General features: G+C 64.4%; 109 protein-coding genes, 1 tRNA gene and 3 pseudogenes (1 of these 113 cut by a window edge). 51 read left to right on the top strand and 62 right to left on the bottom strand.

The features are described from left to right. Window positions 1-105: 105 nt before the first annotated feature. Genes JQ627_RS15365 through JQ627_RS15355 form a run of 3 tightly spaced genes read right to left on the bottom strand, consistent with a single transcriptional unit; the run spans window position 106 to window position 3,672 of the window. Window positions 106-1,644: an AMP-binding protein gene (locus tag JQ627_RS15365; RefSeq protein ID WP_212485003.1), complete on the bottom strand. Its 1,539-nt coding sequence runs from the start codon at window positions 1,642-1,644 to the stop codon at window positions 106-108. Between the two features lie 57 nt (window positions 1,645-1,701). Next, window positions 1,702-2,832, bottom strand: a complete 1,131-nt coding sequence (locus JQ627_RS15360) for a DUF5938 domain-containing protein (RefSeq protein ID WP_212485002.1) — start codon at window positions 2,830-2,832, stop codon at window positions 1,702-1,704. 36 nt (window positions 2,833-2,868) lie between these two features. Beyond that, window positions 2,869-3,672, bottom strand: coding sequence for an SDR family NAD(P)-dependent oxidoreductase (locus JQ627_RS15355; protein ID WP_212485001.1), 804 nt, complete (start codon window positions 3,670-3,672; stop codon window positions 2,869-2,871). Between the two features lie 279 nt (window positions 3,673-3,951). Here JQ627_RS15355 and JQ627_RS15350 point away from each other — a divergent pair, with 279 nt between their 5' ends. Then, window positions 3,952-4,590 (top strand): TetR/AcrR family transcriptional regulator, encoded by a 639-nt coding sequence (locus JQ627_RS15350; protein WP_212485000.1) that lies wholly within the window; start codon window positions 3,952-3,954, stop codon window positions 4,588-4,590. Between the two features lie 73 nt (window positions 4,591-4,663). Here JQ627_RS15350 and ptsN read toward each other — a convergent pair whose 3' ends face one another. From ptsN to JQ627_RS15310, 8 genes are all read right to left on the bottom strand, one after another. After that, entirely contained in the window at window positions 4,664-5,125 is a 462-nt protein-coding gene (ptsN, locus tag JQ627_RS15345) for a PTS IIA-like nitrogen regulatory protein PtsN (RefSeq protein ID WP_063681444.1), read from the bottom strand. Window positions 5,126-5,347: 222 nt separating this feature from the next. Continuing rightward, window positions 5,348-5,947, bottom strand: a complete 600-nt coding sequence (gene hpf, locus JQ627_RS15340) for a ribosome hibernation-promoting factor, HPF/YfiA family (RefSeq protein WP_212484999.1) — start codon at window positions 5,945-5,947, stop codon at window positions 5,348-5,350. 84 nt (window positions 5,948-6,031) lie between these two features. Then, window positions 6,032-7,663: an RNA polymerase factor sigma-54 gene (rpoN, locus tag JQ627_RS15335; protein WP_212484997.1), complete on the bottom strand. Its 1,632-nt coding sequence runs from the start codon at window positions 7,661-7,663 to the stop codon at window positions 6,032-6,034. Between the two features lie 90 nt (window positions 7,664-7,753). Continuing rightward, window positions 7,754-8,752: an LPS export ABC transporter ATP-binding protein gene (gene lptB / locus JQ627_RS15330; protein ID WP_212484996.1), complete on the bottom strand. Its 999-nt coding sequence runs from the start codon at window positions 8,750-8,752 to the stop codon at window positions 7,754-7,756. Between the two features lie 223 nt (window positions 8,753-8,975). Next, window positions 8,976-9,701 carry an LptA/OstA family protein gene (locus JQ627_RS15325; protein WP_212484994.1) on the bottom strand — a complete coding sequence of 242 codons (726 nt, stop codon included), beginning with the start codon at window positions 9,699-9,701 and terminating at the stop codon, window positions 8,976-8,978. A 5-nt stretch (window positions 9,702-9,706) separates the two neighbouring features. Beyond that, complete coding sequence (gene lptC / locus JQ627_RS15320) at window positions 9,707-10,438, bottom strand: LPS export ABC transporter periplasmic protein LptC (protein WP_212484993.1); 732 nt, start codon at window positions 10,436-10,438, stop codon at window positions 9,707-9,709. Between the two features lie 145 nt (window positions 10,439-10,583). Further along, window positions 10,584-11,198 (bottom strand): ribonuclease D, encoded by a 615-nt coding sequence (locus JQ627_RS15315; protein WP_166063548.1) that lies wholly within the window; start codon window positions 11,196-11,198, stop codon window positions 10,584-10,586. 116 nt (window positions 11,199-11,314) lie between these two features. Further along, entirely contained in the window at window positions 11,315-12,637 is a 1,323-nt protein-coding gene (locus JQ627_RS15310; RefSeq protein ID WP_212484992.1) for a UbiA family prenyltransferase, read from the bottom strand. A gap of 305 nt (window positions 12,638-12,942) precedes the next feature. Here JQ627_RS15310 and JQ627_RS15305 point away from each other — a divergent pair, with 305 nt between their 5' ends. From JQ627_RS15305 to JQ627_RS15295, 3 genes and pseudogenes are all read left to right on the top strand, one after another. Then, window positions 12,943-14,214, top strand: a complete 1,272-nt coding sequence (locus tag JQ627_RS15305; protein ID WP_212484991.1) for an MFS transporter — start codon at window positions 12,943-12,945, stop codon at window positions 14,212-14,214. A 55-nt stretch (window positions 14,215-14,269) separates the two neighbouring features. Beyond that, window positions 14,270-14,359 (top strand): annotated as a pseudogene (locus tag JQ627_RS15300) (recombinase family protein); the annotation flags it as partial. An 818-nt stretch (window positions 14,360-15,177) separates the two neighbouring features. Continuing rightward, window positions 15,178-15,534 (top strand): response regulator, encoded by a 357-nt coding sequence (locus JQ627_RS15295; protein ID WP_212484990.1) that lies wholly within the window; start codon window positions 15,178-15,180, stop codon window positions 15,532-15,534. A 262-nt stretch (window positions 15,535-15,796) separates the two neighbouring features. Here JQ627_RS15295 and JQ627_RS15290 read toward each other — a convergent pair whose 3' ends face one another. The 4 genes from JQ627_RS15290 to JQ627_RS15280 all read right to left on the bottom strand — a co-directional run bounded on the left by JQ627_RS15290 (window position 15,797) and on the right by JQ627_RS15280 (window position 17,186). After that, the gene (locus tag JQ627_RS15290) at window positions 15,797-16,123 is read right to left on the bottom strand and encodes a hypothetical protein (RefSeq protein ID WP_212484989.1); all 327 of its coding nucleotides are present in this window, start codon (window positions 16,121-16,123) and stop codon (window positions 15,797-15,799) included. 140 nt (window positions 16,124-16,263) lie between these two features. After that, a complete protein-coding gene (locus JQ627_RS15285; protein ID WP_312015764.1) occupies window positions 16,264-16,473 on the bottom strand; it encodes a hypothetical protein in 210 nt (69 codons plus the stop codon). Continuing rightward, window positions 16,409-17,023 (bottom strand): DUF6538 domain-containing protein, encoded by a 615-nt coding sequence (locus tag JQ627_RS39625; RefSeq protein ID WP_312015763.1) that lies wholly within the window; start codon window positions 17,021-17,023, stop codon window positions 16,409-16,411. The genes JQ627_RS15285 and JQ627_RS39625 overlap by 65 nt, the downstream gene beginning before the upstream one ends. A gap of 76 nt (window positions 17,024-17,099) precedes the next feature. After that, a tRNA-Leu gene (locus JQ627_RS15280) sits at window positions 17,100-17,186 on the bottom strand. A gap of 151 nt (window positions 17,187-17,337) precedes the next feature. Here JQ627_RS15280 and JQ627_RS15275 point away from each other — a divergent pair. Further along, window positions 17,338-18,303 (top strand): complex I NDUFA9 subunit family protein, encoded by a 966-nt coding sequence (locus tag JQ627_RS15275; protein ID WP_212484987.1) that lies wholly within the window; start codon window positions 17,338-17,340, stop codon window positions 18,301-18,303. Between the two features lie 125 nt (window positions 18,304-18,428). Here the strand turns inward: JQ627_RS15275 and JQ627_RS15270 are convergent, their stop codons facing one another. The 3 genes from JQ627_RS15270 to JQ627_RS15260 all read right to left on the bottom strand — a co-directional run bounded on the left by JQ627_RS15270 (window position 18,429) and on the right by JQ627_RS15260 (window position 21,408). Next, window positions 18,429-19,169, bottom strand: a complete 741-nt coding sequence (locus tag JQ627_RS15270) for an SDR family oxidoreductase (RefSeq protein WP_212484986.1) — start codon at window positions 19,167-19,169, stop codon at window positions 18,429-18,431. Window positions 19,170-19,172: 3 nt separating this feature from the next. After that, window positions 19,173-20,498 carry an FAD-binding oxidoreductase gene (locus JQ627_RS15265; protein WP_212484985.1) on the bottom strand — a complete coding sequence of 442 codons (1,326 nt, stop codon included), beginning with the start codon at window positions 20,496-20,498 and terminating at the stop codon, window positions 19,173-19,175. Window positions 20,499-20,601: 103 nt separating this feature from the next. Then, entirely contained in the window at window positions 20,602-21,408 is an 807-nt protein-coding gene (locus JQ627_RS15260; RefSeq protein ID WP_212484984.1) for an undecaprenyl-diphosphate phosphatase, read from the bottom strand. 169 nt (window positions 21,409-21,577) lie between these two features. Here JQ627_RS15260 and JQ627_RS15255 point away from each other — a divergent pair, with 169 nt between their 5' ends. The 3 genes from JQ627_RS15255 (at window position 21,578) to JQ627_RS15245 (ending at window position 24,408) form a co-directional block, all read left to right on the top strand. After that, window positions 21,578-22,270: a glutathione S-transferase family protein gene (locus JQ627_RS15255; protein WP_212484983.1), complete on the top strand. Its 693-nt coding sequence runs from the start codon at window positions 21,578-21,580 to the stop codon at window positions 22,268-22,270. After that, window positions 22,219-23,394, top strand: a complete 1,176-nt coding sequence (gene queG, locus JQ627_RS15250) for a tRNA epoxyqueuosine(34) reductase QueG (RefSeq protein WP_212484982.1) — start codon at window positions 22,219-22,221, stop codon at window positions 23,392-23,394. The genes JQ627_RS15255 and queG overlap by 52 nt, the downstream gene beginning before the upstream one ends. A 216-nt stretch (window positions 23,395-23,610) precedes the next feature. Next, entirely contained in the window at window positions 23,611-24,408 is a 798-nt protein-coding gene (locus tag JQ627_RS15245; protein ID WP_212484981.1) for an acyl-CoA thioesterase domain-containing protein, read from the top strand. A gap of 127 nt (window positions 24,409-24,535) precedes the next feature. On the opposite strand, the gene JQ627_RS15240 is transcribed toward JQ627_RS15245, so the two are convergent. Both JQ627_RS15240 and JQ627_RS15235 read right to left on the bottom strand, forming a co-directional pair. Continuing rightward, the gene (locus JQ627_RS15240) at window positions 24,536-25,003 is read right to left on the bottom strand and encodes a nuclear transport factor 2 family protein (protein ID WP_212484980.1); all 468 of its coding nucleotides are present in this window, start codon (window positions 25,001-25,003) and stop codon (window positions 24,536-24,538) included. Window positions 25,004-25,142: 139 nt separating this feature from the next. After that, complete coding sequence (locus JQ627_RS15235; RefSeq protein ID WP_212484979.1) at window positions 25,143-25,943, bottom strand: carboxylesterase; 801 nt, start codon at window positions 25,941-25,943, stop codon at window positions 25,143-25,145. A 251-nt stretch (window positions 25,944-26,194) separates the two neighbouring features. On the opposite strand from JQ627_RS15235, the gene infC reads away from it, so the two are divergent. Beyond that, complete coding sequence (infC, locus tag JQ627_RS15230) at window positions 26,195-26,734, top strand: translation initiation factor IF-3 (protein WP_071917037.1); 540 nt, start codon at window positions 26,195-26,197, stop codon at window positions 26,732-26,734. A gap of 63 nt (window positions 26,735-26,797) precedes the next feature. Here infC and JQ627_RS15225 read toward each other — a convergent pair whose 3' ends face one another. After that, window positions 26,798-27,193 (bottom strand): hypothetical protein, encoded by a 396-nt coding sequence (locus JQ627_RS15225; RefSeq protein WP_212484978.1) that lies wholly within the window; start codon window positions 27,191-27,193, stop codon window positions 26,798-26,800. Between the two features lie 271 nt (window positions 27,194-27,464). On the opposite strand from JQ627_RS15225, the gene rpmI reads away from it, so the two are divergent. Both rpmI and rplT read left to right on the top strand, forming a co-directional pair. After that, complete coding sequence (gene rpmI, locus JQ627_RS15220; protein ID WP_008539890.1) at window positions 27,465-27,665, top strand: 50S ribosomal protein L35; 201 nt, start codon at window positions 27,465-27,467, stop codon at window positions 27,663-27,665. Window positions 27,666-27,754: 89 nt separating this feature from the next. Beyond that, window positions 27,755-28,114 carry a 50S ribosomal protein L20 gene (rplT, locus tag JQ627_RS15215; protein WP_014490867.1) on the top strand — a complete coding sequence of 120 codons (360 nt, stop codon included), beginning with the start codon at window positions 27,755-27,757 and terminating at the stop codon, window positions 28,112-28,114. Window positions 28,115-28,146: 32 nt separating this feature from the next. Here the strand turns inward: rplT and JQ627_RS15210 are convergent, their stop codons facing one another. Beyond that, a complete protein-coding gene (locus JQ627_RS15210) occupies window positions 28,147-28,554 on the bottom strand; it encodes a hypothetical protein (protein WP_212484977.1) in 408 nt (135 codons plus the stop codon). Between the two features lie 136 nt (window positions 28,555-28,690). On the opposite strand from JQ627_RS15210, the gene pheS reads away from it, so the two are divergent. Genes pheS through JQ627_RS15195 form a run of 3 tightly spaced genes read left to right on the top strand, consistent with a single transcriptional unit; the run spans window position 28,691 to window position 32,945 of the window. Then, window positions 28,691-29,773, top strand: coding sequence for a phenylalanine--tRNA ligase subunit alpha (gene pheS, locus JQ627_RS15205; protein WP_212484976.1), 1,083 nt, complete (start codon window positions 28,691-28,693; stop codon window positions 29,771-29,773). Beyond that, window positions 29,770-32,178, top strand: coding sequence for a phenylalanine--tRNA ligase subunit beta (gene pheT / locus JQ627_RS15200; RefSeq protein WP_212484975.1), 2,409 nt, complete (start codon window positions 29,770-29,772; stop codon window positions 32,176-32,178). Before pheS ends, pheT begins: the two co-directional genes overlap by 4 nt. Next, window positions 32,175-32,945: a sulfite exporter TauE/SafE family protein gene (locus JQ627_RS15195; RefSeq protein WP_212484974.1), complete on the top strand. Its 771-nt coding sequence runs from the start codon at window positions 32,175-32,177 to the stop codon at window positions 32,943-32,945. The genes pheT and JQ627_RS15195 overlap by 4 nt, the downstream gene beginning before the upstream one ends. A 5-nt stretch (window positions 32,946-32,950) precedes the next feature. On the opposite strand, the gene JQ627_RS15190 is transcribed toward JQ627_RS15195, so the two are convergent. Beyond that, complete coding sequence (locus JQ627_RS15190) at window positions 32,951-34,339, bottom strand: NAD(P)/FAD-dependent oxidoreductase (RefSeq protein WP_212484973.1); 1,389 nt, start codon at window positions 34,337-34,339, stop codon at window positions 32,951-32,953. Window positions 34,340-34,531: 192 nt separating this feature from the next. On the opposite strand from JQ627_RS15190, the gene JQ627_RS15185 reads away from it, so the two are divergent. Further along, window positions 34,532-35,503 (top strand): YiiX/YebB-like N1pC/P60 family cysteine hydrolase, encoded by a 972-nt coding sequence (locus JQ627_RS15185; protein ID WP_212484972.1) that lies wholly within the window; start codon window positions 34,532-34,534, stop codon window positions 35,501-35,503. Window positions 35,504-35,696: 193 nt separating this feature from the next. Here JQ627_RS15185 and JQ627_RS15180 read toward each other — a convergent pair whose 3' ends face one another. Beyond that, window positions 35,697-35,972: a metal-sensitive transcriptional regulator gene (locus tag JQ627_RS15180; RefSeq protein WP_007598521.1), complete on the bottom strand. Its 276-nt coding sequence runs from the start codon at window positions 35,970-35,972 to the stop codon at window positions 35,697-35,699. A 50-nt stretch (window positions 35,973-36,022) separates the two neighbouring features. Here JQ627_RS15180 and JQ627_RS15175 point away from each other — a divergent pair, with 50 nt between their 5' ends. From JQ627_RS15175 to JQ627_RS15155, 5 genes are all read left to right on the top strand, one after another. After that, window positions 36,023-38,473, top strand: coding sequence for a heavy metal translocating P-type ATPase (locus tag JQ627_RS15175; protein ID WP_212484971.1), 2,451 nt, complete (start codon window positions 36,023-36,025; stop codon window positions 38,471-38,473). 57 nt (window positions 38,474-38,530) lie between these two features. Beyond that, entirely contained in the window at window positions 38,531-38,977 is a 447-nt protein-coding gene (nikR, locus tag JQ627_RS15170; protein WP_028148816.1) for a nickel-responsive transcriptional regulator NikR, read from the top strand. A 764-nt stretch (window positions 38,978-39,741) separates the two neighbouring features. Beyond that, a complete protein-coding gene (locus JQ627_RS39040) occupies window positions 39,742-39,921 on the top strand; it encodes a hypothetical protein (RefSeq protein ID WP_249143103.1) in 180 nt (59 codons plus the stop codon). A 65-nt stretch (window positions 39,922-39,986) separates the two neighbouring features. Then, window positions 39,987-42,014 carry a S8 family serine peptidase gene (locus JQ627_RS15160; RefSeq protein ID WP_212484970.1) on the top strand — a complete coding sequence of 676 codons (2,028 nt, stop codon included), beginning with the start codon at window positions 39,987-39,989 and terminating at the stop codon, window positions 42,012-42,014. Between the two features lie 191 nt (window positions 42,015-42,205). Next, entirely contained in the window at window positions 42,206-42,946 is a 741-nt protein-coding gene (locus JQ627_RS15155) for a sulfate transporter family protein (protein WP_212484969.1), read from the top strand. Window positions 42,947-42,976: 30 nt separating this feature from the next. Here the strand turns inward: JQ627_RS15155 and JQ627_RS15150 are convergent, their stop codons facing one another. The 3 genes from JQ627_RS15150 to nth are packed head-to-tail and all read right to left on the bottom strand — an operon-like array spanning window position 42,977 to window position 46,539. Further along, window positions 42,977-44,605 (bottom strand): MFS transporter, encoded by a 1,629-nt coding sequence (locus tag JQ627_RS15150; RefSeq protein WP_212484968.1) that lies wholly within the window; start codon window positions 44,603-44,605, stop codon window positions 42,977-42,979. After that, entirely contained in the window at window positions 44,592-45,728 is a 1,137-nt protein-coding gene (locus JQ627_RS15145; RefSeq protein ID WP_212484967.1) for an HlyD family secretion protein, read from the bottom strand. Before JQ627_RS15145 ends, JQ627_RS15150 begins: the two co-directional genes overlap by 14 nt. A gap of 58 nt (window positions 45,729-45,786) precedes the next feature. After that, complete coding sequence (gene nth, locus JQ627_RS15140; RefSeq protein ID WP_212484966.1) at window positions 45,787-46,539, bottom strand: endonuclease III; 753 nt, start codon at window positions 46,537-46,539, stop codon at window positions 45,787-45,789. A gap of 22 nt (window positions 46,540-46,561) precedes the next feature. On the opposite strand from nth, the gene JQ627_RS15135 reads away from it, so the two are divergent. After that, window positions 46,562-47,095, top strand: coding sequence for a DUF2244 domain-containing protein (locus tag JQ627_RS15135; protein ID WP_212484965.1), 534 nt, complete (start codon window positions 46,562-46,564; stop codon window positions 47,093-47,095). Window positions 47,096-47,150: 55 nt separating this feature from the next. Further along, on the top strand, window positions 47,151-48,047 hold the full coding sequence (locus JQ627_RS15130; RefSeq protein WP_212484964.1) for a bifunctional helix-turn-helix domain-containing protein/methylated-DNA--[protein]-cysteine S-methyltransferase: 897 nt from the start codon (window positions 47,151-47,153) through the stop codon (window positions 48,045-48,047). Between the two features lie 138 nt (window positions 48,048-48,185). Here JQ627_RS15130 and JQ627_RS15125 read toward each other — a convergent pair whose 3' ends face one another. From JQ627_RS15125 to dnaK, 13 genes are all read right to left on the bottom strand, one after another. Then, window positions 48,186-48,809, bottom strand: coding sequence for a 2,3-bisphosphoglycerate-dependent phosphoglycerate mutase (locus JQ627_RS15125; protein ID WP_212484963.1), 624 nt, complete (start codon window positions 48,807-48,809; stop codon window positions 48,186-48,188). Between the two features lie 23 nt (window positions 48,810-48,832). Then, window positions 48,833-49,648 carry a 4-hydroxy-tetrahydrodipicolinate reductase gene (gene dapB, locus JQ627_RS15120; protein ID WP_212484962.1) on the bottom strand — a complete coding sequence of 272 codons (816 nt, stop codon included), beginning with the start codon at window positions 49,646-49,648 and terminating at the stop codon, window positions 48,833-48,835. Window positions 49,649-49,754: 106 nt separating this feature from the next. Continuing rightward, complete coding sequence (locus JQ627_RS15115; RefSeq protein ID WP_249143102.1) at window positions 49,755-50,765, bottom strand: M23 family metallopeptidase; 1,011 nt, start codon at window positions 50,763-50,765, stop codon at window positions 49,755-49,757. Between the two features lie 16 nt (window positions 50,766-50,781). Next, window positions 50,782-51,864, bottom strand: coding sequence for a helix-turn-helix transcriptional regulator (locus JQ627_RS15110; RefSeq protein ID WP_249143101.1), 1,083 nt, complete (start codon window positions 51,862-51,864; stop codon window positions 50,782-50,784). A 178-nt stretch (window positions 51,865-52,042) separates the two neighbouring features. After that, window positions 52,043-53,407: an HlyD family type I secretion periplasmic adaptor subunit gene (locus tag JQ627_RS15105; RefSeq protein ID WP_212484961.1), complete on the bottom strand. Its 1,365-nt coding sequence runs from the start codon at window positions 53,405-53,407 to the stop codon at window positions 52,043-52,045. Beyond that, window positions 53,404-55,131 (bottom strand): type I secretion system permease/ATPase, encoded by a 1,728-nt coding sequence (locus JQ627_RS15100; protein ID WP_249143100.1) that lies wholly within the window; start codon window positions 55,129-55,131, stop codon window positions 53,404-53,406. Before JQ627_RS15100 ends, JQ627_RS15105 begins: the two co-directional genes overlap by 4 nt. Window positions 55,132-55,253: 122 nt before the next feature. Further along, entirely contained in the window at window positions 55,254-56,555 is a 1,302-nt protein-coding gene (locus JQ627_RS15095) for a calcium-binding protein (protein ID WP_249143099.1), read from the bottom strand. 409 nt (window positions 56,556-56,964) lie between these two features. Next, the gene (locus tag JQ627_RS15090; protein WP_212484960.1) at window positions 56,965-57,267 is read right to left on the bottom strand and encodes a DUF1330 domain-containing protein; all 303 of its coding nucleotides are present in this window, start codon (window positions 57,265-57,267) and stop codon (window positions 56,965-56,967) included. A 28-nt stretch (window positions 57,268-57,295) separates the two neighbouring features. Continuing rightward, the gene (pyrF, locus tag JQ627_RS15085) at window positions 57,296-58,006 is read right to left on the bottom strand and encodes an orotidine-5'-phosphate decarboxylase (RefSeq protein WP_212484959.1); all 711 of its coding nucleotides are present in this window, start codon (window positions 58,004-58,006) and stop codon (window positions 57,296-57,298) included. Between the two features lie 6 nt (window positions 58,007-58,012). Further along, window positions 58,013-58,591, bottom strand: a complete 579-nt coding sequence (locus JQ627_RS15080; protein ID WP_212484958.1) for an NADPH-dependent FMN reductase — start codon at window positions 58,589-58,591, stop codon at window positions 58,013-58,015. Window positions 58,592-58,648: 57 nt separating this feature from the next. After that, on the bottom strand, window positions 58,649-59,248 hold the full coding sequence (locus JQ627_RS15075; RefSeq protein ID WP_007598495.1) for a class I SAM-dependent methyltransferase: 600 nt from the start codon (window positions 59,246-59,248) through the stop codon (window positions 58,649-58,651). Window positions 59,249-59,336: 88 nt separating this feature from the next. After that, on the bottom strand, window positions 59,337-60,470 hold the full coding sequence (gene dnaJ, locus JQ627_RS15070) for a molecular chaperone DnaJ (protein WP_212484957.1): 1,134 nt from the start codon (window positions 60,468-60,470) through the stop codon (window positions 59,337-59,339). A gap of 245 nt (window positions 60,471-60,715) precedes the next feature. Further along, entirely contained in the window at window positions 60,716-62,617 is a 1,902-nt protein-coding gene (dnaK, locus tag JQ627_RS15065) for a molecular chaperone DnaK (RefSeq protein ID WP_014490835.1), read from the bottom strand. Between the two features lie 393 nt (window positions 62,618-63,010). On the opposite strand from dnaK, the gene JQ627_RS15060 reads away from it, so the two are divergent. Together JQ627_RS15060 and pncA are read left to right on the top strand one after the other, a co-directional pair. Beyond that, window positions 63,011-63,952, top strand: coding sequence for a hypothetical protein (locus JQ627_RS15060; protein ID WP_212484956.1), 942 nt, complete (start codon window positions 63,011-63,013; stop codon window positions 63,950-63,952). Between the two features lie 168 nt (window positions 63,953-64,120). Further along, a complete protein-coding gene (gene pncA / locus JQ627_RS15055) occupies window positions 64,121-64,834 on the top strand; it encodes a bifunctional nicotinamidase/pyrazinamidase (protein ID WP_212484955.1) in 714 nt (237 codons plus the stop codon). A gap of 147 nt (window positions 64,835-64,981) precedes the next feature. On the opposite strand, the gene grpE is transcribed toward pncA, so the two are convergent. Together grpE and hrcA are read right to left on the bottom strand one after the other, a co-directional pair. Further along, window positions 64,982-65,587 carry a nucleotide exchange factor GrpE gene (grpE, locus tag JQ627_RS15050; RefSeq protein ID WP_212484954.1) on the bottom strand — a complete coding sequence of 202 codons (606 nt, stop codon included), beginning with the start codon at window positions 65,585-65,587 and terminating at the stop codon, window positions 64,982-64,984. 96 nt (window positions 65,588-65,683) lie between these two features. After that, window positions 65,684-66,772 (bottom strand): heat-inducible transcriptional repressor HrcA, encoded by a 1,089-nt coding sequence (gene hrcA, locus JQ627_RS15045; RefSeq protein ID WP_212484953.1) that lies wholly within the window; start codon window positions 66,770-66,772, stop codon window positions 65,684-65,686. A 169-nt stretch (window positions 66,773-66,941) separates the two neighbouring features. Between hrcA and rph the strand changes: the two genes are divergently transcribed. Genes rph through hemW form a run of 3 tightly spaced genes read left to right on the top strand, consistent with a single transcriptional unit; the run spans window position 66,942 to window position 69,442 of the window. Next, window positions 66,942-67,655: a ribonuclease PH gene (rph, locus tag JQ627_RS15040; protein WP_212484952.1), complete on the top strand. Its 714-nt coding sequence runs from the start codon at window positions 66,942-66,944 to the stop codon at window positions 67,653-67,655. A gap of 10 nt (window positions 67,656-67,665) precedes the next feature. After that, window positions 67,666-68,301: an RdgB/HAM1 family non-canonical purine NTP pyrophosphatase gene (rdgB, locus tag JQ627_RS15035; RefSeq protein WP_212484951.1), complete on the top strand. Its 636-nt coding sequence runs from the start codon at window positions 67,666-67,668 to the stop codon at window positions 68,299-68,301. Then, on the top strand, window positions 68,288-69,442 hold the full coding sequence (gene hemW, locus JQ627_RS15030; RefSeq protein ID WP_212484950.1) for a radical SAM family heme chaperone HemW: 1,155 nt from the start codon (window positions 68,288-68,290) through the stop codon (window positions 69,440-69,442). Before rdgB ends, hemW begins: the two co-directional genes overlap by 14 nt. Window positions 69,443-69,590: 148 nt before the next feature. Here hemW and JQ627_RS15025 read toward each other — a convergent pair whose 3' ends face one another. After that, window positions 69,591-70,823, bottom strand: a complete 1,233-nt coding sequence (locus tag JQ627_RS15025; protein WP_212484949.1) for a penicillin-binding protein activator — start codon at window positions 70,821-70,823, stop codon at window positions 69,591-69,593. A 341-nt stretch (window positions 70,824-71,164) separates the two neighbouring features. Between JQ627_RS15025 and rsmI the strand changes: the two genes are divergently transcribed. The 7 genes from rsmI to JQ627_RS14990 all read left to right on the top strand — a co-directional run bounded on the left by rsmI (window position 71,165) and on the right by JQ627_RS14990 (window position 78,321). Then, window positions 71,165-72,115, top strand: coding sequence for a 16S rRNA (cytidine(1402)-2'-O)-methyltransferase (gene rsmI, locus JQ627_RS15020; protein WP_212484948.1), 951 nt, complete (start codon window positions 71,165-71,167; stop codon window positions 72,113-72,115). Continuing rightward, window positions 72,102-72,500, top strand: a complete 399-nt coding sequence (locus JQ627_RS15015) for a YraN family protein (protein WP_212484947.1) — start codon at window positions 72,102-72,104, stop codon at window positions 72,498-72,500. The genes rsmI and JQ627_RS15015 overlap by 14 nt, the downstream gene beginning before the upstream one ends. Before the next feature lie 10 nt (window positions 72,501-72,510). Beyond that, entirely contained in the window at window positions 72,511-73,455 is a 945-nt protein-coding gene (gshB, locus tag JQ627_RS15010) for a glutathione synthase (protein WP_212484946.1), read from the top strand. A 446-nt stretch (window positions 73,456-73,901) separates the two neighbouring features. Continuing rightward, complete coding sequence (cpaB, locus tag JQ627_RS15005; protein WP_212484945.1) at window positions 73,902-74,717, top strand: Flp pilus assembly protein CpaB; 816 nt, start codon at window positions 73,902-73,904, stop codon at window positions 74,715-74,717. A 13-nt stretch (window positions 74,718-74,730) separates the two neighbouring features. After that, on the top strand, window positions 74,731-76,248 hold the full coding sequence (locus JQ627_RS15000; protein ID WP_212484944.1) for a type II and III secretion system protein family protein: 1,518 nt from the start codon (window positions 74,731-74,733) through the stop codon (window positions 76,246-76,248). Window positions 76,249-76,300: 52 nt separating this feature from the next. Continuing rightward, window positions 76,301-77,035, top strand: coding sequence for a CpaD family pilus assembly protein (locus tag JQ627_RS14995; RefSeq protein WP_212484943.1), 735 nt, complete (start codon window positions 76,301-76,303; stop codon window positions 77,033-77,035). Further along, entirely contained in the window at window positions 77,032-78,321 is a 1,290-nt protein-coding gene (locus JQ627_RS14990; RefSeq protein WP_212484942.1) for an AAA family ATPase, read from the top strand. Before JQ627_RS14995 ends, JQ627_RS14990 begins: the two co-directional genes overlap by 4 nt. Window positions 78,322-78,339: 18 nt before the next feature. Here the strand turns inward: JQ627_RS14990 and JQ627_RS14985 are convergent, their stop codons facing one another. Next, a complete protein-coding gene (locus JQ627_RS14985) occupies window positions 78,340-79,113 on the bottom strand; it encodes a tetratricopeptide repeat protein (protein WP_212484941.1) in 774 nt (257 codons plus the stop codon). Window positions 79,114-79,192: 79 nt separating this feature from the next. Continuing rightward, entirely contained in the window at window positions 79,193-79,438 is a 246-nt protein-coding gene (locus JQ627_RS14980; protein WP_027534981.1) for a PilZ domain-containing protein, read from the bottom strand. A gap of 227 nt (window positions 79,439-79,665) precedes the next feature. Between JQ627_RS14980 and JQ627_RS14975 the strand changes: the two are divergent. From JQ627_RS14975 to JQ627_RS14960, 4 genes and pseudogenes are all read left to right on the top strand, one after another. Continuing rightward, window positions 79,666-80,310, top strand: a pseudogene (locus tag JQ627_RS14975) (magnesium chelatase domain-containing protein); the annotation flags it as partial. 44 nt (window positions 80,311-80,354) lie between these two features. After that, window positions 80,355-80,552 carry a hypothetical protein gene (locus JQ627_RS14970; protein WP_212484940.1) on the top strand — a complete coding sequence of 66 codons (198 nt, stop codon included), beginning with the start codon at window positions 80,355-80,357 and terminating at the stop codon, window positions 80,550-80,552. A 10-nt stretch (window positions 80,553-80,562) separates the two neighbouring features. Then, window positions 80,563-82,173 carry a recombinase family protein gene (locus JQ627_RS14965; RefSeq protein ID WP_212484939.1) on the top strand — a complete coding sequence of 537 codons (1,611 nt, stop codon included), beginning with the start codon at window positions 80,563-80,565 and terminating at the stop codon, window positions 82,171-82,173. After that, entirely contained in the window at window positions 82,170-83,111 is a 942-nt protein-coding gene (locus JQ627_RS14960; protein WP_212484938.1) for a hypothetical protein, read from the top strand. The genes JQ627_RS14965 and JQ627_RS14960 overlap by 4 nt, the downstream gene beginning before the upstream one ends. A gap of 296 nt (window positions 83,112-83,407) precedes the next feature. On the opposite strand, the gene JQ627_RS14955 is transcribed toward JQ627_RS14960, so the two are convergent. The 3 genes from JQ627_RS14955 to JQ627_RS14945 form a co-directional block, all read right to left on the bottom strand. Then, on the bottom strand, window positions 83,408-83,932 hold the full coding sequence (locus JQ627_RS14955) for a hypothetical protein (RefSeq protein WP_212484937.1): 525 nt from the start codon (window positions 83,930-83,932) through the stop codon (window positions 83,408-83,410). 197 nt (window positions 83,933-84,129) lie between these two features. Beyond that, complete coding sequence (locus JQ627_RS14950) at window positions 84,130-84,885, bottom strand: hypothetical protein (protein WP_212484936.1); 756 nt, start codon at window positions 84,883-84,885, stop codon at window positions 84,130-84,132. Next, on the bottom strand, window positions 84,863-85,414 hold the full coding sequence (locus JQ627_RS14945) for a hypothetical protein (protein ID WP_212484935.1): 552 nt from the start codon (window positions 85,412-85,414) through the stop codon (window positions 84,863-84,865). Before JQ627_RS14945 ends, JQ627_RS14950 begins: the two co-directional genes overlap by 23 nt. A gap of 245 nt (window positions 85,415-85,659) precedes the next feature. On the opposite strand from JQ627_RS14945, the pseudogene JQ627_RS14940 reads away from it, so the two are divergent. The 3 genes and pseudogenes from JQ627_RS14940 to JQ627_RS14930 form a co-directional block, all read left to right on the top strand. Beyond that, window positions 85,660-86,568: pseudogene (locus tag JQ627_RS14940) on the top strand (YifB family Mg chelatase-like AAA ATPase); the annotation flags it as partial. 119 nt (window positions 86,569-86,687) lie between these two features. Beyond that, a complete protein-coding gene (locus JQ627_RS14935) occupies window positions 86,688-87,161 on the top strand; it encodes a hypothetical protein (RefSeq protein WP_212484933.1) in 474 nt (157 codons plus the stop codon). A gap of 116 nt (window positions 87,162-87,277) precedes the next feature. Beyond that, entirely contained in the window at window positions 87,278-89,512 is a 2,235-nt protein-coding gene (locus JQ627_RS14930; protein ID WP_249143098.1) for an ATP-binding protein, read from the top strand. 238 nt (window positions 89,513-89,750) lie between these two features. Here the strand turns inward: JQ627_RS14930 and coaA are convergent, their stop codons facing one another. The 7 genes from coaA to hisB all read right to left on the bottom strand — a co-directional run bounded on the left by coaA (window position 89,751) and on the right by hisB (window position 94,485). Beyond that, the gene (coaA, locus tag JQ627_RS14925; RefSeq protein ID WP_028150152.1) at window positions 89,751-90,707 is read right to left on the bottom strand and encodes a type I pantothenate kinase; all 957 of its coding nucleotides are present in this window, start codon (window positions 90,705-90,707) and stop codon (window positions 89,751-89,753) included. A gap of 25 nt (window positions 90,708-90,732) precedes the next feature. Then, complete coding sequence (locus JQ627_RS14920; protein WP_212484932.1) at window positions 90,733-91,053, bottom strand: phosphoribosyl-ATP diphosphatase; 321 nt, start codon at window positions 91,051-91,053, stop codon at window positions 90,733-90,735. A 79-nt stretch (window positions 91,054-91,132) separates the two neighbouring features. Continuing rightward, window positions 91,133-91,906 carry an imidazole glycerol phosphate synthase subunit HisF gene (gene hisF, locus JQ627_RS14915; RefSeq protein ID WP_212484931.1) on the bottom strand — a complete coding sequence of 258 codons (774 nt, stop codon included), beginning with the start codon at window positions 91,904-91,906 and terminating at the stop codon, window positions 91,133-91,135. Between the two features lie 10 nt (window positions 91,907-91,916). After that, a complete protein-coding gene (gene hisA / locus JQ627_RS14910; protein ID WP_212484930.1) occupies window positions 91,917-92,654 on the bottom strand; it encodes a 1-(5-phosphoribosyl)-5-[(5-phosphoribosylamino)methylideneamino]imidazole-4-carboxamide isomerase in 738 nt (245 codons plus the stop codon). Next, window positions 92,651-93,301, bottom strand: coding sequence for an imidazole glycerol phosphate synthase subunit HisH (gene hisH, locus JQ627_RS14905; RefSeq protein ID WP_212484929.1), 651 nt, complete (start codon window positions 93,299-93,301; stop codon window positions 92,651-92,653). The genes hisA and hisH overlap by 4 nt, the downstream gene beginning before the upstream one ends. Continuing rightward, on the bottom strand, window positions 93,298-93,828 hold the full coding sequence (locus tag JQ627_RS14900; RefSeq protein ID WP_212484928.1) for a DUF2628 domain-containing protein: 531 nt from the start codon (window positions 93,826-93,828) through the stop codon (window positions 93,298-93,300). The genes hisH and JQ627_RS14900 overlap by 4 nt, the downstream gene beginning before the upstream one ends. A 63-nt stretch (window positions 93,829-93,891) precedes the next feature. After that, a complete protein-coding gene (gene hisB / locus JQ627_RS14895; protein ID WP_212484927.1) occupies window positions 93,892-94,485 on the bottom strand; it encodes an imidazoleglycerol-phosphate dehydratase HisB in 594 nt (197 codons plus the stop codon). Window positions 94,486-94,727: 242 nt separating this feature from the next. Here hisB and hslV point away from each other — a divergent pair, with 242 nt between their 5' ends. The 5 genes from hslV (at window position 94,728) to JQ627_RS14870 (ending at window position 99,087) form a co-directional block, all read left to right on the top strand. Further along, window positions 94,728-95,288: an ATP-dependent protease subunit HslV gene (gene hslV, locus JQ627_RS14890; RefSeq protein ID WP_212484926.1), complete on the top strand. Its 561-nt coding sequence runs from the start codon at window positions 94,728-94,730 to the stop codon at window positions 95,286-95,288. A gap of 17 nt (window positions 95,289-95,305) precedes the next feature. Next, on the top strand, window positions 95,306-95,791 hold the full coding sequence (locus tag JQ627_RS14885; RefSeq protein ID WP_212484925.1) for a GNAT family N-acetyltransferase: 486 nt from the start codon (window positions 95,306-95,308) through the stop codon (window positions 95,789-95,791). Then, a complete protein-coding gene (locus tag JQ627_RS14880) occupies window positions 95,788-96,405 on the top strand; it encodes a DUF2585 domain-containing protein (protein WP_212484924.1) in 618 nt (205 codons plus the stop codon). The genes JQ627_RS14885 and JQ627_RS14880 overlap by 4 nt, the downstream gene beginning before the upstream one ends. Before the next feature lie 51 nt (window positions 96,406-96,456). Continuing rightward, the gene (gene hslU, locus JQ627_RS14875) at window positions 96,457-97,761 is read left to right on the top strand and encodes an ATP-dependent protease ATPase subunit HslU (RefSeq protein WP_212484923.1); all 1,305 of its coding nucleotides are present in this window, start codon (window positions 96,457-96,459) and stop codon (window positions 97,759-97,761) included. Between the two features lie 201 nt (window positions 97,762-97,962). Beyond that, a complete protein-coding gene (locus JQ627_RS14870; protein WP_212484922.1) occupies window positions 97,963-99,087 on the top strand; it encodes a hypothetical protein in 1,125 nt (374 codons plus the stop codon). Here JQ627_RS14870 and JQ627_RS14865 read toward each other — a convergent pair. From JQ627_RS14865 to JQ627_RS14855, 3 genes are read right to left on the bottom strand one after another with little or no spacing between them, the layout of a single operon-like run. Further along, on the bottom strand, window positions 99,084-99,674 hold the full coding sequence (locus tag JQ627_RS14865) for a Smr/MutS family protein (RefSeq protein WP_212484921.1): 591 nt from the start codon (window positions 99,672-99,674) through the stop codon (window positions 99,084-99,086). The two genes, JQ627_RS14870 and JQ627_RS14865, sit on opposite strands and share 4 nt — an antisense overlap. Next, the gene (locus tag JQ627_RS14860) at window positions 99,671-101,236 is read right to left on the bottom strand and encodes a murein transglycosylase A (protein ID WP_212484920.1); all 1,566 of its coding nucleotides are present in this window, start codon (window positions 101,234-101,236) and stop codon (window positions 99,671-99,673) included. Before JQ627_RS14860 ends, JQ627_RS14865 begins: the two co-directional genes overlap by 4 nt. Further along, complete coding sequence (locus JQ627_RS14855) at window positions 101,214-101,921, bottom strand: Tim44/TimA family putative adaptor protein (protein WP_212484919.1); 708 nt, start codon at window positions 101,919-101,921, stop codon at window positions 101,214-101,216. The genes JQ627_RS14860 and JQ627_RS14855 overlap by 23 nt, the downstream gene beginning before the upstream one ends. 415 nt (window positions 101,922-102,336) lie before the next feature. Here JQ627_RS14855 and secB point away from each other — a divergent pair, with 415 nt between their 5' ends. Continuing rightward, window positions 102,337-102,822 carry a protein-export chaperone SecB gene (gene secB / locus JQ627_RS14850; RefSeq protein WP_212484918.1) on the top strand — a complete coding sequence of 162 codons (486 nt, stop codon included), beginning with the start codon at window positions 102,337-102,339 and terminating at the stop codon, window positions 102,820-102,822. On the opposite strand, the gene dnaQ is transcribed toward secB, so the two are convergent. From dnaQ to JQ627_RS14830, 4 genes are read right to left on the bottom strand one after another with little or no spacing between them, the layout of a single operon-like run. Continuing rightward, window positions 102,819-103,535, bottom strand: coding sequence for a DNA polymerase III subunit epsilon (gene dnaQ, locus JQ627_RS14845; protein ID WP_212484917.1), 717 nt, complete (start codon window positions 103,533-103,535; stop codon window positions 102,819-102,821). The genes secB and dnaQ overlap by 4 nt on opposite strands. Window positions 103,536-103,563: 28 nt before the next feature. Next, on the bottom strand, window positions 103,564-104,163 hold the full coding sequence (coaE, locus tag JQ627_RS14840; RefSeq protein ID WP_212484916.1) for a dephospho-CoA kinase: 600 nt from the start codon (window positions 104,161-104,163) through the stop codon (window positions 103,564-103,566). A 23-nt stretch (window positions 104,164-104,186) separates the two neighbouring features. Further along, a complete protein-coding gene (locus tag JQ627_RS14835) occupies window positions 104,187-104,795 on the bottom strand; it encodes a Maf family protein (RefSeq protein WP_212484915.1) in 609 nt (202 codons plus the stop codon). An 8-nt stretch (window positions 104,796-104,803) separates the two neighbouring features. Further along, on the bottom strand, window positions 104,804-105,643 hold the full coding sequence (locus JQ627_RS14830; RefSeq protein ID WP_212484914.1) for a pyruvate, water dikinase regulatory protein: 840 nt from the start codon (window positions 105,641-105,643) through the stop codon (window positions 104,804-104,806). Window positions 105,644-106,102: 459 nt separating this feature from the next. Between JQ627_RS14830 and hemJ the strand changes: the two genes are divergently transcribed. The 4 genes from hemJ to mnmG all read left to right on the top strand — a co-directional run. Further along, window positions 106,103-106,537, top strand: coding sequence for a protoporphyrinogen oxidase HemJ (gene hemJ, locus JQ627_RS14825; protein WP_212485108.1), 435 nt, complete (start codon window positions 106,103-106,105; stop codon window positions 106,535-106,537). A 247-nt stretch (window positions 106,538-106,784) separates the two neighbouring features. Beyond that, window positions 106,785-108,050, top strand: a complete 1,266-nt coding sequence (gene rho, locus JQ627_RS14820) for a transcription termination factor Rho (protein ID WP_014490793.1) — start codon at window positions 106,785-106,787, stop codon at window positions 108,048-108,050. A 313-nt stretch (window positions 108,051-108,363) separates the two neighbouring features. Then, window positions 108,364-109,722 carry a tRNA uridine-5-carboxymethylaminomethyl(34) synthesis GTPase MnmE gene (gene mnmE, locus JQ627_RS14815; RefSeq protein ID WP_212484913.1) on the top strand — a complete coding sequence of 453 codons (1,359 nt, stop codon included), beginning with the start codon at window positions 108,364-108,366 and terminating at the stop codon, window positions 109,720-109,722. A 554-nt stretch (window positions 109,723-110,276) separates the two neighbouring features. Next, on the top strand, window positions 110,277-111,159 hold the beginning of the coding sequence (gene mnmG / locus JQ627_RS14810) for a tRNA uridine-5-carboxymethylaminomethyl(34) synthesis enzyme MnmG (RefSeq protein ID WP_212484912.1). 998 nt of this gene lie beyond the right edge of the window; the window shows 883 of its 1,881 coding nt (coding positions 1-883); the start codon lies at window positions 110,277-110,279; the stop codon falls past the right edge of the window.

Raw genomic sequence — 111,159 nt, 5'->3', positions numbered from 1 at the left:
TTTGCCTGCCCGGACACGGATGAGAGTTCCAGGCTCGCGCGAATGTCCGCGTCAGCGCGTCTCGCGGATATCCTCGAAGCGATGGGCGCTGCAATAAGATGCGCCTCAGTCGCCTGAGCGACCTGCCAGCCGCGCGCGGATGTCCGGCTTCAGCACCTTGCCGACCTTGGAGCGCGGCAGGTCGTCCCAGACTTCGATCTGCTTCGGTGTCTTGACGCTGCCGATCCGCTGCTTGACGAAGGCCGCCAGCGCCGTCGCATCGACGCTTTGGCCGGCGCGGGGCTGCACCACGGCGACGATCCGCTCACCCCATTTCTCGTCCGCCAGCCCGATCACCGCGCAATCCTGCACCGCCTCATGCGCCCGCAGCGCGTTCTCGACCTCGATCGAGTAGACGTTGAACCCGCCGGTGATGATCATGTCCTTGGCGCGATCGACGATATAGAGGTAGCCGTCGTCGTCGATGTAGCCGATGTCGCCGGTGTGGTGCCAGCCATGCGCGGAGGCTTCCGCCGTAGCCTCGGGATTCTTGTAATAGCCCTCCATCACCAGCGAACCGCGGACCACGATCTCGCCGCGGGCGCCGGTCGGCAGCAAATTGCCGTCGCCGTCCATGATGCCGGCCTGCACCAGCGGGCTGATCCGCCCGGCCGAGGCGAGACGCTCCATCGCAATCGTGCCGTCGGCATTGTAATGCTCGCCAGGCGCCATCATCGAGATCATCATCGGCGCTTCGGTCTGACCGAACAACTGCGCCATCGGCCCGATACGCTGGAGCGCCTCCGCAAGCCGCGCGGCCGAGATCGGCGCTGCGCCGTACCAGAAACATTGCAGAGACCCGAGCCTCGCGGAGTCGAGCTTCGGATGATCGAGCAGCATGTAGATCACGGTCGGCGGCAGGAAGGTGTGCGTGACGCGATAGCGCTCGATCAGATCGAGAAATTCTGCGATGTCGGGGTGATGCATGATCACGATGCGGCCGCCGAGCGCCATGATCGGGAAACACAGCACGCCGGCCGCGTGGGTCAGCGGCGCAAGCGCGAGGTAGACCGGGCGGTCCTTGAAGGGATAGCCCATCAGCGTCAGTGCCGTCATAGCCTCGATGTTGCGGCCCGACAGCATGACCCCCTTCGGCTTGCCGGTGGTGCCGCCGGTGCCCGGGATCATCGCGAGATCGTCGATCGTCTCGCGTTGATAGTGGTCGTCTGCAAGGCCGGCGAGCCAGCTGTCGAACGAGGGCGCGAAGGACAACTCGGCATCGAGGCAGACGACGGCGCGCAGCTTTGGCAGCTCTGCACGCACCGCCTCGACCATCGGCGCGAAGCTTGAATGAAACAACAGCAGGCTGCAGTCGAATTGCTCGAGGATGAGCCGATTTTCGGCCGCCTCGTTACGCGGATTGATCGGGCACCAGACCGAGCCCGCGCGGGAAATGCCGAACACGCAGGCAAACGCGACCGGATCGTTGCCGGAAAGGATTGCGACCTTCTCGCCGGCAGCAATCCCCGATCGCGCGAGCCCGCGCGCGACGCGGTAGCTCAGCAACTGCACGTCGCGATAGCTGAGGTCGCGTCCATCCATGGTGAGGCACGGCGCGTCGGCACCGAGCGAGGCACCTTTGTCCAGGTAATCGATGAAGCGCATGATCAACACCCGAAGCGCTAGCGGGTGACGCGGAGGTCCGCGCCACCCGGGATTTACTCAATCGTGCACGGTCAGAACCGGCTTGCTGACGAGCCCGAAGCTGCGCAACTGCCCGAGCAGCTCGTGATGGCCGAACGCCTGGCAGCCGGAGGCGAACCCCACGCGCTTCGGCGGCTGCTGCAGCAGGTGCGCCGCGGCATAGGCCTGCAGCAAGCCGGTCTGCTTGTAGTTGCTGTTGCCATAGATGATGCAGTGCGCGCGCCCCAACGGACCGGAGGCATGTACCGAATCCATCGATTTGTTGACGCGCGGGTTCTCGCGCGGCGGCATGGTGTTCATCACACCGGCGGCGGTCTGCGCCAATGCGGCGTAGCGGTCGTCGGGATTCATATCCTTGGTCGCCTCCAGCGCGGCCGCGACGATCTGCGGCACGCCCAGCATCAGCGCGCGATTGAACACGCCGCCCAGCACCTTCACGTTGGCCACGCGCGGATCGCGCTTGAACCACACCGGGTGCGAGGTGCCTCCCCAGGGCAACGCCAGCGCCAGCTCGTGCTGACCGGGGATGGCGAGGTTGTAGAGGCCGGCATCGGGCTGATGCTCGACGTACTTGTTCTGCTCCAGGTAGTAGGCCTTGGCCATCGCGGCGTTGACCAGGATGGTCTGCGTCGATGCGATGGTCGGGCTGCCACCCCAGAACACGGCAATGTCGAGCGTGTCGAGGCCGGGCGTCTCCAGGCACAGCTGCGCGGCGATCTCGCCGGTGGTGTACATCTGCGCGATGCCTGGCGCCAACAGCAGCCCGGCATTGGCGAACTTCGTGCCCCACTCCTGCTCGAGCGTGATCAGCCAGTCCTGCTCACCGGTGGTGTCGGTGTAATGACACTTGGAAGCGAGGCAAGCCTGCACCACTTCGCCGCCGAACTTGGCGAAGGGACCCACGGTGTTCAGCACCACCGAGGCGCCCTTGAACAAGTCAGTCAGCGCAGCCACGGTGTGCGGCACCTTAACCACCTCGTAGTCGGCGGTCTCGATGCCCGCTACATTCGACTTCATCGCGGCGTTGAGCTTCTCATTGCTGCGGCCGGCGGCGATGAAAGGGATGTTGTATTCGCGCAAGTATTCACAGACCAACCGGCCCGTATAGCCGGAAGCGCCATAGACGATGACGGGCTTCTTCTCGCTCATTGCGTTCCTCCGAAATGCTTGTTGTCGGCTTTGTCGTTACATGCCCATGCCGCCATCGACCGGCAGTCCGATGCCGGTGATGAAGCGCGCCTCGTTCGAGCACAGGAACACCGCGGCATCGCCGATGTCAGTGACCTCGGCGAGACGGCCGAGCGGGGTTTGCTCCACCACCGAGCCGACTGCGGCGTTGACGTCAGCCGCGAGCCCGACCTTGACGATGTCGTTGGCGAGCTGCATGCCCATGTCGGTCGGGATCAGGCCCGGATAGATGCAGTTTACGCGCACGCCAAAACCGAGCTTGCCGGCTTCCATCGCACCGACCCGCGTCATGCGGTCAACCGCAGATTTGGTGCCCGAATAGACCGCAATGCTCGGGAAGGCGATCGTTGCCGCAACCGAAGCGATGTTGACGACGGCGCCGCCCTTGCCGGCCGGCCCGCCCGGACGCATGGCACGGAAGGCGTGCTTCATGCCGAGCACGGTGCCAACGATATTGACGTCGCACATCCGCCGCGCGTCCTCGGCCTTGACCTCGGAGATCAGCGACGTGATCTCGATGCCGGCATTGTTGATCAGAATGTCGTAGCCGCCGAAGGTTGCGACGGTCGTGGCAACCGCCCGCTCCCATTGAGCGTCGTCGGTGACGTCGAGCTGGACGAAGCCCGTGGCGACGTCTTCCTTCGCGATAGCGGCTACGCTGGCACGGCCGGTGTCTTCCAGGATGTCGGCGATCATGATCGAGGCGCCGGCTCGCGCCAACGCTTGCGCGATGGCCGCGCCGATTCCTCGGGCACCGCCGGTGACCAGGGCTTTCCTGCCTGCAAGGCTCTTCCCACTCATGACGCACTCCTCCGTTGCTGGTGATCGATTCGTGCCGCGCCAATCGGCGCGCACCAGATCGATGGGCGCAGGCCTTTCGGCGGCACCCAGCGAAGCGTTCCTCCATGGTCGGACGTCTTGACGACTGTCCAAATTCTTGGCGCGAACCTCCGCCAAAATCTTGACACTTGTCAAGAACGAATTTGACAGTTGTCAAAGGAAGTGGTTGTGAGGGATGGAGCATTCCGCGGTCGACGCGGTATAAGTCCTTGAAAGAACGGGGACTGAGGAAGGGACGAGATGGCGCGGCAGGTGACGGGAGCGGCCCGGCGTGTGGCTGATGCGGCCGAGGTGCTGCGCGACGAGAAGTTCAACGCGCGGCGCGTCGAGCTTGCCGAGGCCGCGCTCGAAACGCTTGGAGAGCTCGGCTTCGCACGCACCAGCCTGCGCGAAATCGCGCAGAACTCGGCGTTCACGCACGGCGTGTTCCACTATTATTTCAGCGACAAGCTCGACCTGATCTGCTGCTGCGTCCGCCACTACAAGGCGAAGTGCGTGACGCGATATGACGATGTCGTCGCGACAGCAACGAGCCGCGACGAATTGACGGAGGGTTTCCTCGCCAAGCTCGCAGCAACGCTGCAGAACGAGGCCCGTATGCACCGCCTTTGGTACGACCTGCGCTCGCAGGCGATGTTCGAGGCGGCGTTTCGCAAGGATGTACTCGAGATCGACAAGAGCCTGGAAGCGATGATCTGGCGCATCGCCTCCCGCTATGCCGAGCTCGGCGGCAAGCGGCCGGCGTCGTCGCCCGCCGCGCTCTATGCGCTGTTCGACGGTCTATTCCAAAATGCGCTGCTCAAGCACCTCGCGGGTGACAAGACGGCGGTTCCCGAACTGCTCGACGAAGTCCGGCGCCTGCTGCCGACGGTCTGCTGACGCGCACGAGCGGCGCCGGCGAAGACGTGGCCAAGAATTTCTGTTCGGGAATGGCCGCGGCGAACGCGAGGCGTTACGCCGCGGTCGCGGGCGGCAGCGCCAGCACCGAGTAGATCGCCTGGGCGTCGCGCGAGGCGCGGAGCTTCTTGGCGATGTCCTGGTCGCGCAGGAGGCGGGCGATGCGCGCAAGGGCCTTGAGGTGATCGGCGCCGGCGCCTTCGGGGGCGAGCAGCAGGAAGACGAGATCGACGGGCTGGCCGTCCATCGCCTCGAAATCGATCGGGCGATCGAGGCGCGCGAACAGGCCAAAGATCTTTTCGAGCTTGGGCAGCTTGCCGTGGGGAATGGCGACGCCGTAGCCGACCGCGGTGGTGCCGAGCTTCTCGCGCTGGAGCAGCACCTCGAACACTGCGCGTTCGTTCTGCCCGGTGAGCTCGGCGGCCTTGGCCGCGAGCTCCTGAAGCGCTTGCTTCTTGCTGTTGACCTTCAATGCCGGGAGAATCGCCTCGGGTGCGACCAGATCGGTAATCGGCATGGAAGGTTTCCGAGGTGAATTAAAACCGTCAGGTTCCGAATTGGCCAGCTTGGTCAAACCATGCCTGGCCGGCATCAAGAAGGTGAAGCAGGAGGGGGACTTAGCCCCGATCCTGATGTGGGGCGCTTCTACTCCAACGCAATCCCGGTGCCAACTGCTGCGTGCGGCTTTGCCCCGGTCATTGTTAAGGGCTGCGGTTGGTACGGGGCCCGGGTTCCAGCCTTAACCGTCCGGTTTGGCCCCCGGCGGGTCGATCCAGCCGACATTACCGTCGGCCCGGCGGTAAATGATGTTCACCCGGCCGCTGGAGCCGTGCTGGAATACCAGGCAGGGCGCCCCGCTGAGGTCGAGCTCCATCACGGCCTCGCTCACCGACAGCTGCTTCAGCGAGGTCGTGGCCTCGGCGATGATGACAGGACTGTAGCCGGTGACCTCGTCCTCGTCCTCACCCTCGCCGGGCGCCTCCAGCACGTAGCTCGTGGCATCCAGGGCGGCGAGAGCCGCTGAGGCGACATGGGCCTTGCGGGCCGAGCGGTCCTTGAGCCGGCTCTTGTAGCGCTTGAGCCGCTTCTCGATCATCAGGAGCGCCTGGTCGGCGCTGGCATAGGCATCCGGCGCGTTCGAATCGGCCTCCAGCGTAATTCCCGTATCAAGATGCAGGGCACAGTCGGTGCGGAAGCCGAAGCCATCCTTGCTCAGGGTGATGTGGCCGGAATAGTTCCCGTCGAAATATTTGCGCAGGACCTCGTCGGTCCGATCGGTCACGCGGCCACGCAGGGCGTCGCCGACGCTGACGCTCTTTCCCGAGATTCTGAGGGTCATGTGATGCCTCGCTTGGTTTTAAGTGCCCAGCTTGGATCGGTCTCGATGGGAGATTGAGAGTAGCGCGATTTCGCGCCAGCGCAATCAGGCCGGCTCGGTGTTGCGGGAGCGATCGGACATTGCGGTGGAGAGGACGTTACCAAGAGCGCTCTGCTTGTCGCGGCGGCGTTGCACCGAGGAGGGAATGCGCATGGCTTCGCGGTACTTCGCGACCGTGCGGCGGGCAATATCAATGCCCGAGGCGCGCAAGCGTTCCACGATGGTGTCGTCGGAAAGGATCGCCGACGGCGCTTCCGAATCGATCAGCTGCTTGATGTGGTGGCGCACGGCCTCGGCGGAATGCGCCTCGCCGCCGTCGGCGGAGGCGATCGAGGCCGTGAAGAAATATTTCAATTCGAATGTGCCGCGATTTGTCGCCATGTATTTGTTGGCGGTGACGCGCGACACCGTCGATTCATGCATCTGGATGGCGTCGGCGACGGCCTTCAGATTCAGCGGCCGCAGATGCGCAACGCCGTGGGTGAAGAAGCCGTCCTGCTGGCGCACGATTTCCGTTGCAACTTTCAGGATGGTGCGGGCGCGCTGATCGAGCGCGCGCACGAGCCAGGTCGCGTTCTGGAGCGCGTCGGTGAAATAGGACTTGTCGCCGTCCTTGCCGATCTTCTTCGACAGCTCGGAATAGTAGGTCTGGTTGACCAGCACGCGCGGCAAGGTGTCGCTGTTGAGCTCGACATGCCAGCCGCCGTCGGGACCCGGGCGGACATAGACGTCGGGCACCATGGTCTGGAGACGCGACGAGCCGAACTTCATGCCGGGCTTGGGATTGAGGCGGCGGATCTCGCCGATCATGTCGGCGATGTCCTCGTCGTCGACGCCGCACAGCTTGCGCAAGGAAGCGATGTCGCGCTTGGCGAGGAGATCGAGGTGCTCGACGAGCGCCTGCATCGCGGGATCGTAGCGGTCGAGCTCGCGGAGCTGGATCGCCAGGCATTCGCTCAGATTACGCGCACAGACGCCGGGCGGATCGAATTTCTGCAGCACGGCAAGGACGCCCTCGACGTCCTGCTGCGATGCGCCAAGCCGCTCGGCGGCTTGCCCGAGATCCGGCGGCAGATAACCGGCCTCGTCGACGAGGTCGATCAGGTACTGGCCGATCATGCGCTGCGCGGGTGCCGTGAAGGCGACCGAAAGCTGCTCGGCAAGGTGATCGCCGAGCGTGGTTTCCGCGGCGACGAAGGCTTCGAGATTGTAGTCCTCGTCGCCGGAGGCGCCGCCGCCCCATTCGGTATAGGTGGTCGGCGCCGCATCCTGGGCGTTGCGCGCAGCCGCCTCGGCCGGCTCCTCGGAGAAGACGTTGTCGAGCCCCGTATCCAGGGTCTGCTCGATCTCGGCGCGGGTGCCGAGATCCTTGCTCATCCATTCTTCCTGGCCCGGCTCGAAGGCATTACCGCTGCCCCCAAAACCGTCATCGCCTTGACCGTCGCCTTGGCCGCCGGCCTCGTCGCCATCGCTGAACTGGGCGGTCTCGGCGGGCGCCTCGCCGCCAGGGGACTCGTCATTGGCCCGCTCCAGCAGCGGGTTCCGCTCGAGCTCCTCTTCCACGAACGTCGTGAGATCGAGATTGGACAATTGCAGCAGCTTGATCGCCTGCATCAGCTGCGGCGTCATGACCAGCGACTGCGATTGCCGGAACTCTAATCTCTGTGTTAGCGCCATGAAGCAAGAACCGATTCCAAAAGTTGGTCCGATTTTTGCTTATCCTAGTCTGCGCCCGATGTACACGTCTTGACGAATTGGAAAAACGGGCTAGAGGCGGAATTCCTCGCCAAGGTAAAGCCGGCGAACGTCGGGATCGGCGACGATCTCATCCGGGCTACCCTCGGTCAAGATTTCACCGGCATAGACGATATAGGCGCGATCGGTCAGGCCGAGCGTCTCGCGGACATTGTGATCGGTGATCAGCACGCCGATGCCGCGGTTGGTGAGATGGCGGACGAGGTCCTGAATGTCGCCGACCGCGATCGGATCGATGCCGGCGAAGGGCTCGTCGAGCAGCATGTAGTTCGGACGCGTCGCCAGCGCGCGCGCGATCTCGACGCGGCGCCGCTCACCGCCTGACAGCGCGATCGACGGCGATTTCCGCAGGCGCGTGATGTTGAATTCGTCGAGCAGCGAATCGAGCTGCTGCTCGCGCTTCTTGCGCGAGGGCTCGACCACTTCGAGCACGGCGCGGATGTTCTGCTCGACGGTGAGGCCGCGAAAGATCGAGGCTTCCTGCGGCAGATAGCCGATGCCGAGCCGCGCGCGCTGATACATCGGCAGCCTGGTGACGTCGTGGCCGTCGAGCTCGATCGCGCCGCGATCGGGCTTGATCAGGCCGGTGATCATGTAGAACACGGTGGTCTTGCCGGCGCCGTTCGGGCCGAGCAGGCCGACCGCTTCGCCGCGGCGCACATAGATGCTGACGCCGCGCACCACCTGGCGGCTGCCGAAACTCTTTTCCACGCTATGCACCGCCAGGAAGCCCGGCCGCTTCAGAAGCTGCGGTCCGCCGGCGCCGTTGGGCCTGCTGGCAGCTCTGACGGGATGCACCGCCTGGGCACGCGGCGGCTCGGCTTGATAGTCGGCCTGAAAATGGTCGGGCGCGCGCATCGGCTGGTCGCGGGCGATCGGCGATGCATCGCGCACCGGGCTGGGCACGAGACCGCCGACGCTGTCACCAAGGGCGGTGATGTCCTGACGCGCAAATCCTGGCCGGCCGCGCTTGGCGGGGCGCCGACGGAACATGCTGAAGAGATCGACCATCCCCGCCTTCTAGCCTTTCGCGGAATTCGCGCGATCTGCCGCGCCGGCCTTTCGATTCGCCAACGCAGCATGAGTGAAGGGATGTCTCATGCCCAGTGAAACACGCCCGAAAAGCGGCGGACCCCGCTTCGATAGCCCTGCGCGCTAGATACAGTCTCGCCGGGCAAGCTTCAACCTCGGATCGGGAGCATCTGATCCAAGCCTTTGAACCAACTTATGGAATTTACTTTTGCTTGCCTGCACCGGGCAATTGCAGCGGCGCCGCCGGGGCGGGCTTGGCCGGGCTGCCCGATCCGCAATCATTGCTGCCGCCCTGCGGCAGCAGGGCCTGCACCCTGCCACTGTCGGATTCCACCCGCGAGACGCCCGTGGTCATGTCGACCGCCAGACGGTCGCCGCGCAACACGTTCTTGCATTGCGTCAAGACGACGCCGCCGAGCATGGTGATGAGGTTGGTCTTGGTGTCGAAGACGGCGGTTTCGCCCGTGACCACCTGGTCCTTCTGGGTGACGACGACATTGCCGCGCGCCTCCAGCCGCTTGATCGAGGAGCTGCCGCCCGGCCCCGGCTGCGCCGACTGCATCGGCGCCCCCTTGGTGCCCTTCGCTGCGGGCGCCGCGGGTTGCGGCGTGGCCGGCTTGTCGCCGCCGCCGGAGTCGTAGAACACGACCAGCGTCTTCGAGGTCATGGTGGTGTCGCCCTGCACCACCTTCACATTGCCGGAGAAGGTCGCCTCCTTCTTCTTGTCGCGCATCTCGAGTGATGCGGCTTCGATCTGGATCGGCTGGTCGCGGTTTTGCGAAAAGCCCTGCATTGCGTTGGGCACGCCCTGCATCGTGCTCTGTGCGACTGCGGCACCCGTTGCGACAAGCGCGACGCCGACGGCGAGCGCGGCCGCACTGATGATGGCGCTGCGCTTGTCTTCGTTGCGCGGAAAAAACTTCGACATGAAAATCACTTTGAATTGGCAGACTTGTTCGGAGGCGTACGTGTCTTCACCGGCGGCGCGGGCTGCTCGGCCGGCGCAGGCTGAGCGGCAGCGGGATCGTCCAGCTTGTCCAGATGCATCACCACGTTGCCCTCGAAGCGGATGACATCGCCGCCTTCCGTGATCCGCAGCCGATCAGCGCTCAGCGTTCCGTTGGTCAGCTTGACGTCGACATGGTCATCCGAGGAGACCGTTCCCTTGCCCATGTCGACGAAGGCCGAGTTCAGCCGCGCCTCGTAGCCGGTCGAGGTGCGCAGGAAGATATCCTTGTGCAGGTCGAGCTGCTGCTGCTTGTTGTCGAAGCGCCCGGTGCGGGCATCGAGCAGCAGGGTGGATTTGTCTTCCATCAGCACCTTCGCGCGCAAATCATTGAGATCGACATGATCGGGGTCGGTGATGTCCTGCGTCGCGGTCTTGGCCCAGAGCTCGTACGGCCGCTGGTCCGGGGTGAAGCCCGCCAGATGCGGCGTTTCCATCGTGATCTTGGTGCCTGTCACCACGAGATTTCCGGAGTCGAGCTTCACGGGGATCTGGAAGGGATTGAGGAAGGTCGAGACGGCGACGATCGCGGCCATGGACGCAGCCACCGTCACCGGCACCGCGATGCGCAGAATCCGCACCAGTCGGCTGTGGCGCGCCGCGCTGGCAAACTTCGCCGCAAGCGCGGCGTCGTAGGTTGGATTCTGGGCCGAATTCACCTGAGCTCCCGCGGTGTCGCTCGCCTTGTCCGGTTGAGGGCGCGCGCCATTGTAGCCGGCAGCGCCAGGATATGCAGCCCGCGACAGGCCGCACGAAAGTGTCCGAAACGGGGCGACAGCCCGAGCCTAGCCGCTGATTGGGGGCTCAGGAATGCGCGAAAATGTCCTCTTCCTGCCAGCCCTGGAGGTCGAGCAGGGCGCGGGTCGGGAGGAAGTCGAAACAGGCCTTTGCCAGCGCGGTGCGGCCTTCCCGCACCAGCATGGCGTCGAGCCGCTCGCGCAGGGCATGAAGGTGCAGCACGTCGGAGGCGGCGTAGGCGAGCTGCGGCTCGGTCAGGCTGTCGGAACCCCAGTCGCTGGACTGCTGCTGCTTGGAGAGGTCGACATTGAGCACCTCGCGCACGAGGTCTTTCAGGCCATGGCGGTCGGTATAGGTGCGGGTCAGGCGCGAGGCAATCTTGGTGCAATAAATCGGCCCGGTCATGACGCCGAAGGTCTGGTACAGCACCGCGACGTCGAACCGCGCGAAGTGGAAGATCTTGGTGATCCCGGGATTGGCCAGCAGGGCCTTCAGGTTCGGTGCGTCGGTGTGGCCCTTGGGGATCTGTACCACGTCGGCGCTGCCGTCGCCGGGCGAGAGCTGCACCACGCAGAGCCGGTCGCGGTGCGGGTTCAGCCCCATGGTCTCGGTGTCGATCGCCACCGCTCCGGTGTAGCGGGACAGGTCGGGCAGGTCGCCGCGATGCAGGCGTACGGTCATGGCGTTTCAAAACCTCAATCGAATTGGTCGGTCGGCGTCATAGGCTAAGGATTGCCCGCGATGTAGCCACTGGCGGCGGGCCGCGCAAGCGGCAGCTGGGGTCCCGCCGGGCGCGGTCAGATCGCCGCCAGCATGATGCAGATCATCGCCGCGACCGTCATGCGGCTGGCGCCATCTCGAAAAGTGTAGAGAATCGGATCGTCGGGCATCTCGCGGCGATGGGCCATCATCAGGGCGCGGCCGAACCAGTAGAGCAGCAGCGGGTTGAGCAGCCACAGCATCCAGGGACGGCTGTAGAGCGGCGTCACCGCGGAGGAGGACACGTAGAGCGAGAACACGGTCACCGCGTTCATGGCGCTCGCCGCCGCCATCGCGCCGATGATGTGCAGGTCGGTGATCTTGTAATCGCGGTTGGAGGGATCGGCGAGGCCGGCGCTCTCGCGCATGCTGAGCTCGCTGAAGCGCTTGATCAGCGCGAGCGAGGTGAACACGAACAACGAGAAGATCAAGAGCCATTCCGACAGCACCACGCCGACACCGACCGCGCCGGCGATGATGCGCAGCGTGTAGAGGCCGGCGAGGGTCACGACGTCGACCAGCATCTTGCGCTTGAGCGCGAGCGAATAGGCGATGGTGGTGGCGAGATAGCCGCCGAGTACGCCGAGGAACAAGGGCGAGATGCAGAGGCTGGCGGCAACCGCGAGTAGCCATAGCGCGGGGATCGCAAGCAGCGCCGAGGACATCGGCAGTCGACCTGCCGCGAGCGCGCGATGGCGCTTGGTCGGATGCTGCCGGTCGGCCGAGAGATCGAGCAGATCGTTCATCAGATAGGCACCCGACGCGCAGGCCGAGAACGCCAGGAACGCCAGCAACGCATAGCCGAGCGTCGCAAGATTCATTTGATGCGCCGTGATCGCCGGCACGAACACCAGCGTGTTCTTGGCGTATTGATAGACGCGCAGCGCCTGCGCCCAGGTCTTCAGGCCGGGGTGGCGGCTGTCACGGGTCTCGATGCGATCGATCGCGCCGCGATCGAATGGAAGCTCGCCCGCCGCGAGATCGGCCGGCGTCACGACGCCGTCGAAACCGAGATGCGCGGCGATGCCCGCCGCATGGCCGGCAAGGCGGCCCGCGACCAGATAGATTTTTTCGCCACGCGCGCGCGCCGCCAGCGCCTGGTTCAGCACGTTGGAATCATAGGGCAGGTGGGCGTAGTCGATGTCGGCCTGCGCCAGCACATCCGTGAGCGCCGCCATGCCCGGCCGTCCGCCCGCCCCGAACCGCGCCAGCAGGCGGGCCGGGCTCGAGAACAGCGCCTCCATCAGGAGTTCGGACCGCAGCAGGGCGCCTTCGAGATCGATGACCAGCGTCCGCGCAGCCGCCGCCGTGACCGACGACGTCGGGGCGCCAGACTCGTACTGCCAGGCAGGCTGCTCCATCCGAAAACGCTCTGACTTGCCGCAACATGATCGGCCCTGAGGCCGGGGAGCAGGGAAATGGACGGCCGAGAGCCTAGGGGGCATTCGCTAAGGGCGGCTTAATCCGGCTGGAGATAGGGCAGGCGGCCCCTGGGGGATGCCGGGCCCAATCCATGCACCCTGCTGTTGCATGGATCCCACAATCCGGCGCGAGCTGCATGCTCCGGCAGCGCTTGTGCCGCGCGCCCCGTGGAAATCCTCCCGGCCGACCCCATCTGCCAGTTTCGCGCGCCCGCTCGCGCCCACTCACAATGAAATCAGGTGTCATGACCGAACAGACGCTCGCCGCGCCTATCGACGATCCATCGGACCGCCAGCGCGGCTTTTCGCGCTACCAGGTGCTCCTCATCGCGCTGCTCGCGTTCACGCAGTTCACGATCATCCTCGATTTCATCATCATGTCGCCGCTCGGGGCCATCCTGATGCCCGCGCTCGACATCACGGCCGGGCAATTCGGTATCGCGGTGTCGGCCTACGCGTTCAGCGCGGGACTATCGGGGATCCTGGCCGCCGGCTTTGCCGATCGCTTCGACCGCAAGCGCCTGCTGCTGTTCTTCTATGTCGGCTTCACGCTCGGGACCCTGCTCTGTGCCGCGGCGCAGACCTACCATGTGCTGCTGCTCGGCAGGATCGTGACCGGATTGTTCGGCGGCGTGATCGGCTCGGTCGTGCTGGCCATCATCACCGACCTGTTCGCGCTGCACCTGCGCGGCCGCGTGATGGGCTTCGTCCAGACCGCGTTCGCCGCGAGCCAGGTGCTCGGCATTCCCGCCGGGCTGTTTCTCGCCAATCACTGGAACTGGCATGTCTGCTTCATTGCGATCGTCGGCCTGTCGATTGCAGCAATCGCCGTCATCATCTTCGCCATGGAGCCGGTCGACGCGCATCTGAAACTGAAGCAGGACAGAAACCCGTTCCGCCATCTGGTCGCGACGGTCGGACAACCGCGCTACACGCTGGCCTTCGCCGTCACGACATTGCTGGCGACGGGCGGGTACATGCTGATGCCGTTCTCCAGCGCCTTCACCGTGCACAATCTCGGCATCGACATCCTGCATCTGCCGACGATCTATCTGGTCTCCGGCCTGTTCAGCATCGTCACGGGACCGCTGGTCGGCAGGGCCAGCGACGCGTTCGGCAAATACCCGACCTTCGTCTTCGGCAGCGTGGTGTCCGTCATCATGGTGCTGATCTACACCCATCTCGGCCACGTCTCGCTGACGACCGCGATCCTCGTCAACGTCCTGATGTTCGTCGGCATCTTCTCGCGGATGATCCCGTCGCAGGCCCTGATGTCGGCGATCCCCGATCAAAGCCAGCGCGGCTCGTTCAGCGCGATCAGCGCCTCGCTCCAGCAACTCTCCGGCGGGATCGGCTCGGTGCTCGCCGGCGCGATCATCGCGCAGGCGCCGGACGGGTCGCTGCTCCATTTCGACCGGATCGGCTACGTCGTCGTCGCGTCGGCGATCGTCGCCCTGGTCGCGATGTATTTTGTGCAGAAGCAGGTGGCGGAGAGGTCGGGGAGGCGGGCGGTTTGAGGGGAGGCGGGTCCGTTTGGCGCGATCGGGGGCTTCGCGACGGCGGTGCAGGGATCGCCGCGCCGTGCGTGATGCATTGATCGCCTTCATGGTTGCGACTGCGCAGGCACAGGCAGAAGCGACTGAGGACGCGCAGAAGGCTGGTGCGCAGCTTCGTGACAGCGCAACCACAACTTGCCGCTTCTTCCCATCAAGACTAACGTTGGAACCCTCTAAAAGGGGACGCTGCGTGCTTGATCCTGTGCAAGATACTTCCCCCGCCGACAGACGGTTCACCGCGTTCCAGACCGTTGTGAAAAAGCGTGGACGACGATGGAAATGGTCCGTCTCGTCAGCAGCGGCACCGGCTCTGATCTATGGCTCGGAGCGCAGTCGAGCGGCAGCAAGATACAAAGCCCAACGCGCTCTCTTTCTTCTACTGGCAAACGGTCAGCCTCGCCATGTCGAGATTGAAAATCGGAAGCCTGGACATGCTGATCTCTTGTCCCGTGCTGCACAGGCAATCTCGCGGGCGCGTTCGCTCGGGGCAGAGAACTGCCGCGCAATTGGAAGCCTGCGAGCATCAGGGAAGGTGCTGTCGGAGAGGATCATGCAGTTGCAGGCCGCTCATGCGGCTCTCGCGGCGAACATCGCCAACACTCGAATGCTCCTGAATAGCAAGTCGTAAAGAAGACAAGGACTACTGTCGCCGCTGACCATAATGGAGTCTCCCACGCAGCTTCCTGATCAGTTCGCGCAGGCTATCGATGTGTTCCGAGCCGCGTGCCTTGCAAGCCTATCTCGGCCACAAGAACATCCAGCACACGGTCACACGGAGCTATCGCCAACGCGGTTCAAGGACTTCTGGAGGAGGTGAGGCGGCGGGCAGTTCCGCCGGGGAACAGCGAAATTTTTTCCGCTCTCACAGAACCACTGATCTCTCTCGGTTATTAACCTATGTTACCGAACCCGGGAGTGTCTGCCATGGGTCAATCAACGCCGCTCCGACGCACCGCAATTGTGGTTGAGGACGATGCCATACAGCGGGACATGATCGCCCTGCTATTGGAGGAAAGCAACTTTGAGGTGATCCAGTGCGAGGACGCCGAAACGGCGTCGTTGGCTCTCAAGGCTCGCCATCCTTCCCTGTTGATCACCGACATCAACCTAACGCTCAAGATGAACGGCATAGAACTCGCCCGGCTTGCGCGTATGATTGATCCCACCCTGCGCGTCGTAGTCATTTCTGGGCAACCGCCAGCAAGCCCGTTGCCCGATGGTGTCACGTTCCTCTCGAAGCCAGTCTACCCGGTTACGCTACTTCGGGAAGCCACGCATTGAACGGCCCAGGACGACACGCCATCGGATAGGAACGTCCGGGTCGGTATAGTGGTTGGCGCCCCATGAAGACGCCCAGGAAATTCCTCGAACTCGCCGCGCGTTGCCGGAGCGCGAGGCTCGACACCAACGACCGTACTACTCGCTCTTATCTTGAGATGCTGGAACATAGCTACCGAGTGCTTGCACGTAGCACGGAGGTGCTGAGCCGGTCTCGAAGGGTTCAGAGAGCCATCACAAGGTCTCACACAAATGACGACCTTGGTTAAGGTTGAGCCTTGTCGGACTGCTGTGACGATGTAGCGGGAGGCTGCTGCCGTGGTGCAGTGACCGGCTGCTGATCGCCGCCACCATGCGGGACGCACGTCCCTACGTTATTCAGCAGCCGCTTGGCCTCAACGTCACGGGCCTTCTTGTAGTCCCTGCGTCGGTCGATCCTTGCCGCAGCCATGCGATCCCACGCCTCGAAGGCGTCAGCATAGTGCTGTCGCATCTGCTCCTCAGCGGCGAGGCAGTCCGTGAACTTGTCGAACACCAGATCGGTGTTGACTGGCGAGACGCCGCCCACCAAGACCACCAGCATCCATTTCATGGCTTCTGCCTACGTTCGTGCCCGCCCATCGGGAACGGTAGTGCGTCGGCAAAGTTCCGAGCCGGAAGCGCTGCGCTTGCCTCTTAAAAGCACGACACCGGCGCCGTGACCGCTTGGCGCGAAAAGAGCTCTCTCTGTGCTCAGCTTCGCCGAGTGATCTCATGGATGATGAGTTCACGATGTGCGATGTGCGAAGCCAGCGCAACTCGGAAGGAGGCTAACAGTTCTCGCGCCAACTCAGTCTCACAACCGGCGCGATCCAGAGTAGCTATACGCTCTTCCTGATCAGCGATGTGTCGCTCGCCTTCGGCTACGTGCCGTTCGGCTTCTCGCAAGTGACGCAGGTGCATCTCGCGATCCATTCCAAACGATACACCCAGTTTTCCGCGACCTGGCTTGACGAAGATCAAGCTCACTTCTCCTGCTGCGGAAAGGGTTCTTCGGTCTTGCAGCAAAGGACGTGTCCGGCTCTGGACACCGGCGAAGCACGTCCTTCGCCTTTTCCACGACCTCTTGTGCGCGTTCGAACGAGAGGCGATCCTGTCGGGGCGACGGCCAATAGATCGATGGAAGAAGGCCAGCAACCCGTTGCTCAACGTCCTCCTCGGGCAGGTGGACGTAGTAGGCTTCTCCAACCTGCTTGATGTTCTCGGTATCGGGTTGGGCCATCGGTGGAGCCGAGAGGGCGGCGTTACGCCGACGCAGGGTCTCCAGTTCTTGCAAGACCCGCGCATGCTCTACTGCGTGTCTGCGACAAGCCTCAGCAGGGTCGTTGGTTTCGAGAGAAACCTTCCACTCCCGCTTGCCAAGCCGCGCTCGAACGTCGGCAGGAACGATCTTGCGGAAGTAGTACACGCCCGTGACGGGGTGCTTCCGAGGACGGCACCTCGAGAGAGCCATTTGTACCACCCGCTTGTACCTACGGGCGACCGAAAACCTTCGGTTCTCAAGGACTTGTCGGGCCTTATCAAGACCTTGGTGCCCAGGAAAGGACTCGAACCTTCACGGCCGTTAAGCCACTGGCACCTGAAGCCAGCGCGTCTACCAATTCCACCACCTGGGCATGCCGTTTGGGGCACGGAGGCGGTTACTACGGTTCGGTGACGCGGTTGTCAATTCATGCTTGAGCCCTGCTTCGGGATGCCGATTGCGCATCGCAAACCGGACCGATACAAGCCTGACAACGCGCTACTCACCCGCAGGAATGGACCTCCATGGCATCGAATCTGGAAACTCTCGTCACGGTTTTCGGCGGATCGGGGTTTTTGGGCCGGAATGTCGTCCGCGCGCTGTGCCGGCGGGATTACCGGGTCCGGGTCGCGGTGCGGCGGCCGGAACTCGCCGGATACCTCCAGCCCTCCGGCAAGGTCGGGCAGGTCCACGTCGTGCAGGCAAATCTGCGCTATCCGGCCTCGGTCGAGGCGGCGCTGCGTGATTCGCAGGTCGTGATCAATCTGGTCGGCATCCTCGCCGAGGGCGGCGCGCAGAGCTTTGACGCCGTCCAGGCCAAGGGTGCCGAGACCGTCGCCAAGGCGGCCGCCGCCGCAGGTAGCCGCCTGGTGCATGTCTCCGCGATCGGCGCCGATGCGGGATCGCCCTCGCGCTATGCCAAGGCCAAGGCGGCCGGCGAGGCGGCGGTGCTGGCCGCGGTGCCGTCGGCCACGATCTTCCGCCCGTCCGTCATATTCGGCCCCGAGGACCAGTTCACCAACCGTTTCGCGGCGCTGGCGCGGATGTCGCCGGTGCTGCCGCTGATCGGCGGCGACACCAGGATGCAGCCGGTCTATGTCGGCGACGTCGCCACCGCGATCGCGGATGCGGTCGACGGCAAGGCCAAGGCGGGCGCGACCTACGAGCTCGGCGGCCCGGAAGTGCTGACCATGCGCGAGATCATCGAGGCCATTTTGGCCATCACCGACCGCAAGCGGGCGCTGGTCCCGCTGTCGTTCGGCCTTGCTCGCTTCCAGGCCAACTTCCTGCAATTCGCGCCGGGTGCGCTGAAGCTTACGCCGGACCAGGTCACGCTGCTCGAGCACGACAATGTCGTGTCGGAGGCGGCCAAGGCGGCGGGGCTGACGCTGGAAGGCCTCGGCATTGCCGCGGATTCGCTGGAGGCCATCGCCCCGCAATATCTCTGGCGTTTTCGCGCGGCGGGGCAGTTCCAGCGAATGAGCGTTTGAGGTTTCCGCAGCGTCATGGCCGGGCTTGACCCGGCCATCCACGTCTTCTCACCGCGGCCACCAAGAACGTGGGTGCGCGGCACAAGGCCGGGCATGACGAGACTGTGGTGCGGGTCGCAACCGACTCAAAACTTCAGCTTCTTGAACACCGCTTCCGGCAACGTCTTGATGATGAGCATCACGAGACGCCATTTGCCGCTCACATAGACGACGTCGGTCTTCCTCTCGACGGCGCCGAGGATCGCATCGCCGACCACCGGCGCTTCGACGGTGAGCGGGCCGATCAGCTTCATGCCCTCTGTCATTTTCGTGCGGACGAAGCCGGGCTTCACCGTGACGACATGGACGCCGCCGCGGCTGGCGCGGGCGCGCAGGCCCGACAGGAAGGCGGAGAAGCCCGCCTTGGCCGAGCCGTAGACATAATTGGAGGCACGGCCGCGATCGCCGGCGACCGACGACACGCCGACGAGCGTGCCATTGCCGCGCGCCAAGAACTTTTCCGCGAACAGGCCGAGGATCAGCGACGGGCCCTCGTAGTTGGAGCGCATGATCGTCGTGGCATGCGCGAGATCGCTCTCCGCATTTTGCTGGACGCCCAGCAGGCCGACGATCGAGATGACGACATCGGGCAACGCCGGAAGACTGCTGACAAAGCTGTCGAACGACGCAGTGTCGAGCACGTCGAATTTGTGGAGGCCGACCTCGACGCTGTAGCGCGCGCGCAGATCGGCGACGTCAGGCTCCAGCACGGTGACGTCGCGGCCCGCAAGGGCGACATCGTATCCGGCCCTGGCAAAGGCGCGCGCGGCGGCGCGGCCGATATCGGAGGAGCCACCGAGCACCAGAACGGACTTGCGTGACGTCACGGCTTAAACCTCATCGAACAGGCGTTGTGAAAGTTTCGAGCGGATGGTCCCGGCGGGATCGAGCGATTTGCGGATCGCGTTGAAGCGCGACAGGGCCGGATAGCCGGCCGCGAAGGTCGCACGCGACTGGCGCGCGTCCTTGGCGAGATAAAGCCGTCCGCCGGCGGTGACGACCAGGCGGTCGATCTCGTCGAGGAAATTCAGGATGTCGCCCTTTACTGGGAAATCCAGCGCCAGCGTGTAGCCGGGCAGCGGGAACGACAGAATACCGTCGCCCTGGCCGAGTTTCTTGAGCACCGCGAGGAAGGAGGCATCGCCGCGCCGGGCGACGCGATCGAGGATCTCGCCGAGCACGGCGCGGGCACCTGGCTCCGGGATCACGCATTGATGCTGGAGGAAGCCGCGCCGGCCGTAGATACGATTCCAGTCACCGATACTGTCGAGCGGGAAGAAATACGGATAGAGCGAGACCACATGGCTGCCACCGGCACGCCGCGCGCCCATGCGGTAGTAGAGCTCGTTGAAGGCGCGGATGCTGTAGCGATTCAGCGTCATCGACGGCAGGTCGATGGGCACCGCGAGGCCGGGACCCTTGCCGGCGGGAAATGCACCGGCGCCGTCGGCGAGCTCGTCCGTCCTTGCGTGCTCGCCGAGATAGATCAGCGAGCGGCCCAGATCGCGCCCGCGCGCCGCGCAGTCGATCCAGGCCACCGAATAGGTCGCGGCATCGCTGGCCTCGAGCGCCCGCATCGCGGCGTCGAGATCGGATGCGGAGATCACCCGCTCGCGGATCCACCCCGTTTCGACCGGTCGCAGCCGCATCGTCGCCTCCAGGATCACCCCGGTGAGACCCATGCCGCCAACGGTCGCGAAGAAGGCATCGGAATTCTGTTCGCGCGAGACTTCGATGGTCTCGCCCTGCCCGGTGCGCAGCAAAATGCCGTCGACATAGCGGCCGAAACCACCCTCGCAATGATGGTTCTTGCCATGCACGTCCGCGGCAATGGCGCCGCCGACCGAGACGAAGCGCGTGCCGGGAACAACGAAAGGCAGGAAGCCCCGTGGGCCAAAGGTGTCGATCAGGTCCGACAGCAGCACGCCGGCTTCGAGACGAATGCGCCCGGCCGCCGGATCGAACGACCTGACCCGGTCGAACCCGGTCATCCCGATGGTCCTGACCGCGCCAATCGCGGCATCGCCATAGGCCCGGCCGTTGCCGCGGGCCACGGAGCCGGTCGCGACGGCTTCGCCCACCGCCTCGAACGACCGCGGGCGCAGCACGTCGCTATCGACGACCGGGAAACGCCCCCAGCCGCTGACGAGGGTCATGGCTCAGCTCCTGTGCGAGGTGCGCGCGCGGCCCCGCTCTGGAAACTGCCTACCGGTCAAAAGCTTATATTGCGTTGAAGCGCGCTAGCGAGTTTTCGAGAAGTTAATGGCCGAGCGCCAGCGCGATCAGGCCGAGCGTGCCGACGATCACGCGCCACCAGGCGAACAACACGAAGCCGTGGCGGGTCACGTAGGACAAGAATGTCTTCACCACGATGATCGCGGTGATGAACGACACCACGAAGCCGATCGCGACGACGCCCATGTGGTCCATCGTCATCTCGGAGCGGCTCTTGTAGAAGTCGTAGGCGAACGCGCCGATCATGGTGGGAATGGCGAGAAAGAACGAGAACTCCGCCGCCGCGCGCTTGTCGGCGCCCAGAAACATCGCGGCGACGATGCTGGCGCCGGAGCGCGACACGCCCGGGATCATCGCGATGCACTGCGCGATGCCGATATAGAGATACATCAGCAGCGGGAACCTCGTCGCGTCATGCTCGCGCGCCTTGAGATCGAGCCGGTCAACCCACAGCAGGATGGCGCCGCCGACGATCAGCGAGAAGCACACGACCCAGGGGTTGAACAGCAGGCTCTTGATGTATTTGCCGGCGACGAGACCGACGATGACCGCGGGCAGGAACGCCACCAGCACGCCGATCACGAAGCGGCGCGCATAGGCATCGCCGGTGAACATGCCGATCGCGACGTCCCACAATTTCTTGAAGTACAACACGACGATCGCGAGGATCGCGCCGAGCTGGATCAGAACGGTAAACGAATCCCAGAACGCGCCTTCGCCGAGATGGAAGAAGCGCTCCGCGAGCAGAAGGTGGCCGGTCGAGGACACGGGAAGGAACTCGGTCACACCCTCGATGATGCCGAGGATCACTGCCCGTACTGCATCTGACATATTTACGGTCCATTTCCGCTGGAAAAGCGGGGCTCTTCTCGCCTATTCGTCCTTTTCTCGCAATCGCAAAATGCGCCATCACGCCCTTGCCTCGCGGTTTTGAAGGACTAGTGTGGCGCCGCACAAACATTGATGGATTCTTAAGCACCATCAAATAGTCAAAGGCTTCATGTTTACGCTGTTTCATCATCCGTTCTGTCCGCATTCGCGCTTCATCCGTCTGATCGCGGGTGAATACGGGCTCGACCTGAAACTGGTCGAAGAGCGCAGCTGGGAACGGCGCGAGGCATTTTTGCTGCTCAATGCGGCCGGCACGACACCGGTCCTGGTGGACGACGAGCAGCCGCCGATACCGGGCGGAGCGATCATCGCCGAATATGTCGACGAGGCCTATGGCGCCGAGATGGGACCGAAGCGCCTGATGCCGGAAACGGTCGCCGAGCGCGTCGAGGTGCGCCGGCTGATGGCCTGGTTCAACGAAAAATTCTTCGAGGAGGTCTCGCATCCTCTGGTCACCGAGCGCATCTACAAGCGCTTCATGAGCGAGGAGAACGGCGGCGGCGCGCCCTCGGCCGACGTTATGCGAGCCGCCAAGGCCAACGTGCGCTATCATCTGGCCTATATCGGCTGGCTGGCGCAGACGCGTAACTTCCTCGCCGGCGACCGGCTCACTTACGCGGATCTCGCCGCCGCGGCGCATCTCTCGGCGATCGACTATCTGGGCGACGTGCCATGGAGCGAGGACGACGCAGCAAAGGCGTGGTACGCGCGGGTGAAATCCCGCCCGTCGTTCCGTCCGCTGCTGAGCGAATGGCTGGCGGGCGTGCCGGCCTCGCGGACGTACGTGGACCTCGACTTCTGAACTCCGATCCGACCGAACTGAGGACGGCGCTTGCAAACGAGGCACGCGCGCTCGGCTTCGACTGCATCGGCATCACCGCACCAGGCACGATCGAAAACGCCGGAAAGCATTTTCTCGAATTCATCGCCGCGGGCGCCCATGGCGACATGGACTGGCTTGCAGCACAGCCGGAGCGCCGCGTCGATCCGCGCGGATTGTGGCAGGACGTACGCAGCGTCATCATGCTCGGCGTCAATTACGGGCCCGACCAGGATCCGCTCGCGATCCTGAACCAGCGCACGCGCGCGGCGATCTCGGTCTATGCGCAGGGCGACGACTATCACGATCTGATCAAGAAACGCCTGAAGGCGTTGGCGCGCTGGCTGGTCGCAACCGCGCCATCGGACGTCAAGGTGTTCGTCGACACCGCGGCGGTGATGGAGAAGCCCCTGGCGCAAGCCGCACATCTGGGCTGGCAGGGCAAGCACACCAATCTCGTCTCGCGCGAGTTCGGCTCCTGGCTGTTCCTCGGCGCGATCTACACGACGCTCGAGCTGCCGCGCGACGACGCCGAGATCGATCATTGCGGTTCGTGCCGGGCGTGCCTCGACATCTGCCCGACCGCGGCGTTTCCGGCGCCCTACAAGCTCGATGCGCGGCGCTGCATCTCGTATCTGACCATCGAGAACAAGGGGCCGATCCCGGGCGAGTTTCGCAAAAGCATCGGCAACCGCATCTATGGCTGCGACGATTGCCTTGCGGCATGTCCCTGGAACAAGTTCGCGCAGGAGGGGCGCGAGGCGAAGCTTGCGGCGCGTGATGAATTGCGCGCGCCTGGTCTCGCTGAACTGGCACGGCTCGACGACACGGCGTTTCGTGCGCTGTTCACGAAGTCCCCGGTGAAGCGTATCGGCCGCGACCGCTTCTTGCGGAATGTGCTGATTGCGATTGGCAACTCGGGTGAGGTGGCGTTGGCGGAGGAGGCTCGGCGACTGCTCGACGATGCAAGCCCGCTGGTGCGCGGGGCCGCGGTATGGGCGTTGGGGCAATTGCTGTCGCGGGAAGAGTTTGAGGCGACGAAGTCTGCCGCGATGAACAACGAGCGTGACGGCAGCGTGCGTGAGGAGTGGCACACCGCCACCTAATCTTCCGGTGTCATGCCCCGCCTAGTGCGCAATCGCGCACGGGGGGCGGGACATCCAGTACGCCGCGGCTTCCCGGCTCTATCACTGCCGTCTCGGAGTACTGGATCGCCCGATCAAGTCGGGCGATGACAGCGGAGTTTGGGGAAACAAGCGCGGCGCCCGATCACACGCTCGCCACCCTTGATTTCCCCACGCGTTCCTGCAAGTTCGCGCGTCATGACAAACATGCCTTTCTTCACCCGCGACGGCGATACATTCCATCCGACGGAAGTGGCCAACGGTCCCTGGGATCCGAAATCGCTGCACGGACGCGTTATCGTCGGCCTGCTCGGCTTCGCCATCGAGGAGCGCCATTCGGGCCCCGACTTCGTTCCTGCACGGCTCACGGCCGACATGTTTCGGCTGCCGACCATCGACAAGCCGATCGAGGTGACGACACGGCTGGTGCGCGATGGAATGCGCATCCGCGTGGTCGAGGCGGAATTCTTTTCCGGCGGCGTCAGCATGGCGCGCGCCTCGTGCCAGTTGCTGCGGCGGACGCAAAATCCTGAAGGCAACGTCTGGTCGCCGCCGAACTGGGACGTGCCGAAGCCGGCCGACATCCCGAAGCCCACCGATCCCAGGCTCGGCATGAACGGCAAATGGACGACGCGACCGATCGTCGGCCACATGGGCTCGCTCGGGCCGAAAAAACTCTGGATGAGCGAGGTGCGCGAGCTGGTGGCGGGCGCGCCGATGACGCCGTTCGACCATGTCGCTGTTGGTGCCGACTTCGCGAGCCCCTTCGCCAATGCCGGCGACAAGGGGCTCGGCTACATCAACAGCGACGTGACAATCTATCTGCACCGCCTGCCGGTGACGAAGTGGATCGGCTTCAACGTCGTGAATCATCAGGCGACCGATGGCGTCGCGATCGGCGAATGCTGGCTCTACGACGAGCAGGGCCCGATCGGCACCGCCACGGTCGCAGCACTTGCGCAGCGCAAGCCGATGGCGAAGCCACCGCCGCCGTAGCTCTCTGTCGTCATTCCGGCGCGCGACGAAGTCGCGAGCCCGGAATCCATTCCACCACTATTTTTGCGGCCCGATGGATTCCGGGTTCGCGCCAAGTGGCGCGCCCCGGAATGACAGGGTAGGAGCGTCACGCCAGATGCCGCTGCATCTCCGGCCGCGCCTTCAGCTCCGCGCCCTGCTTGCCCACGATCTTCGCAATCCGTTCCGGCGCAAATTTCAGATCGACGAAGGCCGGCGCGGTGTTGGCGACCTCGTGATACCCGGCGATCTTGCCGTCGCGCAGCGTCATGATCGCCACGCCCTCGAACATCGCCCGCGCGCCGTCCGCTTCGGCCAGGGTCGAGCGGTAGCTGAAGGTGTAGCGCGCATAGAGCGTGGTGCCGTCGGTGACGGGATCATGCATGTCCCAGCGGAAATCGGTCGCCGTGCGATAGAACCAGTCGTCGACCATCGCTGCGATTTTGGCGCGGCCTTCGAAGGCGCCGTAGAAGACGTCGTGATAGACGCCGTCCTCGGTGAACAGGTCGGCAAACGCGCGGCCGTTGCGCTGTTCGACGGCGTCGCAGAAGGCGCGCAGCATGGCGGTGGTGGTCATTGGATTGCCTCCCAATCTCTGTCATGCCCGCGAAGGCGGGCATCCAGTACGCCGCGGCCCGTCAGCTCAATCACGACCGCTGGTGGAATACTGGATCATCCGCCTTCGCGGATGATGACACCGAATTCTGAGCTACACTTCACCCGATCTCGGCCACCGCGGCAAGAATGCGGGCGATGTCCTGCGGACGGGAGAGGCGGTGATCGCCGTCCTGGATCATGGTCAGCACGACGTCGTCGGCCGGCAGGCGATGCGTCAGCGCGAAGGCGTGCTGCCAGGGCACATCGGGATCCTGCGCACCCTGGAGGATGCGGACGGGACAGCCGAGATCGATGGCGCTACCGAGCAGCAAATGATTGCGGCCCTCCTCGATCAGGTTCCGCGTGATCGGGTAGGGCGAGCCGTCACCATAGTCCGACGGCCGCAACCAGAAGCCCTTGGTCTCGATTTCTTTCTTCACCGCCGGCGAAAAATTCTTCCACATCAACTCCTCGGTGAAGTCGGGCGCCGGCGCGATCAGCACCAGGCCAGCCAGCGACGCTTTACCGCCCCGCTTCCTGATCTCGCGCGCGAGCAGCAACGCCATCCAGCCGCCCATGGAGGAGCCGATCAGAACCTGCGGGCCCTCGCAGAACCGCTCGAACACCGCCACGCTGTCCTCGAGCCAGCTTCCGATGGTTCCATCGGCGAAATCGCCGCTGGATTCGCCATGGCCGGAGTAGTCGAACCGGACCGCGGCGCGGCCATGGTCCGCGGCCCAGGCATCCAGTGCCACGGCCTTGCTGCCTTGCATGTCCGACTTGAACCCGCCGAGCCAGACCAGCCCGGGTCCTTGCCCCGATTCTTGGCCGGCGCGGCTGCGCACCGCGATCCTGCGTGCCGACGGGCCCTTGCCCACATCGATGAAGCCGAGCACGGCTTCGGGAATTGCATTGGTCATGGAACGTTTACTCTGGTTGTTCGGTTTGAGCTGTCTGGATGTGTTCCGCGACGCAGCCCAACATCGGTATTGGCCCTTTGGGACGCTTGCGGAACAGAAGCAAGGTGTCTATGTCGTGCAGCGTGCCCATGGGCGTGACCAAAATGCCTCGCATTTGAGGCTTTATCGCTTCCCGCACGCGCGACTTGCTTGCCGGCAAACGCATCTTCCTTCAGACTAACCGCCTCTTTCACAACTTTGGAGAACCACCCATTCGCCGTCCCAATAAAGCCCCGCCCGTTGCCAGCAAAGACGGGCCGCGCATCAATGATGATATTCGCAATGCGCAAATCCAGCTGATCGATCAGACCGGTGACAACAAGGGCACGGTCGAAACCGTTATGGCCATCCGCATGGCCCAGGAAGCTGGCATGGATCTGGTCGAGATTTCGCCGAATGTCAGCCCTCCCGTCTGCAAGATCATGGACTACGGGAAGTACAAATATTCCGCCCAGAAAAAGGCCGCCGAAGCCCGCAAGCGGCAGAAGATCGTCGAGATCAAGGAGATCAAGCTCCGCCCGATGATCGACGACCACGATTACGACGTGAAGATGCGCGCGATGCAGCGGTTCTTCGAAGAGGGCGACAAGGTCAAGATCACGCTGCGCTATCGCGGCCGCGAAATGGCGCACCAGGAGATCGGCACCAAGCTTCTGGACAAGATCAAGAACGACGTCGCCGAGCTCGCCAAGGTCGAGCAGGACGCCAGGTTCGAGGGCCGTCAGGTCGTCATGGTGCTGGCGCCGCGCTGACGCCGGCTCTTCAGGACTGAGAGTTCAACGGCCCGTCCGGATTTCCGGCGGGCCGTTTGTGTATCAGGACCGCGTCGCCTGCCAGGTGCCGCTGCAGCGGTCGCCGGAAATGATGCCGTTCCAGAAGCCTGCACCGGCGCCCCCGGCGAGCCGGCCGCCCCCACTGGCGTGGGACGCGCCGACCGAGACCTGGACCGCGACGGCGCCGCCGCGACTGACCCTGCCGGAAACCCGGCCGCCGCCGGCGGATGACACCCGGCCGCCGATGACAGTGAAAGGGACACTGTAACCGGAGCTGCAATTGCCCCGCGTGGTGGCGAAGGTGACGTTCCAGATGCCGTCATAGCCGCCGATGCGGGCGTCGGCGGTCGAGGGCAGCGCGGCCGTGGCGAGCACGGCAAGGAGGGCCAGGCGGCATGGACGGGTCAAAGACGAAAGCGATTGGGAAAAATGGGCCATTTTGGTCCTGCTCCAGGCGACACGGCTTGGACATGTGGGTGGTAACTCCGAATAGTCGCCGGGCAGGTTTCGGCGGTTCAGCGTTGCCATTTGGCTTGTCCTCTGTCATAAGCCCAGCCTTCATCGCCCGGCTGATTAAGGGCTGCCGTGGCGGTGTCCGTGCGGGTTTCGCGCTTGTTCGTAAAACCTGAGCACAATCAACGCTCTAACGAGCATTTTTGACGGCCAGCCGCCTTCGCGGGCGGATTTCTGTGGCCATTAGGAGAGCCAAATGCCCAAGCTGAAGACCAAATCGGGCGCTAAAAAGCGCTTCAAGGTGACTGCCACCGGCAAAGTGATGCACGCCCAGCGCGGCAAGCGTCACGGCATGATCAAGCGGACGAAGAAGCAGATCCGTCAGCTCCGCGGCACTCGCGTGCTGTTCAAGACCGACGGCGACAACGTCAAGAAGTACTTCTTGCCGAACGCCTGATCGCGTCCAAGATCGTCGAAGATCATTGCCACCTCCGCCGCGCTCGCGCGGCGATCCGAAAACCAAGTCATCTCTGAAGGATTTTTGTCATGTCTCGCGTCAAACGCGGTGTGACCGCCCACGCCAAGCACAAGAAAGTCTACAAGGCCGCCAAGGGTTTCTATGGCCGCCGCAAGAACACCATCCGCGCCGCCAAGCCGGCCGTTGAAAAGGCCCAGCAGTACGCCTTCCGTGATCGCAAGCGCAAGAAGCGGACTTTCCGCGCGCTCTGGATCCAGCGTCTGAACGCCGCTGTGCGTCCGTTCGGCCTGACCTACAGCCGATTTATCGACGGTCTCGCCAAGTCGGGCATCACCGTGGACCGCAAGGTGCTGTCGGATCTCGCGATCCACGAGCCCGCGTCGTTCCAGGCGATCGCCGAGAAGGCCAAGGCTGCGCTGGCCGCCTGAGAGGCCGCTCTGGCTGCGTGAGCAAGCCAGCGCTAACGGCCGGCTCCGCCGGCCTTCAGCGCTCTGCGCGAGTAACGCTGGGCGACCTCCGCCCGGCAGAAGGCTGTCGCCGAGATATACATGGTGCCGGACTTGTTCCGGTATTTCCGGTCGCAGACCCGCAACTCGCGCTGATAGCTGAGCTTCTGCGGCGTTCTCTGCCGGCCGACAAAATCGGCCTCGCATTTCTTCTCGACCGCTTCGCCGAATTGCACGTCGCCGCTGGCGCCGTATGCGCAGGCATCGAACAGCGTCATGGCACGGTCGCAGCTCGGCGCCGTCTTGAGAACGGCGATGATGTCTTCCATCGACGTCGATTTGGCCGGGCATTCCTCAGCGGCGTGAGCCGCGCTTCCAAAAAGAACCAAGATCAAGCCGACCACCCAGGATCGTAAACGCATCGTCCGCTCCCTCGACTTCAGGTTGGTGCCAGCCATGCCTCTAGGGTTCAAATGCCCTGCATTTACGACGGCTATACGGCTTGACGTTCCGGCCCGGCTGCGGCCACAACCGGCAGCCTTTTGAAAGGATCCGACCGTGTCCGACCTCGCCAGTCTCGTCCAATCCATCCTCGCGCAGATCAGTGCTGCCGGTGACGAAGCCGCCCTCGAAGCCGTCCGCGTTGCTGCCCTCGGCAAGAAGGGTTCGATCTCCGCCTTGCTCGCAACCCTCGGCAAGATGTCGCCGGACGAGCGCAAGACGCAAGGCGCGGCGATCAACCAGACCAAGGACGAGGTCACCCAGGCGCTCGCCGCGCGGCGCGACGTCTTGAAGTCGGCAGCGCTGGATGCGCGGCTCGCGTCCGAGACCATCGACGTGACGCTGCCGCTGCGCGATGCGCCGACTGAAGCCGGCCGCATCCATCCGCTGAGCCAGGTCTGGGACGAGCTGACGACGATCTTCGCCGACATGGGATTCTCGGTCGCCGAAGGCCCCGATATCGAGACCGACGACTACAACTTCACCAAGCTGAATTTTCCGGAAGGCCATCCCGCGCGCGAGATGCACGATACCTTCTTCTTCCATCCGAAGGAGGACGGCTCGCGCATGCTGCTGCGGACCCACACCTCGCCGGTGCAGGTGCGCACCATGCTGAGCCAGAAGCCGCCGATCCGCGTGATCTGCCCGGGCCGCACCTATCGCATCGATTCGGACGCGACCCACACGCCGCAATTCCACCAGGTCGAAGGCCTCGTCATCGACAAGCACTCGCATCTCGGCCACCTCAAATGGATCCTGCACGAGTTCTGCAAGGCGTTCTTCGAGGTCGACCACATCAACATGCGCTTCCGGCCGTCGTTCTTCCCGTTCACCGAGCCGTCGCTGGAAGTCGACATCCAGTGCCGCCGCGACAAGGGCGAGATCCGCTTCGGCGAGGGCGATGACTGGCTCGAGATTCTCGGCTGCGGCATGGTGCATCCGAACGTGCTGCGCGCCTGCGGCATCGATCCCGACGAGTACCAGGGCTTTGCCTGGGGCATGGGCATCGACCGCATCGCCATGCTGAAATACGGCATCGCCGATCTGCGCCAGCTGTTCGACAGCGATGTCCGCTGGCTGTCCCATTACGGCTTCAAGCCGCTCGAAGTGCCGACTCTCGCCGGAGGACTGAGCTCGTGAAATTCACCCTCTCCTGGCTGAAGGATCATCTCGACACCGACGAGCCCCTGGAAAAGCTCGCCGACAAGCTCACCATGATCGGGCTCGAGGTCGAGAACATCGAGGACAAGGCGAAGGCGCTGAAGCCCTTCACCATCGCGAAGGTGATCTCGGCCGAGCAGCATCCGAATGCGGATCGCCTGCGCGTCTGCATGGTCGACACCGGCGATGGTGGCGCACCGGTGCAGGTCGTGTGCGGCGCGCCGAATGCGCGGGCGGGTCTGGTCAGCGTGTTCTCGCCGCCGGGGACCTACATTCCCGGCAAGGACATCACGCTCGGTGTCGGCACCATCCGCGGCGTCGAGAGCCGCGGCATGCTGTGCTCGGCGGCCGAACTCCAGATCTCCAACGACCATGACGGCATCATGGAATTGCCGGCGGATGCGCCGATCGGCGCGGGCTACGCCGATTGGGCCGCGCTCGGCGATCCCGTGGTCGAGATCAACCTGACACCGAACCGGCAGGACTGCACCGGCGTGCACGGCATCGCGCGCGATCTCGCCGCCGCCGACATGGGCAAGTTCAAGGACCCCACCATCAAGCCGATCAAGGGCGAATTCCCCTGTCCCGTGAAGGTCACGGTCGAGGACGCCACGCTGTGTCCGGGCTTCGCGCTGCGCCTCGTACGCGGGGTGAAGAACGGGCCGTCGCCGGAATGGCTGCAGAAGCGACTGACCGCGATAGGCTTGCGTCCGATCAACGCGCTGGTCGACATCACCAACTTCATGACCTACGACCGCGCCCGCCCGCTGCACGTGTTCGACGCGAAGAAGGTGAGGGGCAATCTCGTGGTGCGCCGCGCCCGCGACGGCGAGGCGCTGCTTGCGCTCGACGGCCGCAGCTACAATCTCGATCCCGCCATTTGCGTGATCGCCGACGAGCACGGCGTCGAATCGCTCGCCGGCATCATGGGCGGCGAGGCCTCCGGCTGCGACGAGAACACCACCGACGTCCTGATCGAATCGGCGTTGTGGAACGAGATCAACATCGCCCAGACCGGCCGCAAGCTCGGCATCAATTCGGACGCGCGCTACCGCTTCGAGCGCGGCGTCGATCCGGCCTTCATGGTCCCCGGGCTGGAGCTCGCGACGAAACTGGTGATGGAGATGTGCGGCGGCGCGCCGTCGGAGAACGTCGTGGTCGGCAAGGCCTTCGGCGACGACCGCGTGATCGATTTTCCGGTCACCGAGGTCAAGCGGCTCTCCGGGATCGAGGTGCCGCAGCCGGAGATGAAGCGCATCCTGACCCATCTCGGCTTCATGATGGCCGGCCCGGGTCCGGTGGTGAAGGTCGCGGTGCCCTCGTGGCGCACCGATGTGCATGGCAAGGCCGACATCGTCGAGGAGATCGTGCGCATCTACGGCGTCGACAAGGTGCCGATGACGCCGTTCGAGCGCGGCGAGGACGCGCGCAAGCCGGTGCTGACGCCGCTCCAGCTCCGCACCCGCCGCGCCAGGCGCGCGCTCGCGAGCCGCGGCATCATCGAAGCGGTGACCTGGTCCTTCATCACGAAGTCTGCGGCAAGTCTGTTCGGCGGCGGCCAGCGCGAGCTCGAAGTGGCCAACCCGATCGCCTCGGACCTGTCCGACATGCGGCCGACGCTTCTGGCGGGGCTGATCGCGGCAGCGCAGACCAATGCCGATCGCGGCTTTGGCGATGTCGCGCTGTTCGAGGTCGGCCAGCTGTTCAAAGGCGACCGTCCGCAGGATCAGTTCATGGCCGCGAGCGGCGTTCGGCGCGGCTTTGCCTCGTCGGAAGGTCTCGGACGGCATTGGTCGGGATCAGCGCAGGCTGAATTGTTCGACGCCAAGGCCGATGCGCTCGCGGTGCTGGCTGCGGCCGGCGCGCCGATGCAGGCGCTTCAGATCGTCGCCGGTGGTCCGGGCTGGCTGCATCCGGGGCGTTCCGGCACGATCCAGATCGGCCCGCAGAACGTGCTCGGCTATTTCGGCGAGATGCATCCCCGCGCGCTCGAGGCGCTCGGCGCCGACGGCCCGCTGATGGTGTTCGAGGTGATCCTCGATCGCATCCCCGAGGCGAAGAAGAAGCCGACCCGCGCCAAGCCCGTGATCGAGCTGTCGGCCTTCCAGCCGGTCTCGCGCGACTTCGCCTTCATCGTCGACCGCACCGTGAAGGCCGGCGACATCGTCCGCGCCGCGCAGGGCGTCGACAAGAAGCTGATCACCGGCGTGAATGTCTTCGACGTCTACGAGGGCAAGGGCATCGACGACGGCAAGAAGTCGATCGCGATCGCGGTGACGATCCAGCCGCGCGAGAAGACGCTGACCGATCAGGAGATCGAGGCCGTTGCGGCGAAGATCGTGACGGAAGTCACGAAGAAGACCGGCGGCGTCTTGCGCGGATGACCCTTGCGGATCTTCTTCCGAAGGACGTCAGTCTCACCATTGCGATGGCGCTCTGCGCCGTCGCTTTCGTTTCGGGCACCGCGCGCGGCTTCTCCGGCTTCGGCTCGGCGCTGATCTTCATGCCGCTGGCGAGCAGCATCGCGGCGCCGCGTCTCGTCGCCGCGCTGCTCCTCGTGATCGATTTCGTCGCGGCCGCGCCGCTGCTGCCCGACGCCTGGCGCAAGGCCGACCGCAAGGCCACGGCCGTGATCGTGTTCGGCGCGCTGATCGGCGTGCCCATCGGCACCTATTTCCTCAGCGTGCTCGAACCCGTCACCACGCGATGGATCATCTCCGGCTTCGTCGCCGCGCTGTTGCTTCTGCTGCTGTCGGGCTGGCGCTATCGCGGCAAGGACCACGCCTGGCTCTCGATCGGTATCGGCGGCCTCTCCGGCTTCTGCAGTGGCCTTGCGCAGACCGGTGGCCCGCCGATCGTCGGCTACTGGCTCGGCCGCCCGATCGCGCCGATCGTCGCACGCGCCAATATCCTGCTGTTCTTCGGCGCGTCGGATTTCTTCTCGATGGTCAGCTACGCGACAACCGGCCTGATCTCGCGCGAGTCGCTGGTGCTGTCGCTGATCGTCGGCCCGGTCTATGCGATCGGCGTCGCGTTCGGCGCGTCGCTGTTCGGCCGCGCCAGCGAAAAAGCGTTTCGCGCGATTTGCTACGGTCTGATCGCGATAGCGGTGATCGCGGGGCTGCCGGTGCTGGACGGGATTTTGCGCTAATTGCCCTACTGTCGCGGCGCGCGGCGCTTCTTCGTCGACTGCGTCGGAACGTCGGCCGGTTCATCCCTCAACGCGCCGATCTTGCGCAAGGCCGCGTCCGCCGCGCGCTCGCCGCTTTCCCAGGCACCGTCGACGGTGCCCCACAGCGTCTCGTGGGTGGCCTCGCCGGCGAGGAACATGTTGCCGATCGGCTCGGTCAGTATTTTGCGCGAGAGCTGACCACCGGGCGAGGACGCCGACATCGCTCCCATGACGAACGGCGAGGCGTTCCAGCGCGTCGCGCTGGTCTTCTGCACGGCGGCCGCTGCCTCGCTGCCGAACAGCTTTGTGATCCATTCCCTGGCGAAGGCGATCATCGCCTTCTCGCCCTGCTCGGAGAGATCGCGGCCGAACGAGCCGCCGACATCGATCGAACACAGGGAGGAGCCGCCGATATTGGCGAGCATCAGCGCCGTGCGCGTCGAATTGCTCTGCTCGATGAGGATGTCGTCGCGCGAGAGCCCGAGCGGATTACCCGGCAGTTGCAGCACGATGCGATCGTAGCTGCCGAGCGTGAGCTTTGACGCCGCATCGAGCGTGCGCTTGGGAATTTCGGACGCGAACTTGATCGCGCCCGATGTCAGCACATTGGTCGAGACCGTGATGATGGCTGCGCGTGCAGCGATCCTGCCGGACGGCGTCTCCACGCTGACATCGCGATTGCTCCAGGCAATCCTGTTCGCCGGCGTCGACAGCGCGACCGGCGCCTGCTCGCCGAGCTTCGTGATCAGGGTCCCCAAGCCCTGGCGGCAGGCGATCGCGGCGTTGCGGTCCTGCGCGCGTCCCTTGTCGATCGCCGACAGCTCCTTGAGGTCTTTACCTGCAAAGCTCGCACCGAGCATGAATTCGGCCGCGCCGGCCCAGTCGCCGAGATCCTTCGGCAGCACGGACGCGCAAGAGGTATCCAGCTTGCCGCGCGCGGCATCGTCGATGGCGCGGTTGGCGCGCACCAGCGCCGCCAGGAATTGCTCGGTCTCGCCGGCACGGGCATTGCGGCGGCCGATGCGCATCTTCTGGCCCGATGGCGCCGGCAGGACATCGAGCCCGGCGCTGCGCGCCAGCCGGATCATCGGGTTGGTCTCGGGATTGTGCATCCAGCGCGCGCCGCGGTCGAACGGCACTTCGAAGGTCGTGCTATCCGTCATACAGCGGCCGCCGATCTGGGATGACGCTTCCAACACCACGACCTTGCGGTTGGCGGCCATGATACGCCGCGCCGCCGCGATCCCGGCCGCTCCCGCACCGATCACGACGATGTCAGCCTCGCGCGGCAGGGGTGCGGCGGTCGCGCGCAGGACCGGCATCGCGGCAAGGGCCGCCGACGCCGATAGGAAGCTGCGGCGCGTGATTGTCATGTCATGGTTTCCGGGGGCTTGCGGCAAACGGGAACAGCCCGCGAACCTTGCCGTATCTGATGTTGCGCGGCAACCATCATGGTGAATCAATCGTGCTTGATCTCACAGAGTGATGAACCGAATTGCAACACGTTTCGACCATGATAGAGAAGCGAAAAAGACGGCCGGAAAAGGCCGTGGGGGGAGTTTGAAATGGGGACGGTCCTGGACTCAGTCGGCAAGCTGATTGCCGCGTACCTCTCGAAGGAGGTGCCCGGCTATGAGCCGTTCACGCCGAGCGACCCCGAGCACCTGCGCGGCGTCGTCGAGGCCGGCGACGTGCTGCTGGTCGAGGGCAACAACCGCATCTCCGGCATCATCAAATATCTGACGCAGTCGACCTGGTCGCACGCCGCGCTCTATGTCGGCCCGGTCGAGGGCGCCATCGAGTCCGACGGCGAGCCGCATGTGCTGATCGAGGCCAATATCGGCGAGGGCGTCACCTCGGCGCCGCTGTCGAAATATTTCCCGTATCATACCCGCGTCTGCCGACCGGTCGGGCTGTCCTATGAGGACCGCACCACGGTCTGCCGCTATGCGATCAACCGCATCGGCTTCGGCTACGACACCAAGAACATCATCGACCTGATGCGCTTCCTGTTCCCGTTGCCTATCCCGCAACGCTGGCGGCGCCGCATGATCGCGATCGGGTCGGGCGATCCCACCAAGATCATCTGCTCCGCGCTGATCGCGCAGGCGTTCGACGCCGTGCGCTATCCGATCCTGCCGAAGATCACCAAGGCCGGCAGTCGCGCCGCCCGCCGCGAGATCCTGCACATCCGCGATTCCTCGCTCTACATGCCCCGCGACTTCGACATCTCGCCCTATTTCGAGGTCGTCAAACCCACCATCGTGCACGGCTTTGACTACACCGCGCTGCACTGGGCCGACAAGCAGAAGCCGCTCGAGGAGGTAGCGGGCACATTCAGTGTGTTTCCAGAAACGCTCCGTGCGCCGCCGCTCGTTCCTGAAGCGATTGACCAAGAGACGCCGGGTGAAATTCCGGCTGAGCAAGTGAGCGCGCAGCCTGCGGAGACGGGCGTCACCTCCTCCGAGCATTTCGTGCTGCTGGACGAACTCGCGATGTACCGCGCGCGGGGGCGCGCGCAGGAGATGGCGGCGTAGGCATCGCGCCTGCCGTCGTTCCGGCGAACGTCGGGAGAGGCGCTGCACCGCGCTTTCCACCGTCATTGCGAGCCACCGGGTCCGCGCGAAGCGCGGCCCGATGACAGGCTCCGCGAAGCAATCCAGAGTCCCTCGGCGGAGGCAGTCTGGATTGCTTCGTCGCTGCGCTCCTCGCAATGACGATGGTGAGAGCCTACCGTTCCGCCCGTCCGATCACCGCCATCAGCTCCGCGATCTTCTCGCGCTGATCGGCCTTGTCGCCGCTCGCGATCGCGTGCTCGACGCAGTGGGCGACGTGATCCTTCAGAACCTCTTCCTCGACCCGGCGCAGCGCGGCGCGCACCGCCGAGATCTGCGTCACGATGTCGATGCAATAGCGGTCCTCCTCGACCATTTTCGAGAGGCCGCGAACCTGCCCCTCGATCCGGCCGAGACGTTTTCCGACGGATGCCTTGATGTCCTTGCGCATGCGCTCTATATACCCCCCTAGGGTATATGTTGCAAGGCCGGAGCATGGCAATGAACGACGCGGAACACGGGCACCATCACAGGTCGGAAACACCTTCCGGATGCGGCTGTTCCGCCAAGGCTGCTCCGCCCGTCGAGAAGCCCGCGGCGTCCTCCTGCTGCGGCGGGCACGGCGGTCATGCCCATCATCACGCGCATGACCATGGCGAGGCCGCGACCAAGGTCCGCGATCCCGTCTGCGGCATGACGGTCGATCCCGCGACCTCGAAGCACCACCTCACACATCACGGCGAGACCTTCCATTTCTGCTCGGCCGGCTGCCGCACCAAATTCGCTGCCGATCCTGCAAAGTATCTCGCCAAGAAAAACGAAGAGCCCGAGATGCCCGCGGGCACGATCTACACCTGCCCGATGCATCCGGAGATCCGCCAGGTCGGACCCGGCAGCTGCCCGATCTGCGGCATGGCCCTGGAGCCGGAAGTCGCGAGCCTGGAGACCGGACCCAACCCCGAGCTTGCCGACATGACGCGGCGGTTCTGGATCGGGGGCGCGCTGGCACTGCCGGCGGTGGTGCTGGAGATGGGCGGCCATCTCGCGGGACCACACAACTGGATCGATCAGACGCTGTCGAACTGGATTCAGCTCGTCTTCGCGACGCCCGTCGTGCTCTGGGCCGGCTGGCCGTTTCTGGTGCGCGGCTGGCAATCGCTGCTGACGCGCAACCTCAACATGTTCACACTGATCGCGATGGGCACCGGCGTCGCCTACGTCTACAGCCTGATCGGCACCATCGCGCCGCAGATTTTCCCCACCACCTTCCGCGGCCATGAAGGCGCGGTCGCCGTCTATTTCGAAGCGGCTGCCGTGATCACCGTGCTGGTGCTGCTCGGTCAGGTGCTGGAGCTGCGCGCCCGCGACGCCACCTCGGGTGCGATCAAGGCGCTGCTACGTCTTGCGCCGAAGACCGCACGCCGCGTCGAGCCTGATGGCAGCGAGCATGAGGTCGACATCGAGCAGCTCCATGCCGGCGACCGCTTGCGCGTCCGCCCCGGCGAGAAGGTGCCGGTCGACGGCATCATTCTGGAGGGCCGCTCCGCGCTCGACGAGTCGCTCGTGACAGGTGAATCCATGCCGGTGACCAAGGAGCCAGGTGCAAAAGTCATTGCCGGTACGCTCAACCAGTCGGGCGGCTTCATCATGCGCGCCGACAAGGTCGGGCGCGAGACGCTGCTGTCGCAGATCGTGCAGATGGTCGCGGACGCACAGCGCTCGCGCGCGCCGATCCAGCGGCTGGCCGACCAGGTCGCGGGCTGGTTCGTGCCGACCGTGATCGCCGTGGCCGTGGCTGCTTTCGCTGCCTGGGCCTGGTTCGGACCGGAGCCTCGGCTCGCCTTCGGCCTCGTTGCAGCCGTCAGCGTGCTGATCATCGCCTGCCCCTGCGCGCTTGGCCTCGCAACCCCGATGTCGATCATGGTCGGCGTCGGCCGCGGTGCGCAAGCAGGCGTGCTGATCAAGAACGCCGAGGCGCTGGAGCGGATGGAGAAGATCGACACGCTCGTGGTCGACAAGACGGGCACGCTGACCGAGGGCAAGCCCAAGGTGGTCGCGATCGTGCCGGCGCCCGGCTTTGTTGAAGATGACATCCTCCGCACCGCGGCCAGCGTCGAGCGCGCCAGCGAGCATCCCTTGGCCGATGCGATCGTGCGCGCGGCCAAGGAGAAGCAGCTCACGCTGAGCCCCGTCGAGGAGTTCGATTCGCCGACGGGCAAGGGCGCGACCGGCAAGGTCGACGGCAGGAACATCGTGCTCGGCAACGCGAAATATCTGTGGTCTATCGGTATCGACACCAAGCCGCTCGATGCCGAGGCCGAACGTATGCGCCAGGACGGCGCCACCGTGATCAACATGGCCGTCGACGGCAAGCCGGCCGGCCTGTTCGCGATCGCCGATCCGGTCAAGGCCTCGACCCCGGAAGCGCTGAGGGCGCTGGCGGATGAAGGCATCAAGGTCATCATGCTGACCGGCGACAACCGCACGACGGCGGAAGCCGTGGCGCGCCGGCTCGGCATCGCCGAGGTCGAGGCCGAGGTTCTGCCGGACCAGAAGAGCGCGGTGGTGACGAAGCTGCAAAAGGCCGGGCGCAGCGTCGCGATGGCCGGCGACGGCGTCAACGACGCGCCGGCACTGGCGGCCGCCGAAGTCGGCATCGCCATGGGCACCGGCACGGACGTGGCGATGGAGAGCGCCGGCGTCACCCTGCTGGGCGGTGATCTCACCGGCATCGTGCGTGCGCGGAAACTGTCGCAGGCGACGATGAGCAACATCCGGCAAAACCTGTTCTTCGCCTTCATCTACAACGCCGCCGGCATTCCGATCGCCGCCGGCATCCTCTACCCGGCGTTCGGTATCCTGCTGTCCCCGATCATCGCGGCGGCAGCGATGGCGCTGTCCTCGGTGAGCGTGGTCGGCAACGCACTGCGGCTTCGCGCGACGCGGCTGTGAGGAGCGCGAAATCCGTGTAGAACAGGTCCATTCGGCGGTACACGCGGAGAGGACCTGATGCAGCGGATTACGATCACCATCGAGGACGATCTTTTGGCGGAGATCGATGCGGCGGCGGAAGCGCGCGGCTACCAGAACCGCTCCGAGATCATCCGCGACCTCGCGCGCGCCGGCCTGCAACAGAGCACCGAGGACACCGCGCAGACCGGTCCCTGCGTTGCCGGCCTCGTCTATGTCTACGACCACGCCGCGCGCGATCTCTCGAAACGCCTGGTGCAGGAATTCCACGGCCACCACGACCTCGCGCTGGCCACCCTGCATGTCCATCTCGACGACAACAATTGCATGGAGATGACGGCGCTGCGCGGCGACGCCGGTGAGGTCAGGCATTTCGCCGACCACATCATCGCCGAACGCGGCGTCCGCTACGGCCGCGTGGTGATGATCCCGACGGGTGAAGGGAAGCAGGCGAAGGCGCGCAAGCACGGGCATCGGCATGAGTAGGATGGACCAGCGGCAGCGCGGATCTTCTCCTCTCCCGTAATTCCATCTCGTCCGCGAGCTCGGCACGCGAGAGAAGTTTTCGCTCGCGCGGCAGTTGTGCGCCAGGGGGCCCGGTTCACCAGCGCGACACGCCTGGTCGAGCTCGCCACGACTTCCTTCCGTTGTGATTGGAAGCCAGGTTGTCGTATCTCAACTATAGGTGTAATCTGGAGCCCAGTGCCTGGTTCAGGCACCGGACTGCATTTTTTTCAGAAATATCTTTGTATGACCGGTGAATTGCTCGCCGGGCTCGGATCGGCACGGAATTGGTCAACAGCTCGGACCCTTCGGCGCCCATGATTTCGATCTAAGATTGCAACCGCCGACCCACTTGGCCGACTAAAGAAAGACATTCGTCAAAATCAATTGCGGAGACGATGCGATGCTGGCCGACCGCAAATGGGTTGAGAGAAATCTCGGTTTCGATCCGATCACGACGCCGCCCCCGCCCGAGACCTTCGCGGTGAAACGCGTGGCCAAGGGCCCGGTGAAGAAATCCGCAAGGGTCACGACCGAAGACTTTCGGCGCGAGATCATCGATTTCGATTCCGAAGCGACCGAAGGTCGCGAGTTCATGGCCTTCTCGACCTCGACCGGGCTGTCGCGCTTCACCGACATTGCCTGGCCGAGGGGGCTCGCGCCGCAAACCGGGCCGAAGCCGAAGGGCAACGGCAAGGGACCGCTGCCGCGCGCCGACGTGCTGGTCGTGACCTGGACCGTCGGAGATGGGCGACAAGGCGCCGCGCTGGCTCGCGATCCGCAACGTCTCCGATCCGCAGATCAAGGCCGAAGGCACCTTGCAGCAGCAGGAGCAGCTCGCCGCGCAGATCTACAAGGGGTTCGGCCGCTGGAGCACGGTCTGTAGCGCCATCACCTGCTGGGCCAGCATCGCAGCGGAGACTTGAGCCGAGCGATCCGGCCAGCGCGGACGACAAAGGACGGACGATCAATCAGGGAGATTGGAACGACCATGGCGCAGATCACGATCAACGGCATCACAATCGATCCTTCGGCTCCGCACGCGGAACGCGCGGCGCTATCGCTGGATCATGCGAATGCGAAGGAATCCGACTACATCATCGTGCAGACCAACCAGCCGCTCAACGCCGAGCGCAGAGAGCAACTCGCCAAGGCGGGCGCCGAGATCCTGGAAGCCGTCCCGGGCAACGCCGTCGTCTGTCACTTTCCGGCGTCCGGGCTCGACAAGGTCCGGAAACTGCCGTTCGTGGCATGGGCAGACCTCTACCCGGGCATCGTGAAGATCGCGCCGGCACTGCGCAACCTGGACACCCAACCGGGAGGCGTCGCCGCGGCGCGCGCGCTCGCGGCAAAGCCGGCGGCGCTCGACCGCACCAGCGTGACCGTCGACGTCATGCTCCACCGCAATGTCGGCGTGAAATCCGCCGCAAGGAAGATCGCGGAAGCGGCGCATGTGCAGCTCGACGACGTCGTTCCGGGCACCACCAAGGTGCGTGTGACGCTGAAGATGCGACGTCTTGCCGACGTCGCGGCGCTCGACGAGGTCCGCAGCGTCGAGAAGGTCTTTCCCCGCAAGCTGCTCAACAACATCGCGCGGGGAATTCTTCGCGTTCCCGCGGCGACGCCGAGCAATGGCGGCGAGGGCGCGGGCGAGATCATCGCGATCGCCGATACCGGTTTCGACAAGGGATCGACCACGAACACGCACCCGGCCTTCAAGGGGCGCGTCAAGAAGCTCTACGCGCTCGGCCGTCCCCGGCGCAAAGACGATCCGGACGGCCACGGCACCCATGTTGCGGGTTCTGCCCTCGGCGACGGCGTATCGAAAAGCGACGGCCCGATCCGCGGCACGGCTCCCGGCGCAAAGCTGGTTCTGCAATCCGTGCTCGACAGCGGCGGCAACCTCGGCGGCCTGCCCGACAGCCTCGATGAGCTGTTCGGTCCGCCCTACAAGACGGACAAGGCGCGAATTCATTCCAACTCCTGGGGCAGCGTCGGAAATTTCGGCGTGTATGACTCCCAGGCCAACGAACTCGACACGTTCGTCTACGCGCACCGCGACATGCTGATCTGCTTCGCCGCCGGGAACGAGGGGAGCGACAAGGATGGCAATGGCCAGGTCGACCCCAACTCCGTGACGCCGCCCGGTACGGCCAAGAACTGCCTCACCATCGGCGCCTGCGAGAACAATCGTCCCACCGAGGCCATGACCTACGGCAGGGCATGGCCAAACGATTTTCCGGCCACGCCGATCAGCTCCGATCGAGTGGCCAACAATCCCGAAGGGATGGTGGCGTTCAGCAGCCGCGGACCCACCAACGACGAACGCATCAAGCCCGACGTCGTGGCCCCGGGATCCTTCATTCTGTCAACCCGTTCCCGTGCCACGAACTCGAAGGGATGGAAGCTCTCGCAAGACCCGCTCTACATGTTCGAGGGCGGCACCAGCATGGCGACGCCGCTGGTGGCCGGATCCGTCGCCCTGGTCCGGGCGTTCCTGAGGAAAAGCGAAGGGCTGAAGTCGCCAAGCGCCGCGCTGCTCAAGGCGCTCATCATCAACGGTGCGCGGAGCATTGCCGGACAATACCATCCGTCGGAGGCGGGATCCGTCGCAAGCAACAGCCAGGGCTTCGGCCGGGTCGACGTTCAGGCCGTAGTCGGCCCCCATGCCGCGAACGAAACGCTGCAGTTCTTCGACGAGAAGAAGAAGCTGGACGCCGGCAACCGCGAGGACCGCACGGTCACGATACCGGCGGGAAGCAGCCGCCTGAAGGTCACGCTGGTCTGGACCGATCCGCCCGGCGAAGGCCTGCAAAGCGACCTCGATCTCGTCGTGGTGGCCAACAAGCAGGAGCGCCATGGCAACATGCCGGCCGGCTCGAAGGACTTCGACCGCCGGAACAATGTGGAGCAGGTCATCTTCGAGAATCTGCCGCCCGGCGAAGCGGTGATTTCGGTCATCGCTCATTCCATCGCCGTCGCGCCGCAGAACTACGCCCTCGTCATTAGAGTCAGCTAGGGCGCTTTCAAGCGAAGTGGGTGCCGGTTCGCGTGAAGAAAGCGCGTCAAAACAAGAACCTGATGCTTCGGTTCTGATCCGATCAGAGCTGACGCTCCAGGCGCGGCATTCCGCCCCGGAGGGCACCGCCTCTTGTCGAACCTTCCCGGCATGTCTACCTCTCGCGGGTGGTTTCCCCGAGAGGTACTCCCATGCTGGATGCCGCCGTAAAGGCGTTGTCGCAAATGATGTCGCCGGCGATGCGCTCGATCCTGTGGCGATCGATCGGGCTTGCACTGGTGCTGATCACCGTGCTGGCGATCGGCCTGCAGCGGCTGCTGAGCTGGTTTGCGACCTATGGCGAGGTCTGGCTGGAAGGCCTGCTCGGGCCGAGCTGGCATTCGTCGCTCGAGGTCCTCGCCTGGATCGTCTCGATCGCGGCGGGCCTCGGCGTCGTGTTCGGCGGTGTGTTCCTGATGCCTGCGATCACCTCGCTGGTGGCGAGCCTGTTCGTCGACGACGTCGCCGACATCGTCGAGCGCGAGCACTATCCCGCCGAGCGCCCGGGCGCTGCGCTGCCGTTCAGCCAGGCGATCTCCGAGGGCGTCAAGACCGCGCTGCTGACGATCCTGGTCTATCTGATAGCGTTGCCGCTGGTCCTGTTCGCCGGTGCCGGATTCCTGATCTTCTTCGTCGCCGCCGCCTGGCTGCTCGGGCGCGAATATTTCGAGCTCGCCGCGATGCGCTTCCGCTCGCCGGACGAGGCCAAGGCGATGCGGCGCGACAATGCCGCGACCATCTTCACCGCCGGCCTTTTCATCGCGGCCTTCGTCTCGATCCCGATCGTCAATCTGGCGACGCCGATCTTCGGCATGGCGTTCATGGTTCACATGCACAAGCGCCTGTCCGGCCCGCGGCCCGAGCTGATCGAGCCGGCGCGGCAGATGCGGTGATATCGCTCAGCTCACCATTCAGCTCACCTCTCAGTTCACTTGCACCCCGCATTTGCGCAGCAGCATCCTGGCGAAGCCGAACGGCGCCGGCGTGAACGGACCGGGCGGCGCGCGGGTGATCAGCGCGACGACCCCGAGCGCGGCGATCGCGAGCCAGAAGCACAGCCAGAAGCCGTCGATATAGGCGAGCACGTTGGCCTCGCGCTGCACCAGGCCGGCAAGCGTGCCGACCGCGCGCGCCTGCGCCAGACCGGTGCCATGGGCTGCGAAGTAATCGGCGAGCTGCTTGAGCCTGCCCACCACATCGGCATCGCCGACCATAAGGTTCTGGCCGAGATAGAACGAATGGACCTGCTCGCGCACGCGCAGCCACGTGCCCATCAGCGCGATGCCGATCTCGGCGCCGCCGAGGCGCATGATCTGGATGTAGGCGGCAAAAGAGGTGGCGCGGCTCGGATCGGCGTTCGACAGCAGCGTGATGATGATCGGCAGCAGGAGCAGCGACTGCCCGATCGCCTGGAGCAGCACGATGCCGATGAAGTCCTCGCGCGCCCAGACATGACTGAGCTGCGTGCCCCAGAGATTGGCCGCGGCAAAGCAGGCAAAGCCCAGCACCACGACGAACCGCGTATCGAAATGCCGCAGCAGCCAGATCGAGATCGGCACCAGCACGAACATCGGCAGCGCGCCATAGGTGAGCAGCAACACCCCGCTCTGCTCCGGCCGGAGCAGAACGACATTGCCGAGGAAATTCGGCACCAGCGACGAGTTGGAGAGGCTGGTCAGCGTGTAGAGCAGGATCAAGACCAACCCCAACCCGACATTGCGCGAGAACAGCACGTTGACATGCGCCCAGGGCTGTCGCACCAGCGACTCGTTGACGAGGAAGCCTGCGAACAGCACCACACCGCTGACGAGCAGCGCCATCACCGTGCCGGAGCCGAGCCAGTCCAGGCGATTGCCTTGGTCGAGGCCGGCATAGATCATCGAGACCGCGGCGCCGAGCAGCAGCATGCCGCCCCAATCGGCCTCGCGCAGCAGCGTGCGGTTCACCGGCTCGCTTGGCGTGCCCAGATAAACCATCAGGCCCATCAAGGGCGCGATCACGACGCCCTGCCAGTACAGCCATTGCCAGCCGAGATGGTCGACATAGAAGCCGACCAGGGAGCTCGAGGTGTCGAGCGCAAAGCCGACCCTGATCGAATAGAGCGAGATCGCCGGCACCCACCATCGGATCGGCAGGTTTCGTAACACGATCATGAGCGTCGCAGGCACGAAGGTGCCGAGCAGCAGGCCGTGCATGACGCTGAGCGCGAGCAGCGTCGGATAATCGTGCACGAAGGGAATGATCAGCGACACCGCGGCGTAGACGAGGCTCGGAATGCCGAGTACGCGGCGCAGGCCGAACACCGTCGCAAGCCACGCCACCGCCGGCGCAATCAGGATCTGCGAGCCGATGCCGGCGGTCGAAAGCCAGGCGCCCTCGTCGAACGAGAGCGAGAACGCACCGCGCAGGTCCGGCAGGCCGACCGTGGTCAGCCGGCTGTCGAAATTGGCGAGGAACGAGCCGAGCAGCACCGCCGCCACGGCAAACAAGGGCTGCGGCGCGATGCCGCCGCGCGAGAGAGGTCCGTGGCCGGCATCGTCATTTTCCGCCATTGCCGGCCTTCGTGTCGATGCTGGTGACGACCGACATGCCCGGCACCAGCCGCGCCAGCAGCGGTTGGTTGTCGTCGAACTGGATGCGCACGGGAATGCGCTGCACGACCTTTGTGAAATTGCCGGTCGCATTGTCCGGCGGCAGCAGGGCCACTTGCGCGCCGGTCGCGGGCGCAATGCGTTCGACCCTGCCGCGCAGCTTCTCGCGCGGGAAGCCATCGACGGTGATCTCGACCGGTTGGCCGGGCGCGACATGAGTGAGCTGGGTCTCCTTGTAATTCGCGATCACATAGACCTTCGGCAGCGGCACCACGTTGATGAGGTTGGTGCCGATGTTGACGTAGTCGCCGGGCTGCACCTGGCGCTCGCCGACGACGCCGTCGAACGGCGCGGTGATCGTGGTATAGCCGAGCTTCAGCTTCGCGCTCGCCAGCGTCGCCTTGGCAGCCGCGACATCGGCGGCGCGCTGCTTCTTGGTGCCCTGCAGAACTTCGAGTTGATGCTGCTGCGCGGCGATGACGGCGCGACTGGCACGCACGTCGGCCTGCGCCTTCGCGTAGCCCGCGACGGCCTGTTCCAGCCGCTGCCGTGTGCCGGCTTCGGTCTGCGTCAGCGATTTCTGGCGATCCTGCTCCTGCCGGGCCTCGACTTCCAACGCTTCCGCGGACAGCTGTGCGGCCTGCGCCTGCGCGATGGTCGCATATTGCAGCTCGACCTGGTTGCTCAGATTGTCGAGCACGGCCTGCGCGGCGGCGACGGCGGCCTCGGACTGTGCGACCTGGGCCTGGTAGTCGGCGGGATCGATCTGGATCAGGAGATCGCCGGCCTTGACGCGCTGGAAGTCGGTGACCCCGACGGTCAGCACTTCGCCGGAGACGCGGCTCGCAAGCCGCGTCAGATCGGAGCGCACATAGGCATCGTTGGTGGTCTGGATCACGGCGTTGCCGACCCATTCGTCGAAGCGCAGCGTCGCCAGTGCGACGAAGGCGAGCGCGACGATCACGGCGAACAAGGGGACCGCGAGCCGGCTCCAGAGCGAGCTCGCCGGCCGCTGCGTCGGCTTCGGCGGCGGAGCCGGTACCGCGGCCGGCGGTGGCGACGAGACTTGTTCCTGCTGACTCACGACATGCCCCCAAAACCGGCTTGCTTCACATCGTCCCGGAACGACGGCGAATTCCGCCTCAGACCGTCTTCTCCGGCCATCGGCAGAGATCGTTGATCAGGCAAACCTCGCAGCGCGGCTTGCGCGCGAGGCAAGTATAGCGGCCGTGCAGAATCAGCCAATGATGGGCGTGCAACATGAACTCGGCCGGGATCACCTTTTCGAGACCAAGCTCGACTTCGAGCGGCGTCTTGCCCGGCGCGAGCCCGGTGCGGTTGCCGACGCGAAAGACATGCGTGTCGACCGCCATGGTGTGCTCGCCGAAGGCCATGTTGAGCACCACGTTGGCGGTCTTGCGACCGGCGCCTGGCAGGGATTCGATCCCGGCGCGCGTGCGCGGCACCTCGCCGCCGAATTCGCTGAGCACTTTTGCCGACAGCGCGATCACGTTCCTGGCCTTGGTGCGATAGAGGCCGATGGTCTTGATGTACTCGCGCAAGCGTTCTTCGCCGAGGTCGAGCATCTTCTGCGGCGTGTCGGCGACCTCGAACAATACGCGCGTCGCCTTGTTGACCCCGGCATCGGTGGCCTGCGCCGACAGCACCACGGCGACCAGCAGCGTGAAGGGATTGACGTGTTCGAGCTCGCCTTTCGGCTCCGGATTGGCCTTGCGGAAGCGGCTGAAGACCTCGTGGATCTCCGCTGGCGTCCACGGTTTTATAGCCTTGAGTGATTTCTTGGCGGCGGCCATCGGCTTCGCGACCGCCGCCTTTGCCTTTTTCTTCGGCACGGCGGCTTTGCGCGGGGCCGGCTTGCGGGTGATTTTCGCCATGATCGGGATATACTGAGGGACGATGAGCACAGGCAACGAAATTGAGCGCGAGCGATCTGAACGCGAGACGGAGCCTCAGATCTTCTCCGCACTCCTGACGCCGCACCGCTCGCTGAACCGCACCGGCTTCCTCGCCGTGATGCTGTTCCTGAGCGTCGTCAGTTTCGTCACCGGCCTCGTCTTCCTGATGATGGGGGCATGGCCGGTGTTCGGCTTCTTCGGCCTCGACGTGCTGGTGATCTGGTGGGCCTTCAAGGTCAATTTCCGCACCGCGCGGGCGCGCGAGGAGATCACGGTCACGCCCTCGGAATTGCGGGTCCGTCGCGTCAGCCATCGCGGCCAGGTCGCCGAATGGACGTTCAATCCGCTCTGGGTCCGCCTCGACATGGAGGTCGACGAGGATTTTGGCATCGAGCATCTCTACCTGATCTCGCGTGGCCACCAGATCCAGATCGCCCGCTTCCTTGGTCCAGACGAAAAGGCCAGTTTTTACAAAGGCTTGGTTGAGGCCCTGAGCGCTGCCAAGCGCGGCCCGACCTACAACCCGGTCTCCTGAGTCCGGATCGGAAATCGGGTGGTTTCGGCCCGGCGCCACGCCTACATTTCCAATCATGATGACACTCGCCATAAATGACCAGCGCCTGGCCAAGCCGGGCCCCCAGAACGCCGCGCTACGCGATTACGACTCCGTGCGACGGGCGATCGCGTTCATCTCGGAGAATTGGCGCACCCAGCCAGCCATCGAAGCGATGGCGGATGCGGCGGGCGTCACGCCGGATGAGCTGCACCATCTGTTCCGCCGCTGGGCCTCGATCACGCCGAAGGCTTTCATGCAGGCGCTGACCCTCGACCACGCCAAGGGTCTGCTGCGGGACTCCGCGAGCATTCTCGATGCAGCACTCGACTCCGGTCTCTCGGGGCCGGGGCGGCTGCACGATCTCTTCGTCACCCATGAAGCGATGTCGCCGGGCGAATGGAAGAACGGCGGCGCGGGTCTCACCTTGCGCTACGGCTTCCACCCCTCGCCGTTCGGTACGGCGATCGTGATCGCGACCGATCGCGGCCTGTCGGGCCTCGCCTTCGCCGATCCCGGCGAGGAGAAGGTCGCGCTCGCCGACATGACGCGGCGATGGCGCAATGCAACTTACGTCGAGGATCACGAAGGCACCGCACCGCTCGCACAGCGCATCTTCGACACCAAGCTATGGCGGCCGGACCAGCCCCTACGCGTCGTGATGATCGGCACCGATTTTGAGGTGCGGGTGTGGGAGACGCTGCTGAAGATCCCGATGGGGCGCGCGGTGTCCTATTCCGACATCGCCTGCAACATCAACAACCCGAAGGCTTCACGCGCCGTCGGCGCTGCGGTCGGCAGGAACCCGGTCTCGTTCGTCGTGCCCTGCCACCGCGCGCTCGGCAAGAGCGGCACGCTCACCGGCTATCACTGGGGCATCACCCGCAAGCAGGCGATGCTGGGCTGGGAGGCCGGGCAGCTGGGGATGCAGTAAGCGAGATGCCGTGGAGCACTCTGCCGTAGGGTGGGCAAAGGCGCAAAGCGCCGTGCCCACCATCTTTCTCAAGTCGCTGACGCTGCGTGGGCACGCTTCGCTTTGCCCACCCTACGGCACCGTGCGTGCGGCGATAACCTAGCCCGCCAGATCCAGCTTCGACGCCACGGTCGAATCCGCATTGAGCCGGTAGATGATCGGCACGCCCGTCGCGAGCTCACGCTTCAGGATGCCTTCGGGCGAGAGCTTTTCCAGCACCATGATCAGCGCGCGCAGCGAGTTGCCGTGGGCAGCGACCAGCGTGCGCTTGCCGTTGAGTACGCCGGGCAGGATCTCCTGCACGTAATAAGGCAGCGCGCGCGCCAGCGTATCCTTCAGGCTTTCGCCGCCGGGCGGCGGCACGTCGTAGGAGCGCCGCCAGATCAGCACCTGGTCCTCGCCCCATTTCTTGCGGGCGTCGTCCTTGTTCAGGCCGGAGAGATCGCCATAGTCGCGCTCGTTCAGCGCGACGTCTTTGGAGGTCGGCAGGCCCTTCTGGTCGAGTTCGCCGAGAATGAGATCGAGCGTGTGCTGCGCGCGCGTCAGGACCGAGGTATAAGCGACGTCGAACACGAGGCCCTGCGCTTTCAGCTTGCGGCCGGCTTCCGTGGCTTCCTTCACGCCGAGCTCGGTGAGATCAGGATCCTTCCAGCCGGTGAACAGATTCTTCAGATTCCACTCGCTCTGGCCGTGGCGCACGAGCACCAGGAGACGTTCGCTCATTGACTGCTTTCCATTCCGTTCGTTCAGATGTCTGCGAGACCGAGCACGTCGGCCATGGAGTAGTGCCCCGGCTTCTTGCCATGCGCCCACAGCGCCGCCTTGAGCGCGCCATGTGCGAACAACATGCGGTCTTCGGCCAGATGCGACAGCGTCAGGCGCTCGAACGGACCGAGGAAGGTCACGCTGTGCTCGCCGGCGACGGTGCCGCCGCGCAAGGAAGCAAAGCCGATGTCGCCCGGCTTGCGTGCACCGGTGATGCCGTCGCGGCCGCGGTCCGAATGCTCATCGAGCAAGATGCCTCGGCCGGCGGCGGCGGCCTGGCCCAACATCAGCGCCGTGCCCGAAGGCGCATCGATCTTCATGCGGTGGTGGGTTTCGACGACTTCGATGTCGAAGCTCTCGTCGAGTGCCTTGGCGACGCGCTTGACCACCGCGGCGAGCAGATTGACGCCCAGGCTCATATTGCCTGACTGCACCACGACCGCGCGGTTGGTGACGCTCTTGATCACGGCGTTGTCGGAGGCCGACAGTCCGGTGGTGCCGATGACGTGCACGATGCCGCGCTGGGCCGCGATCGCGACATTGGCGATGGTCGCCGCCGGCACGGTAAAATCCAGGATGCCGTCGGCGTCTTTCGACATCGCCCAGAGGTCGGCCGAGACTTTGATCTCGTTGGCCGGAAGGCCCGCGAGCACGCCGGCATCCTTGCCGAGCAGCTCCGAACCCGGCGCCTCCAGGGCTCCCGCCAGTACCGCGCCTTCGGTGTCGGCAATCGCTCGTACCAGCGCCCGGCCCATCCGGCCGCCGGCCCCAGCAACAATCAAACGCATATCGGACATGGTTCACCCTCTCCACGCCCTATAGCGGGAGCGGGCCGTTCCGGCAACCGACCAGACCTTTAAAAGGCCCTTGGAATCGGGTCGCTCCCTAACACAGGGGGCAGCGCTAGAGCGTGAGCTCCAGGTCTTTCTTGAGCACGATCTGGCCATCGCGCTCGACAACATAAGTGGCCTTGTAGGAGCCACGTTCCCAACCCCCAGGAGGCCGCTTCTTCCCCGCAAAGAGCATGAATTGCGCTTTGTTGGTCTGAAGAGGTGCAGACCGATTTTCCGCAATGACATTCCCGAGGGGATCCTTGACGACCAGCCATTGCGCATCGCCTGCCTTCAGCCCGATGGCCCGCACGAACGCGACGATCGCCATCGAACTGGCGGACGGCATTTGACTCTCGGCACTGCCGTCCTCGATGAGTTCCATCGTAACCGGCCCCGTCGTAAAGCCCGCATTGAGGATGGCTCGTTCCTGATACTCGAGTTTCGGGCGGACGGCAGCAAGCCAGAGGGATTGACCGCCCTCGCAAGATTCGGGACGAACGCCATACGCAAAGGGATCGACGACCACGCCACCATGCCTCACGGTGAAATGCAGGTGAGGATACTCCGTGAGGCCGGAGAGTCCGACACGACCGATCGGCTGTCCAGGTTCGACCTTGTCTCCAGGCTTGATCAACACACTGCCGGCGGCCAGGTGGCAGTACTGGGTTTCCCACTGCTCCGGATGTTCGATGACGACGCCATTGCCACATTCGGCCTCGCGCACCGCTTCGCGTCCCGATTTTGTGAAAGCGCCGTCTGGAGAGTCATTGCGTGTACGAAGAATGCGGCCGCGTGCTGCTGCGCGCACTTCCACGCCGGCCTTTTGCACGGCCAGTGAGGGCAAACGAAAGTCGGTGCCGTTGTGGTCGTCATAAGTCAGCGTGCCGCATTTGTAATCTCGCGCCGACCGGGACGGATCGAGATCCGTGTAATTCTGGATGAAGCAGGTACGGCCAGGCTCGCAGGCAAGCGGAAGCGCCAATTGAATGCTCTGGGCATCGGCACGGAAGCCAGCCCCAGCCAATGCCAAGGCAGCGAACGCCCGGTAGAGGAGACCCGCGCAGCTCATGCGACTCGACATCAGGGAGCCCTGTAGCTCAGTCAGGCGAACGCTTGCCGGCGGTCCGCAAGCTCATCGGACCCTCTTCGTCCAATCGACAGTCGGAGGCCGGCCGGCTCACCGAGTTCTCGCGCCTGCCAGCGCCAAAAGGCGACTGGGTGAGATGATACAGAAGAAAGAACTCCGACTGGCGATTGATCCCCAATTTGAGCATGATCCTCTTGGTGTAGGTTCGCACCGTTGCCTCGGTCAACCCAAGCTCGGCTCCAATATCGCGAGGGCATTGGAATTGAAGAATCCGGGCGACGATTCTTTCCTCAGCCCAGTTCAACCCGAAGGCAGATGCAATGCAGTGCGCGCCCTGCGCGTCATCGAATTGCGGCACGACGATGAGGACCTTTCCCACCTCGTCATGCGTCGGGACCGCACCGATCTTGGCGAAGGCGAATTGCTGACGATCTATCGAGAGCGGTACCGTAGTATTGAGCCCTCCATGAGTCCCGCTCTCAACGAGCACCTTCCCGATTGCCCCCCGCAAGCTCTCGGTCACCGAACCGCATGAGCCGGCGAGCCTGCCTCCATCCATCCTTAGCAGCTCGCGCTTGGCAAGCAGCACTCGTCCACCACGATTGACTGCGTGAACGTGCAGGCCCTGGTCCGCAACGATGGCAGGAAAGGTCAGCTCTTCGAGCCAAACCTGCGTATCGAGATGCCCCGGCGTTTGCCGGGCAAGTGAATGAGCAGCCTTCCATAACGGGCGCACGGTATGCGCCAGGCCGGGAATCTCGGCTGCCGCAAGCGCTGACGGTCGCCATCCGGCCACGAACACGACCGTGGCTCGCTCGCCGGAAGCAAACCTGCCAATGACGGAATGGCTCTTTACCGGGGGTTCCGCGCCGATCAACTTGCGGACGAAGGACGTCCGGGAATTGATCGGCTCGAGCGAGGCGACGTCCTCGGCGGTGCCCTTGCGCGCAAATCGCTCAACCATCGTCGCGCATGACGGGTCGGTAGGAGCGTCTCCGATTCTGGCTTCTTCCAGCCCGGAGGCGGACAGCATGGCGACGTAGCAGCTCCTGCAACCGAGCAATTCCGCTATGGCCCTCGCGAAATATTCCATTGCGGTCTGTTGCGGGCGTGGCTCCGGAAAAGACCCTGACGGACCACATCCGTCATTGCCCTGCTTCGAGGCGCGCTCGACGCAATCGGTGCGAAGATCATCCTGTGCGGAAGGTAGTGCCTTACTGCACTCATGCACGGTCGCCTCCCTCATAGGCCGGCCCAGCCCTTACCAGCGCTTAATTCTCCCTGAACGCACGGTTGATCCGCAACGTCATCGGCTGCAAAAGATATTCCGCAAAGGTTCGTTCCCCCGTCTCGACAAATATCTCGACAGGCATTCCAGGCATCAATGTCGAGATGTAGGAGGCCGTCGGCGCGTTGGGGTCAAGCTCGACCTCGGCCAAATAGGAGCTCTCGCCGGAACGGGTATCGGTCAGCGCGTCTGCCGCAACGCCGACGACCCTTCCCTCGAGCATCGGCCGCCGACGAATGTTGAGCGCGTGAACCCGCACGCGCGCCATCTGTCCGACATAGACCTCTTCCCGATCGGCAGGCTTCAATGTCGCCTCGATGACAAGCCGATCCTGCGTCGGAACGATTTCCATAAGGGTTTCCCGAGGTCCAAGCACGGCATTGAGGTCCCTGCTGTTGAGGCCGACGATCCTTCCACTTTCGGGGGCACGCAATTCAGACCGAACAAGCTGGGCACGCAACGCGGCAATTCGATGTCTGAGGTCGCCGATTTCTTCGCTCGTCGCATGCCGCTGCTTGGCGATATCCTGATTTTGGTTGAACCCCAGCTGCCGGCGTCTGTCCTGCAGCTCCGAGATCTTGCCCTGCATCTCCGAAATTGATGCAGCATTGCGATCGACCTGTCCGGCGGCCTCGGCTTCGGCGCGTTGCAACGCCAACACACGTGGTTTCCGGGCGAGGCCCTTTGACAGGAGATAGCTCGTGTCGGCTATCTCTTCCCGCAACAGTTTGAGTTGCTGTTGAAGTCCTTGAGTGTTGCTCTCGAGGCCACGGATGCCGTCCGCGTTCTGCAGCATCTGCTGATCGATCACCTTGCGCTCGTTTTCAATCGCGGCCAGTCGCGCGGCAAATTCAGCCTCCTGGGTTTGAATGGCGATACGTGCGGAGAGACGGGTCGCACTTTCCCGCAATTCGTCCGGAAACCGGATTGACTTCGCGCCGTCTTGCTCCGCCGCCAGCCGGGCCTCCATCGCCAGGTCGGCAAAGAACTTCGTTTCGAGAGAACCAAGGGTCGCCTCGATCTGCGCGGTGTCGAGCCGTGCAATGAGTTGACCGGCTTCGACGTGATCGTTCTCCCGGATATAGATCGATTTGATGATTCCGCCTTCCAGATGTTGCACCGCCTTGCGCTTCGAATGGACCTTGATGAATCCTGGCGCCACGACGGCGCCGCGAAGCGGAACCGTGGTTGCCCACAAGCCGAAGCCGCAAAATTGCAGGACGAGCAACACACAGCCCCAGGCGATGATCCGTCGCATGTCGGAGCGCGGCTGCTCCGTCGGCCAGGTCTTCGACGGGAGGCCGGCAACAGGCGCGGAAATCGCGGCGGCTTGACGGGTCTGCATCATGGAATGACCCTCCTGCCTGGCAGCCTCTGAGGTTCGGCATTGCGAGGGAGCACAGATGGACCCGGGACCGGTACAGGTGCCGGCCGCTGGGTGCGAAGAACCTCAAATGGCGGTCCGAAGGCGATCTGGTTGCCGTCCCTCAACAGCAGCACAGCATCGGCGATGGTCAACAGCCGCGGCCGGTGGGTGACGATCACCGATGCTGCGCCGCGCGCCTTGGCTGATAGAATGGCGGAGCACAACGCTTCTTCCCCCTCCGGGTCGAGATTGGCATTGGGCTCATCCAACAGGATCAATTTGCGATTGCCGAAAAAGGCCCGTGCAAGACCGATGCGCTGACGTTGGCCACCGGATAGCCTGCTACCGTCGCGGCCGATCTCGGTCTGGTAGCCGGCCGGAAGGGACAGGATCATTTCGTGCGCCTGCGCGAGCATGGCCGCGGCGACGATGGCCTCGTCCCGTGCGCATTCATCAAACCCGGCAATGGCTTCGGCCACCGTTCCACCCAGGAGCTGCACGTCCTGGGGGAGATAGCCGACGAATTGCCCAAGCTGGTCGGGATCCCAGGTATGGAGTGCTGCGTGGTCCAGCCGGATCGTACCGCTGGTCGGCCGCTCGAGGCCTGCCATCAAGCGCAGCAATGTGGATTTTCCAGCGCCGGTCGGTCCGATCACGACGACAAGTTCGGACGGCCGGCATTGAAAGGATATGCCCGCGAGAATAGGACGCTGCGTCCCGCCAATCCGGAATGTCACCCGTTCGACCTGAAGGATGCCGGATGGCGGCGGAAGCAACGTCTTCCGCGGACGCGCAAGAACCGGCATCGCGGCGTTGCAGACTTGCGTCCAGGCCTCCTGCGCAGATGCCAACGCGCGCCAGGCCGAGACCAACCCTTCCATGGGCTGCAACGTGCGCGCGATCAGGATTGAGCTCGCGATCAGACTGCCGGACAGCACCTGGTTCTGCAGCACGAGCCAGGCACCGGCGCCGATCGCGGCGATCTGCAGGATGGTCCTGACCATTCGCGCGGTGGCCGTAATCGTGTAGATGCGTTCGCTGGCTCGCACGACCGGAGACAGGGCTTCGTCATTGAGGCTCATGAATTCCCGGATGGCGCCTCGGGTCCAGCCCATCGCCCGCACCACGCTGGCGTGCCGGACGATTCCATCGAGCATCGCCTGCGTCTTCAACGCGGCCTGCGAAGCCTGCGCAATTTCCCCGCGCGCGATCCAGTGGCTTGCAACACCCATCGCCAACAGGACCGCCACTCCGATCAGGACTATGACGCCATACCAGGGGTGCAGGAAGAACAGGATGAGAATAAACACCGGGAGAAATGGGGCATCTATCAGCGATGTGACCGGGCCGCTCGACAGGAAACTTCTCAACTCGCGAAGCTTGACGAGATCGTGCGGCCGGCCGTCGACCGGCGCCGTGCTGATGATGCTGCCTTCGAGGATGATCGGAGCGAGCCAGTGCTCGAACCCAACGGCGAACCGGCTCAACAGCCGGTTACGAAACGTGTCGAAGGCAGCGCTGAAGGCGAGGGCGCCCACGGCGATGACGGTGAGGCCGACAAGCGTCTCAACGCTGCCGCTGCTGAGCACGCGGTCGAACACTTCGATGGAATAGAAAGGGACGACCAGCAGCAGCAGATTTACGGACACGCTAAAGCAGACGATCCACACCAACGCGAATCGTCCCGGAATCAAGCTCACCAGCATTCTCTGGTCAGATGCTGGGATCACACCACGGTTACGCGAGTACATAACTGGCCGGCACTATCACTGACTGAAAACATGCAGAGGGCGGGGCGGCCTGACAGCCGCCCCGCTGCTAGTCGGCACTAGACAACGTCAACGGCCGTATAACCGGCGGCAGTGTTGATGTCGTCGATCGACTCGAACGGTGTCGCGCCGCCCGTGATGCCATCGAGCTGGATGGCGCCGAAGCCGAAATCCAGCACGGTGTTGGTGCCGTCGTCGTCCACTACCACTGTAGCCGGGTCAAAGCCTGGCGGAGCGTCGACAACAACGGCATCGCCATCGGCAAAGCTGAGATCGGTGACTTCATCGTTGCCGAAGTTCGTGGCTGTGTTGTCGCCGAAATTGTGCGTATCGGTACCAGCACCGCCCGTCAGCACATCGTCGCCGAGTCCACCGTTGAGAGTGTCGGCGCCATTGCCGCCGTCCAACTCGTCATCGCCGTCACCGCCGCTCAGGGTGTCATTGCCGGCGCCGCCCGACAGGATGTCAGCCCCAGCCTCGCCGTTCAGGACATCGGTGCCGTCGCCGCCATCGAGCGTGTCATCTCCGGCGTCGCCGTCGAGCGTGTCGTTGCCGGTTCCGCCGCTCATTTCGTCATCACCGGCGCCGCCGCTCATGGCATCGTTGCCCGCGCCGCCGGCCATCTCGTCGTCTCCGGCATCGCCGAACATCGTATCGTTACCGGCGCCGCCGTCCATGATGTCGTCGCCCGCGTCGCCGTGCATGGTGTCGTTGCCATCGCCACCATTGAGCGTATCGGCGCCCAAACCGCCGTTCAGGATGTCGTCACCGGTACCGCCGTTCAGCAGGTCATTGCCAAGTCCGCCGTTCAGCGTGTCGTTGCCGGCATCGCCATTCAGGGTGTCATCTCCGAATCCACCGTTGAGTACGTCGTTACCGTCGCCGCCATTCAAGACGTCATCGCCGGCGTCGCCGCTCAACGTATCGTCGCCGGCGTCGCCCCACAGGGTGTCGGCACCCGCGCCGCCATGAATCTCATCAATGCCGTCGCCGCCGTGGATGTCGTCGTCACCGGCGTCACCAAAGAGCTGATCAGCGCCGTTTCCACCATCGATGGTGTCGTTGCCTTGGTCGCCATGGATGATGTCGGCGCCGGCATTTCCGCTCAGCGTGTCGTCGCCCGCGCCGCCGTTGATCGTGTCGGCGCCGGCGCCACCGGTGATCGTATCGATACCGGCATTTCCATCAAGGGTGTCGTCGCCGGCACCGCCATCGATGGAATCATTGCCCGCGCCGCCGCTTACTTCATCATTGCCATCCAGGCCAGTAATGGTGTCGTTGCCTTGAAGGCCAAAGATCTGATCGTCTAAATTCGTGCCAGGCAACACATCGTCGCCTGCTGTTCCGATGATCAGTGCCATGATCTCCGCTCCCGTTGCATGGAAATGCGCGACGCGGGTCGCATTGCGGCCCGTCATGGACGTCGCAGATTTCGGGTTTGGCTTGCTGCCCATCACCAAACGATGTGGGCTTCAATCAAGCAACCTTGGATGAAAGGAGAGCGGTGCAGCAATCCCCATTTGGGGACAAAAGAATACGGCAAGCTGGTGGACCCAATAACGGCCACAGTCTTCGTCTCAGGCGCGAACCTCACTCACGCGTTCAAGCGAATGAGTCCGTCAAGATGATGCAAGGTGATGTCGGCGTAAGTGCGAGCGGAGATGTCTGCGACGCTCTCCCGATCGCGTGCGATGGTCGCACGCGCGTGCTGTCCGCGAGAGCCGACAATGCTCGCGTCAATCCAGGATCGGCTCTCGCGACAGTCCGTCTTCAGGGCTGCGGGCCGTCGTAGCCCTCGATGATGATGAGGTCCGCGATGGAGTGCGGCTGGCGCACCTTGATGTTGGCCTGGTATTCCGGCGAGTTGTAGCAGGCGATCGCGGTCTCGTAGTCCGGAAATTCAATCACGACGTTGCGGGTGCGGCTTTGGCCTTCGACGGTGGTGAACTTGCCGGCGCGAACGACGAAGCGGCCGCCCCATTTCTTGAAGATCGGACCGTTGGCGACGGCATAGGGCCTGTAGCCTTCGTCATTGCTCACGTCGACGCGTCCGATCCAGTAGCCCTTTGCCATTGTTCTTCTCCCTGTTTGATCAACTTGATCAGCCGAGCGCTTGCGCGATCTCGAACTGGATGGCCTCGGCGATCGCCTTGGGATCGGCGGCTTCCACCACCGGCCGCCCGACGACGAGATAATCGGCGCCGGCACCAATCGCGCGGCCCGGCGTCATGATGCGCTTCTGGTCGCCGCTCGCCGCGCCTGCCGGCCGGATGCCGGGCGTGACGAGGTGCATCTGGTGTCCGACGATCTTGCGCAAGGCACCGACCTCTTCGGGCGAGGACACCAGCCCGTCGACGCCAAGCACCTGCGCCTGCTGCGCGCGCGCTTCGACCAACTCGGAGACGCTGAGCCGATAGCCGGCCGCGTGCAGATCGTCGTCGTTGTAGGACGTCAGCACCGTGACGGCGAGGATCTGCAGGCTCGCGCTGCCGCGGCCTTCGACGGCGCCCTTCATGGTCTGCGGATAGGCGTGCACGGTGAGGAAAGTCGCGCCCAGCCTGGCGACACTCTCGACACCGCGCGTCACCGTGTTGCCGATGTCGTGCATCTTGAGATCGGCAAACACCTTCTTGCCCTTGTCGGCGAGCTTGCCGATCAGCGGCAGGCCGCCGGCATAAGCGAGCTGATAGCCGATCTTGTAGAACGTGACGCTGTCGCCGAGCTTCGCGATCATCGCCTCCGCGGCATCGACGCTGGGCAGATCGAGCGCAACGATCAGGCGGTCTTTCGGGGCGATTTCGGCTGGCGTCATGTCACCTCACATCATGCGTTGGGAAATGTCGATCAACTGCGCCACCAGCTCCTTCAACGCGGCGATGTCGCCCTCGTTCTTCAGCCTGTCCATATCGTCATAGGCCTGGTCGGCAAAGGCGAGCGTGAGCTGGCTGGCAATCACATTGGCGTGGCAGGAGGTCAGGATCAGCCGCAACGCCTGGAGCGCGCGCGCGGCACCGAGCCGGCTCTGCGAGGCGCCGGCGAGCGCGAAGGCGCGGTTGCGAAACACGTCGCCGCGCGCCTCGTGCGGATCCTGCACGCGGCTGACCCAGTCGATCGCATTCTTCAGCAGCGGCGGCACCGAGGCGTTGTATTCGGGCGAGACGAACAGCACGCCATGATGCGTGCCGATCATGCGCTTGAGGTTGATTGCGTGCCTGGGCACGCCGGACTTGACCTGGAGATCGCCGTCATAGATCGGCAGCGGAAAATCGGCGAGCGAAACGCGGGTGACATCGACACCGGCCTGGGCGAATTCATAGGCGATGACCGCCGCCAGCTTCGCATTGTGCGAGCCGGCGCGCAGCGAGCCGGGAATGATCAGGATTTTAGGTGCGGGCATCCGCTTCCATGCGTTCGGCGAAACGAGCCCGCCGCGCAAAGGAGAATGCCGGCGGAATTAGTCCTTGCGATACACCCAGACGCGGGCCGGCGGAAGGTTCATCCAGATCCGCTCCGAGGCCTCTGTGGACACGCCGGGAAGCGATTTCGGGATCGGCGGCACCACCGCATAGGTGAACTGCACGAAGGGCGCGCCCGGCGCCAGCGCCGTGAAGGCGTCGCGGATCAGCCGGAGCCGCGTCAGCATCGGTTTTGTCACGAGCGGCAAGCCGGAGACCACTGCGGATGCCGGCGCGCTCAGCACGTTCCAGAGCGTGTCGCGCAGGCGATAGGCATCGCCCTGCACCACCTTGGCTTGCGGATAGCGGTCGCGCAGCAGGGCGCAGAAGCCGGGATTGTATTCGACGAGGACGAGGCGCTTCTGGTCGACGCCGCGCTCAACCAGGGCCGAAGTGATGGCGCCGGTGCCGGGCCCGAGCTCAACCACAGGCGCGTCCGAATTGACGTCGACGTAATGCGCCATGGTCCGGGCAAGCAGCTTGCCCGACGGCATCACCGCGCCCATGTGCAGGGGCTTTTCGATCCACGATCTGAGAAAACGCACCTCGTCATCGAGACGAGGCTTTTTCAACGCACGCGCGGACGATGGCAATGGCATGTCTGGACCGGACGGGACCGCAGGACCGCGGCGTGTCAGAAAATGGTCATAAACAGGTATAGGCCGAAGGCGATACGGTCAAGACGAGTCAGCTCGCCCGATTGCTGAACAGATCCTTGACCTTGGCGAAGAAGCCGACGGATTCGGGCTGGGTATTGCCGGAGGAGAGCTTTTCAAACTCGGCCAGCAATTCCTGCTGTTTCTTGGTGAGATTCTGCGGAGTCTCGACCGCGACCTGGACATACATGTCGCCCATCTGCCGCGAGCGCAGCACCGGCATGCCTTTTGATGCAATGCGGAATCGGCGGCCCGACTGGGTTCCGGCCGGCACCTTCACCCTGGTTTTGCCGCTGTCGATGGTCGGCACCTCGAATTCGCCGCCGAGGGCGGCCGTCACCATCGAGATCGGCACCCGGCAATGCAGGTCGGCGCCGTCGCGCTGGAACAGCTGGTGCTGGGCCAGCGACAGGAAGATGTAGAGGTCGCCGGGCGGGCCGCCGCGGACCCCGGCCTCGCCTTCGCCGGCGAGCCTGATCCGCGTGCCGTCCTCGACACCCGGGGGAATGTTGACCGACAGCGTCCGCTCGCGGGTGACCCGGCCCTGGCCGGAGCAGGACGGGCAGGCGTCCTCGATCATCTGGCCACGGCCCTGGCAGCCCAGGCAGGTGCGCTCCAGCGTGAAGAAGCCCTGTGACTGCCGCACGCGGCCGGCGCCGCCGCAGGTCGAGCAGGTCTTCGGCTTGGTGCCGGCCTTGGCGCCGATGCCCGAGCAGGCCTCGCAGGTGACGGAGACCGGAATCTCGATCTGCGCGGTCTTGCCGCTAAAGGCTTCCTCGAGCGTGATTTCCATGTTGTAGCGCAGGTCGGCGCCACGCTCGCGGCCGCCGCGGCCGCGCTGCCCGGCCATGCCGAACAGGTCTTCGAAGATGTCGGAGAAAGAGGAGGCGAAGCCCGCGCCGAAACCGGCGCCGCCGCCGGGGCCGCCCTGCTCGAAGGCCGCATGGCCGAAGCGGTCATAGGCCGCGCGCTTGTCCTTGTCCTTGAGAACCTCGTAGGCCTCGTTGATTTCCTTGAACTTGACTTCGCTGGTGTCGTCCCCGGGATTACGGTCCGGGTGGAATTTCATCGCAAGCTTGCGGAAGGACGATTTCAGGACGGAATCGTCGGCAGTGCGCTCGACTTCCAGGGTCTCATAATAGCAGCGCTTGGTGGACGTGGGCATGTTGAACTCGGTCTATCCAATCGCGAATCAAGTCGGAGTGAAACGACGTCGCCATGAGACGATATAAGCAGCCCTTCGCTTCGCGGCAGAGGGCAGCACGGCGGCGTTCATCATAGCGGCTGGGAATTGATCGATCGTAACGAGGCCATGCCCCGCCGAGCCCGACACGACGGCCTCCCCCGTGAGGGAGGAGGCCGGTAGCGCGTGTGGGGTCCAAGCCGTCCGCATCGTCACCCTCTTGGGGTTCAGGCGGACTTCTTGTTGTTCTTGTCGTCGTCGACTTCGGTGAACTCCGCGTCGACGACGTCGTCCTTGGCCGCGTCCTTCTTGGCGTCGGCCTCGGCCTGCTGCTTGTACATGGCCTCGCCGAGCTTCATCGAAGCCTGGGCCAGCGTCTGGGTCTTGGCCTTGATCGCCTCGGCATCGTCGCCCTTCAGCGCTTCCTTGAGGTCGCTGACGGCATCCTCGATGGCGCGGCGCTCGGTCTCTGCGACCTTCGAACCGTGCTCGGCCAGAGCCTTCTCGGTGGAGTGCACCAGGCCATCCGCCTCGTTCTTGGCGGTGACGGCCTCGCGGCGCTTCTTGTCCGCCTCGGCATTCGCCTCGGCGTCCTTGACCATCTTCTCGATGTCGGCTTCCGACAGGCCGCCGGAGGCCTGGATGCGGATCTGCTGTTCCTTGGCCGTGGCCTTGTCCTTGGCCGAGACGTTGACGATGCCGTTGGCGTCGATGTCGAAGGTCACCTCGATCTGCGGCATGCCGCGCGGGGCCGGCGGAATGCCCATCAGGTCGAACTGGCCGAGCATCTTGTTGTCGGCCGCCATTTCACGCTCGCCCTGGAAGACGCGGATGGTGACCGCGTTCTGGTTGTCCTCGGCGGTCGAGAACACCTGGCTCTTCTTGGTGGGGATCGTGGTGTTGCGGTCGATGATGCGGGTGAACACGCCGCCCAGCGTCTCGATGCCCAGCGACAACGGGGTCACGTCGAGCAGCAGCACGTCCTTGACGTCGCCCTGGAGCACGCCGGCCTGGATCGCGGCACCGATCGCCACGACTTCGTCCGGGTTGACACCCTTGTGCGGCTCCTTGCCGAACAGCTGCTTCACGACTTCCTGGACCTTCGGCATGCGCGACATGCCGCCGACCAGAACGACTTCGCCGATCTCACCGGCGGTGACGCCGGCGTCCTTCAGCGCCTTGCGGCAGGGCTCGACCGTCTTCTGGACGAGGTCGTCGACCAGCGCCTCGAACTTGGCGCGGGTGAGCTTCATCGTCAGATGCTTCGGGCCGGTCTGGTCCGCGGTGATGAAGGGCAGGTTGATCTCGGTCTGCGTCGTCGACGACAGCTCGATCTTGGCCTTTTCAGCGGCTTCCTTCAGGCGCTGCAACGCGAGCTTGTCGTTGCGCAGGTTGATGCCCTGCTCCTTCTGGAACTCGTCGGCGAGATAGCCAACGAGGCGCATGTCGAAGTCTTCACCGCCGAGGAAGGTGTCGCCGTTGGTCGACTTCACCTCGAACACGCCGTCGCCGATTTCGAGAATGGAGATATCGAACGTGCCGCCGCCGAGATCGTACACGGCGATCGTGCCGGTCTTGGTCTTGTCCAGACCATAGGCGAGCGCGGCCGCGGTCGGCTCGTTGATGATACGCAGCACTTCAAGGCCCGCGATCTTGCCGGCGTCCTTGGTCGCCTGGCGCTGGGCGTCGTTGAAGTAAGCGGGAACGGTGATGACGGCCTGATCGACCTTCTGGCCGAGATGGGCTTCCGCGGTCTCCTTCATCTTCTGCAAGATGAACGCAGACACCTGCGAGGGCGAGTAGGTCTGGCCGTCGGCCTCGACCCAGGCGTCGCCGTTGGAAGCCTTCACGATCTTGTACGGTACGAGCTTCTTGTCCTTCTCGACCATCGGGTCGTCGTAGCGGCGGCCGATGAGGCGCTTCACTGCGAAGAAGGTGCGCTCGGGATTGGTGACCGCCTGGCGCTTGGCCGGCTGGCCGACGAGGCGCTCACCGTCGTCCGTCACGGCGACGATCGAAGGCGTCGTGCGCATGCCTTCGGAATTCTCGATGACTTTGGCGTTCTTGCCATCCATCACGGCGACGCACGAATTCGTGGTGCCGAGGTCGATCCCAATGACCTTTCCCATGGTCCTGATATCCTTGTTTTTGCGGCAGGCTGGTTGGGCCCAGAAGGCACCCGATCCAAACCCCCTAAGATCAAACATCCGCGATATTGCGATGATTGGGGGTCATATAGGAGGGGGGGAGGGGCCTGCAAGGACCGAACGCAAGTTTCGGCCGTGAAAACATTGGGTTTTGGAAGATCATATCCGGGCTCAACCGCCCTTGCGGGTGAGGAATTATTAACAGGTTCAGTTATCGCCGGCCCCGCCACCGTGATCCATCCTGCCCTGTTGCCGGAAGGCCAAACCCGGTAAAAGGCGGGCGGCCAGCCAGCCGCCCTTGAGGCTGCTTCGCGCGACAAAGCGGCACGATGGCCGACCATCGGACGGCCTCAATGTGAACCAATCAGAGGGCCCATGAAGCTGATCCGCCCCCTCACCGCGCTCGCCCTCCTCGCCGCGGCGGCGTTTCCGGCGCTCGCCGCCGACGCCGTTTTCCCGCCCGGCTTGCGCCTCGGCATGGTGCCGCTGGTCGGCCTCAGCACGGCCAAGACGTTTCCGGGCTTCGAGAGCACGGACGGCAACGTCAAGGTGCTGATCACCGAGCTGCCGCCGGCGGCCTATGGCGAGGTCGTGAGCGCCTTCAATTCCAATCCCGCCGGCACCGCCGGCGTCAAGCAGGACAAGATCGAGACCCCCGCGGGTCTTGCCTATTTCACCACGGAAAGCGGCAAGGCCGGCGATACGCCGGTGAAGCGCTACTCGATGATCGTGCCGGGCGCCGGCTTCTCCGGCTATGTCGCGGTGCAGATCCCGGAGAATGCGACCAGGATCTACACCGACGAGGCCGTGCGGCAGATGTTTGCGAGCACCACGACCCGCAAGCAGGTCTCGGCCGAAGAGCAGATCGGGCTGATGCCGTTCAAGATCACCGATCTCGCCGACTTCAAGGACATCCGCACGCTGGCGCCGGGCTCGAGCATCATCCTGGCCGACGGCAACGAGAGCGCGGGTTATGAATCGAAGCCGTTCATGATCCTGGGCCTGATCGGGGCCACGCCGCAGCAGGCCGACGACCGCGCCCGCTTCGCCCAGGAGGCGGCGCTGCAGATCCCCGGCGTGCGCGAGTCGCGCGTCACCATGTCCGAGCCGATCCGCATCAACGGCCAGCAGGGCTTCGAGACCCGGATCGACGGCGTCAGCGGCAAGGACAAGACGCCCGTGACCGTGGTGCAGTGGATTCGCTTCTCGAGCAGCGGCGCCTCGCTGCGCATCATCGCCAGCGCCCCGCGCGACCAATGGTCGGCCGCCTTCACCCGCTTCCGCGCCGTGCGCGACGGCATCCAGCCGAAGGGCTAGCGACAGGCGGTCCAATACACGCGGTGTCGTCCCGGCGACCGCCGGGAGTGATGTTTGGGTTGGCAAGCCCAAGCGCTGGACAAAGCCGGCTGCATTTTCGGGCTTCTGTTCGTATACGAACGGAACTAGGCTTCGCTTCCGTTGGATCATCCTGGAGGGAGGCGAACGATGCTCGATCGACGACAAATCCTCGCGGCGCTTGGGACAAGCGCTCTCGTAGCCCTTGCTCCAACCGCACTCCTGGCGGCCGCATCGATCAAGCCGGACGATGCTTCCGCGCTGCTCGTGATCGACGTGCAAAACTGCTTCCTGCCCGGCGGCAGCCTCGCGGTGAAGGAAGGCGAGCAGGTGGTGCCCGTCATCAACAAGATCTCGAAAGCATTTTCGAATGTGGTGATGACGCAGGACTGGCACGCGCCCGGCCACATCTCATTCGCATCCGTGCATTCCGGCAAGAAGCCGTTCGAGACCGTCGATCTTCCCTACGGCAAGCAGGTGCTGTGGCCGGACCATTGCGTGCAAGGCACCGATGGCGCCGCGCTGTCGAAGGATCTTGCGATCCCGCACGCCGAGCTCATCATCCGCAAGGGTTTCCACAAGGACGTCGACAGCTATTCGGCCTTCCTGGAAGCCGACGGCAAGACCTCGACGGGCCTTGCCGGCTATCTCAAGGGGCGCAAGATCAAGCGCGTTTTCGTCGTGGGCCTTGCGACGGATTTCTGCGTCGCCTGGACCGCGCTCGACGCGCGCAAGGCGGGTTTTGAGGTCTATGTGGTGGAAGACGCCTGTCGCGGCATCGACACGCAGGGCTCGCTCGCAAAAGCCTGGGCCGACATGGCCAAGGCCGGTGTGAAGCGGATTCAGTCGGCGGACATCGCGTGAGTGCGTAAGGCACGACAAACTGCATGACCCTCATGGCGAGGAGGCGCGTCAGCGCCGTCTCGAACCATGCCGGCTGAGCTGCAACAGCGGGGCCTTCATCCTTCGAGACGCGCGCGAGCGCGCTCCTCAGGCTGAGGATCGCACCGCTCAGTTCGACTCGTTGCTGTTCGCGGCGGCCGCAGTCTTCGCCCCGCCCTTGGCGACACCGACCAGAGCCGGGCGCAGCACGCGCTCGCCGATGGTGTAGCCGGCCTGCATGACCTGCACGACGGTGCCCGCAGGCACCGACGCATCCGGCACCTCGTACATCGCCTGCTGGAAGTTCGGGTCGAACCTCTGGCCCTGCGGATCGAACTTCTTCACGCCGTGCTTTTCCAGTGCGTTGAGCAGCGAGCGCTCGGTGAGCTCGACGCCCTCGATCAGCGAGGTCAGGCCGGGATCGGCCGCGGCGCGGGCCTCGGCCGGGACGGCATCGAGCGCACGCTGGAGATTGTCGGCGATGTCGAGCACGTCGCGGGCAAAGCCGGTGATGCCATAGAGGCGGGCATCGGCGACTTCCTTGGTGGTGCGCTTGCGGAGATTTTCCATCTCGGCCAGCGTGCGCAGCATGCGATCGCGCGCCTCGGTGACTTCCTTCTGCAACAGCTCGACCGAGCCCGGCTCGGGATCGTCGGGCATGATGTAGGGTTTTGACACCACAGGCTCGCCGGTCGGCGGGGTCGTGTCGTCGGGCTGCCGGTCTCGATCGGTCATCGGCTCTCTTCTCGAACTCGTCTCAAGGGATTGTTGGCCCGGATATCGTGCCTAAGCCGACGAAAATCAAGCGCCCGTGATCGGTGGAAACGCCGGTCAGCCCCCCAAAAGGCGGCTGACGATGCGGGCGGCATAGTCCACGGTCGGGATCACGCGGGCATAATTCAGCCGCGTCGGCCCGATCACGCCCAAAACGCCGACGATGTGGCCGGCGGCATCCCGATAGGGCGAGATGATGGTGGAGGAGCCGGACAGCGAAAACAGCTTGTTCTCGCTCCCGATGAAGATCCGCACACCTTCCGCCGTCTCGGCACGACCCAAAAGGTCGATGACGCCGCGCTTTGTCTCGAGATCGTCGAACAGCAGGCGAACGCGCTCCAGATCCTCAAGCGCATGCAGATCTTCGAGCAGATTGGCGTGGCCGCGGACGATGAGCTGGCGATCCTCGTTCTCGCCGCCGGACCAGCTCGCGATTCCCGCCGAAATCACCTTCTGCGTCAGCTGATCGAGTTCCGCGCGGGCTTCGCCGAGTGCGGTCTCGAGCTCGAGCCGCGCTTCGGCCAGCGTGCGGCCGCGGATGCGCGCATTGAGGAAATTGCCGGCTTCGGTGATCGCCGAGGAGGGAACCCCGGGCGGCAGCGACAGCACGCGGTTTTCAACCTGCCCGTCCTCGCCGACCAGAATGACCAGCGCCTTCTCCGGTTCCAGGCGGACGAATTCGATGTGCTTCAGCCGCGCATTGGACTTTGGCGTCAGCACCACCGCGGCAGCCCGCGTGAGACCGGACAGCCGCGTCAGCGCCTGATCCAGCGCCGCCTCGACCGATTGCACCTGACCGACGGAGGTGAGCTGGCTCTGGATCGCCTGCCGCTCGGTGTCATTGAGGTCGCCGACCTGCATCAGGGCATCGACGAAGAAGCGCAGGCCGAGTTCCGTCGGCAGACGGCCGGCGGAGGTGTGCGGGGCGTAGATCAGGCCCAGCTGTTCCAGATCGGCCATGACGTTGCGGACCGAGGCCGGCGATAGCGGCATCGCGATCAGCCGCGAGATATTGCGCGAGCCCACCGGCTCGCCGGTCGCGAGATAGCTTTCGACAATTTGACGAAAGATGTCGCGGGAACGCTCGTTTAGCTGGGCGAGGCCTGCGCGCGGCGCGATCAGATGGATCGGATCGTGATGGGCCACAGACGGTAACTCCTCTCAGACACTCATAATTTGTCCATCCCCGGGGGTTCTGACAAGCGCGGCGTTTGCGGGCCAGGAAATCGGGGGTGAATAAGCCCTTGCCGCCCACCCTCACCCCCCCTACAAGCACCGCGAACAGCCCTTTTCCGAGAGTTTTGGAGGATTTCCCATGCGGCCAAGCCGCCGTGCGCCCGACGAATTGCGCCCCGTGACGCTGGAGCGCGGCGTGGTCAAATATGCGGAAGGCTCCTGCCTGGTGAAATTCGGCGACACCCATGTGCTGGTCACCGCCACGCTGGAGGACCGCCTGCCGCCGTGGCTGAAGGGCCAGGGCCGCGGCTGGGTCACCGCCGAATACGGCATGCTGCCGCGCGCGACCACCGAACGCACCCGCCGCGAGGCCTCCGCCGGCAAGCAGAGCGGCCGCACCGTCGAGATCCAGCGCCTGATCGGCCGCTCGCTTCGCACCATCGTCAATCTCGAAGCGCTCGGTGAACGCCAGATCACGGTCGATTGCGACGTGCTCCAGGCCGACGGCGGCACGCGCACGGCTTCGATCACCGGCGCCTGGGTCGCGCTCGCCGATTGCATCAACTGGATGAAGGCGCGCAACATGATCAAGGCCAACGTGATGCGCGACAACGTCGCCGCCATCTCCTGCGGCATCTACAACGGCACGCCGGTGCTCGACCTCGACTATGCCGAGGATTCGGAAGCCCAGACCGACGCCAATTTCGTCATGACCGGCGATGGCCGCATCATCGAGGTGCAGGGCACCGCGGAACGCGAGCCGTTCACGCAGGACGAGTTCCTCGCGCTGATTGCCTTGGCGCAAAAAGGCATCGCGCGCCTCGTGGACTTGCAGAAACTGGCTGTGGCGTAGTCAATAAGCCATGCACCGCCGAATCACCGCAAAGCTCGTCATAGCGACCCACAATCCCGGCAAGCTCGCCGAGATGAAGGAGCTTTTGGCGCCTTACGGCATCGAGGCGGTGTCGGCGGGCGAGCTCGGCCTGCCCGAACCCGAAGAGACCGGTAACGATTTCCGCAGCAACGCCGCGATCAAGGCGATCGCGGCAGCGCAAGCGACGAAGCTGCCGGCTTTCGCCGATGATTCCGGCATCGTGGTCGACGCGCTCGATGGCGCGCCCGGCATTTTCTCCGCGCGCTGGGCCGGTCCTTCCAAGGATTTCAGCGCTGCGATGACACGGATCGAGCGCCTGTTGCAGGAGCGCGGTGCGACCACACCGGACAAGCGCACCGCGCATTTCGTCTCCGCGCTGTGCGTCGCCTGGCCCGACGATCATCTCGAAGAGGTCGAGGCACGCGTCGACGGCACGCTGGCCTGGCCGCCGCGCGGCACCGCCGGCTTCGGCTACGATCCGATGTTCGTGCCCAACGGCCACGATCGCACCTTCGGCGAGATGACCAGCCTCGAGAAGCACGGCCTGCCGCCGCTCGGCCTCGGCCTGTCGCACCGCGCCCGCGCCTTCGTGAAACTGGCGGAGATCTGCCTTGAGCCGCGCTAAGGAAGCCTTCGGCGTCTACGTGCACTGGCCGTTCTGCCTGTCGAAGTGCCCGTATTGCGACTTCAACAGCCATGTCCGCCACGCCGCGATCGACGAGGCGCGGTTTGCGTCCGCCTTCGCGCGTGAAATCGAAACGACCGCACAACGTTCGCCCGGCCGCGAGGTCACCTCGATCTTTCTCGGTGGCGGCACGCCGTCCTTGATGCAGCCCGCAACCGTCGGCGCGGTGCTCGATGCCATCGGCAAGCACTGGCACGTCGCCGGCGACGTCGAGGTGACGCTGGAAGCAAATCCGACCAGCGTCGAAGCCACGCGCTTTGCCGGCTATCGCAGCGCCGGCGTCAATCGTGTCTCGCTCGGCGTGCAGGCGCTCGACGACGCCTCGCTGAAAGCGCTGGGCCGCATGCACAGCGCGCGCGAGGCACTAGATGCCGTCGCCATCGCGCGCCGCTCGTTCGATCGCTATTCGTTCGATCTGATCTACGCCCGCCCCGACCAGACGCCGGCGATGTGGGCCGACGAGCTGCGTCTTGCAATCGATGAAGCCGCCGAGCACCTGTCGCTCTATCAATTGACGATCGAGGAAGGCACGCCGTTCTTCGGCCTGCACCAGGCCGGCAAGCTGAAGACACCGGACGAAGCCGTCGCGCGCGCGCTCTACGACGTCACGCAGGAGACCTGCGACAAGCTCGGCCTGCCCGCTTACGAGATTTCAAATCACGCGCGGCGCGGCGCCGAGTGCCGGCACAATCTGGTCTACTGGCGCGGCGAGGAATATGCCGGCATCGGCCCCGGCGCCCACGGCCGCCTCGACATCGACGGCATCAGGCACGCCACCGCCACCGAGAAGCGCCCCGAAGCCTGGCTGATGCGGGTCGAGACCAACGGCCATGGCGTCGTCACCGACGAACTCCTCAACAGCGAGGAACGCGCCGACGAATTTCTGCTGATGGGGCTGCGTTTGGCGGAAGGCATCGACCCCGAGCGCTACAAGGCCCTCTCCGGCCGTCCGCTCGATCCCAAACGCATCGCGCTGTTGCGCGAGGAGGGCGCGATCACGGTCGATGCGACGGGACGGCTGCGCGTGACCAGCAGCGGTTTTCCGGTGCTGGATGCGGTGGTGGCGGATCTCGCGGCGTAGCGAGATCTCGTAGGGTGGGCAAAGGCGCACTTGCGCCGTGCCCACCATCTATCCGCAAATTTGATAGCGGTGGGCACGCTTCCGCCTTCGCTCTTCGAGCTACGGCGGACAAGTCGCTTTGCCCACCCTACGGCACCGTCGTCCTGAGCTACGCCCCAAAACTCTTCGGCGACCCCGCCACCGCAACACCACCACCCGTCGTCACCTTCATCACAGCAAGCCCACGCTCATTCGTCCCGTCCGCGCGGAAGCGGAACAGGCCGTCGATACCGGCGAAGCCGGAAGCGTTGGTGAGCACGTCGGACGAGAAGCGCGTGGTGCCCTGCGTGCGCGCCAGCGCGGCCACGAGGGCGACCGCATCGTAGGCGAGCGTGGCGGTGCGGATCGGTTCGGCTCCGTATTTGGTGCGGTAGCGGCCGGAGAAGGCGCGAAAACCGGCCGGATCGGGCGCGGCGTAGAGACCGCCTTGCAAGCTTAGGTTGGCGTAGACGCGCGGATTGTCCCACAGGCCGGTGCCGAGCAGCTGGATGTTGCGCAAATTCGCGCCTGCGGCAGTCATCGCATCGGCCACCGCGACGACGGCATCGCCATCATCGGCGATGAACAGCGCATCCGCGCTGCCGAGCTGCTGCGCCACGGTCCGCGCCGGCGTCGCGCGATCGGCGCCGTATTTCTCGAAGGCGACAATGCGGCCGCCGCGTCGCGGCACCGCCGCCTTCACCGCAGCCTCGACGACATTGCCATAGGCATTGTCGGGCACGAGCACGGCAACGGAGCGCTTTCCGATGCTGGCGGAATATTCGACGATGCGGTTGACGTCGGACTCCGGCAGGAAGCTCAGCAGATAGACGCCGCGGCCGGCAATGCTGGAGTCGGTCGAGAACGCGATCACCGAGATGCCGCGCGTCCGCGCGACCTGCGCCACCGCCGGCACCGATTGCGCGAACAGCGGCCCCAGGATGATCTCGGCGCCCTCATCGACCGCCTGCTGCGCGCCCGCCTGCGCGCCTTGCGGGCTGCCATTGTCGTCCTTGATCAGGAGCTGGATGTTGGGATTCTGGAACTCGGCCAGCGCCATCTCGGCGGCGTTGCGCATCGACTGCGCGGCGAGGCCGGCATTGCCGGCGGCCGAGAGCGGCAGGATCACGCCAACCTTCACCCCACCGCTGCCGGCGGTCGTGGCCTGTTGCGGCGGGCCGGCCGGCTGCGCGGGCGGCGAGGAGGAGCTGAACGGGCTGGAGAACTGGCTCAGACTCTGCTGCACGCCGGCGCAGGCCGACAGCAAGGGCGTGCCGAGCAACAGGCCGAGCGCGCTCCGCCGGGTCGCTCCCGACAATCGAGGGCCCTGAACGGGAGACTTTGGATCGCGCGGGCCCAGCATCACAGCTTCTCTTCTGACCGGCCGTCGGCCGGCCGGTCACAACATTCTTTCCACGACACAAGCCGCGGATTCAGGCATATTGTCGGCAAATAGTTAACTAAAACAAAAGGATAATGATCGCTTAGCGCGACCACACCTCAAGCCTCGGCTAGCTGTCCGCCATCCGTCACCCCCGCATCAAGGCGGCGTTTCCGCCGCGAATATGGCGCTGACGCTTCATTCCCTCGGGAATGTGATGCCGGATGGATCACATTCCAGTCCTCCTCACCCCTTACCTGGGCGCGATCTTTTTCCGAGGACCGGTTCCCAGCCCCGGGGATCATGCCTAAGTTCGATTCATTATGCGCGCAAAGCCGAGCCCGATAAATACACCTGAAACTACGGACGCCGCCCCGCGCGGTTTCTCCATCGACGCCCATCGGCTGACGGCGCCGAAGGCGGCGCCGGGCCTCCATCTGGTAGCGACCCCTATCGGCAATCTCGGCGACATCACGCTGCGCGCGCTCCAGACCCTCGCCGGCGTCGACGTCATCGCCTGCGAGGACACCCGCATCACGCGGCGCCTGACCGAACGCTACGCGATCACGGCGCAGCTCAAGCAATATCACGAGCACAACGCGGAAGCGGCGCGTCCGAGGATCCTGGAGGCGCTGGGGCAGGGCGGCTCGGTCGCACTGGTCTCGGATGCCGGCACGCCGCTGATCTCCGACCCCGGCTTCAAGCTGGTGCGCGAGGTCTGCGCAGCCGGCCATGCGGTCTATGCGCTGCCCGGCCCGTCCTCGGTGCTGGCCGCACTGTCGGTTGCCGCGTTGCCGACCGACCGCTTCTTCTTCGAGGGCTTTCTGCCGGCGAAATCCGCCGCGCGAAAGTCGCGCCTTGCGGAGCTCGCCCGCATCGATGCGACGCTGGTGATGTTCGACTCCGGCAACCGCGTGCAGGACACGCTCGCCGAGCTTGCCGAGATCATGGGGACGCGCGAAGCCGCCATCTGCCGCGAATTGACGAAACTGCACGAGGAGATTTCGCGCGCGCCGCTGCATGAGCTGGCACGCGGGGCGGACACGCTGGAGACGCGCGGCGAATTCGTGCTGGTGATCGCGCCGCCTGCGGCGGACGCGGAGCTGCTGACGCCGGATGCGCTCGACGGTCTTCTGCGCGAGCAGCTCGCCGCGCATAGCGTCAAGGATGCCGTCGCGCATGCGGTCGCGCTCTCGGGCCGGCCGCGCCGCGAGGTCTATGCCCGCGCGCTCGAGCTCGCCAAGGATTTACGGGGCGGTGATGGCGAAGACTGAGGGCGCGGAACCGAAAGTCGCCTCGCCCGAACGCGTCGCCGCGTTCCGTACCGGCATCTCCGCGGAGAGCCGCGCCGCCGCCTATCTGATGGCCAAGGGCTACCGCATCCTGGCAAAGCGCTACCGCACCCCGCATGGCGAGATCGACATCGTGGCGCGCCGCCGCAATTTGATCGCCTTCGTTGAGGTCAAGGCCCGCGCCGGCCTCGACGATGCCGCCTATGCGGTCACCCCGCGCCAGCAGCAGCGCATCATCAACGCCGCGCAAGGCTGGCTCGTGGCGCATCCCGAGCATACCGAATTCGAATTGCGATTCGACGCCATGCTGATTGCGCCGCGCTCACTTCCGCGCCATGTGTTGGCGGCATTCGACGCCTCGACCTGAAAGGCAGACCATGAAACTGAACGTCGCCGTCCAGATGGACCCCATCGCCCGTATCAACATCAACGGCGATTCCACCTTTGCACTGCTCCTGGAGGCGCAGAAGCGCGGCCATGGCCTGTCCTATTACACGCCCGACAAGCTCTCGATGGTCGGCGAGGAGATCGTCGCTCCAGTCCAGCTCCTGACCGTGCGCGACGAGCCCGGCAATCACTTCACATTGGGCGAGCCCAGGCGCGAAGCGCTCAACGGCTTCGACGTGGTGCTGCTCCGCCAGGATCCGCCATTCGATCTCGCCTACATCACCTCGACGCATTTCCTGGAGCGCATCCATCCGAAAACGCTGGTCGTCAACGATCCTGCCTCGGTGCGCAACGCGCCGGAAAAACTGTTCGTGATGAACTTTCCGCAGCTGATGCCCCCGACCCTGATCTCGCGCGATCTGGATGAGATCAACGCCTTTCGCGACAAGCATGGCGCCGTCGTCATGAAGCCGCTGCACGGCCATGGCGGCGCGGCGGTGTTCCGCGTGATGCCGCAGGACATGAATTTCGGCTCGCTGTTCGACATGTTCTCGGTGACGTTCAGGGAGCCCTGGGTGATCCAGCAGTTCATCCCCGAGGTGAAGCACGGCGACAAGCGCATCATCCTCGTCAACGGCGAATTCGCCGGCGCGGTGAACCGCGTGCCGGCCGCGGACGACCTCCGCTCCAACATGGTCCGCGGCGGCGCGGCGCAGGAGACCGAGCTCACGCCGCGCGAGCGCGAGATCTGCGCCACCGTCGGCCCGGCACTGCGCGAGCGCGGCCTGCTGTTCGTCGGCATCGACGTCATCAACGGCAACCTCACCGAGATCAACGTGACATCTCCGACGGGCATCCGCGCCATCGCGCGCCTCGGCGGGCCTGATGTCGCGGCGAAGGTCTGGGACGTGATCGAGCAGAAGCGGGCGAAGTAAGCTTGTGACCTCGTAGCCCGGATACTCACTCTATCCATCGTCACCCTGAGGTAGCTGCTTCTTCAGCGGCCCTCGAAGGGCGACGGCCCGGCTGTATCGGGGCCGTACATCCTTCGAGGCTCACCTTGCGATGCGTTGCATCGCAAGCCTCGCACCTCAGGATGACGGATCAGCATTATCGTCGCTCGCAACCGATCGCGCGCATCGCTAACCACCCATTCACCATGACGCCGCGCGCATCGTTCGAACGCACGATCCGCGTTGCGTGATTCTACGGGGCCACTGGCCGAGCGAATAACGCGTCGTTCACCATCTGCTCAAAACTGGCACCGTGACCGGCCATCACACTCGGCCTCGCAACACCCCTTATACTTTTACTCCCTACTCATCGACGCGGGGGAACCCGCCACGTGCGGTTCGAGTGCCCCGCGTAAGGGTAGAGGCGTATGAACACCGCACGCATTGTCGTTCTCGTCATCGCGCTGGGCGCCGGCGGTGTCGCTGCGTATCTGGCGAGCGGCTTTGACAACAAGCCCGCGCCCGCCCTTCCCGTCGCCGAGAAGCTGCCGACGGTCGAGGTCCTGATCGCGAAGAACGACATCCAACTCGGCCAGGCCGTCAAGCCCGAGGACCTGCAATGGCAGTCCTGGCCGGCCGCGACTGCGAGCAGCGCCTTCATCCGCCGCGACAACAGGCCCGAAGCGCAGACCCAGATCGCAGGCTCGATCGCGCGCGTCCCCCTGATGCAGGGCGAGCCGATCCGCGAGCAGAAGCTGGTGAAGGCCGAAGGCTCCGGCTTCATGGCCGCGATCCTGCCCTCGGGCATGCGGGCCGTCTCCACCGAAATTTCAGCCGAGACCGGCGCCGGCGGCTTCATCCTGCCGAACGACCGCGTCGACATCGTGCTGACCCGCCGCCTGAAGAATCCCGACAACAACAATGGCGCGACCGGCGGCAACGACCTCGTCCTGTCCGAGGTCCTCCTGACCAACATCCGCGTGCTCGCGATCGACCAGGCGCCAAAGGAAAAGGACGGCCAGAACGCCGTCGTCGGCAAGACCGTCACGCTCGAGCTCAAGCCAGACCAGGTCGCGACACTCTCGGCCGCGCGGCAGGGCGGCTCGCTGACGCTCGCACTGCGGAGCATCGTCGACGCCAACGCCGTCGACGGCACGCCCGAAGACCAGGCGATCAAGCGTCCCGGCGGCGTGAACGTAATCCGTTACGGCGTGCAGGCACGGCAACTGACGTCACAGAAGTGATGATGGGGATAGCATGAACTACGGGGATGATCGGACGGGCATGCGAATTCGGGGGAAGCGCACGCACTCGTTCTGGGCAGGGGCAATGCTGATGCTGGGGCTGGTCGCAGCCCCCGGGTTCGTCAGCGCCGCGGATGCGCCGGTCGGCGACCAGGCACCGATGCAGGCGCCGGATCTCGGCGTGTCGCCGGTATCGACCGTTGCGTCGGCGCGGACGCGCTCGCTGTCGCTCGGCGTCGGCAAGTCGGTCGTCATCGACCTGCCGCGCGAGGTCAAGGATGTGCTGGTGGCCGATCCCAAGATCGCCAATGCGGTGATCCGCTCGTCGCAGCGCGCCTATATCATCGGCGGCCAGGTCGGCCAGACCAATGTCGTGTTCTTCACCGCCGACGGCCAGCAGGTCGCCTCCTACGACATCGCGGTGAAGCGCGACCTCAACGGCATGCGCGCGGCACTGCGCCAGTCGCTGCCGGGCGTGCAGATCGAAGGCGTCGGCGAAAGCGTGATGCTGACCGGCTCGGTGTCGAGCCCGGTCGAAGCCCAGCAGGCCGGCGACGTCGCCGCGAAGCTGGTCGGCGGCTCCGACAAGGTCGTCAACAACATCGTCGTGCGCGGCCGCGACCAGGTCATGCTCAAGGTCGTCGTCGGCGAGGTGCGCCGTGACATCGTCAAGCAGCTGGGCGTCGACCTCAGCGCCAGCCTGAATGCCGGCACCGCGGTGGTGAATTTCAACAATTCCAACCCGTTCGCGGCCAGCGGCGGACCACTGGTCAGCAGCAACGCCCTTGGCGTCACCGGCCTCGCCAAGGGCGTGGCCACCGTCAACGCCACGATGCGGGCGATGGAAAGCGCCGGTGTGATGCGGACGCTGGCCGAACCGAGCCTGACGGCGATCTCGGGTGAATCGGCGACCTTCATCGCCGGCGGCGAATTTCCAATTCCCGGAGGCTACGCCTGCGATCCGGTCACCCACGTCTGTACCACCCAGATCACCTACAAGAAATTCGGCATCTCCCTGAACTTCACCCCGGTCGTGCTCAGCGAAGGGCGGATCAGCCTGCGGGTGATGACGGAGGTGTCGGAGCTGTCGAACCAGAACGCCATCACGGTGACGCAGGCGATCTCTTCATCTTCGACGAGCTCCATCACCATCCCCTCGGTCCAGACCCGCCGCGCCGAGACCACGCTGGAGATTCCTTCCGGCGGCTCGATGGCGATGGCCGGCCTGATCCAGCAGCAGACCAAGCAGGCGATCAACGGCCTGCCCGGCGTCGACCAGGTGCCGATCATCGGCGCGCTGTTCCGCAGCCAGGACTTCGTCAACAACGAGACCGAGCTGATGGTGATCGTGACGCCCTATGTGGTGCGCGCGGTCGCCCAGAAGGAATTGTCGCGGCCCGACGACGGCTTTGCGCCGGCCTCGGACGCGCAGACGGCGCTGCTCGGCCGCATGAACCGCCTCTACGGCATCGCGCGCCGCGTCGACCCGATCGAGGGCACCGGCGGCGATTTCGGCTTCATCATCGACTGAGACGGACGGTTTGGGGACCGGGGCAAGAAACGGGCCAAGAGGGGACAAAGCGATGATGAAGACGATCACCGATCGACGTCGCAACCTGCGGATCGCGCTCGCGCTGACGGGGCTCTCCGTCATGCTCGGCGCCTGCAACACCACCGGTGAGATCGTCACCCAGACGGTACCGACCGACTATCGCCAGCGCCACCCGATCGCGGTGCAGGAAGCCAAGAAGTCGATCGTGATCTTCGTCGGCAAGTCTCGTGGCGGCCTCTCCGCCGAGCAGCACGCGGACGTCGCGGGCATTGCCCGGGACTGGGTGCGCGAAGGCACCGGTTCCGTCGTCGTCGACGTACCGGTCGACACTGCGAATTCGCGCGCCGCGGCGGCGACCTATCGCGAAATCCGGTCGGTGCTCGCATCCGGCGGCGTGCCGTCGCGTGCCATCGTCCAGCATCCCTATCGCCCCGAGGATCCCGGCCTGCTGCCCACCATCCGCCTGAGCTATTCCAGGATCGCCGCAGTCGCCGGTCCCTGCGGGCTGTGGCCGGAAGACGTCGGCCCGAACATCCTCGACCCCGGCTACAACGAGAACCGGCCGTACTTCAATCTCGGCTGCGCCAGCCAGCGCAACCTCGCGGCGATGATCGACAACCCCGCCGACCTCGAGCAGCCGCGTGCCGAAACGCCCGCCTATACCGCGCGGCGCGACATCGCGTTCGAGCGCTACCGCAAGGGCACGACGACCGCGACCGCCTATCCCGAAGCCGACAAGGCCAAACTCAGCGACACCGGCAAATGACAAGTCTTCACGAAGAAGAAGCGGACGATCCGCGGCACCCCGAGGAACACATTGCGCCGGTTCCTCGCATCTCGGTGCAGGCCTTTTGCGAGACCGAGCAGACGCTCGCCGCGGTGACCGCGGCAGGGCAGGATCGCCGTCTCGCCAAGGCGCATCTCACCGCCAAGGGCGGCGGCCTGGCTGCGGCCATCGAGGTCTATGACACGATGCCGACGCCGAACGTCATCGTGATCGAATCCGACGGCACACGCGATATCCTCGAGGGCCTCGACGATCTCGCCGGCGTCTGCGATCCCGGCACCCGGGTGGTCGTGATCGGCAATCCCAACGACACCGCGCCCTATCGCGAGCTGGTCCGCCGCGGCGTCAACGATTACGTGGTCGGACCGGTCGAGACCCTCGACGTTGTCCGCTCGATCTGCAGCCTGTTCTCGGCGTCGGAAGCCATCATCACCGGCCGCGTCATCGCGGTGGTCGGCGCCAAGGGCGGCGTCGGCGCGTCCACGGTCGCGCACAATGTGGCCTGGACCATCGCGCGCGACCTCGCGCTCGATTCCGTCGTGATCGATCTCGACCTCGCCTTCGGCACCGCCGGCCTCGACTACAATCAGGATCCCGTGCAGGGCATCGCCAACGCGGTGCTGTCGCAGGACCGGCCGGACACGGCGCTGATGGAGCGCCTGCTCGCCAAATGCACCGAGCGCCTCAGCCTCCTCGCTGCGCCCGCCACCCTTGACCGCGTCTATGATTTCGGCGCCGAAGCGTTCGATGCAATCTTCGACACGCTGCGCATGACCACGCCCTGCATCGTGCTCGACGTTCCCCACCAATGGTCGGGCTGGACGCGCCGTGCGCTGGTCAATGCCGACGACATCGTGATCGTGGCCGAGCCCGATCTCGCCAATCTGCGCAACACCAAGAACATGCTGAGCGTACTGAAGGCGGCACGGCCGAACGACCGGCCGCCGCTGTACTGCATCAACCAGGTCGGAATGCACAAGCGCGCGGAGATCGAGGTCAAGGCGTTCGCCAAGACCATGGAGAGCCAGCCGATCGCGGTGATCCCGTTCGATTCAAAGCTGTTCTCGACCGCCGCCAATAACGGCCAGATGATCGCCGAGGTCTCGAAGAGCCACCGCACCACCGAGCTGTTCCAGAACATGGCGAACCGCCTCGCCGGGCGCGGCGAAGTGAAGAAGCCGAAGCGCTCGCTGTTCGGACCGCTGCTGAAGAAGCTGAAGGGCAGGGCGGGCCGCAGCTCAGCCCCGCATCGCAAGGCGTCCTAGTAAGAATAGCGGGGCGGATTATTTGTCCGCCCGCTGCTGCTTCTTCGCCAGAAGCTGCCGGAGCGCCGTGACCTTTGCCGCGGCCTGATCCGGCGGCAGGTCGGCCTTCACGATGGACTCGGCCTCGGCCTGCTTTCCTTCCAGCCCCAGCACGAGCGCGAGATTGGTACGCACGCGGGAATCGGCGGCATTGCGCTCATGCGCGCGGCGCAGGGTTTCCTCGGCCCGCGGCAGATTGTTCTGGAGCATGTAGGACAGACCGAGATTGGACAGAACCTGCGGCTCCTCGGGCACGATCTTCAGCGCTGCCGCATAATATTGCTGCGCCTCCTCGTTGCGGCCGAGCTGATCGAGCGCCGCGCCTTGCGCCGACAGGATGCGCCAGTCGGGATCCTCGGGCGTGTGCGCGCGGCCGAGCACATCGAAAGCCTGCTGGAAATTGCCGCTATCGGCGAGCGCGCGGCCGTAGCCGGCGAGCAGCGCCTTGTTGCTGGGATGGGCGAGCACGGCCTGCTCCATCACCGCGACGGCCTGGGCGCGCTGGCCTGTCTCGCGCAGCGCCTTGCCGTATTCGAGAGCGACTGCTGGATCGCTGGGCTTGGCGCGATAGCGCTCGCGCAGCGCGTCCATATCAGGCTTGGGATCGGCCTTGGACGCTGTTTCCGGCCTGCCGCCGAGGGCGCCGGTCACATCCTCAAGACTCGTGGTCTGGCAGCCGCCGAGGGCAAGGACCAGAAGCGCGGAGAACAGATATTTCGCCGGGGGAGAGGCAACGGACAAACGCTTGGACATACTCTGATCACTCGGCGACTGATCAGAGATGCTTACCCATTAACGCTAAAGTCCCGTTAAGGGACGGCGCCTGTCCGGCTCAATCGGTGAATTCAGCGCCAAACTCGCAGCCGATGCGCCAGCGCAGGCGGCATTGGCGGGAATAGTCGGGCGCGAAGATGATGGTGAATTGCGGCGGCACTTCCAGAAACTCCGCCACGACTTTCACGCCGCCGTCCGAGATATCCGTGATCGTGCAATCCCTCGGCAGCGAGCCCGCGCCAAAGTGAATCTTGGCGAGACGAGTGCACACCCGTCGTTCGCTTCTGCGGCGATTTGCAAGCATTTGAATTGTTCACCCGTTAGACCACGGCCCATCCCGCACCTCTAGGAGTAGCGGACATTCGTTGGGATGTGCTGAGGAGAGCCGCTCGCATTCGAGGCGTAGTGTCTCTGAGATGTTTACGATCGGTTAGGGTTTTCCGGGCCTTCAGGATCGTTCTCGTATTGTTCTTGCAAGAAAGATCAGGCTCTGCTACCCCTAATTGTACGAGAGGGCAGGCTGGTTCGGGCATGGTTCAGCGGGTTTCTACCGTCGCCTTTGAGGGGATCGAGGCCCGCGCGGTCGACGTGCAGGTGCAGGTCGCGCCTGGCCTGCCGGCCTTTGCCATCGTCGGCCTGCCGGACAAGGCGGTGTCGGAGGCGCGGGAGCGCGTCCGCTCGGCGCTGATCGCCTCGGGGCTGGCGCTGCCGGCGCGGCGGATCATCGTCAATCTCGCACCCGCCGACCTGCCCAAGGAGGGCAGCCATTACGACCTGCCGATCGCGCTCGGGCTGATGGCCGCAATCGGCGCGATACCGCCGGATGCGCTGACCGGTTTTACCGTGCTCGGCGAGCTCGGCCTCGACGGCTCGATCGCGCCGGTGGCCGGCGTTTTGCCCGCCGCGATCGGCGCCAATGTGCGCGAGGAAGGCTTGATCTGTCCGGCGGACTGCGGCTCGGAAGCGGCGTGGGCGAGCCCGGACATCCAGATCATCGCGGCACAATCGCTGATCCAGATCGCCAACCATTTCAAGGGCACGCAGGTGCTGTCGCGGCCCGCGCCGCGCGTGCACGAAGCCGCCGCCTCCACGCTCGACCTGCGCGACATCAAGGGCCAGGAGAGCGCCAAGCGCGCGCTGGAGATCGCGGCCGCCGGCGGACATCACCTGCTCATGTGATCTTCCCAATGCCCACGAGGGGCGGTAAGGGGAGATTGACCATGAAGCAAATTACGACCGCAGCCAGCCATCGCATCGTCACCGCAGCAGTCAGGTTCAGCTGGGCCGTGCAGGCCGCAGGAGAACGCGAGCAAGCCCTTGGAGAGCGCATTGAGGCTTGGGCGCACCGCTTAGCGGTCCGGTGGGGCTGCGTCGATACCGTACTCGCCACGGTCACCCGTGAAGCCCTGAGCAGCTGAGACCATCCACATGGAGACGCAGCGGCCCCCGAGGGCGTATAGCTACGTTCGGTTCAGCACACCCGAGCAGGCAAAGGGTCATTCGCGCCAGCGTCAGACCGATGCGGCGCAGGCGTGGGCCGCTGCGAACAATGTGGTGCTGGATGATGAACTGACCTTTGAGGACAAGGGCGTCTCCGGGTTCCATGGAGCGAACCGAGAGACAGGCGCATTGGGCGTTTTCGTTGAACGCGTTCGAGACGGCACCATTCCTCCCGGCTCTTGGCTCCTCGTCGAAAACCTCGACCGCATCAGCAGACAGGTAGCACGCAAGGCCGTCCGCGCGATTGAGGACATCGTTGAGGCGGGGGTGACCGTCATCGACATGTCGGACGGTGGACGAGAGTACAACGCAGCCGCGCTCGACAGCGACCCCGTGCTGTTCCTCATGATGGTGCTGCGCTTTATCCGCGCCAATGAGGAGAGCGCCACCAAGGGCGTTCGCGTCGCCAAGGCACACGCGGCGCGGCGTCAGAAGTTTGCAGGACAAGAGAAGCTCACCAAGCCGTACACGCTGAGGCTACCTGCGTGGATATGCTGGAACACCGAGACATCGAGCTACGAGCTGATCGACGAACGTGCGGCGTTGCTACGCTGGATGTTCGAGATGGCTGACGACGGCATGGGAGCGCACAGCATCGCGGCGCATCTCAACGACACCAAGGAAGACACGTGGGGCGCGGGCGGCTGGAAGGCGGCGTATTGGCACCGCAGCTACATCCGCAAGTTACTCACCAACAAGGCGGCCATTGGTGTCTTTGTGCCACACACGGTGAGGAAGGTTGAAGGCCAGCGCACCAAGCAACGTATTCCGCAGGAACCCATTGCCCACAGGTTCCCCGCAGCGGTGGACCGAGAGCTATTCGAGCGCGTGAACGCCCGCCTGAGCACCACCGGGGCACGCGGCAGGAACGCCAAGGCGCCCGTGCGGTCCATCTTCGCCGGTGTAATGAAATGCCAGCACTGCGGAGGCACCGTCACGAGGGTCAACAAGGGCGATTTCGTTTACCTCGTGTGCGCGGCGGCACACGCGAAGGCGGGCACATGCAAGTACGAGAGCGTGCCCTACGATCAGGCGGTGAAGGCGTTCAAACATGGCCTCGCGATGACACTTGAAGAAGCGCCTCGCGGCAAGAACACCGCAGAGCTGGACAGTGACATTGAAGAGGCCACGTCCAACCTCGTCCATGCCCAAATCAGAGAGCAGCAGTTGTTGGACCTCTCGATTTCGGACAAGAGCCGGGCCGCCAAACAGGCCCTGAAAGATGCCGAGGAAGAGACGGACAGGAGGGCCGAATACGTTCGGGAACTAAAGGAACGGCGTGACGCTCTGGCCAGCACCAACGTCAAGATGCGGCTGGCAGCGGTAGACAAGGCCCTCACAGCGGAACCTATGGACACTGAGGAGGCCAACAAGGCGCTGCGCGGTGCTGTGAGCAAGATGACCATGAGACCACAGGAAGGCCGCTTGGACATCCTATGGCACCACGCAGACGAGCCTCAGGAAACGTTGTTCATGACGAACCGTTTCGACTGGGACGGACAGCAGATTGAAGGCCAAGAGCAAGAAGACGTGGAATGAAACACCAACTCAGCAAGATCAGACCATTGGACGCCGCGAAGTCTCTGCAGGAAGCCGAGAAGCTGATTGAGCGCCCTGAGCAGACTGATGGGCAACCCGTGTACGTCCAGGTTCCACCGCAGGACATCCGAGAGCGCTTGGAATTGTTTCAGCCAAGACGGCCGGGCTATGGCCTGAGCAAGGTTGATACGAGGCACGTCAACAGTCTCGCCACACGGATACAGCGGAAGGACATGGACCCGCCGCTGGTTGTGAAGCTGAGGACCACCAATCCCTACACAGGGGCCGTGGACGGACACGAGTGGGTGGTGGTTGATGGACATCACCGCCTCGCCGCCTATCGGAAACTGAAGCACACCGCGCCGATCAAGTGTGAATGGTTCGCAGGCACGGTACGCGAGGCCACCGACGAGAGCCTGAGGCGCAACGAGAAGACACATCTGTTGGTCCAGCAGGGCGACAAGCACGAGGAGGCTTGGAAGCGAACACTCTTGGACTGGGGCAGCAAGCGAGAGGTGGTCAAGCTCACGGGTGCAGGCGAAGGCACGGTGGCCAAGATGCGCCGGGCCATGAGGTGCCACCAAGGGTTCAACAAGACTGAGCAATCCGACGCTGACCGTCTGTGGGGCGAGAAACTGAACAGAGAGTTCGGCACGGACCTGCGCGCCCACACGTGGAACAAAGTCAACGGGGTGCTCTTGGACCTGACGCCCAAGGAATGGGACGTGAATGATGCGGCGGCAAAGCTCTCCCGCGCCCTCGTCACAAGGATGACTACGAAGCTCTCGGAGGACCCTGAGGTGACCGCGCGTGCCCTTTGGCTCTACGACCCCGACCTGTGCCCCCAGCTCATCGAGGCCCTGCAGAGGCACGTGCGGAGCCAGCGGGAAGCGGAGGAAGACGAAGCGGCATATGAGGCTCAGGACGTTGATGAATGATGGGCTACTTGCCCTGACAGCCCCCAAGAAAACCTCTCGCCCCTTCCTCGGGGTGCATTTAGGACCCGGTGGTGTGCATCTGCATAGGCGTTAATAGCGCTGCTACGCGGGTATAGTTGAAAGAAATCAATAGGATATAAGAAAACGAGGCCGCACGAGGGGCCTTGGCGCGCATGGGTATTTTGGCACCGCTACAGTTTATGACAAGATGGTAGCATGGTGCTACTTGGTGCTAAGGCTGACCCGGGGACACCCCTCGGGCCGCCAAAGGACCACAGGAAGCCCCGAACGGCCGCCTATGTACGAGCATCGAGCCACTGTTCGTCACTGGGCTCCCGAGGTGCGAACCTGCGCTCATAGCTCTGGAGCGCCCGTTCATAGGCCATCGCCAACTGCATGGCGTAGAGCCCGTTGCCGGACGCCCTGATGCCTGCGAGCACCCCCAGCTCCGTGGCGGCCTTCAGCCTCACTTGTGCAGACACATTGCTGTTGTCAGCGACGCCAGCAAGATAATCATCAACACTACCGATGACCTCAGGCGGGCAGGGAAAGCGCTGCTTGTGCAAGAAGTCTTCGAGGTGCTCCGTCATCTTGCGACGGTTCGACACCCAGTAGAGCAGCCAGCCCCACACGATCCGCCGTAGCCACACAGCGAGGTAGACCACTTGGAGAGCGAGAAAGATGAGCACCGCGTTTGCTGCCACATCCCTATCGCCATTGAAGAAACTGCTCGCTGCCCACGCTATTGCGACATCTGGAATGCAGTTGATGAGCAGGGCGCCGATGAAGCCGCGCTCTTGTTGCTTGCGTATCTGGACCATAGGCCGCCTCGAACCCCCATGTTGAGAACCACCGCCATACCACGTGATGCGTAGAACCGTCGTGGGCGTCAGGCGAAGCGCATGTGCGACTTTGGCAGCAATCGACAGCTCTAAGGCCGCACAGTGAAGCGGGTTTCGGCCGTGTTCGGAATGGGACCCGGTTCAGACTATGGGACCCGTGAAGGCTGCCCCTGACCTTACTCGGGCTTCAGCTTCGCGAGGTGGACCAGTTCCGAAATCACCTTCGCGTACGGCACCCTCTGTTCGTCTATGTCGCGCTGCCGCGTCACGTAGGTCAGGTGGTGAGCGGCCGTATCGCCAAGCTCTTTCATTTTCGTAAGAGTGGCGGTGGCGCCGCGTGCCAGCTTGACGTGTCGCGTGGCCGAGACCTGAGAGATGATCTTCTCTAAGGTCACGTAGTCGCCCTTTGGATCAAGGATGGCTTCTCGCGCCCCTGCAGCTTCGAAGGCGAGAATGAGCAGGCACTCCTCCAATCTCCTGGATAACACTGCGCATGCGTCATAGAAGCCAAAGTGGTAGCTCCCGTTGATTTGCTGAACGAGAGCTTGAAGATACTGCCGCGTCCCCTCGACTATGTCTTCAGGCAGCAGGTGGTCATCAATCTTTGGTTTGGGAACAGAGCCGACCAATACAGAGTATTTGCTCGATAGCTGCGGAATTGCTGCCAGACGCAGCTTGACTGTGCCCGGCTGCCTACCCCGCATAACGCTGCGATCCGCCAGTAGCTGGGCTCCTAAACGGGATGAGTTGACCACCCCGCGCAAGGAAAGGTCGTGCATCATCCTCGCCAAGAGGGCTGGAGTTTGTTCTGGCTGACCTTCTACTTCGGTTTGAAACCACAGCAGGGCGAGGGCGCAGCCCTTCTCAGACAAACCCAGTCGCGCCAACCCCTCTGCGAACGTTGATAGCTTATTGTTCATTTTCAGCGGCAAGCAGCCAATTCGCAAAATCCGCGCGAGCCTTCGCAGTCAGCTGGTATGCCGCAGGGGCTCCGCCGTGCTTCCGGGCCTTGTCCGTTGTCAGCTTCTTCAGGTTGGTCTTCAGGACCTCCGACACTGAAGGAAGTCCGATGCGGACACCAAGTGCCGTGAGCACGCGGTGTATGTCTCCTGAAGTCAGCGGCTGGTTTACGAACCAAATGGCGAACGCCACCTTGTTGTAGCGCTGCCCAGACGCATGCAGTATCTTCTGCTCGATTGAGGGAAAGTGCTCGCTTTCTTTCACTTGATTGGCGATGGCGTTCACATCAAGCGAGCTATCAGGAGCGTTGGCTTCATTGGTTGCGTGTTGAGTGGGCTTGCGCTTAGGCTTGGCAGCCCCATTCGGGCGTGATGGTTGCGCGGACTGCACTTCCTTTAGCTGCCACCATCGTTCCAGCAGCTGGTCGATGTCGCCTCGGGAACCCTCTATCTCAATCTCCGCGTCGCCAGACCGAAGGCGGACCTTCAAGTTGTTGCTCATTGCCACTCCCCCAGATTTGAAGACGGTTTATCACAGGTAGAGCGCCCCGCGCATTTCTCCGGTTCTGATCTAACAGGATTTTGGAGTGCTTCCGCAGGAGGTTGAGCGACAGCGACACGAGGCGGCGAATGTCCCTTCAAGCCGAGCAGTTTGAAGCACGGGGGGAGGGTCGTTCGAAAAGGGACCCCCGTTGGCCGTATGGGACCCAAGCAGAGGGCAACAGAGCGGCTTTCTCCCATTGACGAAATCACTTGCTCATGATCGGCGCGCCCGGTGCCGGCAAATCGATGCTGGCGGCGCGCCTGCCTTCGATCCTGCCGCCGCTGTCGCCGGGCGAATTGCTCGAAGTCTCCATGATCGCCTCCGTTGCCGGCGAGATCGAGGGCGGTGCATTGACCGCGCGGCGACCGTTCCGTTCGCCGCATCACTCTGCGAGCATGGCCGCACTCACCGGCGGCGGCATGCGCGCAAAACCCGGCGAGATCTCGCTCGCGCATCAGGGCGTGCTGTTCCTCGACGAGTTGCCCGAATTCGATCCGCGCGTGCTGGATTCGCTGCGTCAGCCGCTGGAGAACGGCGAGGTCTCTGTCTCCCGCGCCAATCATCGCGTGACTTATCCCGCGCGCTTCATGCTGGTCGCGGCGATGAATCCGTGTCGCTGCGGCAATGCGTTCGAGCCCGGCTATGCCTGCAAGCGCGGCCGCATCGACCGCTGCACGGGCGACTACCAGGCGCGCATCTCCGGTCCGCTGATGGACCGCATCGATCTGCGCATCGAGGTTCCCGCGGTCACCGCAGCCGATCTGATCCTGCCGCCGCCGGCCGAGGGCTCAGCCGAGGTCGCAGCGCGCGTGGCGGCGGCGCGCGACATCCAGCTCGCGCGTTACGCGGATGCGGGCCTGCCGCATGTTCGCACCAATGCCGAGGCGCCGGCCTCGGTATTGGAAGACATCGCCAAGCCGGATGCGCAAGGCGCCAAATTGCTGCGCGACGCCGCCGAGACCATGCGGCTGTCGGCGCGCGGCTATCACCGTGTGCTGCGGGTGGCGCGCACGCTCGCCGACCTCGACGGCGCCGACAAGATCGGCCGGCTGCATCTCGCCGAAGCGCTGTCCTACCGCGCACTCGCGGAGGATGTGCGGCAGATGGCTTGATCATTCCGCGCATCAACCCGGCGGTAACGAGTTTCCTTTACGCTCTGCAAACCATAAGGCCCAAGAGTCCCCACTGGGGTTCTCGATCCGAGCTCCCCGGGCCTGGCGAGTAGAGTGTCATGTTGCGTTTCAAGTTCCTGGCCTCGGTTGTTCCCCTGTTGGCGGCTGCGGTGTTTGCCCGCAGCGAGATCGGATCGGTCTCGCATCCCTGCATCGCCCTGGGCGATACCTCGGTCGAGCTGACATCCCTGTTCTGGACGGCCGGCGTCCATGTCGCCTTCACCGACGATCCGTCGCGGGCGACGGTGCGGGTTCAGATCACCGACGATGCGGACGATGCGGACTTCGCGGTCGTGGATGACGGTCTGAGCTTTGAACCGGACTCCTGCCAGGCCAATCCGGCGAACCGCCTCGTCACGATTGCCGCGCAGCCCGTCGACGGCGGCCCGGTGATTTATCTCTCCACCGACGGGCCGGCCGATTACCGCATCTATGTGCGCTCGAAGACGTTCTCGCAGCGCGAGGCCGCGGCGCTGATCGTTGGCGCCCACGGCGGCCACCGCCCGCTCCCGCTCCAGGCCGCCTCGCTCTGAGCCATTAACACCTCGTCAACCCTGTTTGGAGGCCGAGCCAAAGCCTCAAGCTGTTCGCAAGGTCGGCGAGACATCGTCGCACACGGCAGTGTGGTTTCGGACAAGAGTCGGGGTCGATGGCGATGGATCGGACGTTCCGGATCAAGGTGCGCATGCGCCGCTTCAGGCGACAGCATCCCCGAATTGCCTTCGCGATCCGCTCCTTCATGATCTTCTCGGCGACGTTTGGCGGCGCCTATGGCTTCATCGTCGGCAGCCGCTCCGAGAAATCCGGCTATGATCCCAACGCGTTCGCGATCGGTGCGAGCTTCCTGTTCGCCCTCGCCTGCCTCGGCCTTGCCACTCTCAGCATGCGGCTGCGCTTCGTCAACAAGCGGATGCGCAAGCTGGCCGCCCACAACGAGACGCTGATCGACCGCAATTGGGAACTGAAGGAAGCGGAAGAACGCGCGCGCAGCCTGTTCGAGCAACAGGGCGACCTGATCGTGCTGCGCGACCACCAGGGCCGCATCACCTTCGCCAACGACGCCTATTGCGCGCTCGCAGGACAGGCGCGCAGCGCGCTGGTCGGCACGCGTTTCGATTTCGACGTACTTGAGCAGGGCGACAACGCCCGCGAAAGCAACGGCACGCGCATTCACGACCAGCGGATCACCACCCCGCTCGGCGCGCGCTGGATCGCCTGGCGCGAAGGCTATGTCCGTCTCGATGCCGGCCAGCCCGCCGAATTGCAGAGCGTCGGACGCGACGTCACCGACCGCACCGAGACCGAGCGCGCGCTGTCGGACGCGCGCGACCAGGCCGATGCCGCCAACCGCGCCAAGTCGCGCTTCCTGGCGATGGCCTCGCATGAGATCCGCACGCCGCTCAACGGCATCATCGGCATGGGCGGTCTCTTGCTCGACACCACGCTGACGCCGGAGCAGACGACCTATGCCAGGGCGGTGAAAACCTCCGGTGAGGCGCTGATGGCGCTGATCGAGGAACTGCTCGACTATTCCAAGATCGAGGCCGGCAAGCTCGATCTCGAGCAGCGCCCCTTCGCGCTCTCGGCCATGATCGAGGAGATCACGGAGCTGCTGGCGCCGCGCGCGCAGGCAAAGAAGCTCGAGATCGCCGCCTATGTCGACGAGCGCCTGCCGCTCGAGGTCGTCGGCGACGCCGCGCGGTTGCGCCAGGTACTGCTCAACCTCGCCGGCAACGCCATCAAGTTCACCGCGACCGGAGGCGTCGCGCTGATCGTCGAACCCGGCATCTGGCCGAACGAGATCAGCTTTCTGGTGCGCGATACCGGTATCGGCATCGCGCCAGAAGCGCGGACGCGCATCTTCCGCGAGTTCGAGCAGGCCGACGAGCGCGTCGCACGCACCTATGGCGGCACCGGGCTCGGCCTTCCCATCAGCGAACGCATCGTCAAGCGCATGGGCGGCCGCATCACCCTGGAGAGCGAGCCGGGCAAGGGCTCGACCTTCGAGGTCGCGATCCCGCTTACGCCATCGCCAGCCGGCGCCGGACAGACGGTGTTCCCAACCCCCGATCTCACCGGCAAGTCGATCCTCCTGATCGCCGACGGCATCGAGGCCTCGCTGATCGCGCGGCGGCTGGAGCGCTGGGGCGGCCAGACCTGCCTCGTCTCGGATGGAGAAGTCGCAGAGGCGCTGCTGCCGGAGCGCTCATGGCATGCGGTGCTGGTCGATCGTGCGATCGGCGCTGCCATCGCCGACCGTCTTGGCGAGGTCGCCCGCAAGCATGCGGCGCAGCGACTGGTGCTGCTGACATCAAGCTCGCGCCACGAGAAGTTTTCAGCATCCTTCACCGGCTTTCTCATCAAGCCACTGCGAGCGGCTTCGCTCGCCGCACGGCTCGCGCTGACGCCAGAGGTCGCCTCGCCCGAACTGGCGCCGGAGCCGCCCGCTGACCCCGCCTCCCGCACAGTCACGACAAAAGGCCTGTCGATCCTCGTCGCCGAAGACAACGAGATCAACGCGCTGCTGATGCGCTCGCTGCTGACGAAACTCGGCCACCGCGTGGTTATCACCGTTCATGGCGAGGCGGCGCTGGAATCCTGGCTCGCGGCGTCATCCGCCGGCGCGCCCTACGATCTCGTGCTGATGGACATCCAGATGCCGCAGCTCGACGGCATCGAGGCGACAAAACGCATCCGCGCGCACGAGGCTGCCAGAGGCGGCCACCACACACCGATCCTCGCGCTCACCGCCAATACGCTGGTGGAGGATCGCTATGCCTGTTTCGAGGCGGGCATGAACGGATTTCTGATCAAGCCGCTCGATCGCGAGAAGCTGGAGGAGGCGCTGGCCGGGCTGGCGGCGGCGCGGCATCCGGCGGTGTAGGAAAGTCTCTCCTCCGTCATTGCGAGGAGCCCTTGCGACGAAGCAATCCAGAATCCCTCCGCAGAAAGATTCTGGATTGCTTCGCTGCGCTCGCAATGACGATGTGGGGGCAGGCGTGCTCCGAACACGGATATCGTAGGGTGGGCAAAGCGCAGCGTGCCCACCATTCACGTCCGACAATGCAGATAGATGGTGGGCACGGCGCTTTGCGCCTTTGCCCACCCTACGGCACCGCGGCTTATAGCCGTCGCAGCGCCACGCTTGCCACGGTGTGGTCGGCGCCCTTCTTCAGGATCAACGTCGCGCGGGGGCGGGTCGGCAGGATGTTGTCCTCGAGATTGGCGAGGTTGGTGCGTTCCCAGATCGCGATCGCGGTGGCGGTGGCTTCCTCGTCCGACAACAGCGCGTAGCGGTTGAAGTAGGATTTTGGATTGGTGAACGCGGTGTCACGCAGCGCCAGGAAGCGCTTGATGTACCATTGCCGCAGCGCCGCCTCGTCGGCGTCGATATAGACCGAGAAGTCGAAGAAGTCGGAGACCACGGGCACCGCCTTGCCGTCGCGCGGCAGCTTGCCGGTCTGCAGCACGTTGACGCCCTCGACGATCAGGATGTCGGGCTGGTCGATCTCGGCCCACTGGTTCGGCACGATGTCGTAGGTCAGATGCGAATAGACCGGCGCACGCACGTGGCGGCGGCCGGCCTTGATGTCGGAGAGGAAGCTGAGCAGCAGCGGCAGGTCGTAGCTCTCCGGAAAGCCCTTCTTCTGCATGATGCCCTGCCGCTCGAGCACGGCGTTGGGATACAGAAATCCGTCGGTGGTGATCAGTTCGACCTTCGGACGCGGCGACCAGCGCGCCAGCAGTGCCTGAAGCACGCGGGCCGTAGTGGACTTTCCGACCGCGACCGAACCGGCGACGCCGATGATGTAGGGCATCTTGCGGTCGCGGATGTTGAGAAACTGGCGCTCCGCGTAATACAGGCGCTGCATCGCATCGACATAGATCGACAGGAGGCGCGACAGCGGCAGGTAGATGTCCTCGACCTCCTGCAAGTCCAGGCGATCATGCAGTGAGCGCAGCCGGTCGAACTCGCCGGGCTCCAGCGTCATCGGCGTGTCGTCGCGCAGTCGCGACCACTGCTCGCGCGTATAGACGCGGTACGGATTATACTGCTGCTCGGGTGCGCGGATATCCATGACGCGACCTTTCCGTTGGGATCTACTAACCCTTGCGGGACGCCTTTTCTTCCAATCCGGACATATTCGTCCGCTTGTCCAGCGCGGCCTCGACCTCCTCCAGCTTTACGCCGCGGGCCTTGAGCAGCACAAGGAAGTGATAGAGCAGGTCGGCACTTTCAGCGATCAGATGCGCGCGATCGTTTTCGATTGCTGCGATTACGGTTTCGACTGCCTCCTCGCCGAACTTCTTGGCGCAATGCTCGGCGCCCTTGTCCAGGAGCTTGCGGGTATAGGACGCCTCGCCGCCGGCCGCCGCGCGGGCGTCGATGGTGTCGGCCAGATCGTGGATCGTGAAACGCGACATCGGAATTACTCGAACAACACACAAGGCCACGGAGGCCATTTCCCGCAGGCCTATGTAGCATTTCTATGAACGGGAGTCGTCAGGCATCCAGGCGCATGGGTAGTCCGCGCCGGGCCATGTGCTCCTTGGCTTCTCGGATGGTGAATTCCCCGAAGTGGAAGATCGAGGCAGCCAGCACGGCGGTGGCGCGCCCGTCGCGGATACCGTCGACGAGATGGTCGAGATTGCCGACGCCGCCCGAGGCGATCACGGGAACGGGAACGCTGTCGGCGATCGCCCGGGTCAGCGGGATGTCAAAGCCCTGCCTTGTGCCGTCGCGGTCCATGGAGGTGAGCAGGATTTCGCCGGCGCCGAGCGAGACTACTTCCTGGGCATATTCGATCGCGTCGATGCCGGTCGAGTTGCGGCCGCCATGGGTGAAGATCTCCCAGCGGTCACCGCCCGGACGCTTGACCCGCTTTGCGTCGATCGCGACCACCACGCACTGTCCGCCGAATTTTTCGGCAGCTTCCTTGACGAACTCGCGCCGCGACACCGCGGCGCTGTTGATTGAGACCTTGTCCGCGCCGGCGCGCAGGAGCGTCTTGATGTCGTCAACCTTGCGCACGCCGCCACCGACGGTCACAGGCATGAAGCAGGCCTCCGCCGTGCGCCGGACCACGTCCAGCATGATGCCGCGGTTCTCATGGGTCGCGGTGATGTCGAGGAAGGTGAGTTCGTCGGCACCCGCGGCGTCATAGGCGATCGCGGCTTCGACGGGGTCGCCGGCATCGCGCAGGTCGACGAAGTTGACGCCCTTGACGACCCGGCCATCCTTGACGTCGAGGCATGGGATAACGCGCACCTTGAACATCTGACGTCTCCTAGGCGGCGCGCGCGTTGCGGATCAGGGTGAGGGCATCCGCGGGATCGAGCCTGCCGTCGTAGAGCGCGCGGCCTGCGATGGCACCGGCAAGCTTTTTCGCCCGCGGCGTCAACATCGCCTTGACGTCCTCGATCGAGGCGAGGCCGCCGGAGGCGATCACGGGGATGGAGATGCTGTCGGCCAGCGCAATGGTCGCATCGAGATTCAGGCCCTTCAGCAGGCCATCGCGCGCGATGTCGGTGAAGATGATGGCGGCAACGCCGGCATCCTCGAAACGCCGTGCGATCTCGAGCACCGTCACCTGCGAAGTCTCGGCCCAGCCTTCGACGGCGACCTTGCCGTCGCGCGCATCGAGCCCGACCGCGACGCGGCCGGGGAATTTCCTTGCAGCCGCCTTCACCAATTCAGGGTCGCGCACCGCGGCGGTGCCGATGATGACGCGGGTGATGCCCTTGTCGAGCCAGGCTTCGACGGTTGCGAGATCGCGAATGCCGCCGCCGAGCTGCACCGGGATCTTGATCGTCTTGAGCATCGCCTCGACGGCCTGCGCATTCACCGGCTTGCCGGCGAAGGCGCCGTCGAGATCGACGACGTGGAGATACTCAAAGCCCTGCTCGACAAAGCTCTGCGCCTGGGCGGCCGGATTGAGGTTGAACACGGTCGCGCGCGCCATGTCGCCTTGCTCGAGGCGCACGCACTGGCCGTTCTTGAGATCGATCGCAGGAAAGAGAATCACGGCTTCCATCGCAAAAAGTTCGAGATCAGGGCCAAGCCGAAACGCTGGCTCTTCTCGGGGTGGAATTGGGTGCCGATGGCGGTGTCCTTCGCGACGATCGCGGTGACGGGCCCGCCGTAGTCGGCGCGCGCGAGCACGTCCGCCTCGTCGGCAGCGTTGAGGTGGTAGGAGTGCACGAAATAGGCGTGCTGCCCCTTGGGGCCGAGCGGCAGCTTGTTCAGCACCGGATGCTCGCGCAGCACGTCGAGCGTATTCCAGCCCATGTGCGGGATCTTGAGGCTCTCGTCGCGCGGCGTGATCTTCTCGACGTCGCCGCCGATCCAGTTCAAGCCGTCCGTCGTGACGTGTTCCTTGCCGCGGCTCGCCATCAGCTGCATGCCGACGCAAATACCAAAGAAAGGCCGCGCCTTGACGCGCACCGCTTCGGTGATCGCCTCGACCATGCCGTTGACGGCATCGAGCCCGCGCCGGCAATCGGCAAAGGCGCCGACGCCCGGCAGCACCAGGCGGTCGGCGCCGTAGGCCTGATCCGGATCGCTGGTGACGAAGACCTTTTGCGGGATCTCCAGGCTGCGCGCGGCGCGCTCGAACGCCTTGGCGGCGGAATGCAGATTGCCTGAACCGTAATCGATGATGGCGACGCTCATCTTGACCCTCCCGGTTCTGGAAACAATCCAATGATGCCGCCCGACGGCAGCGGTGGCGGATTTGAGAATTGCTGACCCGGCACGTTGCGGGTTGGCGGCGGGCCGCCGCGATCGACGGCCCATTGATCGTTGACGATGCCGCGCTGCTTCTGGCTCCAGCGCTCGAAGAAGCGGCGCTCGGCGGTATCCTCGTCGTCCGCAACGACGACATCGAGCTGACGCCAGCTGCCGCGCGACAGAGTCCAGCGGCGCAGGCTCGAGGCCTCGAAACCCATCAGCAGCGCGACGATGAGGTCGGCGAAGAAGATCGAGCTGCGTCCGATCCCGAGGCTGGACAGCCCCGCGTTGAACGCCGCGACGAAGATCACCCAGCCGATCAGCGCCAGCCAGAGCCTGTTCCACAGCAGCCAGATCGGGCCGAAGATCATCGCCCAGAAATGGAAGCCATCGCGCACGAAGACGAATTTGTCGGTCGCGCGCAGGTCGGCTCCGGCAGGGGAGGGAGCATGAACTGTGTAGACAGGCATGGTGATGCCCCGTTCTCTGAATTCAGTGATACCGCAAGCGGCGCGTGCCGCAGGCCCGAGACGTCAGCCGCCAAGCGAGCCCTTGGTGGAGGGGATTTCTCCCGCGGCCTTCGGATCGATCGCAACGGCGGTACGCAGCGCCCGCGCCAGACCCTTGAAGCAGGATTCGGCAATATGGTGGCTGTTATCGCCATATAGGGTCTCGACGTGGAGAGTCACGCCGGCGTTCATGGCGAAGGCCTGGAACCACTCGCGCACCAGTTCGGTGTCGAACTCACCGATCTTGTCGCGGGGGAATTCGGCCTTGAACACCAGGAACGGACGGCCCGAGATGTCGATGACCACGCGCGACAGCGTCTCGTCCATGGGCATGTGCACGCCGGCATAGCGGGTGATGCCCGCCATGTTGCCGAGCGCCTGCTTGACCGCCTGGCCAAGCGCGATGCCGGTGTCTTCGGTGGTATGGTGATGATCAATGTGCAGGTCGCCAACCGCCTTGACCGTGAGGTCGATGCGGGAATGGCGGGCGAGGAGATCGAGCATATGGTCGAAAAAGCCGATACCGGTCGCGATATTGGACACGCCGGAGCCATCGAGGTTCACGGTGACCTCGATGTCGGTTTCCTTGGTCTTGCGCTTGATCGTCGCGGTGCGCATTGAAAAGCGGTTTCCACTTTGGTTTTGAGCATGATCTTGTCGGAAAACCGGTACCCACTTTCCCGGATCATGCTCTTGGAGCCGAAAACGGCGGTCTTTTAACAGCCAAATGACGCCTTCGCTACTGCGGGAACGGCTGGCTGGGCCTCTACTTCTGCCTATGGTGAGCGAAATGGGCCCGGAGCGACCCGTTGTACGGTCGGCTCCGACCGCCTAAATCAGGCCAGACAACGAGGTATTTGATGCAGGATTCCCAGAACAGCGCGCCGGGCTGGCACGGCACCACGATTTTGACGGTCCGCAAGGCCGGCAAGGTGGTGGTCGGCGGCGACGGCCAGGTCTCGATCGGCCAGACCGTGATCAAGTCCAACGCCAAGAAGGTCCGGAAACTCGGCAAGGGCGACGTCATCGGCGGCTTTGCCGGCGCCACGGCCGACGCTTTCACCCTCTTTGAGCGGTTGGAATCCAAACTCGAGCAATATCCGGGGCAGCTGACCCGGGCCGCGGTGGAGCTCGCCAAGGACTGGCGGACCGACCGTTATCTGCGGCGGCTGGAGGCCATGATGATCGTGGCCGACAAGGACGTCTCCCTGGTGCTGACCGGCACCGGCGACGTGCTGGAGCCCGAGGCCGGGGTCATGGCGATCGGCTCCGGCGGCAATTACGCGCTGGCGGCCGCGCGGGCCCTGCTCGACACCGACAAGGACGCCGAGACCATCGTCCGCCGCTCCCTCGACATCGCCGCCGACATCTGCGTCTACACCAATCGTAATCTGACGATTGAGAGCCTGACGAGCGGCTAGGCCAGACCGAACAGGATATGGTGCCCGCCTACACCTTCCGCCCGATGAGCACGGCCGATTTGCCGCTGATCCGGCGGTGGTTGGGCGAAGCGCAGGTGCGGGAATGGTGGGGCGATCCGGACGAGCAGTTCTTGCTGGTGAGCGGCGATCTCGATGAGCCCGCGATGGATCAGTTCATCGTGTTGGCTGGCACCCACCCGTTCGGCTATCTTCAGTGTTATCGCCTGACAGCCTGGAATACCGGCTTTGGGCCGCAACCGGAGGGCACCCGTGGGATCGACCAGTTCATCGGCGACAGCGACATGATCGCGCGCGGCCACGGCTCCGCGTTCATCCGCCAGTTCGTCGACGGGCAGTTGCGGCAGGGCCTGCCCCGCATCGTCACCGATCCCGATCCGCTCAACGCGCGTGCCGTGCGCGCCTATGAGAAGGCCGGCTTCGTCCGCGACCGCATGGTCGAGACGCCGGATGGCACGGCGCTGCTGATGGTGCGCGAGCCGTGACGCTGACGAGCACGCACGAGAGCAAGGTCGCCGTACCGCCATTCGCCTGGATCGGCATCGCACTGCTGCTGCTGGCGCTGCAGGCCTCGATCCTGTTCGCGATGGGGCGAGTGCCGATCTGCACCTGCGGCACCATCAAGCTGTGGCACGGCGTGGTGAACAGCTCGGAGAATTCGCAGCACATCGCCGACTGGTACACCTTCTCGCACGTCCTGCACGGCTTCCTGTTCTACGGATTGACCTGGCTGCTGTTCGCGCGCCTGCCCTTCCTATGGCTGTCCTGGCCGGCACGGCTGATCATCGCGATGCTGATCGAAGGCGCCTGGGAGATCGTCGAGAACTCGCCCTTCATCATCGAGCGCTACCGCGCCGGCACGATTTCGCTGGACTATTACGGCGACAGCATCGTCAATTCGGTCTCGGACACGCTGTTCATGATGCTGGGGTTCCTCGCCGCGCGCGTGTTGCCCGTTGCAGTGACCGTCCTGCTCGGGCTCGCCTTCGAAATCATGCTGGCGCTCCACATTCGCGACAATCTGACGCTCAATATCCTGATGCTGATCCATCCGATCGACACCGTGAAACAATGGCAATCGGGGCCGCCGATCATCTGACGGCAAAAAACCGGCTTGTCCCGACCCGCATCTGATCCTAGCTAAGGTCCCATGACAGACTTCTCCCCCCGCGAAATCGTCTCCGAACTCGACCGATTCATCGTCGGCCAGGCCGATGCCAAGCGCGCCGTCTCGATCGCGCTGCGCAACCGCTGGCGCCGGCAGCAGCTCTCCGGCTCGTTGCGCGAGGAAGTGCTGCCGAAGAACATCTTGATGATCGGCCCCACCGGCGTCGGCAAGACGGAGATCGCGCGGCGGCTCGCCAGGCTCGCAAATGCGCCGTTCCTGAAGGTGGAGGCGACGAAATTCACCGAGGTCGGCTATGTCGGCCGCGACGTCGAGCAGATCGTGCGCGATCTCGTCGAGGTCGCGATCGCCCAGGTGCGTGAGCGCAAGCGCAAGGACGTCCAGGCACGCGCGCAGCTCGCCGCCGAGGAGCGGGTGCTCGACGCGCTGGTCGGCGCCAATTCCAGCCAGGCGACCCGCGAATCGTTCCGCAAGAAGCTGCGCGCCGGCGAGCTCAACGACAAGGAAATCGAGATCGAGACGCAGTCCTCGGGCGGCGGCATGCCGATGTTCGAGATCCCGGGCATGCCTGGCGCGCAGATGGGCGCAGTCTCGCTCGGCGACATCTTCGGCAAGCTGGGCGGCCGCAGCAAGACGCGGCGCCTGACGGTGGAGAACTCGCACGAGATCCTCGTCAACGAGGAATCCGACAAGCTGCTGGATACCGACCAGCTCACGCTGGAAGCGATCAGCGCGGTCGAGAACAACGGCATCGTTTTCCTGGACGAGATCGACAAGATCTGCGCGCGCGAAGGCCGGGTCGGCGGCGACGTCTCGCGCGAGGGCGTGCAGCGTGACCTGCTGCCGCTGATCGAGGGCACCACGGTCTCGACCAAGCACGGCGCGGTGAAGACAGACCACATCCTGTTCATTGCGTCCGGCGCCTTCCACGTCGCGAAACCATCCGACCTGCTTCCCGAATTGCAGGGCCGCCTGCCGATCCGCGTCGAGTTGCAGGCACTGACCCGCGACGACATGCGCCGCATCCTGACCGAGCCCGAGGCCTCCCTGATCAAGCAATATGTCGCGCTGCTGCAGACCGAAGGAGTTGCGCTCGACATCACCGACAGCGCGATCGACGCGCTGGCCGACGTCGCGGTCGCCGTCAATTCCACCGTCGAGAACATCGGCGCGCGGCGGCTCCAGACCGTGATGGAACGGGTGCTGGACGAAATCTCCTTCAGCGCGCCCGATCGCAACGGCGAGACCGTTCGGATCGATGCAGACTACGTGCAGAAGCACGTCGGCGACCTCGCCAAGAACGCTGATCTGAGCCGGTTCATTTTGTAATTCGGCGCTGCCGCGCTATTGATGCCGCTGTCGTCCCTGCGAAAGCAGGGACCCATAACCACCAGCGGCTCTTGTTGAAACAGATGGCGACCACGATCCCGGCTCGAACGACTTCCTGTGGCTATGGGTCCCGGATCTGCGCTCGCGTGCTCGCTTGTCCGGGACGACAGCGGGGGTTGCTCGCACCAGTTCGAGTGCGGCGTGCCCGCTAGCATCCTGCAAAATCCCTGGCGACTCCTGCTCGCGATCAACGCGGCGGTCATCGTCGGCGTGTTCATCCACAAGATCCAGCTGCCGCCCTACGTCCCCTACATCCATCTCCTCGTCGACTATCATTTCGGTTTCATCAAGCGCGCGCTGATCGGGGCGATCGTCGCGCTGTTCACGGACAAGGTGCCGGTTTGGCTGGTGTTCGCGCTCGGCGGTGCGACGTGGCTGGTGACGCTCGGGCTGTACGCAAGGCTGTTCCAGAAAACGTTCGGCTTCACTGCAAGGACGCTGCCGCTGTTCGTCTTCATCGCGGGGTCGCCGTTCTTCCTCAAGAACTTCATGCACACGCTCGGCCATTTCGACATCTATGGCTGCGCACTCGCGCTGATCCTGCTGCTGATGCCGGCGGGCTCGTTGCTGTTCGTCGCAACGGCCGCATTGTTCTCGGCCATCCTCGTGCTGATCCACCACATCCATCTCCTGATGTATGTGCCGGCGATCATCACCATCGTCGTGATCAGGCACTATCTCGCACACGGCATCTCGAGAGCGAATGTCGCGTTCGGTTTGGTGGCGCTGCTCTGCGTGAGCGCGCTGTTCTTCGCGGCCCAGTTCCTGGGAACGATGCCGATCCCGGAAGCGGATTTCGTTGCCTACCTGAAGACCCGGATGGCCGATCCGGCGCGGACCGACCTCCTGCAATTCGCCTACATCTGGTACCAGCCGCTGGCGAAGGAGGTCTCGGATACCTGGGGCCGCCTGCCGCACAACATCCTCGGCGTGCCCGTGTTTGCCCTGCTGATCTGGCTGCACACACCACTCTGGCGCTATTTTGCCAGCCTGATCGGCGCGCTCGCAAACGGCATGCACCGGCGCCTCGTGCTCGCGGCGCTGATCAGCGTCAGCCTCGCCTATCTCGTGATGTTCGCCATGGTGTTCGACTATTCGCGCTGGATCTCGAACTGGGCGGTCTGCATGTTCCTGATCCTGCACGCCGTGACGATGCTGCCCGCCAAACAGCAAACTCCGCTGATTCCAGCCGAGGACCGCAACACGAACATCTTCGGTTTGGTCCTCACGCTGATCCCGCGCGTCGGCATCGTGCGACCGTTTTAGAATCTCGCCCGGCGAATTCGCACATAGAGCGCGCCCTCTCCGCCGTGGCCGATATGCGCCTCCTCGAACCCGACGACGAAGGCGCGGAATTCCGGCAGGCTCAGCCATTCCGGCACCTGCCGGCGGAGCACGCCGCTTTCGCCGCCGCTCCGTCCCTTGCCTGTGATGACGAGCACGAACGTCATGCCGTCGTGATGGGCGCGGTGCAGGAAGCCGGTCAACGCGCGATGCGCGCGCATCTGGGTCATGCCGTGCAGATCGAGCCGCGCCTCGATCTCGCTGCGGCCGCGCGACAATTTCGTGCGCTCGCGCTTGCCCAGCGGTGCCAGCGGCGGCATGGCCGGCTTTGTTACGCGTACCGCCGGCGCAGCAGCGATAGGCCGTAGCGATGGTGCTGGCCGCGTGGCCGGCGGCGCGGGCGAGGGCTCGGTGCGCGGCGTGGCCTGCGCCTTCGCCGCGCGATGCTTCCGCAGCGGCTTGACCTGTTTCGCGACGAGGTCCCACAGCTCGCGCTCCTCCTCGCTCAGCGCGCGGCGGCGCGGCGAGGGACGAGGCTCCAGCACGGGCGGACGGGACGATCGCTTCATTGCTGTTGATGGGGACGATTTTTCACCGGCCGCCGCGGTCCCTGAACGGGCTCTATCACGGGACGCGGCACTGGCAACGGAACCGGATTGGCGACAGCGACCGTCTCACCTTTACCTTGCGCCACGGCTGCGCCGGGAGCCGCCGGCTTGGCCTGATCCTTGGACGGATCCTTGGACGGATCCTTGGCCTGGTCGATTTGCGGGAACAGTTTTGCGATCTTCTCCGACGGCCGCGGGTCCGGCACCGGCAGCTTCGCGCCACGGGCGCTGGGATCGAGGCCCTTCGGCACCAACATGACAAAGTGCATGGGATGGCGCAGCCGCCCGGAGACGCGACCGGCCTCCTGGCCGGCGCCAAAGTAGAGATCGGCGCGCGCCGGGCCGATGATGGCAGAGCCGGTGTCCTGCGCGATCATCAGCCGGTGGAACGGGGTCTTGGAGCGCTCGGAGTCGATCGGCAGCTCGCCCTCGATGAAGAATGGCGTACCGTAGACATGCAGCGCCTTGTCGACCGCGATCGAGCGGCCGGCGGTTAGCGGAATGCCCTGCGCACCGACCGCTTCTTCCTTGTCGGACAGATTGACCTCGCGGAAGAAGATGTAGGACCGGTTCTGGCGGCGCAGATCCTTGGCGCCATCGGGGTTCTGCGCCATCCACTCCCTGATCTTCTGCATCGACATCTCTTCCTTCGGAATGATGCCGCGCTCGATCAGGACGCGACCGACAGCGGTGTAGGGATAACCGTTATAGGCGTCGTAATTCAGCCGGACCGTGCCGCCGTCGTCGAACTTGATCCGCGCCGAGCCCTGGATCTGGGCGAACAGCAGATCGGTCGGGTCCTTCAGCCAGGCGATCTCCAGCCCGCGGCCGGAGATCTTGCCGTCCTCGATCTCGCCGCGATCGTAATAGGGCACCAGCTTGCGGCGGCCGATCTTGCGATAGACCGGCCCCTTGTTGGGCAGGCTGAGCGAGTCCTGCTTGTAGCCGCGCACGAACAGGTTCGAGGGTCGGCGATAGACCGGAACGTTGTAGACGTCGGTCTGCGTGCGCGATCCCTCCAGCACCGGCTCGTAATAGCCGGTGACGAAGCCGTCGGGCTCGCCAAGCCGCGAGATCCGCAGCGGCGAAAAATTCTCCTCGAAGAAAGTCTTTGCCTTGGCGTCGTCGCCGAGATCGAGCGACTTGGCGGCCCGGCAGGGCTCGCTCAGCGAGCCGCCAAGCGCCTTCGGCTCAGCCGCACCGGTCTGCGCGTTGATCGTCCGGCAGCTCGCGCGGAACGTCTTGTAGGCGGCCAGATGGTCGTCATCGCTCCAGCCCTTCACGTCCGCCCAGGCCAGCGGCAGATACTGCGCGCCGGGAATTTCGAACGGCAGGGGGAGCTGCGGATAGGGCAAGGCTCGCGGTGGGGCTGCGGGCAGTGCCGGGAGATGATGGTGATGGTTGCGATAGTGGCGTCGTGCCGCCTCGGCGCCGAGCGAAAACGACGACAGCACGACGGCACCTGCGCAAAGCGCCGTCGCGCTGTTCTTCAGGAAATTCTTAATTCGCGCTTCCGGTGCCAACCAGCTTCCAGTTTGGATCGCGAGAGGTGATGTCGCGGGCGAACGTCCAGATGTCGGTGATGTCGGCGACCGTGTCCGCACTACCGTCGACGATGTTGCCGGTCTTGTCGCGGGTGGCCGAGATCATCTGCGAGACGAATCGTATGGTGAGCTGGGCGGTGCGGTCGCGCAGCTCGGCACCGACGAGTTCGGCCTTGTCGATCGAGACGAAGCGCGTCTCGGTCTTCTGCTCGTTCTTCTCGCGCTCCTTGATGGCGGCGTCGAAGCTGTCATAGACCTCCGACGACAGCAGGTCGCGCAGCGCGCGGCGGTCGCCATTGGCAAAGGCCAGCACGATCATCTCATAAGCGCCGCGAGCACCTGAGATGAAATGGCGCGGGTCGAAGGTGGAATCCTTTTCGACGATGGCATCGAGACCCTGGGCGAGCGCGGTGCCCGGCTCGGTCAGGCCCTTCCAGCGGTCGGAGGGCGGGGTCGGCTCGGCCGTCGGCGCCAGCGGGGCCTGATCGATCACCTTGCCCGGCATGGTCACGACGTTCTTGTCCTGGGCACCCCCCAGCGCATTGCGAGCGGCGGTGCGGTCGAACGGCGGCCGCTCGTTACCTGTCCGCTGCCCCAGCACGCTGCGCAGCCTCAGGAAGATGAAGACCGCCAGCGCCAGGAAGATGATGGTGTAGATGTCCACGTGGTATCCGCTTTCTGGTCTTCGCTAAGAGGGGCCGTCTCGGGGTCGTCGCCGGGAAAATCAATCCGGCCAGTAGACCGTTCCATACGGGAACGGCAAGTCTACATCACCATTTTAGGTCCGCGCGTCTGGTCCGTGGGATGTAGGCACGAAATCTTGCCCGGCCAATGGCGCCTTTTGGCACAGCGCCGAGTGTAGCGCGTTTTATGCTTAAGGGGAAACCCGATCCTGCCCGGAAATCGCGCATCTTCAATCGTTTAACGCCAGATTTCGCCGAATCGGCCGGGTCAACGTCACAGTTTCGGGGGCGGCCGGGATAACCCGATCCGGGACCGTTCGTCCTTGTGGAATGAGGCGGCCCTATGTTAGCCAACCGCCGCGAAATTCAGCCCCAATCGGGTAAGGAGAGACTCTCATGACCAACGGCAACGGCACCCCTCCCGAGGCGGCCCAGGCTGCCCAGCTCAACGTTCTGGCGCAGTATATCAAGGACCTTTCGTTCGAGAATCCGAACGCACCGACCTCGCTCCAGCAGCAGGGCCAGCCGCCCCAGATCAACATCCAGATCAATGTCGGCGCCAGCAATCTCAGCGAAACCGAGTTCGAGGTGACGCTGTCGGTCGAGGGCAAGGCCGAGACCGCCGGTAAGATCATGTTCTCGTTCGAGCTCGCCTATGCCGGCGTGTTCCGCATCACCAACGTGCCGAAGGAGAATTTGCATCCGCTGGTCATGATCGAATGCCCGCGTCTGCTGTTCCCGTTCGCCCGCGAGATCATCGCAACCGCCGTGCGCGACGGCGGGTTCCCGCCCCTGATGCTGGATCCGGTCGACTTCGTCGGTCTCTATCGTCAGAACATGGAGCGGCAAATGGCCGCTCAGCAGACGAGCGGTCAGGCCTAACCGGCCGGAGAAGCGACTGGAGCGGGCAGGAACTCGTTCCAGATCGCCTTGTCGCCGAGCGTTGCGATGAAAGCCCGATGGGCCTCGCGCTCGGCCTCGGAAATCCGCGGCGCAAGCGGCACCGACCGCTGCCGCCGCGGCGCGTCGCCAGCCGCATTGACGCGGATGTCCTCGGCCTCCGACGCCAGCAGCAGCTGCGACTGCCGTGCCCCGACCAGATCGACATAGACTTCCGCGAGCAGCTCGGCGTCGAGCAGCGCACCGTGCTTGGTGCGGTGTGAATTGTCGATCGAATAACGCGAGCAGAGATCGTCGAGCCGGTTCGACACGCCGGGATGCTTGCGCCGCGCCAGCAGCAGCGTATCGACCAACCGCTCACGCGGGATCGCCGCGCGTTTGACCTTGTCGAGCTCGGCATTGATGAAGCCGATGTCGAACGAAGCGTTGTGGATCACCAGCGGCGCATCGCCGATGAACTCCAGAAATGCATCGACGACTTCGTGGAACAGCGGCTTCGCCGACAGGAATTCGGCCGACAGCCCGTGCACCGCAAAGGCTTCCGCCGGCATGTCCCGTTCAGGATTGATATAGACGTGATACGTCTGTCCCGTCGGCATGCGGTTGAAAATCTCGACGCAGCCGATTTCGACCAGACGATCGCCGCGGAGCGGATCGAGGCCGGTGGTTTCGGTGTCGAGAACGATTTCGCGCATGATTTAAGACGCCGTGTGAGGCGGCGAATCAGGCCCGCCGCTGCGGCATCTTAACGACCTCGGCCAGGATGTGCGTGATTTGGGCGCGCACGGGTTCAAGTCCGTGTGACGTATCCACTACGAAATCGGCCCGCTTGCGCTTCTCGGCATCCGGCGTCTGCTTGGCGATGATCGCGTCGAGCTTGGCCTCGTCCATCGTGCCGCGCTCCAGCACACGCTTGCGCTGGAGTTCCGGCGAGGTCGACACCACGACGACGGCATCGACCCGCTTCTCGCCGCCGGTTTCGAACAGCAGCGGGATATCCAGGACCACGACGGGCGCCGCGGCTGCTTCCGCATCGGCGAAGAATTTTTGCCGGGAGGCGCCGAGCATCGGATGGACGATCTGCTCGAGCTGCTTGATCGCGGCCGGATCATGCACGACGCGCGCGGACAGTTTCGGCCGGTCGACTTTGCCGTTTGCGGTGGTGCCAGGGAAGGCGGCCTCGATCGCAGGCGCGGCCTCGCCCTCGTAGAGCTGGTGAACGGCGGCATCGGCGTCGTAGACGGGAACGCCGGCCTCCGCGAACAATTTCGCGGTGGTGGATTTTCCCATCCCGATCGAGCCGGTCAGTCCAAGGATCCGCATCAGCGCGCAGCCATCTCTGTCATTCACACCGCAACTAGCCGTTCGCGCCGCAGGAACGCAAGCAGCGGCAGCAGCGGCAGGCCGAGAATGGTGAAATGGTCACCCTCGATGCGCTCGAACAGATGGCTGCCGAGACCTTCGAGCTGATAGGCGCCGACGCTGGTCGTCACCGCATCGCCGGCGGCGTCGAGATAGGCTGAAAGCTCCGTTTCGGTCATCGGCCGCATGGTCATGCGGGCCACCGAAACATCCTCGAAAACAATCTTGCCATCTCGCGCCACGGCCACCGCGGAATTCAGCTCGTGGCTTTTGCCGGCGAGGTCGAGCAATTGCGCCATCGCCTGTGCGCGGCCTGCGGGCTTGTTGAAAAGACGCTCGCCCAGAGCCAGGGTCTGGTCGGCACCGATCACATAGCTCCCCGGATGACTGGCCGAGACCGCCTTGGCCTTCTCGCGCGCCAGCAACAGGGCGATTTCATGCGAGCCTGAAAGTTCTGAGGCGGCCTGAATGCCACGCTCGTCGATATCGGCCGTAATCGCCTTGAACTCCAGCCCGGCACTGGCCAGCAGCATCTTTCGCGCGCTGCTCTGCGAGGCCAGTATCAACGGAGTTTCGCCGCGCCAGAGAGACATCGCCGAAACTATTCCGTGGGCCGGTTGCGCTGGCGATCACTGTAGAGCTTCATGATCGCCGCGGCGGTTTCCTCGATAGATCGCCGCGTGACGTCGAGCAGCGGCCAATCGTGCTTGGCGCTGAGCTTGCGCGCGAACGCGACTTCCTCGGTGACTGACTGTCTGTCGGTATAGGTGTCGCTGCCGGAGTCGGCCCCCAGGGAGAGCAGGCGATTCTGACGGATCTGAATCAGGCGTTCCGGCGTCGCATGCAGGCTCACCACCAGTGGCCGTGTCAATTTCTCCAGTTGTTCGGGCACCGGAATGCCCGGAACCAGCGGCACGTTGGCGGTACGGATGCCGCGATTGGCCAGATAGATCGACGTTGGTGTCTTGGAGGTGCGTGAGACACCGACGAGCACCACGTCGGCATCGTCGAGACCTTCGACATGCTGGCCGTCGTCATGGATCATCGTGTAGTTCAGCGCATCGATGCGCTTGAAATATTCTGCATTGAGGACGTGCTGGGCGCCGACGCGGCCCGTGGTCGCAGCACCGAGATAGGCTTCGAACAACTGCATCACCGGCCCGATGATCGACAGGCTCGGAACATTGATCTCCTTGCACTTGTCCTCGAGCCGGGAGACCAGATCCTTCTCCAGCAGCGTGAACAGCACGATCCCCGGCGCCTCCTCGATCTCGTCGAGCACGCGATCGAGCTGCTTCTGGCTCCGCACCAGCGGATAGACATGCTCGACCGGGGTTACGTTGGCGTACTGCGCGGCAACGGCGCGTGCGACCGTGATCAGCGTCTCACCAGTGGAGTCGGAGACGAGGTGCAGATGGAAATAATTGTTCGAGGTCGGCACAAAAGCCCTTTGTATGGAGGCGGTGTGGTTTGTGGATTTCTGTGGACCTTAACCGCTCGGAAAGGGTTGTGCGACACCAGGGGCGGGACAACCGCCAATTTTCTTCACACCACTGCCCATCGGAACAAGTCGGGCGGCCCGCTGAGGGGGAAACGGGATTGCGCGGACAACCCGCTTGATAAACTGCCGACAGAAACACGCAAGCCTTTGAAGCTGGCCGACTTATCGGAAGCCACCGGAGCCGTCCGGGATATGTTGATGGATGTGAACAAGCACGCGTGAACTCGCGGACGGAATTGCGTGAGTCCAATCCACGGTCACATAGACTCAAACCTTAAGAATCTAAGATTCTAGATTTGAGGAAGGCGCTCCCGACGGATATGTGTGCAGGGTAAGACCTTAACGAGTTCTTACTATCCCCAGCGTTCCCTGCGCTGGGCGGAAATCCGGGCGCAGAAAATGTTCGAAGACGTCTATCTCTGGATCAAGGCGCTGCATGTGATCGCCGTCATCTCCTGGATGGCGGGCATGCTCTATCTACCGCGGCTGTTCGTTTATCACTCCGAGGCCGAGATCGGCTCCAAGCAGTCGGAAACGTTCAAGGTGATGGAGCGCCGGCTGCTCAAGGCGATCATCAACCCCGCCATGATCGTCACATGGCTGGCCGGGCTCTATCTCGCCTGGTCCGGCCACTGGTTCTCTTTCGGGTGGCTGCACGTAAAACTGGCACTGGTCCTGGTAATGTCCGCGGTCCACGGCTTTTTTTCACGCTGGTGCAAGGATTTTGCCGCCGACCGGCGTCCGCGCAGCCAGAAATTCTATCGGATTATCAATGAGGTGCCGACTGTTCTGATGATTTTCATCGTCATCATGGTGATCGTGAAACCGTTCTAGGCAAGGCTTGCGATGAATCGCTCAGCGCTTCGGCTTGCGGAGTGGGGAGCGATTTTCTATATTAGCGATATCCCACCCAACGCAGGCGGATGTGGTTGTGTCTGAGCTTTCCAGAGGCCGGACACCGCATCAGGTTTGAAGCCTCACCGGCACTCTCCTTGCCAGACCTGCGGACCTTACCTTCTCACGTCCGCATTTCAGAGCCTCCTCGCACCCCCTCCCAAGGTTACCCCACAGGACCACCCCAATGCGGGAAATTAAACTCCAGGACCTCAAGTCGAAGACGCCGGCCGAGCTCGTCTCGTTCGCCGAAGAGAATGGGGTCGAGAATGCCAGCACCATGCGCAAGCAGGAGCTGTTGTTTGCCATCCTCAAGCAGCTTGCGCTGGCCGAAACCGACATCGTCGGCGAAGGCGTCGTCGAGGTGCTCTCCGACGGCTTCGGCTTCCTCCGCTCGCCCGATGCGAATTATCTGCCGGGCCCGGACGACATCTACGTCTCGCCCTCGCAGATCCGCCGTTTCGGTCTGCGCACCGGCGACACCATCGAAGGCCACATTCGCAGCCCGAAAGAGGGCGAGCGCTATTTCGCGCTGCTGAAGGTCAACACACTCAATTTCGAGGACCCGGAAAAGGCCAAGCACAAGGTCAATTTCGACAACCTCACGCCGCTGTTTCCGAATCAGCGTTTCCGCATGGAAATCGACGATCCGACGCGGAAAGACCTTTCTGCAAGGGTGATCGACATCGTCGCGCCGATCGGCAAGGGCCAGCGCGCGCTGATCGTCGCGCCGCCGCGTACCGGTAAAACTGTGCTGATGCAGAACATCGCGCACTCGATTACGCACAATCATCCCGAATGCTATCTGATCGTGCTTCTGATCGACGAACGTCCGGAAGAAGTCACGGACATGCAGCGCTCTGTGAAGGGCGAGGTCGTGTCGTCGACCTTCGACGAGCCGGCGGTGCGTCACGTCCAGGTCGCCGAGATGGTGATCGAGAAGGCCAAGCGCCTGGTCGAGCATGGCCGCGACGTCGTGATCCTGCTCGATTCGATCACCCGCCTCGGCCGCGCCTACAACACCGTGGTGCCGTCATCCGGCAAGGTGCTGACCGGCGGTGTCGACGCCAACGCGCTGCAGCGCCCGAAGCGCTTCTTCGGTGCCGCCCGCAACATCGAGGAGGGCGGCTCGCTGACCATCATCGCGACCGCGCTGGTCGATACCGGCAGCCGCATGGACGAAGTCATCTTCGAAGAGTTCAAGGGAACCGGTAACTCGGAACTGATCCTGGACCGCAAGGTCTCGGACAAGCGCACTTTCCCTGCGATCGACATCTCGCGCTCCGGCACCCGCAAGGAGGAGCTCATCACAGATACGCAGGTGCTCAAGAAGATGTACGTGCTCCGCCGGATCCTCAACCCGATGGGGACGATGGACGCAATCGACTTCCTGCTCGACAAGCTGCGCTCGACCAAGAGCAATTCGGAGTTCTTCGACTCGATGAACACCTGAGTGCGATGCAGCATGAGATCAGAGGGCGCCTTCGGGCGCCCTTTTCTTTTGTGCGGCCTTGCTGCGGAGAGGTGCAGCATGGCGATGGGACGAAGGGAAATCCGGGTTTGCCGGAAGCTGTTGATATATTTACGCAATGCTTGACTTTGGCGATTTGTCGATGTCAGAGCGCGGCTGCTTCTGCAGCAAAATGCTGCACCGTATATTGCATCGCAATATAGCCGTTGCTGCGGGCCAGAGCGCAGCAAAAGGGGGTGGCGGCATCGCGAGAACGGGCCGTTTGCCTTTTCCCCGCCAGCCGGACAAATAGGCCATGCATCCGCGAGACCAGACCATCTTTGCGCTGTCGTCCGGCCGTGCGCCGAGCGCGATCGCTGTGGTGCGCGTGTCGGGCCCGCAGGCAGGCCTGGCGCTGACGACCCTTGCGGGCGAGCGGCCGGCGCCGAGACAGGCCAGCCACCGACTGCTCAGGGATGGCGGGGGCCAGCCGATCGACGATGCGGTCGTGCTCTGGTTTCCAGGGCCGAAAAGCGCGACCGGAGAGGACGTCGCTGAATTCCACGTCCATGGCGGCCGCGCGGTGCTGGCGGCGCTCCTGGCAGCTATTTCTGTAATTCCGAATATGCGGGCGGCCGAGCCCGGCGAATTCACGCGGCGCGCTTTCGAGAACGGCAAGCTCGATCTCACCGAGGCCGAGGGCCTCGACGATCTCATCCATGCCGACACGGACCGGCAGCGCCGCCAGGCGCTGCGTCAGTTGCAGGGCTTGCTCGGCAATCGCGCGCGCGATTGGCGTGAGCGCATCATCGAGGCCTCGGCGCTGATCGAGGCCGGCATCGATTTCTCCGACGAGGGCGACGTGCCGGCCGAGCTGAGGGTGCCGGCGGTGAAAGCGATCAAAGCGCTGCATGCCGAAATCACAGAAGTCCTTGCGGCACAGGGACATTCTGAACGCCTGCGCGATGGCCTGGTGGTTGCGATTGCGGGCGAGCCGAATGTCGGCAAGTCGACTCTGATCAACCAGCTCACGCGCCGCGAGGTCGCGATCGTCTCGCCGCATGCCGGCACCACGCGCGACGTGATCGAGGTGCAGCTCGATCTCGATGGTTATCCCGTCACGGTCATCGACACCGCCGGTATCCGCGAGACCGACGATCCCGTGGAGCAGGAAGGTGTGCGCCGGGCGCGGGCGCGCGCCGAAGACGCCGACCTCGTGCTGTGGCTGGTGGAGGGCGGACACGCCGTCGATCCGGGCGCGATGCGCTCGCTCGGGAAGTCTGGCCCCAGCAGTGATCGATCACGCGGCTCGGTCTGGATCGTCCGCAACAAGATCGATCTTGGCGGGGCGGGGGGAGTCGGGCTGCACGGCGAGTTCGGGATCTCGGCGAGCCGGGGAGACGGCGTTCCCGACCTGATCGATGCCCTCGTGAAATTCGCAGCCGAGTTTTTCGGGACGACCGAGGGCGCGTTGGTGACCCGCGCCCGCCAGCGAGATCTGTTGCGCCGGGCATCGGACAGCTTGCGCCGGAGCCTGGAGCTTGTAGAAGACGGCGAGGAACTCGCGGCCGAAGAGCTGCGTGCTGCGGCCTATGCCTTGGGCCGGCTGTTGGGCCGGGTCGACGTCGAGGATGTCCTTGGGGCCATCTTCCAGAAATTTTGCATCGGAAAGTAGCGCTAGTTCTTCATTGTAGAACTAGGCCTTGTTCATTCCTTGTGTTTCACGAGAAACAGCAACGGGATGGGTTCCGGTCCTGTTTCACGTGGAACAGATGCTTGCGGGCTCGGGCGCTGTTTCGCGTGAAACAGGAGGACGATTCGCCAGCCCCCGGTCCGAGCGGCTCGTGCACAGGGTCTGATCGTCTGACGGGTTGTAAGGCTCGTGGCCGGCGGCCGTCCCCCAAGCTCGTCATTGCGAGGAGCCCTTGCGACGAAGCAATCCAGACTGCTTCCACGGAGGGATTCTGGATTGCTTCGCTCCGCTCGCGACGATGGTGTAGCCCGATCGCTTGTGCCCAGAGCCGTGCGAGATCTCGCCAGGAGTTCTCTCCCGGTTAGGCGCATCTTGTTTCACGTGAAACAGCAGCTCGCTCAATGCCCCTTCTACTGTGCATGGGGTTGTTTTCGCGAAAATGCGAACCGCCTCCTGGCCGCACCGTTTCACGTGAAACAGCCGCCTCACCCAGTTTCTACTTCCGGCTTTTCGGCCTCTGCGATAGAAGTCCGCGCATGCGAACAGAGCGAGAGAGTTTCGACGTCATCGTCATTGGCGGCGGCCACGCCGGCTGTGAAGCCGCGGCTGCTTCCGCTCGGATGGGCGCGACGACCGCTCTGGTGACGCACCGCTTCTCCACCGTCGGCGCGATGTCCTGCAATCCCGCCATTGGCGGTCTCGGCAAGGGCCACCTGGTCCGCGAAGTCGATGCCCTCGATGGTTTGATGGGCCGGGTCGGCGATGCCGGCGGCATCCAGTTTCGCGTCCTCAATCGCCGCAAGGGTCCGGCTGTCCGTGGTCCGCGGGCCCAGGCCGACCGGAAGCTCTATGCTGCCGCCATGCAGGCCGCGATCGCGGAGACCGAGGGTCTTTCCGTTGTCGAAGGCGAGGCGGACGAGCTGATCGTGGTCGATGGCCGGGTGACTGGACTGCGTCTGGCGGACGGTCGGGAGCTTCGGGCAGGGGCGGTCGTCGTCACCACCGGCACCTTCCTCCGCGGTCTGATCCATCTCGGCGAGAAGAACTGGCCCGCTGGCCGCGTCGGTGAGGCACCGGCCATGGGTCTTTCGAGCTCCTTTGAGCGGGCCGGCTTCACTCTTGGACGGCTCAAGACCGGGACGCCGCCTCGTCTGGACGGCACCACGATCGACTGGTCCGCGGTTGAAATGCAGCCCGGAGACGAGCCGCCAGAGCCATTCTCAGTGATGACGGACCGGATCACGACCCCGCAGATCCAGTGCGGGATCACCCGGACCACGTCCGCGACCCATGAGGTGATCCGGGCCAACGTTCATCGCTCCCCGATGTACTCCGGCCAGATCAAGAGCTCCGGGCCGCGCTATTGCCCGTCCATCGAGGACAAGATCGTCCGCTTTGGCGACCGCGATGGCCATCAGA

This window comes from Bradyrhizobium liaoningense, assembly GCF_018130785.1.
GTDB classification, from domain to species: Bacteria; Pseudomonadota; Alphaproteobacteria; order Rhizobiales; family Xanthobacteraceae; genus Bradyrhizobium; species Bradyrhizobium liaoningense_A.
Note: the sequence above shows the minus strand (reverse complement) of the source record. Positions and strands in the feature narration are given on the sequence as shown.

What these genes read in the sequence shown, in the direction of transcription:
- JQ627_RS15365 (WP_212485003.1), bottom strand. Translation starts at nt 1,644, where the DNA reads ATGCGCTTCATCGATTACCTGGACAAAGGTGCCTCGCTCGGTGCCGAC.
- JQ627_RS15360 (WP_212485002.1), bottom strand. Translation starts at nt 2,832, where the DNA reads ATGAGCGAGAAGAAGCCCGTCATCGTCTATGGCGCTTCCGGCTATACG.
- JQ627_RS15355 (WP_212485001.1), bottom strand. Translation starts at nt 3,672, where the DNA reads ATGAGTGGGAAGAGCCTTGCAGGCAGGAAAGCCCTGGTCACCGGCGGT.
- JQ627_RS15350 (WP_212485000.1), top strand. Translation starts at nt 3,952, where the DNA reads ATGGCGCGGCAGGTGACGGGAGCGGCCCGGCGTGTGGCTGATGCGGCC.
- ptsN (WP_063681444.1), bottom strand. Translation starts at nt 5,125, where the DNA reads ATGCCGATTACCGATCTGGTCGCACCCGAGGCGATTCTCCCGGCATTG.
- hpf (WP_212484999.1), bottom strand. Translation starts at nt 5,947, where the DNA reads ATGACCCTCAGAATCTCGGGAAAGAGCGTCAGCGTCGGCGACGCCCTG.
- rpoN (WP_212484997.1), bottom strand. Translation starts at nt 7,663, where the DNA reads ATGGCGCTAACACAGAGATTAGAGTTCCGGCAATCGCAGTCGCTGGTC.
- lptB (WP_212484996.1), bottom strand. Translation starts at nt 8,752, where the DNA reads ATGGTCGATCTCTTCAGCATGTTCCGTCGGCGCCCCGCCAAGCGCGGC.
- JQ627_RS15325 (WP_212484994.1), bottom strand. Translation starts at nt 9,701, where the DNA reads ATGTCGAAGTTTTTTCCGCGCAACGAAGACAAGCGCAGCGCCATCATC.
- JQ627_RS15315 (WP_166063548.1), bottom strand. Translation starts at nt 11,198, where the DNA reads ATGACCGTACGCCTGCATCGCGGCGACCTGCCCGACCTGTCCCGCTAC.
- JQ627_RS15310 (WP_212484992.1), bottom strand. Translation starts at nt 12,637, where the DNA reads ATGGAGCAGCCTGCCTGGCAGTACGAGTCTGGCGCCCCGACGTCGTCG.
- JQ627_RS15305 (WP_212484991.1), top strand. Translation starts at nt 12,943, where the DNA reads ATGACCGAACAGACGCTCGCCGCGCCTATCGACGATCCATCGGACCGC.
- JQ627_RS15295 (WP_212484990.1), top strand. Translation starts at nt 15,178, where the DNA reads ATGGGTCAATCAACGCCGCTCCGACGCACCGCAATTGTGGTTGAGGAC.
- JQ627_RS15290 (WP_212484989.1), bottom strand. Translation starts at nt 16,123, where the DNA reads ATGAAATGGATGCTGGTGGTCTTGGTGGGCGGCGTCTCGCCAGTCAAC.
- JQ627_RS15285 (WP_312015764.1), bottom strand. Translation starts at nt 16,473, where the DNA reads ATGCACCTGCGTCACTTGCGAGAAGCCGAACGGCACGTAGCCGAAGGC.
- JQ627_RS39625 (WP_312015763.1), bottom strand. Translation starts at nt 17,023, where the DNA reads ATGGCTCTCTCGAGGTGCCGTCCTCGGAAGCACCCCGTCACGGGCGTG.
- JQ627_RS15275 (WP_212484987.1), top strand. Translation starts at nt 17,338, where the DNA reads ATGGCATCGAATCTGGAAACTCTCGTCACGGTTTTCGGCGGATCGGGG.
- JQ627_RS15265 (WP_212484985.1), bottom strand. Translation starts at nt 20,498, where the DNA reads ATGACCCTCGTCAGCGGCTGGGGGCGTTTCCCGGTCGTCGATAGCGAC.
- JQ627_RS15260 (WP_212484984.1), bottom strand. Translation starts at nt 21,408, where the DNA reads ATGTCAGATGCAGTACGGGCAGTGATCCTCGGCATCATCGAGGGTGTG.
- JQ627_RS15255 (WP_212484983.1), top strand. Translation starts at nt 21,578, where the DNA reads ATGTTTACGCTGTTTCATCATCCGTTCTGTCCGCATTCGCGCTTCATC.
- queG (WP_212484982.1), top strand. Translation starts at nt 22,219, where the DNA reads ATGGCTGGCGGGCGTGCCGGCCTCGCGGACGTACGTGGACCTCGACTT.
- JQ627_RS15245 (WP_212484981.1), top strand. Translation starts at nt 23,611, where the DNA reads ATGACAAACATGCCTTTCTTCACCCGCGACGGCGATACATTCCATCCG.
- JQ627_RS15240 (WP_212484980.1), bottom strand. Translation starts at nt 25,003, where the DNA reads ATGACCACCACCGCCATGCTGCGCGCCTTCTGCGACGCCGTCGAACAG.
- JQ627_RS15235 (WP_212484979.1), bottom strand. Translation starts at nt 25,943, where the DNA reads ATGACCAATGCAATTCCCGAAGCCGTGCTCGGCTTCATCGATGTGGGC.
- JQ627_RS15225 (WP_212484978.1), bottom strand. Translation starts at nt 27,193, where the DNA reads ATGGCCCATTTTTCCCAATCGCTTTCGTCTTTGACCCGTCCATGCCGC.
- rpmI (WP_008539890.1), top strand. Translation starts at nt 27,465, where the DNA reads ATGCCCAAGCTGAAGACCAAATCGGGCGCTAAAAAGCGCTTCAAGGTG.
- rplT (WP_014490867.1), top strand. Translation starts at nt 27,755, where the DNA reads ATGTCTCGCGTCAAACGCGGTGTGACCGCCCACGCCAAGCACAAGAAA.
- JQ627_RS15210 (WP_212484977.1), bottom strand. Translation starts at nt 28,554, where the DNA reads ATGCGTTTACGATCCTGGGTGGTCGGCTTGATCTTGGTTCTTTTTGGA.
- JQ627_RS15195 (WP_212484974.1), top strand. Translation starts at nt 32,175, where the DNA reads ATGACCCTTGCGGATCTTCTTCCGAAGGACGTCAGTCTCACCATTGCG.
- JQ627_RS15190 (WP_212484973.1), bottom strand. Translation starts at nt 34,339, where the DNA reads ATGACAATCACGCGCCGCAGCTTCCTATCGGCGTCGGCGGCCCTTGCC.
- JQ627_RS15185 (WP_212484972.1), top strand. Translation starts at nt 34,532, where the DNA reads ATGGGGACGGTCCTGGACTCAGTCGGCAAGCTGATTGCCGCGTACCTC.
- JQ627_RS15180 (WP_007598521.1), bottom strand. Translation starts at nt 35,972, where the DNA reads ATGCGCAAGGACATCAAGGCATCCGTCGGAAAACGTCTCGGCCGGATC.
- JQ627_RS15175 (WP_212484971.1), top strand. Translation starts at nt 36,023, where the DNA reads ATGAACGACGCGGAACACGGGCACCATCACAGGTCGGAAACACCTTCC.
- nikR (WP_028148816.1), top strand. Translation starts at nt 38,531, where the DNA reads ATGCAGCGGATTACGATCACCATCGAGGACGATCTTTTGGCGGAGATC.
- JQ627_RS39040 (WP_249143103.1), top strand. Translation starts at nt 39,742, where the DNA reads ATGGGCGACAAGGCGCCGCGCTGGCTCGCGATCCGCAACGTCTCCGAT.
- JQ627_RS15160 (WP_212484970.1), top strand. Translation starts at nt 39,987, where the DNA reads ATGGCGCAGATCACGATCAACGGCATCACAATCGATCCTTCGGCTCCG.
- JQ627_RS15155 (WP_212484969.1), top strand. Translation starts at nt 42,206, where the DNA reads ATGCTGGATGCCGCCGTAAAGGCGTTGTCGCAAATGATGTCGCCGGCG.
- JQ627_RS15150 (WP_212484968.1), bottom strand. Translation starts at nt 44,605, where the DNA reads ATGGCGGAAAATGACGATGCCGGCCACGGACCTCTCTCGCGCGGCGGC.
- nth (WP_212484966.1), bottom strand. Translation starts at nt 46,539, where the DNA reads ATGGCGAAAATCACCCGCAAGCCGGCCCCGCGCAAAGCCGCCGTGCCG.
- JQ627_RS15135 (WP_212484965.1), top strand. Translation starts at nt 46,562, where the DNA reads ATGAGCACAGGCAACGAAATTGAGCGCGAGCGATCTGAACGCGAGACG.
- JQ627_RS15130 (WP_212484964.1), top strand. Translation starts at nt 47,151, where the DNA reads ATGATGACACTCGCCATAAATGACCAGCGCCTGGCCAAGCCGGGCCCC.
- JQ627_RS15125 (WP_212484963.1), bottom strand. Translation starts at nt 48,809, where the DNA reads ATGAGCGAACGTCTCCTGGTGCTCGTGCGCCACGGCCAGAGCGAGTGG.
- dapB (WP_212484962.1), bottom strand. Translation starts at nt 49,648, where the DNA reads ATGTCCGATATGCGTTTGATTGTTGCTGGGGCCGGCGGCCGGATGGGC.
- JQ627_RS15115 (WP_249143102.1), bottom strand. Translation starts at nt 50,765, where the DNA reads ATGTCGAGTCGCATGAGCTGCGCGGGTCTCCTCTACCGGGCGTTCGCT.
- JQ627_RS15110 (WP_249143101.1), bottom strand. Translation starts at nt 51,864, where the DNA reads ATGGAATATTTCGCGAGGGCCATAGCGGAATTGCTCGGTTGCAGGAGC.
- JQ627_RS15105 (WP_212484961.1), bottom strand. Translation starts at nt 53,407, where the DNA reads ATGATGCAGACCCGTCAAGCCGCCGCGATTTCCGCGCCTGTTGCCGGC.
- JQ627_RS15100 (WP_249143100.1), bottom strand. Translation starts at nt 55,131, where the DNA reads ATGCTGGTGAGCTTGATTCCGGGACGATTCGCGTTGGTGTGGATCGTC.
- JQ627_RS15095 (WP_249143099.1), bottom strand. Translation starts at nt 56,555, where the DNA reads ATGGCACTGATCATCGGAACAGCAGGCGACGATGTGTTGCCTGGCACG.
- JQ627_RS15090 (WP_212484960.1), bottom strand. Translation starts at nt 57,267, where the DNA reads ATGGCAAAGGGCTACTGGATCGGACGCGTCGACGTGAGCAATGACGAA.
- pyrF (WP_212484959.1), bottom strand. Translation starts at nt 58,006, where the DNA reads ATGACGCCAGCCGAAATCGCCCCGAAAGACCGCCTGATCGTTGCGCTC.
- JQ627_RS15080 (WP_212484958.1), bottom strand. Translation starts at nt 58,591, where the DNA reads ATGCCCGCACCTAAAATCCTGATCATTCCCGGCTCGCTGCGCGCCGGC.
- JQ627_RS15075 (WP_007598495.1), bottom strand. Translation starts at nt 59,248, where the DNA reads ATGCCATTGCCATCGTCCGCGCGTGCGTTGAAAAAGCCTCGTCTCGAT.
- dnaJ (WP_212484957.1), bottom strand. Translation starts at nt 60,470, where the DNA reads ATGCCCACGTCCACCAAGCGCTGCTATTATGAGACCCTGGAAGTCGAG.
- dnaK (WP_014490835.1), bottom strand. Translation starts at nt 62,617, where the DNA reads ATGGGAAAGGTCATTGGGATCGACCTCGGCACCACGAATTCGTGCGTC.
- JQ627_RS15060 (WP_212484956.1), top strand. Translation starts at nt 63,011, where the DNA reads ATGAAGCTGATCCGCCCCCTCACCGCGCTCGCCCTCCTCGCCGCGGCG.
- pncA (WP_212484955.1), top strand. Translation starts at nt 64,121, where the DNA reads ATGCTCGATCGACGACAAATCCTCGCGGCGCTTGGGACAAGCGCTCTC.
- grpE (WP_212484954.1), bottom strand. Translation starts at nt 65,587, where the DNA reads ATGACCGATCGAGACCGGCAGCCCGACGACACGACCCCGCCGACCGGC.
- rph (WP_212484952.1), top strand. Translation starts at nt 66,942, where the DNA reads ATGCGGCCAAGCCGCCGTGCGCCCGACGAATTGCGCCCCGTGACGCTG.
- rdgB (WP_212484951.1), top strand. Translation starts at nt 67,666, where the DNA reads ATGCACCGCCGAATCACCGCAAAGCTCGTCATAGCGACCCACAATCCC.
- JQ627_RS15025 (WP_212484949.1), bottom strand. Translation starts at nt 70,823, where the DNA reads ATGCTGGGCCCGCGCGATCCAAAGTCTCCCGTTCAGGGCCCTCGATTG.
- rsmI (WP_212484948.1), top strand. Translation starts at nt 71,165, where the DNA reads ATGCGCGCAAAGCCGAGCCCGATAAATACACCTGAAACTACGGACGCC.
- JQ627_RS15015 (WP_212484947.1), top strand. Translation starts at nt 72,102, where the DNA reads ATGGCGAAGACTGAGGGCGCGGAACCGAAAGTCGCCTCGCCCGAACGC.
- gshB (WP_212484946.1), top strand. Translation starts at nt 72,511, where the DNA reads ATGAAACTGAACGTCGCCGTCCAGATGGACCCCATCGCCCGTATCAAC.
- cpaB (WP_212484945.1), top strand. Translation starts at nt 73,902, where the DNA reads ATGAACACCGCACGCATTGTCGTTCTCGTCATCGCGCTGGGCGCCGGC.
- JQ627_RS15000 (WP_212484944.1), top strand. Translation starts at nt 74,731, where the DNA reads ATGAACTACGGGGATGATCGGACGGGCATGCGAATTCGGGGGAAGCGC.
- JQ627_RS14995 (WP_212484943.1), top strand. Translation starts at nt 76,301, where the DNA reads ATGATGAAGACGATCACCGATCGACGTCGCAACCTGCGGATCGCGCTC.
- JQ627_RS14990 (WP_212484942.1), top strand. Translation starts at nt 77,032, where the DNA reads ATGACAAGTCTTCACGAAGAAGAAGCGGACGATCCGCGGCACCCCGAG.
- JQ627_RS14985 (WP_212484941.1), bottom strand. Translation starts at nt 79,113, where the DNA reads ATGTCCAAGCGTTTGTCCGTTGCCTCTCCCCCGGCGAAATATCTGTTC.
- JQ627_RS14980 (WP_027534981.1), bottom strand. Translation starts at nt 79,438, where the DNA reads ATGCTTGCAAATCGCCGCAGAAGCGAACGACGGGTGTGCACTCGTCTC.
- JQ627_RS14970 (WP_212484940.1), top strand. Translation starts at nt 80,355, where the DNA reads ATGAAGCAAATTACGACCGCAGCCAGCCATCGCATCGTCACCGCAGCA.
- JQ627_RS14965 (WP_212484939.1), top strand. Translation starts at nt 80,563, where the DNA reads ATGGAGACGCAGCGGCCCCCGAGGGCGTATAGCTACGTTCGGTTCAGC.
- JQ627_RS14960 (WP_212484938.1), top strand. Translation starts at nt 82,170, where the DNA reads ATGAAACACCAACTCAGCAAGATCAGACCATTGGACGCCGCGAAGTCT.
- JQ627_RS14955 (WP_212484937.1), bottom strand. Translation starts at nt 83,932, where the DNA reads ATGGTCCAGATACGCAAGCAACAAGAGCGCGGCTTCATCGGCGCCCTG.
- JQ627_RS14945 (WP_212484935.1), bottom strand. Translation starts at nt 85,414, where the DNA reads ATGAGCAACAACTTGAAGGTCCGCCTTCGGTCTGGCGACGCGGAGATT.
- JQ627_RS14935 (WP_212484933.1), top strand. Translation starts at nt 86,688, where the DNA reads ATGTTGCGTTTCAAGTTCCTGGCCTCGGTTGTTCCCCTGTTGGCGGCT.
- JQ627_RS14930 (WP_249143098.1), top strand. Translation starts at nt 87,278, where the DNA reads ATGGCGATGGATCGGACGTTCCGGATCAAGGTGCGCATGCGCCGCTTC.
- coaA (WP_028150152.1), bottom strand. Translation starts at nt 90,707, where the DNA reads ATGGATATCCGCGCACCCGAGCAGCAGTATAATCCGTACCGCGTCTAT.
- JQ627_RS14920 (WP_212484932.1), bottom strand. Translation starts at nt 91,053, where the DNA reads ATGTCGCGTTTCACGATCCACGATCTGGCCGACACCATCGACGCCCGC.
- hisF (WP_212484931.1), bottom strand. Translation starts at nt 91,906, where the DNA reads ATGTTCAAGGTGCGCGTTATCCCATGCCTCGACGTCAAGGATGGCCGG.
- hisH (WP_212484929.1), bottom strand. Translation starts at nt 93,301, where the DNA reads ATGAGCGTCGCCATCATCGATTACGGTTCAGGCAATCTGCATTCCGCC.
- JQ627_RS14900 (WP_212484928.1), bottom strand. Translation starts at nt 93,828, where the DNA reads ATGCCTGTCTACACAGTTCATGCTCCCTCCCCTGCCGGAGCCGACCTG.
- hisB (WP_212484927.1), bottom strand. Translation starts at nt 94,485, where the DNA reads ATGCGCACCGCGACGATCAAGCGCAAGACCAAGGAAACCGACATCGAG.
- hslV (WP_212484926.1), top strand. Translation starts at nt 94,728, where the DNA reads ATGCAGGATTCCCAGAACAGCGCGCCGGGCTGGCACGGCACCACGATT.
- JQ627_RS14885 (WP_212484925.1), top strand. Translation starts at nt 95,306, where the DNA reads ATGGTGCCCGCCTACACCTTCCGCCCGATGAGCACGGCCGATTTGCCG.
- hslU (WP_212484923.1), top strand. Translation starts at nt 96,457, where the DNA reads ATGACAGACTTCTCCCCCCGCGAAATCGTCTCCGAACTCGACCGATTC.
- JQ627_RS14865 (WP_212484921.1), bottom strand. Translation starts at nt 99,674, where the DNA reads ATGAAGCGATCGTCCCGTCCGCCCGTGCTGGAGCCTCGTCCCTCGCCG.
- secB (WP_212484918.1), top strand. Translation starts at nt 102,337, where the DNA reads ATGACCAACGGCAACGGCACCCCTCCCGAGGCGGCCCAGGCTGCCCAG.
- dnaQ (WP_212484917.1), bottom strand. Translation starts at nt 103,535, where the DNA reads ATGCGCGAAATCGTTCTCGACACCGAAACCACCGGCCTCGATCCGCTC.
- coaE (WP_212484916.1), bottom strand. Translation starts at nt 104,163, where the DNA reads ATGCGGATCCTTGGACTGACCGGCTCGATCGGGATGGGAAAATCCACC.
- JQ627_RS14835 (WP_212484915.1), bottom strand. Translation starts at nt 104,795, where the DNA reads ATGTCTCTCTGGCGCGGCGAAACTCCGTTGATACTGGCCTCGCAGAGC.
- hemJ (WP_212485108.1), top strand. Translation starts at nt 106,103, where the DNA reads ATGTTCGAAGACGTCTATCTCTGGATCAAGGCGCTGCATGTGATCGCC.
- rho (WP_014490793.1), top strand. Translation starts at nt 106,785, where the DNA reads ATGCGGGAAATTAAACTCCAGGACCTCAAGTCGAAGACGCCGGCCGAG.
- mnmE (WP_212484913.1), top strand. Translation starts at nt 108,364, where the DNA reads ATGCATCCGCGAGACCAGACCATCTTTGCGCTGTCGTCCGGCCGTGCG.